Below are 115,343 nucleotides of genomic sequence, written 5' to 3' on the forward strand. Positions count from 1 at the left end.
ATCTTCTTCAGTGAAAGTGATTTTACTCATTTAAATTCAACCTCTCTTTCTTCTAAATAAAGTATACAAAAAAATACCTATAGAATAAACACCTTTTCTTAGTGTCCATTCTATAGGTACCATTTTATTTTGGGCATACCATATTTATGTAACTAATTTTATTTTTATGAAATGTATGATAGAATCAAAGCAAGCTATCGATTATTGTTTTGCATACCACATGATTAAGGTTTTAAATAAAAAAATTAAAAATTGAGGGATAAAATGAAATATTTATATGAACGAGAATTAGTAAAATATAATTATGGATTGCCAATAAAAATGTATGTATGCAATATCGAGGAAGTATTTTATCATTGGCATAAAGAGATAGAGCTTTTATACATAGTAGACGGAGAACTAGAGGTTGAACTTGAAAATAACAATTATAAGCTAAAAAATGGGGATATAATACTTATTAATAAAAATAAAGTACATAAATTTCTAAAAACAGGCCAAGAGAATCTTGTAATAATATTACAATTTAATATTGATTTATTGAAAGTTTATTATCCTGAAATAGTTAATATGGAATTCTTATGTAATACTAGATTAAATAATGAAGATGAAAAATATAATAAAATAAAAGAGTTTTTAGTTAAAATATTAAAAGTTATAGACAAGAGAGAAGAGGCATTTATTATTGAATTAAATGCTATAGTTAATTCTTTAATGATTCATCTCATAAGAAATTTTGAATACTCTATTATTACTGAGGATAATCAAAGAAAATCTGATGACAATTTAAAAAGGCTAGAGAGAATAATGAAATTTATTGACGATAATTATATGAACAAAATCTCGTTAAAAGAAATTGCCCATCAAGAGTATATAAGCCCATATTATTTTTCTCACTTTTTTAAAGAAAAAATAGGTATGAATTTTCAAAATTATCTAAAATATGTAAGGATTCAAAAATCACATGAAATGCTAATAAATACCGATGAAAAAATTGTAGATATAGCATTGAAAAGCGGATTTAGCAGTTTGCAGACATTTATAACTTCTTTTAAGAATGAATATAATATGACTCCTTCTCAATATAGAAAAGAAAGAAAAAATTTAATATTTAAGTTTAATCAAAAATATAAAATAGCCAACAAAAAACACAAATATAGAGATGAAGATATAAAAAATGTTATAAAATTTATTGAAAATAGTTATTAGATAATTAAGAGCTAAGAGAATAAGATATTTACCTAATTGTTAATAGGTAAATATCTTATTTTTTTGTGCAAAATAATGATATTTATTAAACACAGCAAGATTATATATCTATAATAGCAACAGCTTGGAAGAAAAAATAATCAAAAAATATTAAATTATATGTATGAAGTCTTTTGATATGAAATATAAAAGAATTTATGTAAACAATTAAAAAGAGGTGAGCAAATGGCTTTAATTGGTATTGATATTGGCACAACAGGTTGTAAATGTACAATATTTAACCATGAGGGAATTATTCAGTCTTATGAATATTGGGAATATTCTGACATAAGTCCTGAAGATGGATGGTTTGAATTAAATCCAAATGAGATATGGGATTCTGTTAAGTATGTTATTAAAAATGCTATTAGTAAGTATTCTGGAGAAAAGGTCTTAGGGCTAAGTGTTTCTTCACTTGGAGAAGCAGCGGTTTTAGTAGATAGGTATGGGAAAGTACTTTATAATAGTTTGATTTACACAGATAAGAGAGGAAAAGAGCAGGTAGAAAGATTAGAAGAAAAGTTAGGGAAAGAGAAGATTGTTGAGAAGACAGGATTGAGTCCACATGCTATGTATACCATCAGTAAATTAATGTGGTTTAAAGATAATAAACCAGACATTTACAACAAAACTTGGAAAGCATTGCTGTTTGGAGATTTTATACTTTATAAATTAGGAAATAAAGCTGTAATAGACTATTCTTTAGCTTCTAGAACTATGGCTTTTAATGTAAAAGAACTCAAATGGGACAAAGAAATTCTAAAAGCAGCTGAAATAAAAGAAAATATTTTCGCAGATACTGTTGCTGCAGGAACAATAATTGGTGATATTAATGAGGAAATTGCAGAAGAATTAGGACTTCCAAAAGATCTAAAGCTTGTAAGTGGTGCTCACGATCAAGTATGTGCAACAATAGGGGCTGGAGTGACTAAGGTAGGAACAGCTATGGATGGTATTGGGACTGTAGAGTGCATTACTCCAATTTTCGATAACAATATAGATGTTAATGATATTTCAAAAAATAATTTCCCTTGTGTTCCATTTGTAAATAACAAGTACACAACATACGCTTTTAATTTTACAGGAGGATCACTTTTGAAGTGGTATAGAGATACTTTAGGATATGAGGAAATTATTGAGGGAGAAAAATTAGGAAAAAGCCCTTATGAGATTTTTAATGAAAGAGCAGCTAAGAAACCTACAGATATATTGGTACTACCTCATTTTGCTGGAAGTGGTACACCATATATGAATCCTGACTCAAAGGGAGCTTTTATAGGTCTTGACTTTAATGTGACAAAGGGTCATATATTTAGATCTCTTTTAGAAGGAGTAACTTATGAAATGAAATATAATATTGAGTGCTTGAAAGAAGCAGGTATTGAAATTGAAGAGTTTAGAGCGTGTGGAGGAGGTGCTAGATCAGATTTATGGTTACAAATAAAAGCTGATATTATGAATAAAAAAGTAGTTGCTTTAGATGTTGATGAAGCTGGAACATTAGGAACCATAATATTAGTTGGAGTAGCTTTAGGAATATATACTTCTTTAGAAGAAGCAATTGAAAAATTAGTCAGGGTTAAAAAAGAATTTTACCCTAACGAAGAAAACGTAAGGATATATGAAAAGAATTATTTAAGATATAAGAAGATTTACGAAGCAGTATATAACGTGATGAATTAATTTTTATTAATCATAAATAAAAAAAAGAGGGTGTTTTTATGGCTTTAGTCAATTTAACTGAATTAATGAAGGATTCTGAAAAGAACAATTATGCAATTGGTTCTTACAATGTTATTAATCAAGATATGGTAAGAGGTGTAATCAAAGCAGCAGAAGAAGAAAAATCTCCTGTTATTATGTCGCTGGCAGAAATTCATTGTAGCATGGCACCACTTGAAGTTATTGGACCAGTAATGATTGATGCGGCAAAACAAGCAAATGTACCAGTAGTAGTTCACTTAGATCATGGTGAAGATTTCGAATTATTGGTAAGGGCTATGAAGCTAGGATTTACTTCAATTATGTTTGATGGATCTTCATTGTCTTTTGAAGAAAATATTAGACAAACAGCTGAAATGAAGAAGATATCAAAATCATTAAATGTATCATTAGAAGCAGAGTTGGGACAATTACTAAGACCAGAAGGTGGTGGAGATGAAGAGGAATTAGATGAATCTGAATTGGATGAACGTGATTTCTATACAGACCCATCTCAAGCTAAAGAATTTGTTGAAAAAACAGAACTTGATTTGTTAGCTGTAGCATATGGTACAGCTCATGGAATTTACTTAAAAAAACCAAAATTAGATTTTGAGAGATTAGAGCAAATAAAGAAAATTACAGGTATGCCATTAGTTATGCACGGAGGTTCTGGTTTAAAAAAAGAAGATTATTTAAAATCTATAGATTGTGGAATTAACAAAATTAATTATTACTCAAATATGTCATATAATGTTGCTAATATCATTGGAAGAAAGATGAATGATAATGATAAAAAAGTATATTATCATGATATTTCTCAATGGGCTATAGAAGCTGTAAAAGAGGATGTTGCAAATACTATGAGAATTTTCAGAAGCTCAGGTAGAGCTTAATAATTATTTGGAGGAGGAGAAAATATGAAAAAATCAGTAATAAAATTAGGGTATTGTCCAACAAGAAGAGATGTTTTTAGTGTAAGCGAAGCAATAAAGTATAAAGGTGAAATAAAAAAAGTTATAGAGAACTATGATGTTGATATTATTGATTTAGAAGGAATTAATGAAGAAGGTTTATTGTATGATCAAAAGGATTTGTTTAAAGTAATCGATAGAATGAAGGAAGCAAATGTAGATGCTTTATTCTTCCCGCATTGTAATTTTGGTACAGAAGATTTAGTGGCGGAAGTTGGAAGAGCTTTAAAGGTACCAGTATTAGTGTGGGGTCCAAGAGATGATGCTCCTTTAGAAAATGGATTTAGAACAAGAGATACCCAATGTGGCATGTTTGCCACAGGTAAAGTATTAAGAATGTATAATGTACCTTTTACATTCTTGACTAATACACCTCTTCATAGTGATGATTTCAAAAATGGATTTGAAAAATTCGTAGCTGTAGCTAACACTGTTAAGAAATTCAAGTCAACTAGAATTTTACAAATTTCAACTAGACCAACTGGTTTTAACAGCGTTATGGTTAATGAGAATGAATTGTTAGAAAAATTCGGAATAAAACTTTATCCTGTTGCATTAGAAGAAATCACATCACAAATAGATGGAATTATTGCAGAAAAATCACAAGCTTTTGTAGATGAAGTTAAATTCGTAAAAGAAAACATAAGTAAAAATACTGAAATTAACCAAATAGAAAAAATGATAGGATTAAAAATTGCAATAAAAAGAACAGCAGAAGGATTTAATTGTAATGCAGCTGCTATCCAATGTTGGAATGCACTACAAAATGTATTGGGAATCATGCCATGTTTAGCAAATTCATTACTTGCTGATGAAAGATTCCCTTGTGCATGTGAAACAGACATTCATGGTGCAATTTCTTCTATACTTGCTCAAGCAGCAGCTATGGATGAGAAGGCAGTGTTCTTTGCTGATGTTACTGTCCGTGATTCTCAAAGAGATAATGTTGAATTATTCTGGCATTGTGGGCCATTCCCATATTCTTTAGCAAAAGATAAGAACAAAAGCCAAGCATCAAGTCATTGGATTTTAGCTAGTGGAGCATATGGTACTTGTGAATGGGAAATCCAAGGTGGAGATATCACTATAGTAAGATTTGATGGAGATCATAACAATTATCAATTGCTTATTGGAGAAGGTAAAGGTGTAGAAGGACCATTTACTAGAGGTACTTATGTATGGTTAGAAGTAGGAAACTGGCCAAAATGGGAAAAGAAAATTGTTGAAGGACCATATATACATCACGTAGCAGGTGTTCATGGTAAATACGGTGAAATCCTTAAAGAAGCTTGTAAGTATATTAATGGTTTATCAGCAGATCCAGTAGAACCTTCAGCAGAAGAATTAGATGAGAGATGGTTAGGCAGATAATACTGTAGAAGGAGGTTGTCTAAATGAATTTAAATGAGTTAAAGGAACTAAACCCGCAAATTGAAATAAAAGATGTATCTAGTAATGAATTTAAACAATACGGAAACATAGTATATGGGTATGATTTTTCCTCATATATAGAATATATGATAGAGAATACTATAGTACCAGAGGATGTTATTTATGTTGCATCGGTAGAAGAAATGGAAAAGTTAGAAATGACATCTGTTATTGAAAATGAACTTTTTGGTGAAATGCCAGTACAAATTGGATATTGTAACGGAAATAATCAATTATTAAATGCTGTTGAATATCATAAAGGAAATGAAATAAATATAGCAATTACTGACTCAATATTGCTATTAGGAAAAGTCCAAGATATTGACAATAATGTTTATTCATCTGAAAATATTGAAGCTTTTTATGTGCCAAAAGGAACAGTTTTGGATATTTATGGAACTACTCTTCATTATGCACCAGTAAGTGCATCTGATAAAGGTTTTAAGATGATAGTTATTTTACCAAAAGGAACAAATACAGATTTAGAAAGCGATAATTATAAAGAAATTGGATTATTCGCTAAAAATAAATGGTTATTATGCATAGAAGAATACAGGAAATCAATAGACACTGAAAATTGTGGGAAAGTCATAGGAGATAATATAAAAATTGATCAAAGATTTTCGTAGAAAATCAACCATAACTTGTCACTTACAACTTGTAACTTATCACTAAAATAGAGGGGGAATATCTTTGGCACAATTATTTAATAAAGAAATAAGTAAAGATTATCTAATGAAAAGAGTTGGGGATATATCTCAAATAGCTGGAGCAAAACAGTATGAGTTATCATCAGGAAAAGGAAAAGGTGTATCAGGTATTGATGTGAAAACAGGTACAGGATTTGAATTCACAGTATTACCTGATAGAGGAATGGATATTGCTTGGGCAAGCTATAAAGGAATTCCTATAAGCTTTATTTCAAAGACTGGAATTGTTTCTTCCGCTCATTACAATGAACAGGATTTAGAATTTTTAAGAAGTTTCTATGCAGGGTTATTAACCACTTGTGGATTAACTTATATGGGTGCCCCATGTGAAGACCAAGGTGAACAATTAGGACTTCATGGTAGAATCAGCAATATTCCAGCAGAGGATGTGTCTGTTTACCAAGAGTGGGAGAATGGTGAATTTATTATAAAGATTAGAGGCAAAGTTAGAGAAAGTAGAGTTTTTGGAGAAAATATTACTTTGACAAGAGAAATATCAACAAAATTGGGAGATAACAAAATTATTATAAATGATATAGTTGAAAACTGCGGTTTTAATGAACAACCCTTGATGATGCTTTATCATTGTAATTTTGGATATCCATTTATATCAGAAGATACAAAACTAATTACAAACAATAATTCTATAGTACCAAGAAATGAACATTCTCAAAGAGGATTAGATGAATGTAAGGTATTTGATGAGCCTATTCATAATTATATGGAGGAAGTTTTTTATCATGATATTTTAGCTGATGAGAATGGAGATGCTAAAGCGGTACTATTTAATCCAACTCTAGGTGAAAAAGGATTGGGGGCTTATGTTAAGTATAATAAAGAACATTTACCTAATCTTATAGAATGGAAGCAAATGGGAGAAGGAGACTACGCAGTAGGTTTAGAACCAAGCACATGGTATCCAGATGGAAGAGCTATTGCTAGAGATAAAGGTGAATTATTATTTATAGAACCAGGTGAGAAAAAAGAATTTAAGATTGAAATTGGGATATTAGATAAGGAGTGATTATTAATGGAAAAAGGTAGAGTAGCAATGCTTACAAGTGAGAGAAAATTTGAAATCATGGAGTTTGAATTACCTGAAATTAACGATGATGAAATTTTGATTAAAGTTGAAGGAAGTGGTGTATGTGGTACTGATGCACATGAATTTAAAGGAGATCCATTTGGTATGATACCAGTAGTTTTAGGTCATGAGGGAACTGGGGAAATTGTGAAATTAGGTAAAAATATTAAGAATGACACAGTGGGTAATCCAGTAAAAGTTGGTGATAAGCTTGTAACGTCAACTTTAGTTTGCCGAGAGTGCCCAAGCTGTGTAAATATGCCAGGCAAAAGTAATATGTGTGAAAATGTTGGTGTATACGGGTTGATGTTAGATGATGAAAAACATTTTAATGGATATTTTAGCGATTATCTTTTGATTAGAAAAAATTCTACATTCTTTAATGTTTCTGATATGTATTTGGATTTAAGGCTGCTAATTGAACCATCTGCAGTAGCTATTCATGCAGTAGAGAGAGCGAAAACAACTGGACTTTTAAATTTTGATTCTAAGGTTATTGTACAAGGATGTGGACCTATTGGATTATTAACATTAGCTGTGTTAAGAACAATGGGATTGAATAATATCATTGCTATTGATGGAAATGATTCTAGATTAGAGTTAGCTAAAGAAATGGGAGCAAAGCATATATTTAATTTCACAAAATTTGAATCACTAGAAGATTTAAAAGATGCTATTTTCCAAGTAACTGATGGATTAGGTGCAGAATTTGGTATGCAATGTACAGGAGCTCCTGCTGCTGCTTCGAATTTATGGAAGTTTGTAAGAAGAGGTGGCGGATTATGTGAAGTAGGGTTCTTCGTTAATGGTGGAGATGCAACTTATAATCCTCATTTTGACATTTGTAATAAAGAAATTACTGCTGTTGGATCATGGGTTTATACACCGCAAGAATATCCAATAACATTTAGTTTCTTAAAAAGAGCTCAAGAAATTGGTTTACCAATTGAAAAATTAATCACTCATAGATTTTCTTTAGAAGATATGAATGAAGCATTAGATACAAACTTAAGCATGAAAGGAATTAAAGTAGTTTATATAAACGAAAAATTCTAAGAAAAGTTTTCTAATTGTATAGAAATACCACTACATCTATTAATTTATTTATGTCCATAACTCACAATTACCTGAGATTTGGACATGAATAAATTAAGTTTTCGTATGGTATGTATTTAGATATCTCAGCTTAATATTCGAGTTCTTAGTTTCGCATGGAATGAAAATAACAAATGGGGAGAAAATTATAATGAAAATTATTACAGCATTATCATTTTTATTTTTTACAGGATTAGTTGCTTTAATTTCTTGGTGGAAAACAAGAGGTGACGACTTAGGTAGTCAAGATGGATATTTCTTAGGAGGAAGAAGTCTAACAGGGGTGGTAATAGGTGGTTCGTTGATGTTAACTAATCTTTCGACAGAGCAGTTAATAGGACTAAATGCACAGGGTTATACAGATAATATGTGTGTTATGGCCTGGGAAGTTACGACTGCAATCGTTTTAGTAATCGTTGCGCTTGTGTTTTTACCAAAATATTTAAAAGGTGGATTTACTACGATACCCGACTTTTTAGAGGAACGATTTGATTCTTCTGTAAAAAGAATAGCTACAATAATATTTTTATTAGGATATATTTTAAATCTTCTACCACCAATTCTTTATACAGGTGCTGTGGCTTTAAGTGGGCTGTTTGATGTTCCACAGTTATTTGGTATAAGCTATATGCAAGGAATTTGGTTGATGGTTTGGGCTATTGGTACTGTTGGATCTATATATGCAATTTTTGGTGGATTAAAAGCTGTTGCAGTTTCAGATACAATCAATGGCATAGGACTTTTAATAGGAGGATTAATGGTTCCGTTCTTTGGATTTATGGCATTAGGAGAAGGGAATGTTATGAATGGAATCGGGAAACTTGTGACTGAATACCCAGAAAAATTAAATGCTATTGGGGCGCCTACTGATCCAGTTCCTATTGGAACTGTATTTACAGGGATGTTGGTAATTAATCTATTCTATTGGGGAACAAATCAATCAATTATTCAGAGAGCTTTAGGTGCAAAAAACTTAAAAGAAGGACAAAAGGGAGTATTATTAGCTGGAGTGCTAAAAATAATAGGTCCATTATTCTTAATAGTACCAGGGATTATTGCATTTGCAATGTATGGACCAGGACTTGAAAGTGGAGAGGTAGCTTACCCAGCATTAGTGAAAGATGTACTTCCAAAACCATTATTAGGTTTTTTCGCAGCAGTATTATTTGGAGCGATTTTAAGTTCATTTAACTCAGTTTTAAATAGTGCTGTCACGTTGTTTTCATTAAATATATACAGACCAATATTTAAACCAAAAGCAACAGATCATGAATTGGTTGGTATTGGTAAAAAATTTGGGATTGGATTGGCTATCTTTGCAATGACCTTAGCACCATTTATATATTATGCACCACAAGGATTTTTTCAGTATTTCCAGACAATTAATAGTTTCTATATGGCACCAATGTTTACCATTATGTTCGTTGGATTTTTTACAAAAAAAGTACCACCTTTGGCAGTAAAAGTTGGATTAGCATTTTTCTTTATAGCTTACTCAATATCAACATTCGTATTAAAAGTTGATATGCATTTCTTGTATGTATCGTTTATATTATTTGTTGTAACAACTATAATAATGTTGATAATTGGAAAAATCAAGCCTATGGACAAAGAATATGTACCGATAGAAGCAAAAGTAGTAGAATTAGTACCTTGGAAATATGCAAAAATAGTTGGTTTTTTAGTAATTTTAATAATGTTATCTATGTACATATTATTCTCAAAATGGGGTATAGCAGCATAATGTTTGCTAGTAGATAAAACGTAAATATAGATAATAATAAATTTAATATGAAGATATAAAGTTTATATAAAGATATGAATACAGGGTGTTGATAAATATAATTTAATTAGACTTAAAGAATATGTAAAAGAAATATGGAATGTTTAGGACAAAATTAATGAACGGGGGCAAGGCTTTGATTACTAATGAGATAAGCTAGCTTAATCTAAAACACCAATGATTATGGCTTTAAATGAAAATGATCTTGACTACTTAAGTTTTGAAGAGGCAGCAATGTTGGTGAAGTTTTATATTAATAATTTGCTAAAAAATGTAGCTCTTCATTTCGATGGAGAAGATAAATTTGAGACTGTTATAAAAGCAATTGAGGTTGGTTTTACATAAGTTAAAGAAAGTAATAAAAATTCTTTTGAAGATACTATTGAAAAGACTAAGGAAATTGTGAAAATTGCCCATGAAAATGGGATAGCAGTAGAAGGAACAATAGCTAGAAATCAGTTAACAAACCCTAATGATGCGAAATATTTTGTTGATAAAACAGGGGTAGATTCATTGTTAATAAATATTAGTAAAAAACATAAGGATAATGAGTTTTACCTTGACTTAGTAAGACTTGCTGAAATAGTATATTTAATCAATAATCCTTTAGCTATGGATTGTACTAATTTCTTAACGAGTATGATTAAACGATGTATCCGAATTGGTATTAGCAAGGTTAAAGTATATACAGATTCAATGTGTAAGAGAGCAATTGTTACTACAGAAATTACAAGAAGAACTTTGAAAAATATACAAAATGAAGATGAAGAAATGATAAAAGATAAATCATTAAAATATTTAAATGTGTGCACAGGTTAATGCAATACTTAAAAATTGTATAAAAATAATTATTGTATAGCAATTTTTATAAAGTTGTTATACAATTTTTTTATAGGGAAATTTGTTGGAAAAATTTATATTCATTTATATATGAAGAAAATATTACAATTTATAGTAATTGAATACTATTTATAAGCCGCTGGAGGGGATTATATGAATGTCAAAGATAGAATAAAAGCCTTAAGAGAGCAGATGAAAGAAAAAGGTATAAGTGCATATATTATACCTAGTTTTGATGCACATCAAAGTGAGTATGTTGCAGACCACTGGAAATCTAGAGCATGGATATCTGGATTTACAGGCTCAGCAGGGACAGTTATTGTAACAATGAAAGAGAGTGGACTTTGGACTGATGGTAGATATTTTATTCAAGCAGAACAACAACTTCAAGGGTCTGGAATAAAACTGTTTAAGTTAGATCATTCAAAAGGAACATCATATTTAAAATGGTTAGAAGATTCGCTTTCAGAAGGAAGTTGTGTAGGTTTTGATAGTAAGATATTTCCTCAATCAATAATAAATGATTTGGAAAAGAAATTATGTAAAAAAGAAATTACTTTGAATGGGAAGTATGATTTAATAGATGTTATTTGGAAAGATAGACCTGAGATTCCTAGTACACCAATATTTATTCACAAGACAAAATATGCAGGGAAATCTACTAAGGAGAAGTTAGTTATTGTAAGAGAAGAAATGAAAAAAAGAGGAGCGGATTATTATTTATTAGGTAGTCTTGATGACATTGCTTGGCTTTATAATATTCGAGGAAATGATGTACCTAATAACCCAGTTGTTATCTCTTATGCACTTATATCAAAGAAAAATGCGTGGTTCTATGTTGATAACTCAAAATTAACTAAAGAAGTAATCGAAACTTTAAAAAATAACGGAGTAGAAATCAAAGAATATAACCAAATAGAAGATCAAATAGCTGGATTACATGAAGGAAGTAAAATATTCTTTGATCCAGATAAAACAAATAACTGGTTATATAATGCTATTCCAAAAGGTTGTGGGAAAATTAAAGAGAGCAATATAACAACTGATCTAAAGGCAATTAAAAACGAAAAAGAAATTGAAAATTTCATTAATTGTCAAATAAAAGATGGAGTTGCTATGGTTAAATTCCTATATTGGTTAAAGAAAAATATTGGGATGGAAGATATAACTGAAATTTCAGCTGAAGTTAAGTTAGAAGACTTTAGACGAGAAGCAGAGCATTTTATTGAACCTAGTTTTGATACAATTGCAGGATATAAAGATCATGCTGCTATGATGCATTATAAAGCAACTAAGGAAAGTGATTACATTTTGAAGAAAGAGAAAATGTTTTTAGTAGACTCAGGTGGGCAATATTTAGATGGAACTACTGATATTACTAGAACTTTTGTTTTAGGAGAAATTAGCGAAGAAGAAAAACATGATTTTACTTTAGTATTGAAGGGGAATATTGCTCTTAGTAAAGTTAAGTTTTTATATGGTGCAACAGGTTCAAACTTAGATATAATTGCGAGACAACCTCTGTGGGAGGAGGGAATTGATTATAAATGTGGTACAGGGCATGGAGTAGGATTTTTATTAAATGTTCATGAAGGTCCACAATATTTTAGTAGAAATCCAAGTAATGTAAAGCTGGAAAAGGGTATGTTAATAACTAATGAGCCGGGGATATATAAAGAAGGAAAGCATGGTATTAGAACAGAAAACATATTGTTAGTAGTAGAAGATGAAAAAACAGACTTTGGACAGTTTATGAAGTTTGAGACTATTTCTTATTGCCCAATTGACTTAGACGGAATAAAAGTAAGTATGCTTACTGAAAAGGAAAAGAAATGGCTTAATGATTATCATAAAAAGGTTTATAAAGTATTATCACCATATTTGGGTCAATTAGAGAAAGACTGGTTAAAGAGAGAGACTAGAGATATTTAAAATGCCTATGTTTATAGAAGAGATATTTGAATAAGATTATATATAAGAGTTATTTGATTATGAGGCGAAAATATATGAAAAAAATAAAATTTATTCTTGTAACAGAAGCTTTGATAATGTTTTTATTTTTAGGTTGTATTATATGCGGCTGTGAAAATAAAGAAAAAAGTATCTCTATAAATACAAAAGAAAAGAACGAATCAGATATAGGATTAAAATTAGATGAGTATATGAAAGCATATAATGAAAACTGCAGCTATAAGTATAGTGGTACTATTTTAGTGGCTAAGGGTGATGAAATATTACTAAATAAAGGATATGGAATGGCAAATTACAAAGAAAACGTTCCTAATAATTCTAACAGTGTATTTGCAATAGGTTCTATTACAAAATCATTTACAGCAGTTGGGATTATGCAGCTTCAAGAAAAAGGGCTATTAAATGTGGATGATCCTATTTCAAAATATATAGAGGGTCATAAAAGAGGAGATGACATTACAATTCATCATCTTTTAACTCATACGTCAGGAATAAAAAGAGAGGGAATGTTTTTAGGACGTGAAGAAGTTCCATTAGATAGAAATATAGATTATATAAATAAAAATTCTTTGCTATTTGAGCCAGGAGAAGATTATTCTTACAGTAATGCAGGATATAACATCTTAGCAGCAATAATAGAGAAAGTTTCAGGTAAATCTTATAATGACTATATTAGAGATAATATTTTGATTCCTCTTGAAATGAATACTTCTAGATGTGGAATTGATGATTCATACGTAGATAATCAATCTATTGGATATGAAATATTAACTAATGACCCTAAGATATTATCAATATATAATTTTTCCTGTATTACAGGAGGTGGAAATATATATTCTACAGTAGAAGATTTGTATAAATATGATAGAGCACTATATCCTGAAAAATTATTAAATAAAGAATCTTTAGAAAAAATATTTACACCGCACTGGGGAGATTGTAGTTATGGATACGGATATGGATGGGAAATAACAGAAAGGTTTCGTCATAGGAAAATTAATCATGGAGGATGTATAGGTGGAGGCGGCTATAATTCAATGATTATCAGATATCCTGACGATGATTATGTATTAATATTTTTAACAAACAATTCAGATCATACAGCTCTTTATGCAGTTTTTGATTCTATGGAAGCAATAATTTTTGAAGAAGATTATATTATGCCTGAAAAAATAAAAACTGTAGATGTAAATTCAGAGATATTAAAGGAATATGCTGGTGAGTATGAATTTGGGGAAGGGTTCATTGTTACAGTAACTTTTAATAATGGAAAACTTTATTCAGATGCCGATGATGGAAATATTTATGAGCTTTTTCCAATAACCGAAAAGGATTTTTATTATGAAAACCATGAGTGTACTCGTGATGAATTTATAATGGATAAAAATAATAATGTTGTTGGATTAAAGATTTCCAACAATACGAGAGTTTTTGAAGGGAAAAAGATAAAAGAGTAATACAAAATGAATCTTAAATTATATAAGGAGTAAATTATGGAAAAATATAATGAGATATGGGAAATATATATAGAAAGTTTTCCAGAAAATCAACGTAGAAATTTAGAAAATCAAAAAAAGGTACTTAAAAATCCTTTATATAAATTCGAACAAATATGTTTTGAAGGTAAATTAGTTGGTTTTATAGGAATTTGGGATTTGCCTAATTTTGTTTTTCTTGAGCATTTTGCAGTAAAACGCGAATTTAGAGGACAAGGATATGGGACAAATATACTTAAGAAAATTATTCAAAAGTGTTCAAAAAAAATAATCTTAGAAGTCGAGAAGCCAGATACAATTAAAGCAAAAAAGAGGATTGATTTTTATGAGAAGTTCGGATTTAATCTTAATGAATATGATTATTACCAACCTGCCTATAATGAAAATACTAAACCAGAAGAATTATATATAATGTCATATCCGTCAAAAATCGATAAGGAAGAATTTACGAAAGTTAGAAAAGATTTATATCTTACAGTTTATGGATGTAGCATTTGAATAAATAAAGTAAAAGTGAAATATAGTAGTAGAGTTAACTACTACCATATTTCGCTAGATTCTTCTTCATTATCATCAAGTGGTTTCTCAACAAAATCTTCAATATCAACATCATTACATCCTTCAATGAAATCTTTGATAGCTTCTTGGATAGGTTTCTTAAAAACTTTTTCATTACAATTATCATAGCTTTCATGGGACCCATTCCAATTATTGCAACAGTTTCCTTTGTCACATGGAATTACTTGTCTATATGGAGGTGGTGGAAGTTTAGCATGATAATTTTCTGTTATTGGGTAATCTATATGAGCTAGATCAGCATCATATTGTTTTTCTAATTCATTAACAACAATTTTACCAATTTGACGACCAAGCTTTAAGCCTTCGGTATTATCAATTGGGAAATGAACTCCTGCATATAAACGAGAAACTGCACATTCTTCAGCTAATTCTTTAAGCCTTTCTTTTTCTGATTGGAAGAAATAACTTAAAACTATTTGAGCACAACCGGCTATTGTAGCATGGCCAGATGGATAACTAGGATGGTTAGGTGTAGGTAAATAACTGACCAATTCCTGATCTAGTTGGTTTGGTCGTGCAATGTTCCAGGCGAATTTGAAATGCCATGCTATTACAAAAGCATCATTTAATGCTCCTTGAGTTGCTGCTAAGATACGAGCAGCTTTAGGTGCAGTTATTTTGTATGTGTCAATTAAAATATCAATAATAGGTGTCCATTGTTTTGTTGCTGGGCCTGTTCCCCAGTATTTTGCAATGCGCTTTTGTCTTGGAGTTAAGCACTTAAGTGTTTTTTTCACTTCATTGAGTTGTTTACCTTCGAAGTCAATAGACGAATCTGGTTGGCGTATTTTAAATGCAAGTATATTACCATAATTATCTGTAAAAGCTCCATGCTCATCTTTTTTTAAAAAATAGGTAGGCCATGAGCTAGCTTTAGGATCTTCAGCTGGTGGAACTCTATTTTCATTTGTATAAGAAAGCTGATACCAATAGCGAGGTACATTAATATTTTTAAATTTACAATTATTCATATACATTCCTTCTAAAATTATTTTATACTTATAAATATGCTATTCTTACATTTTAAGTTCAGTTACAATTATTTGTAATATTTAGGTCAATTTCATATAAAAGATATGTTATAATAAAAAATTGATGTTATGTTTTCGGATTTTAACAAAGTTTACATAAGATAAAATTTTTTACAGGAGGATTATTATGAATTATTTTTTTGATGAGTTATGGAATTATGATACTCATGTTAATGATTTCGAATTATTTGGAATTATACATATTTCAATTTTGTTATTTGTAGCAGCAATCATATTATTTATATACTTGAAAAGGGATAAAATAAAAAAATTACCACTAAGATCAATAGAAATAATTTTAGGTCTTATTATGATTACACCTCGAGTATTACTGTATTTTTGGTATGGGACATATGAATCAAGTTTACAAGAAATATTGCCATTGTATTTATGTAGAATTACTATTATGTGCACAGCATTTACACTGTTTACTGGAAAAAACAATGTTAGATTTGTCACATATTTTTGGGGAATGTTTGGATCCATACTAGCATTAATTTTTGTAGATACTAGTGGATATGGTTTTCCACATATTATGTTTATATCATTTTTTGTAGGACATGGGTTATTAGCTATATCTGTTTTTTATATGATTTTTATTAGAGAGTATTTGCCAAGTTATGATGATTTCAAAAAAGCTAAATTATGGACTATAATTTATATTCTTGTAGCATGTGTTGTGAATAGATTAGTAGGTGGTAACTATAATTATTTAGAACGAAATCCATCAGTATTAAACATGCCAGTAGAATTTGTTAATAGTATTTTTTATAAGCTTATGATTTTAGGATCATTTCTCCTAATACAATGCATACTATATTTGCCAGTGCATCTAATAAGAAAGAGAGAGGCTGATTCTGAAAATAATGATATATGTGCGTTATAATTTAGTATGTTATGGGTAAAGTGATTTTTATGCTAAAATATAGTAAAGCAAGAAGGGAGTTGATTTTGTGCAAAGAATTTTTTATGAGAATCCATATGAAAAAGAATTCACCGCTGAAATTATAAATGTAATAGAGAAGAATAATGAGTACCATGTTGAACTGGATAAAACTAATTTTTATCCAGGTAATTCAGATGGACACAATGATACTGGATATATAGATAATACTGAAGTTTTAAAGGTATATGAAAAGGATGATATAATTTATCATGTAGTTAAAACAAAGCCAATTAAAATTCACAGAGTTAAGTGCAGTATAAAATGGGAAAAAAGATATGAGTATATGCAGAAACATCTTGGGTGGCACTTGCTTTCAGCTTCATTGTTAGATTTATTTAATTTAAAAGCAAGTGAGGACCCAGAAAGAAATAAGTATAACTATATGGATATTGATAAAACTGTTGATGAAATACAAATTAGAAAAGCAGAAAAGATGGTAAATGAAATAATTAGTAATAATATTAGTATTGAAGTAACTTATCCTACTAAGAAAGAACTAAAAAAATTATCTTTACAAAGGGTAACTCAAAAGAAAAATAAACAAATTCGAGTAGCTAAAGTAGGTGATATTGCAGCCATTCCAAGTGAAGGGATTTTTCCTAATTCTACAATTGAGATACAGATGTTAAAAGTAACTAGGTGGGAAAAGCAAGGAAAAGGCACTAGAATTCATTTCATTTGCGGTGTTTCAGCAGTTTCCGATTATTTCGTGAAATCTGAAGTAATTGACAAAATCACAACTGCTTTTAAGTGCAATGAAAGTGAAATATTAATGAAAGTAGAATCACTTTCGGATAAAATAAAAAATACTAGTTCTGAAAATGTGTCTTTAAAAGCAAAAGTTGCAGAGTTTGAAATACAAAATATGTTGAACGAGTGTGAAACGGTAAATAATATTAAGATTTTAAGGAACATATATGATAATGAAGATTTAAAATATGTAAGTCTCATAGCTAAGAAACTAGTAGCTTTTCCAAAGGTTATTGTTTTATTTGCTATAAAGTCTAAAGACAGAGCAAATATCCTATTTATGTGTTCAAAGGATGTAAAATTTATAAGCATGAATGATCTTTTAAAGGATGCAATAACCTTAATTGATGGAAAAGGTGGAGGAAGCAATCTTTCTGCACAGGGTGGAGGTAAAAATAATAATAATTTAGATTCAACTTTAGATTATGCTTATAATAAGGTTAAAAGTGCAGGCATGTTGATTTAATCTATCATTTTATCCCATTAGAGTTTTTTCTTATAATAATAAAATTGTTCTTTAGCTTAAATAATTTTTATTTAAGCTAAAGAAAATACTAGAGCATAATGATTAAATGCTATTTTCTACAGATGTTTTACTAAATAATACTTTCAAATCTACTTCAGTTATTATCATTCCAGTTAGAATTAATAAGGCACCCAACATTCCTTTGCTACTTAACAGTTCCCCTAAAACAATGTAACCAAATACTGCAGCAAATACAGGTTCAGCTGTATATATTAATGCTGCATGTGTAGGGCTTGTAAATTTTAGGGCTACACTCTGAACAATAAAAGCTCCAGAAGTACAAACTACACTTAATATTATTATATTAATCCATACACCATTGCTGGTTGGTATTACTGGACTTTCAAATGCTAAAGATGTTATTAAACTTAATACTGCACATACACCTATTTGAACAACGGCAAGTGCAACAGACTCAGATTTTGTAGTATATTTACTCACAAGCAATACATGAATAGCGCATGTTATAGCGCATATAAAAGTAAGTATATCACCATTATTTATTGAAGCTACATTTTTATTTAGAGTTAGCAAACCTAATCCAATAAATGCTATGAAAACACTAAAGATTATTTTTTTGTCAGGAATTTTTTTCATAAGTATTGTTACAAATACAGGAACTAATATTACACTAAAACCTGTTATAAAAGCCGATTTTGAAGCTGTAGTATAATTTAGTCCTAAAGTTTGTAATGCAAAGGTAGCATATAGAGCAACACCTAGAATTATTCCATACTTTAATGTTTTTTTGTCTACATTAATCATTTTTTTAAAGAAAATAATAGATGACAAAATAAATGCTAGAAAAAATCTAATAGTTAAAAAATTAAATGTAGCTAATTCAGATAAAGAGTCTTTTGTTAGTAAGAAAGAAGCTCCCCATCCTATAGTTAATAATATTAATGATATGTCAGCTTTTAGATGTTTTGACATACAAACCCTCCTCGTAAAAGATAAAGATATTAAAATAATAATATGTAAAATTATTTATCTAATATATATATTATCTTATTTATTAACAATATAGTTTTGTAAGATTTCAAATTTTAAGAGGGTTTCGTTTGTGAATTTTACAAAGATATACTTATTAAATTATATATTTTGATTGCTATGCTTAATTCCTCATAAAAATCATTAATATTAGTATTCTTATTAAGAATTTTATGTATTTTATCAATTCTATATCTTATTGTATTGTTATGTTGAAATAAATCTATTGAAGTAGCTTTTATATCGCCTTTATTTTCTATATACTTTATTGCAGTTTTTAGTAGTTGAGTATCATTTTTTTTATCATAAATTAATAAAGGTAATATCATTTCATCATGATATTTTTTTACCCAAATATTATCAATAAGTGGTATCAATATTTTATTAGTTCCAATTTTATTAAAAAATGAAATGTTTTTTTTGTAAGCGAGTGAATGTTTATAGGCATGCAGACTTTCATTGATAGAAAAATTTAAATGGTCTAAATTTTCATATAAGCTACTTACTCCAATAATATATTCTAAAGAATTAAAACCTAAAATTTCTAATATATTTAGGATGATTTTTTCTACTTCTGTATTATTTATATTATCATAGGTAGTAATAATTAAATATCCATCGTTATAAGGAATAATCTTGTCCAATTGACTTAAAGATTTTTGCTTTTCTATGGAGGCATATTTTTCTTCAAAACTTATTTTTTTGTTTTTTCTTTCACAAAATATTACTATGTTTTTTTCACTAAAATTTCTATTTATTTCGTATGCAATTTTTTTTATAATTACATTGTTTAAATTTTTATATAAAATATTATCCACTTTCAATGCTAAAGATTGAATATCATTTTTATCTTCAATAGCATTTGTAACACATGTTATTAGGTCTTCAAAATATATATTTCCAAATATAAATATAGGAAAAGATTTACTATTAGCTAACGCAATGACTTCTTTAGGTAGGTCATGGAAATAGATATTTTTTATTGCAAGGCCACTGGCATTTACTTCAATTAATTTTTCAACATATTCATATAACTTTTCTATTTCATCCTTTATAAGAAGTAATGTACTTATAATAAACTCGCCTTCAGCAAAACTTTTTTCAATCATTTCTATAGTTTCATGATCTAAAATTCCTACATGATTAACTGTATTGTTTAAACCTTTAGTGCCTGATATTAATTTGAAATTCTTAAAAGTTTCCAATTGTAATAATTCATTTATACTTATTGACATTATAAATCCCCCTAGAACTCTATAATATCATAAAATTTTATATAACTATAAATTTTCGAAACTGGGTTTGGGTAAAATAGAATCATGGGAAGGATTGGAAGATTGATTTAAAGATAATAATTAGCATTAAAAATAAAAACTGACTAAGTTAGATATGAGTGTATTGTTTTATTTTTTTTATGTATTCTTTCGTAATATGTAAGAATAAGCTCGTCCAATTCTTGGCTTAATTTAATTACTTCCATATCGTTTAGTTGATAGTTAAGGTTTTCTATTAGGTTATTCAATTTCTTTTTTGTTGTTTCGATATCATTAAACATTACTTTAAAAACACCCTTTTCAATATATTTTTAATAGAAAAACAGGCAATTTATAGAGTTTATAAATTTACCTTAATGTATATATTAATACAACTTTTTACAGTATAACTTAATAAGTATAAAAAAGCAATATATTGAAAACGTAAACACGAAAAATATATAAAATAAATTATCAAAATAGTTTGCCTGCTTGTAAGTTTAAGAAATGCAATAGTGCTTACTTGTTTGCAAAATTGCATCAAAAGGACGTGTTTTTGTAGATTGTTTAACAAAAGGCTTGAATATTTCAAGAGTATAACTTGGTATAAAAATTGCTATATATGGTAACGTATACTTTCTTCTAGATTAAGAGTAATTTAGAAGAATTTATTATTTTAACTATGAATATCATAGAAGTGAGGTTGGTAAAATGATTAAGTACACTGTAAATGGGAGAAGTTTTCAAGCTCCACAAGGTATAACAATAATGGAAGCACTTTTAAGTGAAAATATTGAAATACCTAGACTTTGCTATGATCCAAGACTACATGACCCAAATAGATCTTGCGGTTTATGCATTGTTAAATTAGAGAAAGAAGGCAAGATAGTTCGTTCTTGTGATACACCTTTAAGAGAAGGTATGGTAATAACTACAAACAGCAAAAGACTAAGAGAATATAGAAAAGTTAGAATGGAACAGCTCCTTTCTGATCATAATGCTGATTGTGTAGCTCCGTGTCAAAGTACATGCCCTGCAGGTATTGATATCCAAGGTTATTTAAAACATACAGCGAATGGTAACTTTTCAGCAGCACTAAAATTGATAAAAGAAAATAATCCATTTCCACTAATATGTGGTCGTGTTTGTCCACATCCTTGTGAGGCACAATGTCGTAGAAACTTAGTTGATGATGCTGTGAATATTAATGGAGTTAAAAGATTTGTTGCTGACTATGATCTTTATTCAGAGGAATCATATATACCCAAAGTAGCTGAATCTACTGGTAAAAAGATTGCTATAGTTGGAGGGGGACCGTCAGGTTTATCTGCTGCATATTACTCAGCTATTAAAGGACATGAAGTTACTGTCTTTGAGAAACGAGCTAAAATGGGTGGTATGACGAGATATGGTATTCCAGATTATAGACTTCCACAAGATGTTTTAGATAAAGAGATAGAATTTATAGAAAAATTGGGAGTAACATTATTAAACAATAAAGCACTTGGTATTAATATAAGACTTGAAAACTTGCAAAAAGAATTTGATGCAGTTTATCTGGCAGTTGGTTCTTGGCAAGCATCATCTATGAGAGTAGAAGGAGAGCAACTTCCAGGTGTTTGGAAAGGTATAGAGTACCTTGAGCAAATAGCTAAGGGTAAAAATATTAATTTAGGTGATAATGTTATTGTTGTTGGTGGTGGAAATACTGCAGTAGACTGTGCACGTACTGCACTTAGAAAAGGTGCTGGTAAAGTTTCCATAGTATATAGAAGATCACAAGCAGAAATGCCAGCAGAATCTTACGAGATTGAAGAAGCAATCAAAGAAGGAATCAATATGGTTCTTTTAACTGCACCTGTAGGATTTGAATCAGATGATTGTGGCAAATTAACTGGTATAAAATGTTCTAAAATGGAACTAGGAGAAGCGGATTTATCAGGAAGAAGAAGGGCTGTTTTAGTAGAAGGTAGTGAACATATTATTGAAGCTACTGCAGTAATAGGTGCAATTGGACAGAAAACAGATACAGCTTATCTATGGAATGATTTGCCTCTTAAACTAAACAAATGGGGTGATATAGAAGTTAACGGTAAAACTATGGAAACTTCTGAAGAAAAAATATTTGCTGGAGGAGACTGTGTTACTGGACCAGCCACAGTAGTACAAGCAGTAGCAGCAGGAAAGCAAGCTGCTGAATCTATGGCTCAGTATTTGATTTGTGGTTATGCTCCAGAACAAAAGGAAGATTATTCTTGCAGTAGAGGTACTTTTGAAGATTTACCTAGATATGAATTTGCTAACTTACCTAAATTGGGTAGAGCTAGTAGCGAAGAAATTCCAGTAGATAAAGCAATTTCAGGATTTGATGAAGTAGCATTTAGTATTACAGCTGAAGAAGCAATGGAAGAAGCAAAAAGATGTTTAGAATGTGGATGTAATGAAAGACATGATTGTCAGCTTAGAAAAGAAGCAACTATGCTGGAAGTATCCCATGATAAAGAATATTTAATAGCTAGAAGATACCCTATTACAGAGGATCATCCTTTCATAGTAAGGGATACAAGCAAATGTATTTCATGTGGAAAATGTGTTGCTGCATGTAATGAAATTGAAGGACCAGGAGTATTGGGATTCTATTTAAAACAGGGAAAACTTTGTGTAGGTACAAAAAGCGGGAAACCATTATCAGATACGGCGTGTGTATCTTGTGGTCAATGTGTAGTAGCTTGCCCTTGTGGAGCTTTAGATTATAAAAGAGCAAGTTATAGAGTATTCAAAGAATTAAATAAAAAAGAAAAGAAAACTGTTGCATTTGTTGCTCCAGCAGTTCGTTCATTGATATGTTCTCATTATGGATTAGAGCCAAAAGATGCATCACCATTTATTGCAGGGATGCTTAAAAAGTTAGGTTTTGATAAAGTTTTTGATTTTACTTTTGCAGCAGACCTTACTATAGTAGAGGAAACAACAGAATTCTTAGGAAGATTGCAAGGCGGAGTTCTACCACAATTTACTTCATGCTGTCCTGGATGGGTAAATTTTGTAGAAAAGCGCTATCCAGAATTGATTCCTAATCTGTCAAGTTGTAAATCACCTCAACAAATGATGGGAGCTACTGTTAAAAATCATTTACCTTTATGGCTGAATGATGGAACTACTAAAGAAGATATCTTTGTTGTATCGGTAGTACCATGTATGTCTAAAAAAGGTGAAGCGGCTAGAGAAGAATTTGAAGTGAATGGAATTAAGGATGTTGACGAAGTTCTTACATCTGTAGAACTTATTGAAATGATGGAACAAAATCATTATGACGCTTCTGATGTTGAAAAAATGGATTTTGATAAACCGTACGAACAAGTATCAGGAGCTGGAATTTTATTTGGTGCATCAGGTGGAGTTGCTGAAGCTGCACTAAGAATGGCTGCTTCAAAACTACGCTCAGAAGGTGAAGAAAGTAAGTTAGAATTTAATGAAGTTAGAGGGCTTGAAGGTATCAAAACAGTGTCTGTAGAATTAGATGGAAAAGTATTTAAAGTAGCAGTTGTAAGTGGACTAAAAAATGCAGAACCAATAATAAATAATATTATTAGAGGCGGTAGGTCAGAATATGATTTAATTGAAATAATGGCATGTCCAGGAGGATGTGTTTCAGGAGCAGGTCATCCAGTACCAAAGACTCAAGGAGTTATAGCAGAAAGACAAAATGTATTGGTGGAAATTGATAAGAATAGTAAAGTTAGACGTAGTGAAGAGAATCCTGATATTCTAAGACTTTATGATGATTTCTATGGAGATGCAAACTCAAAGAGAGCACATGAATTACTGCATACACACTATACAAATAGAATGACTGACTTATGTAGTAAAAATATTGATTATGCTGAATCAGTATGGGCTACTAAAACAATAGAAGTATGTGTAGATAAAAACTGCTATGAAAAAGGTTCACATGATTTAATAGAAAAAATAAATGAAAAGATAAAAAAATTAAAACTTGAGAATCACTTTAGAGTGAAACCTGTAATACTTACTGGACATTCTAAAACAGAAGGTATATTTGTATCTGTAGATGGTAAAAAAGTTAACTATAAAGAAATTGAAGATATTGAAAGTTGGCTTTTAAAAGAAAGTTAAAAAAGGGGCTGTTTCGTACAGTCCCTTTATAATTAACAGTAACACTTATCATCTTTACATGGAGAAGTGTAGTTAGCAACAACATAAGCAGTTAAATTAAGTGGATCACATGCATTTGTTTTAGGAAGAATAAATGATACTTTACGTCTTAGTGTACCACAATATTTATCACAGCAAGAACAGCAATCTTTATGAAGTATTGTAGTGAAAGTTTTAAAATCAACTATTTTTCCACAATGATCACACAGCAAAACACTAATAGAAACTTCTTTGTTAAAACAAACATTATTTAAAGTAACTCTTACTTTTAATAATCTGCTTGTACATTTATTCAAGTTAATTGGTCTTGTATTAACAGTTTTACAAAATTCACAAGGACAATAACAAATTTTTTTTGAAGTCATGCAATCTGACCTTTTGTTGTAGTCACAGGAGTTATCACAATCACACTTTTTACCAAAGAAAGAATTATACAAAAAGTTTTCGTTATTAAATTTATCTATCATATGCTCTCTCCTTTTTTATAATATAGGATTTATTATGAAGTTTTATGAAAATACTTCATAAGTACACGATTTTACTTCCATTCGTTTTCAAAATATTCATCTTCACAAATCAGTTTCGAATCAATACAATCTTCATAGTCCATGATATATTTTTTATTAATAGGAGTTACATTATTTTGATTGATATCATATTCGATGTCTAAATCATTAGTTTCATTTATCTCACAGTCAATATCATGAAAATCAATATTATTATCGTATTCAATATCAAAAGATTGATTTGAGTTTGTATCAAGAGAAGCATTAGTATTTTCATATAATTGTGTTTTGTTTTTGATATTAGTTAGTGAATCAGATTGAATAGTGTAATTTTTATCTTTATTAGTACAGTTATTAATGTAGTTAAAACTGTTATTTTTCACAAAGTACAAAATGGTCAGAGTGAACACTTTGTCAAAATGTTTTAGCTACATAAAGAACTTTTAAGTGAATATCTCCATAAATAGCTAGTTTTTTTCTTAGACGTTTCTAAAATATTATTTAAAATACTGATTTATATATAGACAAACTAGCTTAACATCAAATTTATATAAATTTCAAATCAACTAAAGAATGAGATTATATAGATTTAATTTACATAGAATTTATCTCTATATAAGTATTTTATGATTTAATTTATTACTATGTTACATATAGTAGCCATTTATGAATAAAAAATTTAGAAACAGATATAAAAATATTACTAAGTAAAGAAAGATTAATAATTCTAATACATTTCATTGTTAATATAAATATGGTATTATTAAAGTTAGAATAATGGGAAAAATTCTAGAAATGGGGGTACATATGGGGAATATTTATGATTTTACGAAATTAGATATGAGAAGTATAATGTTCATAGGAGTTTTATTATGGCTGATAATTTTATACATACTCTCTAAATCTACAAGAAAAACACATAAACTGTTTATTTTTACAGTTATAATTATTCAGCTTGTATATTTAGTGTGGAGAACTGTCTACACTATACCCGTGAGTTTTGGCATAGTGAGTTTTTTTATCGGTATAATACTTTTATGTACAGAATGGTTAGTTTTTTTTCATGGTTTAATACAAAAGATTCTTTTGTTAAAAAATCACAAATTAGAGAAGAAAGAATTTGTGAATAAGGGAGATTTACCCAAAGTAGATATTATAATAACAACTTTTGACGAGCCTATAAAAATTTTAAAAAGAACTACAGCAGCATGTTTAAATATAAGGTATCCAAAGGAATTGATTAATATTTATTTATGTGACGATGGATTAAGAGAAGAAGTTAAAGAGCTTTCAAATGAATTAGGTGTTTCTTATATAAAAAGATTCAATAATAGAAATGCAAAAGCAGGTAATATTAATAATGCTTTAAATATCATTAAAGGAGATATGGTACTTTTATTAGATGCGGATATGGTTCCTAAAAATACAATTTTAGAAAAAACTATACCATATTTTGATGAAAAAGATGTTGGTTTTATACAAATTCCTAGAGAATTTTATGGGTTGAATCCATTTCAGTATAATTTGGGGTTGAAAAGTAGAACAGAATTTAAACATGATTCATTTGTTGAAGAAAAAGATAATGTTATTTTTTTAAGAAAAGCATTAGTTAGTATAGGTGGAATACCAAAAGGAACAATTGCAGACAATGTTGCAACAGGTATGCTTTTACAAGCAAAAGGATATAAAAGTATTTTTATAGATGAAGTTTTAGCAAAAGGTTTGGCAACGGAGAAATTTAGAGATTTAAAAAAGCAAAAGGATAGGCAATGTAGAGGGAATATTCAAGTATTTAAGAAATGGAATCCATTAACTCTCAAAGGATTATCATTTATACAAAAACTTACATATTTAGAAGCGTTTATCTTTTGGTTTTTTGGGATAAAGAAAATGAATTACATTATTATTCCATTACTCTATATTACTTTGGGAATAGGAGTTTTAGATGCAAGTTTAATTCAACTAATGCAATTTTGGGTGCCTAGTTTTATCGCTTCTTTACTATCTTATAAATTATTGTCTGATAAAAAAAGAACATTAAGATGGGATCACGTTTATCAAGTAGCAATTGCGCCTTATTTATTTATATCTGCATTAAAAGAATTATTATTTAAAAGTAAAACAAAATTTTATGTTATACCTAAAGGTCAAAAAAGTGAAAAAACTGAGTTTTCATGGAAATTAGCGATACCGCATATAATTTTATTAATGATAACTATATGTGGTTGGATTTTAGTTTCATTTAATATATCTCAAAGCAAAGAAAATGGAGTAGGATTACTTTGGGTATTTATAGTATGGTCAATCTATAATAGTATTTCAATTGTGTTAAGCATTTTAGTTTGTTTTGAAAAACCTAGATATAGAAGTATAGAAAGAATAAATACAAATGAGCAAGTTATATTGAAAATTGAAAGAGAAGAAACTCATATTTGTAATATTATCGATATATCTGAAGAAGGTTGCAGATTAATTTGTAGAAAATTTCATAACTACAACAAGTTAAATGACATGGAAGAAGTTGAAATAATGATTGAAAAAATAGGTAGTATCAGAGTAAAGGTTATGTGGATTAAAGATTCAGGAAATAATTTCACATATGGAGTGAAATTTACCAATATAGATGAGAACAAGCTTATAAAGTTATCCGCTTGTTATTAAAATCTATATAAGCAACATTTTAACATTAAGTATTTAAAAAAATGTGTAATTTAAACACCAGTAAAGAAAAAATCTTTTATGGTGTTTTTTATGTATATTTACATAAAGGTAGTAATTTTTCAAATTATTAAAAAGGAGATTATAGTATGAAACTTAAAGAGTTTTTGAAAGATTGGATAATTCCGATTTTGTTTGTAGTGATTGTGGGCCATTTAATTAGGTCATTTGTTTGTTTTACTGTTCAAGTACCAACACCTTCTATGGATCCAACAATTAAACCAGGGGATAGAATATTTGTTACAAAAATTTATAATACTAATAAATTAAAAAGAGGGGATATAATATTTTTTAAATCTGATGAACGTCAAAATGAACTAATTAAAAGATTAATAGGGTTACCAGGTGAAGAGATTCTTATTGACAGATCAGGTACTATTTATGTTAACGGAGAATTATTAAATGAGTCGTATGTAGTTTATCCAGAAATAGTAACTCCTGAAAAGGAAGCTATTAGATTTAAAGTGCCTGAGGGTAATTATTTATTTTTAGGTGATAATAGAGCTAATTCAAGAGATAGCAGGTACTGGGACAACCCATATATTGAGGAAAGTAAATTACTTGGAAAAGCTAGGTTCATTCTTTTTCCATTCAAGAGATTTGGTAAATTTTAGTTGAAAAAAATCAATTTAATATTGAATAACAAATATCTATATAGACATAATAAAATATAGGTAGTTATAGTAATTAAGCTGCCTAAAATATAAATTAACAAAGGAGAGAGAATTATGAAACACAACAAAGATGACAGAAGAGATAATGTGGATAAAATTCAATATAATATTGATAAGACTATACAAAACTATCGTTTGGCTGAAGAAGCAATTGAAACTACAAGTGATGATAAAATGAAAAAAGAATTAGAAGCAAAAAATGATAGAAGAGAAGAAGCGCTTGAAGGTATGAAAAAAGAAATTAGAGATGAAGCAATAGCTAAACAGAATGGATATAAATAAGATGATATAAAATAGCCTTGGCTCAGGTCAACGCTATTTTTTTTGTGTTAAAGAAAATTTATGGTATTATAAATTATAGAAAAGTTTAGAGTATTTTAAAATGGGGTGGAATTTTGTTTAACAAAAGAAGCACAAATTCAATAGAATTTATGGAAGTATTATTAATGTTTATATTTATTATATTGTTAATAGGGAGTTTATTTTTTATTGGTAAAGAATTACAACCAAACACTACTATTTATAAAATATTAATGGGAAGCATTATACTAATTACAACTCTAATTACTTCATTAGTTGTTTTTCAATTTGTGAAAAGAAAATATATAGGGGTTCTCAAGGATGAAATTGAGGAGGAGTTAGGTAAGTATAAAATCAAAATAGAGGATAAGATTTTAACAACGAATAATCGAATATTTGGATTTGAGAAGACTTATTCAAAGCAATTAAAAAAAATCGTGAAAGACTATAATATAAAAGTGAAAGAGATTGAAAACATAAAAAGAGAGTTGAATATAAAATTGGCGGAAACTGATAGAAAAGCAGCTTACTTAGAAATTGAAATTTGTAAAGTAAAGCTTGATAATATTGTTGTTGGAGAAATCAATGATTCAAAAGGAAAAAAAGCCATCTATAACAGGATAATTAAACTAAATGAATTATATCCAGGTTTATGCGATGAAAAGTTTATTACTGGGATATATTCTAAATTATAAGGAAAGGATGGCAAAACATATGAAAATTAATTTGAAGATTTAGCTTTGCATGTATTAAAGAAAGTTTAATTTTTAACTTTTATTTAGCTAAAATAATGGGACAACTCTATGTAGGTGAGTGTGTCATTTCATTTTTGTTTATTTTACATAACTCATTAATGGTAAATGTTATAAAAAAAGTATCATTTATGATATAATGGTTATATTGTTGATTTAATTAACATAATTTGTTAATGATGAAAGTTATCGAGGGCAGGTGAAATAATTGAAACTCAAAAATGTGTCATTATTGATAATGATACTAACCAATGTAATGATTTGTTTTTTATTGGTAATAGCCGTTAGTACAAAAGAAGGAATGGAGAGATTTTTGTTCATAATTTTATTGGTGAGTATGTTTCTTACATCTAGTTTGGTAGGGTATGGGTGTGTAAAAAATAATAAAAGTGATAATGAGTAATTCATAAATAATATGTTTACAGATAATGAAGAATAGTATATGTTTAAATTAAGTTAACTTTATGAATTAGGAACTATTAAAACGATGAAGAAATGGAGAAAGATAATGTTAAAAAATAATTATAATTTTTTATTTGGATGTATAATTATATCCATAGGGATAATTATACATGGATACATAATTAAGCCCAATAATAGCAATTTATTCAATAGTGAAAGTCTAAATAAAAATATAACATTAAATAAAACAGTTTTTGGCTTAACAGATGCTGCTGAATATCTTAACATGGGTGAATCAGATGTAAAGGCAATAATAATTGCAGAATCTTCAAGATTGAATGAAACACATAGTTTTACAGGAGAAATGTTACCTTATTTTCAGGTAGACGAGAAGTACTATTTTTACAAAGAAGGATTAGATGCTTGGTTAGCAGATGTAACAATGGATAAGAGAAAATATAATACAACAAACTTTGAAATGGAACGTTAATAGTTATATTAATTATTTTAATTGGAAACAAGGAGAATGTATATGATTTTAAATAGAAATGATGATTGTTGGTGTGGTAGTGGTTTAAAATATAAGAAGTGCCATTTAGAATTTGATAAAAAATTAAAAAGATTAAAACAAATGGGTTATGAAATTCCAACAATAGAAATGATTAAGAATAATGAAGAAATTGAGGGAATAAGAAAAAGTGCTAAGATAAATAATGGCCTTTTAGATTTAATTAGTGAGAATATAAAAGAGGGCATGAGTACAGATGAAATAAATACATTAGCTCATGAGTACACAGTATCTCATGGGGGAATACCAGCTGATCTCAATTATAATGGTTTTCCAAAGAGTATTTGTACATCAATTAATGATGAGGTATGCCATGGAATACCTAGTAACGATATTATTCTTAAAACAGGAGATATCATAAATGTTGATGCAACCACTAAGTATAACGGATTTTTTTCTGATGCATCAAGAATGTTTGAGATAGGGAAAGTAAATGAAGATGCTAAGAGACTCATAGATATAACAAAAGAATGCTTATATAAGGGAATAGAAGCTATCAAACCGTGGGAGAGTTGTTTAGGCGATGTAGCTGCTGCAATTCAAGAACATGCAGAAAGTAATGGATACTCTGTAGTTAGAGAGTTTGCAGGTCATGGAGTTGGACTGAAGATTCATGAGCTACCCTTTGTGTTCCATTATGGAGAAAGAGGAACAGGAATGGTATTAGTTCCAGGTATGGTATTTACAATTGAACCTATGATAAATGGTGGAAATCACGAAATATTTATAGATGAAGATAATGGATGGACAGCTTTAACGCTAGATGGTTCACTTTCAGCACAGTGGGAACATACAATTCTTGTAACTGAAGATGGTATAGAAATAATATCAAAATAAGAATAATTGTTAAGGGGACATCTTAAAATGAAGTCTTTTAGTATAAACAAAAAATTTGATGAAATTTTACGTCATGAATATATAGATTTAGAAAAGACTCTTTTGAAATTGGAGCTTTTAAAAGAGTATACAAAAAATGAATGCTTAGGATACGAATTATTTAGACAAGCATTATATGCAAATTTAACAGAAGAATATGAGTATGCTATTGAAAAAGCTAAAGAAGCATTGAAAAAGGCTTACACTGAGAATAATGAATATTTAATAGTAAAAATAAATGTATTACTTGGGTTTATATATTGGAATAGAAAGAATTACGAAGCATGCTTTGATTACTATTTGACTGTATTGAAATATGAAAAAGATGCTAGAGTTTTAAATAATATGGGAGTTATCTACCATACTTTTGGGGATATTGATGAAGCTTATAAGTACTATGAAATGGCAAAGAAAGAATTCAATGATCCTTCGAACTTTAGACTAAAAGCAATTATTAGTACCAATCTATCAGAATGTGAATGTGAATTTGGAAACTTCAATAAAGCTGAGAAATTACTAGAAATTGCATTGGATATTAATTTACAATTAGGAAGTAAAGATGGAACTGCATATATATATAATGCATTTGGATTGTTAGAGATGAAAAAGCAAAATTATCAAAGGGCAATCGAATATTTTCAAAAGGGTGAAGATTTCTATAAAAATGAAAAGATTCTTATTTATTATCTAGATTTATTAAGAAATCATGCAAAAGCTCTTTATGAAATAAAAGAGTATGAAGAGACTAAATTAAAGATTAATGAGATTGAAAAGCTAAGAATCACATATAACTTTGGTTGTAGGAATCAAAATGAAGTAGAATTATTAGCAAAAATATATAATATAGAGGGCAAATATAAAGAAGCAAACACATTGTATAGGGAATATATTGAAATAGTTAAAAGAAATAAGCAAAAGAACAATAAGATTAGAGTAAAAAACTTAAGAAATAAAGTTGAATTATTTGAAGTAAAGAAAAAGATAAATACACTTGAAAAAATCTCAAAAACAGATGCTTTGACGGGTATAAAAAACAGACATTCTTTGAAAGATTATCGCAAAACAGTTTTAAGCAATGAGGGAATAAGATTAGAAACTGCAATTGTTATAATTGACGTAGATTATTACAAACAATATAACGATTTTTATGGACATGCTAAAGGAGATGAATGTCTTGTAAAAATAGTTGAGAAATTATCTAACAAACTTAATTCATGCGATAGTGAACTTTTTCGATATGGTGGAGATGAATTCTTGGTTATAATTCCAAATACAAACAAGAACAATGTTCTACAACTTTTAGAAAGTATAAGAAATGATATAGAATTCATGAGGATTGAAAATGTAAATTCAAAAGTTTCGGATTATGTTACATGTAGTTTTGGGGTAACAACTGTAAAAGAAATAAATGAATTGAATTACGAAGAAATATTTGCTTTAGCAGATAAGGCATTATATAACGCTAAGGCAGGAGGAAAAAATAGAATATCTTTTATTTGAAGCCCCTATATTATTTTAAATTATAGAGGGTTTTGCTTTTAGATTCTTAAAGAAGTTAAGAAATTGACACATGGTATTCCTTGTGATATTCTGAAAATATATGTAATTATTATACTATAATAGTAGTATGTTTGAATTTCAATATATTTTTATGAATAGGGGTGGAATAAATGTCATCTATTACCTTGAGGAATATCAAGAAGAATAAAGGGTTCACTCTAATTGAGCTAATCATAGTTATAGCTATATTGGGTATATTAGCTAGTATTGTAATTCCACGTTTTATTGGTATGATAGAGAAATCTAAGATTCAAACGGATAATGCAAATCTAAGAATACTGAACACAGCTACAATTGCTTATGGAGAAACTAAAACAATTACTAATAAAGATATTTTTGACGGTATAATGTTAGATGAAGAGAGAATTCAAGAATTGGTTTCTAAAGGACAATTGAGAGAGGTAATTAAAACTCAAAAGAAAGATACTGAATTTATTTGGGATATTAATAGTCAAAAATGGTTGTATGGTTTAGAAGAATCTATATCAAGTTCAGGACAAAGTTATATTTTAAATAATGCTAACCTTGATAATTTTAGAAAGGTAGGTACATGGTCTAGTAACGATGAGGGGTTTTATTCAAACTATGGACTTTTGTTCATAGATAATCCTAGAAATGAATATACAATTACAACTAAAGCTACTTTAGGCGAGGGTAATAATGGAGGATATGGGATTTTATTTGAGACATCACTTACAGATGATAATAAAGATACTGGATATGCCCTTCAATTTGATAGAGGAATTGGTAGTGGATCAATTATCATAAGACCAAGAATAAATGGAAAAGAAAAAGGGAGTATGTCTGGCTTTATTTTTGATAATAGTAATAGTTTTATTCCAGATAAGAATACTGTTGATGGCAAAGAGTGGTGGTCACAGACACACGATCTTAAAGTTCAAGTAGAAAATGTTTCTGGAGAGACGAATAAAAAACGTTTAAAAGTTTGGATTGGAGATAATCAATTAACCGATAATTTTGAATTTAATAGTGATTTGGAAGCAGAAAATAATTTTACTGGTTTTAGATCATGGCATATAGGAACAACTTATCATGAAATAAATATTAACTAGAACAATATTATTTAAAATGGGTTGTCTTTTAATTTATTAAGAGGCAACCCTTTTTGAGGAAACTATAAATTACACATAGTAATGGTTATTATTATTTATAGTTTTTTGGAGAAATACCTGTATATTTTGTAAATACACTGGTGAAATATGCAGGGTCTTTAATACCTACTAATGCACCTACTTCTGATACTAAATAGTTTTCATTCTTCAAGAGTTCTTTTGCTTTTTCAATTCGATATTTATTTAATACGGTAATAATAGAATCTCCTACTTGCTGCTTATATAAGCGGCTTAAGTAGCTACTATTAACGTGAAGATATCCTGCAATATCATCTAGTTTGATAGGTGAGTTGTAGTGTTCTTTAATATATGAATTAACTTTATGAACCAGGTAATTATAGTTTGAAGATGGAATATTCAATTTTACTATATCATCGTAAAATTGGATAAGCAGGGAATACAATTGGTTCAGTGATTTACAAACCAATATCCTTTCATTTATATTTTTTTCAATAGAATCTATACTATCTATATTAATATCTTTCTCCGAAATAGATCTACAGCAACGAGATATAGTTATGAGTACCTTAGTTTTTATTTGATTAAAGTCAGCTATTGAATGCTGATAATTCTTTAAAGTTTCACCTAGGTAGGACAGATAAGATGCTCTATCCTTGGAATAGATGTATTCTGTAAATTTACTTGCGGTTTTTAATGAATCTGGTAAAGAACTAGCAGATATTACATTAGGGTGAGATTCATAAATAGATACACTATTTTCATTTAATATATTGTTCAATGCATGAGAAGCTTCTTTATAGGAAGTTTTTAATTTGTTTTTATCAGTATGCTTGCTACTTATTCCAATGTTAACTTTAAAAGGTGTAAAGTTACTAATAGTAGATAACATCTGGTTACAGGTCTCAATCAATAGTTGTGAATTTTTACCGGTATTATCTTTAGGAAATCCAATAATGCAGAGAAGATAATTGGAATCTAGCCACACTGATACATTATTAAATTCTTGGAAGGATAAGTTGTAAAATTGCTTGATAGAGTTTTGGATTTTTTGAACTTCTTCAGGTTTTTGAAAACAACCAATTTCTGTTAATACAATATAGTAGTTATCATAATCTGTACCAAACATTTCCCAAAGTTGCTTATTTTGAATATAATTATTAGAGGGATCCAATAGAATATTTTTGATTAAAATGGGTTTTAATTTCTCCATATCTTGTGTTTCGTGTAGATTATTATTTGAAGTTTGATATTCATATATAATTTTTCTGGCTTTTTCTACAGCATCAGGCAATTCTTTGACAAACTGGGACTTAACTATATAGTCTATTACATTGTATTTAATTGCTTCTTGTGCGTAAGTAAAATCAGAAAAAGCAGAGAGAATAATTATTTGAGTATGAGGATAGTTATTATATATATTTTCACATAGTTCAAGACCGGACATAATAGGCATACGGATATCTGTTATTATTAAATCAACCTTGTTGTTTTTTAGAACTTCCAGAGCATCTAATCCGTTAGAACATTCTCCAATAATTGAACAATCTAATTTTCCCCAGTTGATTAGAGAGAGGATTCCTTGTCTTAAAATTATTTCATCTTCAACTATTAATACATTTATCATTTTATTTACTCTCCTTTTCGTGATTTGGAATTTCGGATTTTCTTGGAAACCTTATATACGCTTTTGTTCCTTTGTCTATAACACTGTCGTAGGTAATACCGTAACTCTCGCCAAAGAGAAGTTTAATACGTTTATTTGTATTATTTATCCCAATATTATGTCCTTTTTTAGAAGAAGAGTGAGTAGAATTGAAATTATCTTCTATTATAAATCCTTTTCCATTATCAGTTATTGTGAATAAAATATCGTTTCTATCATATGTAGCATTAATTGTAACTATACCATTTTCAATATTATCTTCTAAACCGTGGACTACGGCATTTTCAACAATGGGTTCTACACTTAATCTAGGTATATACAATTCATTTATATCTTCAGAATCTATCTGTATAGTGTATATTAGTTTATCTTGAAAACGAATATGTTGCAAATAGAGATACATTCTTATATACTCTAATTCATCTTTCACTTTGATGAAACTCGCGGCATTATTATATAAGCTTGCACTTAAGAGACCGTTTAAGGCGCTCACCATTTCATATAGTTCAGTCTGGTTATTTAATAATGCTTTTGTGCTGATTGTAGTTAAAGTATTGACTAAAAAATGTGGATTCATTTGTGATTGTAAAAGTTGGATTTCTGTGTCTTTCAGTAAAAGTTCACTTTTGTATACTTTTTCAATTAAAGTCTTTAACTCTGTGGTCATATTGTTGAAGGTACTACTTATATTGTTCAGTTCTTTATCTTTATATATTGGCATTTTGTAATCATAATTACGTAGACGAATTTGTTGTAAGTTAACCTCAAGATCTTTAATAAAGCGAGTATATGCGGTAACAACCATAAATGATATAACTAGAAATATCATTAAAAATGTTGCCATAATTGAGAAATATCGCAATATGGATACGAAGGTTTTATTTGTTATGATGCTTCTAGGCAGAGAAACAGTAATTTTGAATTTTGTGTCGGGAATTTCTCGAAAAACAAGAAGTTGAGTACTACCTTCAATAATTGTTTTATATCCATTTTGTATGATTGGAGCAGGGGTTAAGTCTACATTTGCATATTGGCTGTTTGTATTTATATATTCTGAAATAGGGCTAAAATAGATAAAATCTTCTTTATCTGTAATGTGGGCTGTGTAGTTTTCGGGTAATGTGAATAAAGGTTCAGCAAACTTTTTACTGTTGATTGCTATTATTAGTGTTAAATTTTTTGTAAAAGAAGTGTTTCCGATTCTGCGAATTAAAAAAGGGGTTTTATCTTTTGATAATACATAATGAGTTCCAAGAGGAAAATCTTTTGTTTGTTCATAAATGTTTTGTTGTAGTTTAGTAAGTTCATCTTGGCTCACGTGAAGTCTAGAAGTTATTGGAATACATTCATTATTTGCATAGATATATACAGTATCAATGAAACCAGACATCCATGCATCATTGAACATCATTTGAAATCTAATATCTGTTTGCATATTAGATATCAGAGTATAGTAGTTAGGGTTAGAACTATCGAAATCTAATTCACCCTTTGTCCATTTTCGTATATAGTCATTTGATAAAAATGTAAGTGAAGCATTATCCAATGAATGAAAATTAGATTTCATAGTTTTTTGAACATTACTAATTGAAAAATCTAAGTCATGATATGCATTTGTTTTTAAAGTATTGTAATATGTATAGAAAAAAAAGACTCCTGATATACATGATGCAGATATAACTAATATTATAAAGGATAATATAATCTTTCTTCGTATACTAAGATTTTTTTTCATAACTTTCCTCCGTTAGATTTATTAAAATTATATCAAAATATTTTGAATGAGTAAATTTTTTTACAAAAGCAGTAAAAAAAATAAAAGGAAGGTAAAAATATTATAATTTTTTAGTTCAAAATAATAGGTGAAAAGTATTGGGAAAAAGTAAATCAAAATAGCAAAAATTCAGGTCATAATATTACATTAACAAAATCACTAAAATTGATATAATTAATTTATGACAAACGTTTACGTAAACGAAATCAATGATAGAATAATTTAACTAAAGGAGAGAATTTGATGAAAAATAATATCAAAAAATTAGTAGTAGCTATTACTACATTAGTTATGGGGATTTCTTTAGTAGGGTGTGGAAGCAGTAAATCAAATGATAGTGCGGTTGCAGAAAATGATGGAGTAATTACAATCAAATACCCTACATTCAGAGTAGGTGTTCAATTATCAGCACAATCTGAAAATCAGTTAATTGAAGAATTTAATAAGAAATACGAAGGAAAATATAAATTAGAAGTTGAAGAATTACCAAGTGATCAATCTTATATAGATAAAATGAAAGTATTAGCTGCATCAAATGAGTTGCCAGATGTAGTAGAAGGAAAAGATGGTATCATTGAACTTGCTATAAAAAATGGTCAAGCTATTGATTTGACAGATTATGTAAACGCGGATCCGGAATATAAAGAAACAATAGGAAATGGAGCAATCGAAGCTAATACAAGAGATGGAAAATTATATTCTATTTCCAACGCAAAACAATTAATCGGTTACTTTTATAATAAAGAATTATTTAACCAGGTAGGAATAACTCCGGCTAAAACATGGGATGAGTTTATGTCCAATTGTGAAAAATTAAAAGCAGCAGGAATTACACCAATTTCGATGATGACAGGAGAAAACTGCTGGTCTACAAACCTTTTACTTGGAGCAATGATTGGTACAGCTAATGAAGATGGAAATAAATTAATGAAGACTAAATATCCTGAATCCTATGAAACTCCTGAAGTAGTAGAAGCTTTGAATAGAATGAAGACAATTTTAAAAGATTACACAACAAAAGATGCTCTTGGTGCTGGTTATGCAACGGCAGCGAACCATTTCTTACAAGGAAAAACAGCAATGATGCCTAATGGAACATGGATGGCAGTAGACTTTGGGGATACTGAAAAAGCAATAGAGGGAATGGCTGATAATGTTGGTGTTGCAATGTATCCAAATGATGGTCTATTTACACAATATGAAATTGGCTATGTTATATGTGCAAAAGATAAGGCACATCAAGAGGCTGCATTTGAATGGATTAAATTTAAGACAAATAGAGAAGCACAATTATTATATTTTAAGAACACAGGAACACTTCCAACATTTGAAAATCTAGTTGACACCCAAGAATTTCAAGATTACAAGCAGGTAAATCCAGTAGTAGCAGAGTTGGTAGAGCAAGCAAATAATGCAAAATATACATTTAACACAGTTGATAATATAAGTTACTCTAGTGTTATAGGTGAAATGAGTAAGTATTATCCAAGTTTAGCTATGGGTGACGTATCTGCAGAAGATATGGTGAAAGCTATGACAGAAGCGGTAGCAAGAAATAAATAGAAATTATTTTAATCAAGTTAAGGGAGCTGGATTTATCAGCTCCCTTAACCATAGAAAGGAGCACAACTCATGAAAGTTAAAAAGAGATGGATTGCGTTATTTGTCTTGCCATCAATTTGTTTATTTATATTAATATTCGGATTATCTATAGTTGTATTAGTTGGTTCATCATTTACTGACTGGTCCATTGGTTCTAAGATAAATTTTGTCGGTTTTAAAAACTATATTGATTTATTCAAAAATGACTCTGCATTCGTAAGAGCAGTATTTAACACACTTATTTGGGTTATATTACAGTCAACAATTCATGTAGCTATTGGTATTGCTGTTGCACTAATATTAGCTAGAAAAAAATGGTACTGGAAATTTGTCAGAACTGTGTATATGATTCCAAACATTATTTCTGCAGCAGCCCTTGGTATGATGTTCAAAATCTTATTTAATCCTGAATTTGGTGGAGTTAATACGTTAATTCATGCTATGGGTAATGAAAACTTTAATTTAAACTGGTTTATGGATAAGTCCTCGGCATTTTTTACTGTAACAATAACATGGCTTCCATTCGCAGCTACTGTAACAATTTTAGCATTAGCGGAGATTGCAGCCATTGATCAATCCATTTATGAAGCTGCAAAAGTGGATGGTTCAACAGAATTCCAGACTATTCGATTTGTAACACTTCCAATGCTTCGAAACATCATTGGTACTAGTGCTATACTAGCAGCAACTAGTATGTTTCAAAAATTAGATATTTTAATGATGACAACAAAGGGAGGACCATTAAATACTACCCTTAATATGCCAATGTACATATATAATACGGCGTTAACAAATAATGATTTTGCAAGAGCAAACACAGCAGGTGTTTATATGATTCTTATGGGATTAGTTACTGTTTTAGTTCTTAGCAAAATTTTCCGTATAGGTAAAACAGATGTTCAATAGGAGGTGTATAAAATATGAAAAATATAAATAAACTATGGAGTAAAAAAGCACTGAGTTCTACATTAATTGGTATCTTTATTATATTAATTTTAATAATCTCTGTTGGACCATTTTTATGGGTGTTTTCTTCTTCATTTAAAGAAAATATTGATATTGTTTCTGGAACTTTAGGATTTTCCAATGGTTTTAAACTAGAGAACTATAAAAGGGCATTCGAGATTGCACCCCTAGTAAAATTTTATTTTAACAGTATTGTTGTAGCACTTTTAGGTACAGGGCTTAATTTAATTTTAATGGCCATGGCAGCTTATGTAGTAGTACGTTTCCCATTCAAAGGAAGTAATACTATAAAGATGCTATTTACATCAGTATTATTTATACCGGGAGCATCTTTATTATATCCACTATACATGATAGTTAATAAGATTCATCTCTATGATAATATATTTGGATTAGTATTGGTATATGCAGGTCTTGGTATGGCAACTAGCTTTTTTATTATTATGAGTTACTATTTAACAGTGCCAAAAGAATTAGAAGAAGCTGCATACATTGATGGAGCAAGTTTCATTACCACATTCGTAAAAATAATATTACCAATTACAAAACCATGTTTCGCAACTGCAGGTGTATTACAGTTCTTAATGTGTTGGAATGAATTCCAGTTTGCGCTTGTTCTTACAACAGGTAATCAGTCAAGGACATTACCAATAGCCCTTTACTATTTTACAAGTCAATTTGCAAGTGATTATGGTGCAATGTTTGCAGCAACAGTTCTAGTTGCGCTACCAAGTGTTATTTTATATTGTTTATTACAGGAACAAGTGGTATCTGGTCTCGCAAGTGGTTCAGTAAAAGGATAGGTGACATATGAATAATTATTTAATTAGGGAAGAAAAATATGATCAATTGTTGAATAAAGCATATGAAGGAATGCTAGCTCAGGGAAATGGATATCTTTCTGTACGTGCTTCCTTTGAAGAAGGCATTGAAAATGCTCCACAAAATGAAATATATACAAGATCTATGAAAAGTGTAACTACAGAAAAACAGAGGAATACCATTTCTAAATATGGAACATTTGTCCCGACTATAATGGGGCACCATCCTTTGCTTAGAGATGTAATTATCAACTTACCATACTTCATGGATTTTAAAATATATTTAGATGGTAAAAAAATCGATATGATTAATAGTAATATATCTGAATATAATCGTTCTTTAAATATGAGAAATGGGGTATTAAAGAGAAGTTTTGTGATTTCAACAGAAAATGGTGCTATGATACGTATTGATATGGAACGTTTTGCAAGTATGGAAAGTAAGCATTTATTTGTACAGATGATTTCTTATGAGGTATTAGAAGGTAGTGCACTTATGGAAATAGAATCTGGTATAGATACAGATATTACAACAAATGGGTATGAACATTTTAAAGAATATCGTGCATTTGAAGCAACAGAATCTGGAATAAATGCTAAAGTTGTAACCGACTTAGATTTTGAAGTATATATGATTTCAAAAGTTACTTCGAATACAAAGGCAGACTGGGAAATCAAGAAGGAGCATAAAAAAATAGCATATTGTAGTAAAAGAGAAGTTCGAGCAGGAATGGCAGAGTGTTTTACAAAATTATCAGTTGTAACAACAAGTAGAGATTTTTATCAGAATTACGTTGAGCATGGTCAGAATATTTTACAAGAACAATCACATTTTACATACCAAGAGTTATTCTACAAGAATGAACAGAAATGGAAGGAAAAATGGTTGAATTGTGACGTTATCGTAAAAGGAAACGATGAGTTGCAAAAGGGAATTAGATTTTCTATTTATCATCTACTTAGAAGTAATCACGAAGATGACTATCGAGTACAGATTTGTGCGAAGGGATTTGCAGGAGAGGCATACTATGGACGGTATTTTTGGGATAGTGAAATATATTTACTTCCATTTTATATCTATACTAATCCAAAAGCAGCAAAAAATATGCTTTTATACCGCTATTATACATTAGATGGAGCAAGAAAAAATGCGGAACGCTATCATTCTAAAGGAGCAAGATATCCGTGGCAGTCTGGACTTACTGGTGAAGAACAATGTTCTCTTTGGGAATATGCAGATAATGAAGTACATATAACTGCTGATGTAGCATATGCAATTATGCATTATTATAATGCAACTAATGACTATGAATTCATGCGTGATTATGGTGTAGAGATATTACTGGAAACAGCTAGATTTTGGACGTGTAGAGTAGACAAGGATTTGAAAGGTAATTATCATTTATTAAATGTTATGGGACCAGATGAATATTCCCCAATGACAAGAGATAATGCATTCACAAATCGTATGGTTATGTATAATCTTAGTAGTGCAATAGAAATGGGGGCTAAGGTGAAGGAGAAAAGTCCTGAGGAATATGTGAAACTAATGGAGAAAATATCTTTTGAACCAGAAGAATTAGAAGAATTCAAAATAATTGCAGATAATATGACTTTACCATATGATGAAGAACGAGATTTGTATCTACAAAGTGCTGATTTTGAAGATTATGGTGAGATTGATATAAATGGCTTATGGAATGATCGTAATAAAGCATTTGGACATTTCGTAACACAAGAAAAAATATATCGTACGAAATGTATTAAGCAGGCTGATATTATTGCACTTATGACTCTTTTTCCAGAAGAATTCACTAATAAACAGGCAAAGATTGCATATGATTACTATATGCCACTGACAACTCATGATTCTTCTCTATCACCAGCAGGACATTCTTTTATTGCAAATAGAATTGGAAGAGAAGAAGATGTGCACCACTTTATGAAGCAGGCACTAGCTGTAGATTTATCCCTTCTAAAAAAAGGAACAGAAGAGGGAATCCATATTGCTAATTGTGGATGTATCTGGCAGTTGATCATTATGAGTTTTGCAGGAATGGAAAGTGGTAGAACGGCAGATGAATTTAAAATTACTCCAAATATGCCAAAGGACATTGAAGGACTTTCCTTTAAAGTATGGTTTAGAGGAGAACAGAAGATGATTAAAATATCCAATAACGGAAAAAGCATAATAATAGACTAAAAATAATAGAAAACCTTGATAGATACATAAAATATTTAAGTTTAATAAATAGGCTATAGGCAAAGAGACTTTGGCTATAGCCTATTTTTCAAAGAAAATATTCTAGAAAAAGTAGATTTAAAAGAGAAAGTTAATATAAATAAAGAGAATTACAGGAGAGAAATGAAAAGAACGAGTATTCCTAGGCTGGTTCTTAACACAGGAGAAACTTTTTATTCTGCTCAAAAGATAGATCCAAATAGTAGAGTTATTGAAGGAATTCCATTGTCTCCTGGAGTTTATGATGTAAAAGTGAGAATTGTACAAGATCCTCTTAAATCAAATCTTAGAGAAGGCGAAATAATGGTTACAGAAAGTACAAATCCTGGATGGACCCCATTATTTGCTATTGCTAAAGGACTTATAATGGAGTATGGTGGACCTGTTAGTCATGGCGGTATAGTAGCTAGAGAATATAGCATTCCTGCAGTAGTAGGTATAAATTCTGCTCTAGGTATTTTAAAAGATGGACAGAAAGTTAGAATTAACGGTGAAAGTGGAGTTATTGAAATATTAGATTGAAAAACAATTAACATAGTCATTTTAAGTGAATAAAATACTATATAACCAATGTTAACAGGTATTCTATGGGTAAAAAAAAGAATTGTCAAATTCAAAACAAAAATATTGAGCCTTGTAGTGCAGTTTTGGGGAATACAGATCCTTTTATAATAAAAAATTGTTTGATTTATAATAATCAGAATAGATTATACTTGTTTTTAAGAACAACACCAGGAGAAAATTGTAGCAACGATGTATTATTGAATACAAATATTGAGATTTCTGCTTCAAATTTTTTAATAGGATTATACTTGACAAAGATAGAAAAAAAACTTATAAAATATGATAAGAATTTAAAAATTCACTCAGATAGAAATATAAATAATTTTATACACAGAATGATTCAAAGTAATAATAAGATAAAATTTAAGAGTAATACTTTCTTAAATGCTGTAGTTTCAAATGGAAATGCAATCCAGCCATTGATTAATTTTTCAATTCAAATTAGCAACTTAGCCTATGTAGTTGTACTTACTTTGTTTATTGTAGAGAAGAATCCAGCTTTATTTTATGGAAGTAATAATTTTGCTTTTAATAATAGAATAAATAGATTTTTAGCTTCGCAGAATATTTTTATTCAGTTTTAATAGAAGGATCTTTTTTAAAACATTTCTGAGAACTCAAATTAGAGTTCTCAGAAATGTTTTTTAAGTTAATATTAAAAAATTAATCAAATTCTATAATAATATCAATATTATTATAGAAAAAGTTTTTTTTTATTTTAGAAAATAATGCTATAATAAAACAAAAATAACTATGCTTTTAAATAACTATAATTTTATGAATACATATAGAAAGAGGATTTGATTAATGATAAATGAATGGGAAGACTATTATAAAATATTACAGGTTCATTTTATGGCGGAGCCAGAAATTATAAAAAGTGCATATATTAAATTATCAAAAAAATATCACCCAGATGTTAATAAATCTTATGGCGCTCAAAAAGCTATGCAAAAGATTAACGAAGCTTATGAAACCTTAAGCGACCCTAAAACACGAACTCAGTATTTAATTAAATGGATGAGTAAATACAATGCCTTAAATAGCACAAAAAAAAGTTGTAGCCAAATTCACCAACTGGATTTTGCTGCTGAACCTTGTAAAAGAGTATTATTGTCTTACTTAAGTTTTATATCTAAAGGAAATTATGATATGGCTTATGATTTGCTATCAGAAATAGATAAAAAAAGTGTATCTAAAAAAGTTTTTATTAAATGGCAGTCACTTGTAGCTGAAATATATAAATTGAAAAGCTTTGAATGTAGACTTAAGAATATTTTTAAAGATGTAACTATTAACAACAATTCTTTTCAAATTGTTGTTGAACTACAGGCTGAAGTGATCGAAGAAAATCTTATTATGGGTAGGGTTGAAAAAGATTCATTCTCTAAAAGTCTTGTATTTGAAAACAATGAATGGAATATTTTTTTAGGCTATACCAATATAAAATCAATTATACAAAAGTTTAATAAACTGGCAAGTTTGAAAAAAATCAAAGATGATGATAATAAACCATTCAAAATGAAATCCCTCATAGAATGGAATAGTAGATTTCAAAGTAAAAATGAATTTATTAAAATATGTGAAAATGAACAATTAAGGCATAATAGATATGGGAATAAATTTTCTATAGTTCAATGCTGTCTTTCAATAAATCAAAATGAATACAAGATCAAAAGGAATATTATTAATTATACAATAGAAATACTTAGTAATAATACTAGAAACCTAGATGTAATTAGCAAGTGGAAAGAAAATGGAATTTTAATATTACTTCCTGAAACAGATGAAAGTTCTGCATATATAGTAGCTAATAAACTAAAACGTATATTGAAGGAAGAAATTAATGAGTACGATTTTGATTTTTTTGCAATCGAGCAAAAAAGCTTGTCTTTTCAAGAACTAATTAAAAAATTACCTAAATGATAATAAATATTTGAAAAAGGAGAAATATTATGGCAAAAGATAAAGGATTAAGAACCATAGAAGGTGTATATATTCCAACCTTATTAACTGTATTAGGTGTAATCTTATACCTTAGACTTGGGTGGATAGTTGGAAATTCGGGATTGATGGGAGCTTTGGCAATAATAGGAATTGCACATTTGATTACTATTGCCACGACTTTATCTATGTCATCAATGCTTACAAATATTAAAATAGGTGCAGGAGGGGCATATTCGATTATATCTCAATCTTTGGGATTGGAAATGGGTGGAGCTATAGGAATTCCACTATATTTTTCACAAGCTATTTCAGTAGCTTTTTATATTACTGGATTTACTGAATTGTGGGGAACTTTTTTTCCGAATCATTCTACTCTATTAATTGCATTTATCGCATGGATTATTTTGGCAGGATTATCTATGTATAGTACTGAATTTGCTTTTAAAGTGCAATATTTTATATTTGCTATAGTTATAATTTCCTTGATTTCTTTTGTGTTTGGTAATGCTTCAAGTAACTCAAATTTACAATTGGTAGGTTCTTTTGGTGAAGCGAGCTTTTGGCAGACTTTTGCAATATTTTTTCCGGCAGTTACGGGTATACTTACAGGAGCAACTATGTCAGGTGAACTTCAAAATCCACGAAGCAGCATTATTAAAGGTACATTAGGAGCGGTAATAACAGGTCTTTTTATATACATATTGGTTGCCTATTTATTTGTTATAAAAGCGCCAATAAATGCTTTGTTAGATGATAGTATGATAATACTTAATTTGAGTTTTTCAAAAACTGCTGTTGTTGCAGGAATAATGGGAGCAGTGTTATCTTCAGCCTTATCTACACTTGTAAGTGCACCAAGAACATTGTCAGCTATCGCAGAAAATAGAAGCACACCTTTTTATAGTTTTTTTGCTAAAAAAACAAGTAAAGGAGAACCTAAAAATGCAATTGTTTTTTCATCCTTATTATCGTTAGTGGTACTTTTTTTTGGTAATTTAGATGGATTAGCAACTTTACTTACTTTATTTTTTCTAACTACATATGCAATGATTAACCTTGTTGTATTTATAGAAAAAATTCTTGGTATTGTAAGTTTTAGACCAAGTTTCTCAGTATCAATTATAGTTCCTATAATAGGATTTAGTGGTTGTTTATTTAGTATGCTTTTAATAAATAAATTTTTTACTGTAATTACTATTCTGATAATGACAATAATATATTATAATTTAAAAAAGAGGAATATAAGCTCATCTTGGGGAGATGTTAGAGGTGGTATTTTTATGGCATTAGCAGAATGGGCAGCACAAAAATCCATGTCAATGCCATATCATCCAAAGCTTTGGAAGCCATCGTTAATTGCACCAGTAGAGTATCCAGAGGATTTTAAAAGAATTACAGATTTTATTAGAAGTTTAATATATGATTCTGGTAGATTATATTATTTAACAATAAATGAAAACAACGATAATATTAATTCTATTAATTTGAGAAATGAAGTTTTAAAGCCTTTGAGAGAAGAAAAACTTTTTGCTCAAGAAATTGTTATAAATGGAGGAGAATTTCATAAGGAATTACCAATTGTATTACAAAGTTTATCAAGTATATTCTTATCTCCAAATATTATTCTATTTACTTTAAGTTATGATAAAGAAAAACAAAAAAAGCTCGAAGAAATATTTAAAAGTAGAAATTACACAAAAATGGGGTTGATGTGTCTGCATATTGACTCGAAATTTAGCTTTGGACAAAAAAGAAATATAAATTTGTGGCTTAGAGATAAGAGTCCTAATAATAATTTAGCAGTTTTGAGTGCTATACAATTGAGTAAAAATTGGAATTCGAATTTAACATTATGTAGAATTGTTCAGGACCAATCTGAAATTGAGGAAGAACAGGAACATTTAAGTAAATTTATTGAAGATGGAAGACTACCTCTAAATACTAAGGTTATGGTTCTAAAGGGTGAATTTGATGAAGTTATTAAATCAATTCATACTGATTTACATATAATGGGAATGCCTATATATGAAAATCATATTGAAATTGAGAATATGGTTAAAATAACTAATTTAGTATCTGCTAGTGTAGTTTTTGTTAGTGATTCTGGGTTAGAAAATGCTTTAGTTTAAGCTATTCATTGTTATAAAAGCGTGCTCAATTTTGAGCACACTTTTTAAAACAAAAGATTGTTATTTTTTTATACTAAAAAGCATTTTATATGTATCACTTAATGTTTCATGTTGGATTACTGTTGTATCAAACTTAAGTAACTTAAAGGTTGTCTGAACACAAAAACCTATTGTTAAAGCTGATACTATTGTTCCAAGACCAACCATGCCGCCCAGTCTCCAGCCACAAAGTACTGCTAAAAGCTCAATTGATCCACGGCAAATACCGATAGGCAGTCTTGTTTTTCTTGTAAGTGCAATCATCAAACTGTCCCGTGGACCTGCCCCAAAGGCAGATCCGATGTAAAAGTATGAGGCAAAAGCAATTACAAACAATCCTAAATTTAACATTATAATGCCCCAGAAGAAATTGTTGGCCACTGGTAATATATTAAATACCAAAATTAAATCGAGAAATATTCCAATAAGAAACATATTTAAAATTGTACCAAGTCCTAATTTTTCTCCAAGTAATACAGTAATTATTACAATTAGTAAACCTGTTAAAATTGTAGCAGTTCCGATGCTTACTCCTACTGTTTTTGAAAATCCAACATGGAAAACTTCCCATGGTGCGTATCCAATATGTGCATTTAGTATAATGACGATTCCTAATGCATAAAGAAAAAGTCCAAAAATTAAGCGTAGTAGACGGAAATAATACTGTTTTATAATAACCCCCCCCTCATATAATATATAAATAGTAGTTTTTCTGTATATTGTATGACTTAAAAACAAATGATAAGACAAGTGTATGACATACGTTGGTTAAAAGAAAAGCATAAGTAAAATCGGTGTATATACTGTATTTCCCTTTATTATACTCGTATTAATAGTTAAGTCAATAGAATATTGTTTGTCATACATTTTAAAATGCAGGTAAAAATTAATACGGAATATTATACCCACCACAGCTCACATCACCTGTAATGTAGTAATATTATTTAGTATTATTAATACACAAAAAGTAAGTTAGACTGAATTACTTTTTGTAACATTACCATAGTGTGGTTAAAACACAAGAGAGGAGAAAAGTAATGAAGAATTTTATTGAACTGAAAAATGTTAAGAAAACTTATTCTATGGGAGAAATATAGGTAAAAGCAGTAGATGACGTCTCATTTTCAATAGATAAGGGTGAATTTGTTGTGGTTATAGGCGCCAGCGGTGCAGGGAAAACTACAATAATTAATCTTTTTAGAAAGAGTAACATTTATTTGGAAAAGACTAAGTTTTACAAAAAAAGTTACCGCAAGAAATATATTTAGATATAAGCAGAGATTTTTTATGACTATAATAGGAATTGCCACATGCACTGGTTTAATGATAACAGGTTTTGGTATAAAATCAGGAATAGTGGGGGCTACAGATAGTCAATTTACCAATATATATAGATATGATATGAAATCAACATAAACGGTAAAATAATGATAGTTAAAATAGCTGCAATAACAGAGCATTATGTTCAACATTTTATTTATATGAGCTCACAGTATTATAAAAAGAGGACAGGTGATGATATTATATTTTTCTTTAATTGGATACTATTTACATTGTTCAAATTAAATGGTATAATGTTGTCGAAATAGAATCTGATTTTATTTTTTTTGATATGGTTATATTTTTAAAAACATAACGATTTCTAGGAGGGATTCTTTATGAAAAAATATAGAAAAAATATGTGTTATTTTTTTATATTAATGTTGTTAGTTGGTATTAGTGGATGTGGGACAAAGAGTGTGAATAATAAAGTTGAGGACAAGGTAGTTAATATAGACACAAAAGGAGAAGAACCAACTTTATTAGTATATTGTGGTGCAGGCTTAAAAAAACCAATGAATGAAATTGCAAATATTTTCGGAGATACTCATAAAGTCAAAGTAGAGTACATATTAGGAGGTTCAGCTCAACTACTTTCACAAATAGAATTAAGCAAAAAAGGAGATATACTTATTGTGGGCTCTGAGGATTCATATAATGTAGCTATAGATAAAGGTTTAGTTTTGCCAAGCCAATTAGTAGCTTATCATATTCCCATAATTGGTGTTCCAAAAGGCAATCCTGCTAATATTAAAAGCTTAAAAGACATGACAAAACCAGGAATTAAAGTGATTTTAGGTGATGAAAAGGCTAATGCCATTGGTAAGGCAGCGCAAAGAATAATAAAAAAATCTGGACTAGATAGCATAAATGATAATGTTGTAGCAAAAACTGCAACCGTTAATGAATTAGGAGTCCATTTAAAGATGAGTGACGCAGATGTTGCCATTATTACTAAAGACTTAGCAACGCAGATAGAAGAAATTGAAACAATTGAAATACCTAAGGAAGTAAATTCTGTTGAAACTATTCCTATAGGAGCATTAAAGAATTCGAAAAATATAAATTTGGCAAATGAGTTTGTAACTTTTGTATCTTCAGCTGAAGGAAAATTAATATTCGAAAAATATGGATTTCCACCAGTATCAAATTAAAGAAAGCAGCTGATTTTATGAAAAAAAGAAAGATAGAAGTAGTATTCTTTTTCATAATTATAATGTTTTTAACTATTGTAACTTTATTTAGCTTTACTCCTATTGCATTGATTGTTTTAAGAGGATTGAAACACATGAAGACTGCTATACAAAATAAAGAAATCATTATGTCTATAAGCCTAAGCTTTAAAACATCTTTTTTTTCCACATTAATTTGTTGTTTTTTTTCAATACCTACAGCGTATGGGTTATCAAGATACAACTTTCCACTGAAAAGATGTATCTTATTATTAGTCTATTTACCCATGTCATTACCTCACATGGTGTCTGGGATTGCTTTGTTATTATTTTTTTCTAACACTTTGTTTGGTGAACTATTATCCAAATATGGTTTGGATTTCGTTTTTTCAGTTAAAGGAATTGTAATAGCACAAGTTTTTGTTAATATGCCATATATGATAAAAATGTTAAAAAACACTTTTGATGAAATGAATTTCAAAATGGAGTTTATTGCAAGAACACTTGGATGTAATATACTACAATCTTTTTATTATATAACATTGCCTTTATGCAAGAAAGGATTAATATCAACTATTGTGATTATTTGGTCAAGAGGCCTTGGAGAATTTGGTGCAGTACTTATGCTAGCTGGTGCAACGCGTTTTAAAACAGAAACAATGCCAATTGCTATATTTTTAAATATTTCTACAGGAGATTTAGATTTAGCAATTGCAACAGCAACAATTCTAATTATTATATCCATGATACCTTATGTATTGTTTGAAACAGTAGAAAAAAAATTAAAATTTAAATAATGGTTAAACCCAATAATGAGGTTATATAAATGTTAAATATTAATAATTTATATTTACAATTAGGAGAATTTCAATTAAAAAATATTCATCTAGATATTAAGGATGAAGAATATTTTGTATTATTAGGCCCTAGTGGTGCCGGAAAGACTGTTATGCTAGAAATAATAGCGGGATTATATAAAAAAACAAAAGGACAAGTATTATTTAATAGTTCCGATTTATTAAAACTTCCCCCAGAAGAACGGGAAATTGGTTTTGTATATCAACGATATGAATTGTTTCCTCACATGACTGTAAAAGATAATATTATCTTTGGTATGAGAATTAAAAAGATAAATAAAAAAATAATAGAAAGAGAATTAAGTAAACTAGTTCATCTGCTAGGAATAGAGCATCTATTAAAAAGATATCCTGTAAATTTGAGTGGGGGAGAGCAGCAAAGAGTTGCTTTGGCTAGAGCTTTGATTATATCACCTAAAATTCTGCTTTTAGATGAGCCTTTAAGTGCATTAGATCAGTTAAATAAAGAATCGCTAAAAAAAGAATTGAAAAAAATTCATAAAAATTTTAAAACCACAATAATTCATGTTACTCACGATTTAGATGAAGCCTTGTTTTTAGCAGATAAGATAGGAATCATGCTTAATGGTGAATTGCTACAAGTTAAGGAAAAAGATGAATTTCTTGAAAAACCAAAATCTTATTTACTTGATAAATTTGTTATATAAAAGAGGAGAGATATTAATGGAATTTTATTTAGCATTAAAGGATAAATTTTATGATTTAGTTAAAAATAATAATTTAGAAAATGCAACTATTATGATTGAAACAAAATCACTGAAACCTATTGAAGCTATTGGAACTACAGAAAGAACAGATTATCCTATACTAACTGGAAAAGAAGTTCTTATGAATGCTTATTTTGAAGGTTGTGTGGGTCAAGCTTTTACAAATGAACCAAGTAGTTTTAAAGGGACTATTAAGGATGTTATAAATTTAGAACTAAATAACAATAAAAATAGAGCCATATTTATAGCAGTCTTAAATGCTACATTAAAATATTTAGGCTTAATAGAGAAAACAATTCATTGTAAAAATGAGTCTCCAGAAATATGTGCTGAAAAATATGCGATGCATATAAAGGAGGCTTATGGTGATGTGAAAATAGGATTAGTTGGATTTCAACCAGCTATCTTGGATCGTCTAAGAAAAGATTTTGATATAAGGGCATTAGATTTAGATAAAAATAATATTGGAAAAGAAAAGTATAATGTTACTATTGAAGACGGAGAAAAAGATTTTAAGGATGTGTTGGATTGGGCTGATATTATACTAGTTACAGGTAGTACTATTGTAAACGGTACTGTAACAAATTTTATGAATTTAAATAAGGATGTCATATTTTATGGTACTACAATAGCTGGTGTTGCATATTTAGAGAAAATGAATAGATTGTGCTTTTGTGCAGAATAAGGCATGTTCAAATAAGAAGGTGAAAATACTGTAGATAAATTTGTGTTAAAAAATTTATCTACAGTATAAAAAATCAAAAGTATTTTTTATAAATTTTTTCCAGAGTTTTCTGGGCTTCAAACTCAAAATTATTAAATTTCTTCATAAGATCTTTAGCTTCTTTAGTAAGTGTAGAGCCACCACCTGAAACACCGCCAATCTGTTTTTCCAAAACAGTAAACCCAAGAACATCTTCCATCTTAGAAATAAGATTCCATGCCTTACTATAAGACATATTCATAGCTATTGCAGCTTTTCTTAAGGAACCAAGTTCTTCTACTTTCACCAAAAGGGATCTAGGACCTTTTCCAAATATCTTTGATTCATTATCTTTTATCCAAACTTTCCAACCAAGTTCCATTATTCTAAGTCCTTTCTACGCTCTTCTATATTTTAACCATATAATAATTATAGTTTGATTATATAGTAATTACAAATAAAATAATAGGATTACTCGAGGTATATTTGAGAAACTAGTCACGGCTATAACTTAACTCTACCTTGATATTTCAAAGCTTTAATATTTAGTAATCTAAATCTATAATTCTATTTTCAATAATGTTAATGAATTCTGGTTATATCATTCATCTACTGTAATTTTATACACTGCTTACATTTTTCGGATTAGTAAATTTTACGGGTAGAACAAATTTAATGGAAATATAAATAAAAATATAAAAACAATTAATATTTATCGCAAATTATGGTAATATATATATATATTTCAGTTAAATAATAATTTATACAAGTCCCCAAATCATTAGTACACTGACGTTTTCAACATGTATAAATTAAATATCAAGGTGGAAGCACTATAGATAAACTTTACATAAAATTAAGGAGCGTTTTAATTATGGATAACTTATATAATGGATTTTTTCAAAATAATCATTCTATAATGCTTATAATTGGTTCTGACAATGGAAATATAATCGATGCAAACAGGGCTGCTTGTGATTTTTATCAATATAGTTATGAGGATATGTTGCAGCTACAAATTACTGATTTAAATATAATTTCTGAAGATAAAATGGACTATGAAATAAATCGTTCAATAATTAATAATGAAAATCACTTTTTTTACAAACATAAATTAGCAAATGGAGAAATTCGAGATATAGAAGCGCACTGTGGACCAATAACTCAGAATGGTAAAAGAGTACTCTATGCAATTATTAATGATGTAACTGAACGTGTGAGAGCAGAGAAAAAAAATATTAAATACAAAAATAAGCTAGAAAAGGAAATTGAAGATAGAACAAAAAAACTTCAAGAAATTAATGATAAGCTTAATAAAGAGGTTCTAGAGAACAAGAGAAATATGGAAAAGTTGAGAATTAGCGAAGAGCGATTGAAGTTTGCCTTAGATAGTTCTGGTGATGGGGTATGGGATTGGAATCTGGTAACAGATGAAGTTGTATTTTCTAGATTATGTAAGGAAATGCTAGGATATGAGGAAAGTCAGATAAAAAATGAATTAATTGAATGGAAAAAACGTATACATCCAGATGATTTAGAAAGAAACTTGAAAATCCTTAAAGGATATATAAAAGGAAAAATCCCGGAATATAGAGATGAATACAGGGTTAGAACAAAAAATGGTTCTTATAAATGGATTATGGATAGGGCAAAAATAATTTCGTGGACAGATGAAGGGAAGCCACTTAGATTTATAGGAACCCATACTGATATTACGGATAGAAAGTTGATGGAGAGGCAGTTAAAGGATGCAAAAGAAAAGGCAGAAAAGGCTTTTAAAAACAAAAGCGAGTTTATAGCAAATATGTCACATGAACTTAGAACGCCTCTTAATGTTAATTTATCAGCAATTCAACTTTTTCAATACTACTTGGAGAATGATGGGATTTTAAATAAGAAAAAAATTTCAAAGCATTTGAAATCTATGAGGCAAAGTGGTTTGAGATTGTTAAGATTGGTAAATAATTTAATTGATACAACAAAAGTTGATGCTGGTTTTTATGAGCCACATTTTTATAACTATAATATTGTAAACATTATAGAAAGAATTGCTATTTCAGTGGCTGACTATGCTAATTCGAAAGATATTAATCTAATATTTGATACAGATGCTGAAGAGATAATTACTCAATGTGATGTTGATATGATAGAGAGGATTATGTTAAATATAATTTCCAATGCTATAAAACATACTGAAAGAAAGATTACTATAAATATATATAGTGATGAGAAAAATGTGATTATTACTGTAAATGATGATGGTATGGGGTTGAAAGAAGAGCATAAAGATATAATTTTCCAAAGATATAAACAAGTTTCTAATATCTTTGCTCGCGAGAATGAGGGAACTGGATTAGGACTTGCTCTAACAAAATCCCTTGTAGAAATGCATGGAGGCAGTATTAATGTAGAAAGTGAATATGGCAATGGAGCAGAATTTATAATTAAACTTCCTTTGAAATATAATTGTGATGAAAAGGTGATTTTAAATAATGTTAATTCAGATTCATATGATGAAGAGTTTGTAAAAAAAATGTTTGTTGAGTTTTCAGATATCTATAAATAGAAGTATATAAAAATTTTCTGGAAAATATAACTTTTGGCACATGTAAAAAAAGTATATACCTTATATAATTGAATTAGGCATTTATTTACAAGTATGGATTTTCTATTATATAAAGGTTGGTTACATGAGTTTAATAAAGAATAAAAAGTATATGGAGGAAGGAAAATGAGAGGCTATAAAATTTTAATTGCAATTGCATTAGGAGCTGTTTTATTAATACCATCATTTACTGGATGTAATAAAAACGAAAGAGAGATATCTAAAGAAGAAGGTAAAAAAACATCAGATGTATCAACACAAGAAACAAAAGAAGAAGTACCACCAGTAGCAGATAAAGAACCAAAAGTAACATCTCAAAAAGGAGATATTGTAGATTCTGATAAGTTGTATAACAAAGAGGGAAACTACGAAGTACCAATAATAACTGATTGGATTGGAAAGGTATCTTATGTGATGGATGGAACATCAACGATTATATACCATATAACGAAAGATAAAAATGAACTTGAGCTAAACCCTGAATTACTACACATTGATGTGGCAAATAGTGGAGATAGTTTTGATGGGGAAGTGTTTATGGAAATAGACGGTAAATCTTATTATTATATACCTAGATTTGATTTTCCATATTCAGAAGGAAGTGCTGATGCAATTGAATTTTCAGCATTTTATGATGATATTCAAATAGTATTGCAATCTGTTTGGTTAATAGACGAATCAGCTTGGCAAGATGAAATTAAATCAAAAAATATAGGCACAAAACCAAAAGGAACTGTCGTGGATAATACCACCATACTATTTGGTAGTGGAAATTATACTGTCACTGTTCCAAATAATTGGGTTAGAAAAGTTTCATATAAAGTGTCACAAAATACAATAACTTTTTATCATATTACTATAGACCCAGACGAATATGAGATAAGTCCTGAAATAATGAAAATTGATGTTGCAGATGGTATGCTTTCTGATGGTCCAGAAGTGGCCTATTCTAACGGGGATTATACCTACTATTACACACCAAGATTTGACTTTCCATACAAAGAGGGAAGTGATGATGCAAAGGAATTTACTGCACTGACTGATGACTTGGAAAAGGTATTAGAATCTTGTAAGTATAAATAATAAAGTGATTGAGTTAAAAGTAATTAGTTTTGGAATAATTTAGAACTTATTTTGGAATTATTTAACCATAATGTACAATATTTAAGCATAACAGAAGACAAAAGTATTTATAGAATTAGGTTAGATGGATTAAATAGAAGTAAAGTTAATTCGTATGGTGTTGATAATTTCAATGTATCAGAAGAATGGATTTATTATACAACTAATTTTGATGATAATACTTATAGAATTAAAATTGATGGAACTGGTAGAGAAAAGTTAGATTAATACATTGCCCTCCCCTTAATAATAGGTGAGGGCTTTTTGATTTTCAATTAAATGTAGTATACTGTGATATATAGATTAAGTTTACGTATGATTAGTCGTTAGAAAGGATGATGAGTACATGGAAGAAAAAATTTTAATTGTAGATGATGAAAAAAGTATTGCGGATTTAATTGCATATGCTTTTAGAAGAGAAGGGTATAGTGTTGAAACGGCTTATAATGGAGAAGAAGCATTAAGTAAAATAAAAAATTTTAACCCACATATAATGATTATAGATGTAATGATGCCCAAAATGAGTGGATTTGATGTATGCAGGAAATTAGACAACAGAGAAAATTTAGGGATTGTAATGCTTACTGCAAAAAATGATATTGTAGACAAAGTATTAGGTTTAGAATTAGGGGCTGATGATTATATAACAAAGCCATTTGATATAAGAGAAATAATGGCAAGAGTTAAGTCACTACTTAGAAGATTAAGTAAAAATTCTAATGAATCTGAAGGCACAGATATTCAAATAAAAGATTTAAAAGTTATTCTAAAACAAAGAAAAGTCCTTATTAAAGAACAAGCATTGGAATTGACTCCTAAAGAATTTGACTTGTTTGCTCTTTTAGTATCACATCTAGATAGAGTATATACAAGAGAAGAACTTTTAGATTTAATTTGGGAAATGGATTATATTGGGGGAACTAGAACGGTAGACATTCACATTCAGAGACTTAGAAAAAAACTACAAAAACCCTATGAAAATATAATACAGACAGTATATAGAGTAGGATATAAAGCTATAGGAGAAGTTTATGAAGGTTAGTATAAAGATAAAATTCAGTGTATTCTTAGCACTTCTTTTACTTTTGACAGTGAGTATACTCAGCATATTTGTATTGAGAGGAATACGAAACAATCAACAGAAAGATCATGAAATGTATTTAGCACGACAAACTAAAATTGCAAATACATATATTCATCAGATGTATCTCACAGAATCAATAAAAGAAGGAGAGAAATTTTTACAAGAAAGGTCACAAGAAATTGTATCACAATTAACTTCAATAAATGGAATGCATACTGTGATTTATAATATGAATGGGAAAAAAATAGTCGATTCTATGCCGTATAATGCAAGAATAGATGTTGAAGATATACTTTCCTATGCCCTAAAGGATCAAATAGCATATCAAACTGTAGGAAATTATATAGAATACTGTGCACCGCTCCATAATGTGGACCAAATAGGAGTCATTAAATTTTATTATCCCCTTAAAAAAAGTATTGATTTTTATAATAACATAAAATCCCTTTTTATCAGCATAGGTACGGTTGTATTTATATTTACTTTTATTGTCGCATATTTTTATTTTAATACATTTTCAAAAAGTATTTTTAAACTCAAAAATGATACATTAGATATTAAGAGGGGCGTATATAATAATATTATTCCTCTTAGAAGAAATGATGAACTTGGGGAATTGAGTGAAGGAATTTATTATATGAGCAGTCAAATTGAAAAAAACATTAAAGAAATGGAAGAAGAACAACAGAAATTGAACCTGGCAGTACAAAAATTAAAAGCATTAGAAAAGCAACAGAGAACTTTCATTGGGAATATAACTCATGAATTCAAAACACCTCTTACCGTTATAAAAACATATATGGATCTATTAAATATCTATTCAGACGATCCTAAATTGCTACAAGATGCAAAAGTGAACATCGTAAAAGAGACTCAAAGATTGCATGATATGGTGGAGAAGATTTTACACTTATCCTCATTACAAAAATATGAGTTTGAATTTCAATGTGAAAAAATAGATGTGAAAGAGATACTTGAAGAAATTTGTAGCCGAATGAAAGGAAAAGCCCAGAAGTATAATATTAGCTTAACAACAAGCTTGCAATCCGCTTTTATTCTAGGTGATAAAGAAAACTTAATGCATATTTTTATTAATTTAATAGACAATGCCATAAAATATAATACCCTTGGAGGAAAAATATTTATTAATAGCTATACAAAGGATGAAAAAGTATTTATAGAAGTAGCAGATACAGGAATTGGAATTCCAAAAGAAGCAAGGAATAAGATCTTTGAACCTTTTTATACAGTCCAAAAAAATCCTTCGAGAGATCATGGCGGAACAGGATTAGGTCTTCCTCTTGTAAAAGAATTGATAGAAAAACAAAAAGGAACAATTTCATTATTAGATACAGAAGAAAAAGGAACTACATTTTTAATTTCTTTTCCAATGAAAAGTTTACAGTTCGGAAACAAATAGATATACTTTCGAAAAATCAATATTGTATAGTATATTTATAGAAGATAAGGAGGAATTGAAAAATGAAAAAAAGAAATGTAGTAGTAGGTGCTTTAATAGGTAGTGCTGTAGTAGTTAGCACTTTGGTTGCAACTATTAGCCACGCAGAGGTGGATAACAAGGTAACAATAATAAAAAATACACAAGATATTTTAGCAACTCAAGTTGTTGCATCCAAAATAGATACTTATGAAGGTGTAACAGGATATGATTGGTTCGATGAAAATAAAGTAGTAATCACAAAAGAAAACAAAGAATTAGAACCAATAAAAACTGAGATTGGTGATTTTGAAGTGAAAAATCTTTATTTACAAGATTTAAATTCTAAAGAAGAAAGAAGTATTGGGGATCAATCAAAATTCCAAGATGGAGCAATTTTTTCACCTAATAATAAACATATGTTTTATAGAAATCAATACGAAAAGAATAGTATAGGGTATATTGTAAATTTAAAAAATAATATAGAAGTTAAAATTTCAGATAGTTCTATAGATGAGTATGATTTAAGTGAAGCTCAATGGATTAATGATGAAGAATTAATTATGCCTTGTAGCAGTATTAAAGGTTTTGCTATTGTAAATATTAGTGGAACTATAACAAAAATAAAAGATGTAGAAAGTGGAGTAATGGGAAAGGAAGATCCATTAAATGGACTTAGCATCACAAATCCAATGAAAGTTGGAGATAAAATATATTATATAACCATACATCGGGGAGCAGATGATGATGATAAATTAAACGTTTATGACATTAATACAAAAGAAAAGAAAGAATTGATTAAAGATGAGGTTCAAACTATTAGCCTATCTCCTAATAAAGAACAACTTCTAATGCTTACATCAAATCTTGAGAAAGATGTAAATGAATTGGTATTGATAGATTTAGAAGGAACACAAAGAGAAGTATTAGCTGAAGGATATATATATGGTGCAACTTGGTCTCATGATGGAACAAAGGTATCTTATATATCAAATGGAGAAGGGAATGAAGGGGTTAATGTAGTAGATGTAAAAACAAAGAAAAAATCATTGATTTCTGCTGGAGAATATTATATGCCTGTTGCATGGAGTCCATCTGATAAAAAAATAATGCTTCATAGTAAAAAGTCAAAAAATAATGGAAGATTATTTGATGAAATAGATGTTATGAATGTAATTACTTTAAAATAGCCCATAGGATTTAGATAATATGGTTTAATCTAAAAAATATATAGATTTTATAATTTAAAATTCTTCATAATTCCTTGATATTTTATTAGTAATATTATCTCATAAGATAAATACTTACAAAATAGAAATCAAAGGAGTGTGAAATAATGAATAACTTTAAGAAACTTATAATTCCAGGAACAATTGCATTAAGCGTATTGGGAGCATCAACTGCTTTTGCAGCAGGAGCTACATCTACAAATCTATGGAATGACATTAGTAAAGGAGTTACTATGGAACATAGAGGAAGCCTTAAAGGTGGATTTGAAAACAGAGAAGATAGAGAAGCATTAAGAATTGAAAGACAAGAAACAGAAGGAGAAATAATTAAAAAAGCTGAAGAATTAATTCCTGGTGTTGCTGAAAAAATTGAAACCGTTAGAACAGAAATAAATACAGCACATGATGGTATGAAAGAAAAGATTGATGATATTAAAGAAAAAGTAGAAAGTGGAGAAATCACTAGAGAAGAGTTAAGAGAAAAGCTAGGAAATAAAATGGGTAAATTAGGTCATGGATCTAAAGAAGAAAGAGCTGCAAATCCATGGAGTGAGTTAGAATCAGCTATAGAATCAAAAGATAAAGAGGCTACTCAAACAGCAGTTGAGTCGATCTTAGAACATATGAATGAACATTTGACTTCAATTAACGAAAAACTTGATGCTTTATAATAATAAAACAAATAGTAAAACACCTTATTTTCAAATAATAAAAAATTTGAAGTAAGGTGTTTTATTTAATTTAACAATGTTATTATTTTTGAAAATGTACTTCTATAAGAATCAGTAATATAGAAAATTCGAAAAATATTTCAAAAAATCAAAAGATATTTAAAAAATATTGACATTATGATTTAACAATTATATAATTAAATACATAAAATAAATAAGAATCTTATCAAGAGCGGTGGAGGGACTGGCCCTATGAAACCCAGCAACCAGAAGGAAACTTCGAAGGTGCTAAATCCAGCAGGTTATTACCTGACAGATAAGAATAGAAGCTGTAAATATAGCCTTCTTGCATTATCTGCAAGAAGGCTTTTGCTTTTGAATTAAAAAGGGGGACTAAGATGTTAAAAAAATCATGTTTTGAAATAGTAAATGTTGAAGGAGGTTTATATGCATATAAAGGATTTATATTCTAAGAAAAAACCAGTGATATCATTTGAAATATTTCCACCGAAAAGGGAATGTAATGTTGATACAATATATAATACTGTGGAAGAATTTGCAAATTTAAATCCAGATTATATAAGTGTAACCTATGGGGCCGGTGGAGTAGGAAGTGATAAAACAGTAGAAATTGCATCAATGATAAAAAATAAATATAAAATTGAAGCACTTGCTCATTTAACATGTTTTGGATCAAGTAAAGAAAGAATTGCTTTAAAAATAGAAGAATTAAAAACCAATAACATTGAAAATATTCTTGCTATGAGAGGTGATATTCAAGAAGAAATTATTTTGAAAAGTAATACAAAATATAATTATGCGACAGACTTAATTAAAGATATAAGAAAGTTCGGAGGATTTTCTATAGGTGCGGCGGCATATCCAGAAGGACACATAGAATGTGATGATTTGAGAATTAGTTCAATACATCTTAAACAAAAGGTTGATGCAGGCGCTGATTTTTTAATAACTCAATTATTTTTTGATAATGAACTTTTTTATAAGTTTTTAAATTTAAAAGAAAAGCTTTCCGTAAAAGTACCTATTTCTGCAGGTATAATGCCAATACTTAACAAGAAACAGGTGCAAAAAATGATATTTATGTGTGGCGCATCTTTGCCATCAAAGATTATAAAGATTTTGCATAAATATGAGAGTAATCCTGATAGTTTAAGAAGAGCAGGAATAGAATATGCAGCTGAGCAGGTAATAGATCTTATTGCTAATGGAGTAGATGGAGTGCATATATATACGATGAATCAACCGGAAATAGCAAGAGAAATTCTAAAAAACATACAACCTAAAATTAGATAATACAGTGCAGAGAAAATCAGTTACTACAATAATGAGAACAGAAATGAAAGATATAATGCCAGAAAAAGGTGTTTATTATAGAAGGGATGGAAGTAATTGTGGACTTTAAAAAATATTTAAATGAAAATTTTGTTGTTTTTGATGGAGCAATGGGTACTATGCTTCAAAATTCGGGGTTAAAACTAGGTGATATTCCAGAAATATATAATATTACACACCCTAAAATAATTAGGAATATTCATAAAAGATATATAGAAGCAGGGGCAGATGTTGTTACTACTAATACATTTCAAGCTAATGAATTAAAGCTTGGAGAATGTCCATATAGTCTGGAAGAGGTTATAGAATCAGGAGTAAAATTAGCAAAGGAATCTGGAGCAAAATGGGTAGCTTTAGATATAGGACCTCTTGGACAGCTTATGGAACCTATGGGAACTATTAGTTTTGGAAGGGCATATGAAATTTTTAAAAGACAGATAGTGGCTGGAGTTAAGGCAGGGGCTGATATTATCTTAATTGAAACTATTTCTGATCTTTATGAAGCTAAAGCAGCTGTACTTGCAGCTAAGGAAAATAGTTCATTACCTATATTATGTACAATGACTTTTCAAGAAGATGGCAGAACATTTATAGGTAATGATCCCAAAACTGCAATAATTACTCTTCAGGGGCTTGGAATAGATGGATTTGGAATCAATTGTTCTTTAGGTCCTAAAGAAATTATTCCATTAGTAAATGAGATTCTACAATATTCAAAGGTACCAGTAATGATTCAACCTAATGCAGGTCTTCCTCAAATTAAGGATGAGTGTACAATTTATGATATAAGTCCTAGTGAGTTTGCGAATAATATGAAAATTATGGTGGAAAATGGCGTTAGGATACTTGGAGGATGTTGTGGAACAAGTCCAGAATTTATTATGAAGATAAGCAATATTGTTCATGGTGTGAAGATAATTAAAACGCATCCCAAAGGTGTAACTGCAGTAACTTCTGGCAATAAAACTGTAATTTTAGACGGTAAAAAAACTATAATAGGAGAAAGAATAAATCCAACGGGAAAGAAAAAATTGAAGGAAGCACTAAAAAGTAGAAATATGGAATATATACTTAATGAAGCTATAAATCAAACTAATGCAGGAGCTGATATATTAGATATTAATGTAGGACTTCCTGAAATAAATGAAGTTGAAGTTATAAAAAATGTTATATATGAAGTACAGAGTATTATTAATCTTCCGTTGCAAATAGACAGTGCAAGTTCAAGTGCAATTGAAGCTGCTGTTAGAATTTATAATGGTAAGCCTATAATTAATTCAGTAAATGGTAAAGAAGAGGTCATGGATAGTATATTTCCTATTGTAAAAAAATATGGAGCTTCAATTATAGGGTTAACACTTGATAAAAACGGAATTCCGTCTTCAGCTGAAGAAAGGTTTAGGATTGCTGAAAGAATTGTAAAAAGAGCAAAAGAGTTTGGAATACCTAGGGAGGATATTTTAATCGATTGCCTAGTTCTTACTGCATCTGCTCAGCAATGTGAAGTTATAGAGACTTTAAAGGCAATCAAGCTTGTTAAGGAAAAACTAAAAGTTAAAACTGTGCTAGGGATTAGTAATGTATCTTTTGGTTTGCCAGAGAGGGAGTTGCTAAATAGTACATTTCTAGCAGCTGCATTTGGAGCAGGACTAGATGCTCCCATTTTAAATCCTATGTCTAAGGAGATTATGAATACTGTAAATGCTTTTAAAGTTTTATATAATGAAGATAAAGATGCAAAGAGGTTCATTGAAAACTATGGAGATACAAAAGCTAATAGAGAAGAAAAGGTTAAAGTAAATAAAGACCTGAAGGATATAATAATTGAAGGCAGAAAAGAAGAAGCGGCGCTAATTACTAAGGAGCTTTTAAAAGAGAAAAATCCAATGGAAATTATTAACGAGTATTTTGTGCCTGCTCTTGATGTTGTTGGTGAAAAATTCGATAAGGGCAAAATTTTTCTACCGCAACTTCTTAAATCAGCAGAGACAGTTAAAAGTGCTTTTAAAATTATAAAAGAGCTTGAAATTTATAGTAATGATAAGAAAGTTTCCAAGGGTAAAATAATACTTGCCACTGTAAAAGGAGATATACATGATATTGGAAAAAATATTGTAAAGATGATGCTTGAGAACTATGGATTTGACATAATAGATTTAGGAAAGGATGTTCCTATTGAAGAAGTTGTAAGAGTTGCAAAAGAAAAAAATATAAAGCTTGTTGGATTAAGTGCACTTATGACAACCACAGTTAAGAATATGGAGAAAACAATAAGAGCTTTAAGAGATGAGAAGATTAATTGTAAGGTTATGGTTGGAGGAGCTGTTTTGACTAAAGAGTATGCAGAAATGATAGGTGCAGATTATTATGCAAAAGATGCTAGAGAAAGTGTAAAGATTGCAAATATGTTTTTTTAGTATAAAATACAACAAAATAAATTTTAATAGTTAAACTTTTAAGCATACCTGAAATCGTTAATATGATATCAGGTATTTTTTCAGTTTCAGAAACTATGGTTAATGACATGCAAAGAAAATCATATTGAAATAACAACATTATAATTAAGTTACATAAATATTCAAATACATTTATGTTAATACAAGTTAAGTGTTGGAATTTTAGGTAAAATGTAATATAATTTTTAATATGATAATATTTTGTAAAATTTAATTAAATAATGAATTAAAAAACTTAAAAGGAGAAGCATTATGACATGAACATGACGAAGAGTATTTAAAAAAAATTAAGGACAACAAAGGGAGATTTAAGGGGAGGAAGTAAAATGTTTAATTTTTTCAGAAAAAGTATAGCAAGGAAATTGAGTGTTACCATTGCAATCATAGTGTTTATAATATTTTTAGTAACTGGATTTTTAATATACAACAATACAAGAACTAGGTTAGTAGATGATATAAAAGAACTAATATCATTAAAATCTAATATGGTAGTTAAAGATGTTGCTAGTATATTTGAAGAAGTTAAAATCATATCTAATCAAGCAATATCAAATAGTGAAATATCAGGGTACTTAAAAGACGTTCAAAATAGAGAGGATATTAAAACACATCCATCATTTGAATTTGTTGTGAAAACTCTTAGTAACATTAAACAAAAAAATTTAGAGGATTCAGAAGGTACTATATCTGGTGCTTGGATAGCTAACTATGAAGGAAATTTTTTCTTAGGTGCAGAAGGAGATGTATCTGATGAGAAATACGATGTAAAAACAAGACCGTGGTATTCTATAGCAAACGCTGCAGATGGGGTTGCATTTACATCACCTTATGAATATAATGGCAAATTATCTCTTTCAGGGGTACAAGCAGTAAGGGATAATAATAAAGAAGTTGGAATGGTAAGTATTGAAATATCTTTAGACAGCATTCCAGGGCTTATGGAAGAGCATAAAATAGGCAAAAAGGGTAAAAATATTTTAGTATCTTCAGATGGTACATACATATATACAGATGATAAGAAAAAAGTAATAAAAGAAAAGGCAACTGATGATCCAATTTTAAAGGAATATGTAACAGCAGCATTAAATGGAGGAAGTGATGTCAAAAAGGTAAAGTATAATGGAATCAATTATTATTTAGCCTATGAACCAATAGATATTAATGGTTGGGCAATCATATCTTTAATAAATGAAGCTGAGATGATGGCTCCAATAAAGGGTGCAATTTGGGCATTAATTGTTACATTTGTATTGGGATGTATAGCATTGATTACTTTAAGCTATTTTGCAATATCTAAAAATATTAAACCAATTAGAAATTTAGTGGAAGCTTCTAATAAGATTGCAGTTGGAGATATTGATGTAAGTGTCAAGTCCGCGTCTAAAGATGAAATAGGGGTACTCTCTAATGCTTTTGAAAAAATGGTTGTAAATGTTAAACAATATGCATATGCTATTGAAAAAATAGCTGCTGGAGATCTTTCTATAGAAGTAAAACCTAGTTCTCAAAAAGATGTACTTGGGAATAGCATAAAGTCAGTTGTAGAAACATTGAGAAATCTTATTTATGAAACTGAAACACTGACTCATGCTGCTGTTGAAGGAAAATTTGAAATGCGTGGAAATATTAATAAGTTTAATGGTGGATATAAAGAAATTGTTGAGGGCATTAACGGAACTTTAGATACAGTGGTAGAAAAAATTTATTGGTATGAAGGTATTCTTGATTCAATACCTAACCCAATATCAGTAACTGATTTAGACATGAATTGGACATTTATGAATAAAGCATTAATAAAACACCTTGATGTAAATAGAGAAGATGTAATTGGAAAGCATTGTTCTAATTGGAATGCAGATATATGTAATACTGAAAAGTGTTCGATTGCAAGATTAAAAAATAACTTTGATAAAACTAGATTTGATCAAAATGATAATAACTATATTGCAGCTATGTCTTATTTATACAATAAAGCTGGTGATAAAACTGGTCATGTAGAAGTCGTATTAGATATTACTGAAGAACATAGAAAGAAAAATTATCAAAAAACAGAAGTTGAAAGACTTGCACATAATCTTGATTTACTTTCAGAAGGAAATTTAACTCTTAATTTTAATGTTGCAGAGGCAGATAAATATACTGAAGAAGATAGAGAAAATTTTGTAAAGATAAACGATTCTTTCAAAGCAGCTATAGAGAGTATATCTACTAATGTAGGAGAAGTATCTAAAATACTATCAGAAATATCTGATGGAAATTTAGATGTTGAAACTACTGTAGAATATAAAGGAGATTTTACAGAGATAGAAACTTCTTTAAATAATATAATTAACTCTCTAAATGGAATTTTATTAGACATAAATATTGCTGCAGATCAAGTGGCATCTGGATCAAATCAAGTATCTGATTCAAGTATGTCTTTATCACAAGGAGCAACAGAACAAGCAAGTTCCGTTGAACAACTAACAGCTTCCATCGAAGAAATCGCTTCGCAGATAAAACAAAATGCACAAAATGCACAAAATGCTAAAGAAATTACGGAGGAAGCAAAAGTTAATGCTACATTAGGTAACACAGAAATGGAGAAAATGTTACAATCAATGGCTGAAATTAATAAATCTTCAAATAATATTTCTAAGATTATTAAAGTCATAGATGAAATTGCTTTTCAAACAAATATATTAGCTCTTAATGCAGCAGTAGAGGCAGCAAGAGCAGGAGAACATGGGAAGGGATTTGCAGTAGTTGCCGAGGAAGTAAGAAATCTTGCATCACGTTCAGCTAATGCAGCAAAAGAAACGACAGCATTGATTGAAGGTTCTATTAATAAAGTTCAAGAGGGAACTAAAATTGCTTACAATACAGCAGAGGCTCTTAATAAAATAGTTGAAGGAGCTTCAAAAGCTGCTGATTTAGTAGGAAATATTGCAATAGCGTCTAATGAACAAGCTGTTGGAGTAAATCAAATAAATGGTGGTATAAATCAAATAGCAAATGTTGTACAAACTACTTCAGCAACATCAGAAGAAACGGCTTCTGCTAGTGAAGAACTCTCAAGTCAAGCAGAAATGCTGAAAAATCAAGTGGGGAATTTTATATTAAAAGAAAAAAACAAAACAATCATTAACAAGGAAATTGAAAATTCAAATTATTAAAAATTCTAGATAATTAATTTAAATTCATGTAATTTGTAAAGGAAAGCTAAGTTTTACTCTAGAAAATGAATGTTAAAATTATAAGGTTTTTAACATTCATTTTCTTGAAAGTTAATTACACGATTTAGTCTAGCTTGACTTGAAAATTACATATATGATTTACCTGCTAATCTTGTTCCAATAATGACATTCTTTTTAAAATTGCACTTTTATATGCTTCTGCGCTACGGGCTCCAAAGTGTGGCTCACCAACAACTTTACCATTACTATCTACAAAAATTGTAGTGGGGAAAACAGTTGTATTGTCTGTTAATACCTCTTTAAGTACTTTGTCGGGGATGAGTGTTAAGAAATTCGCTCCAGCATCTTTCATTACTTTATTGGCAAACTTAACTGTACTCTTATCTATGGCTTTCTTTTCAGTAGAAGTATCAACACAAATTGAAATGATGTTGCTACCTTCGGGACGTGTATTGTATAGTTTGGCGATATCAGGCATTTCTGCAATGCATGGACTACAGCCAGTATACCAAAGGTTTATCATAGTTATTTTGTAGTCTTTAAAATAGTCTGAGCTGATTTTCTCGCCAGTGATAGCAGTAGTATTAAAACCTGTTAAATTCTTATTAGCATAAAGTGAAATTTGTTCTACGTTTTGTTTTGTTTCTTCCTCTTCAGTTAGTATAATTGGATCACTAGGTCCTCCACTGATTACTAAAAATGCAAATCCTATAAGTATGATTATAAAAACAACACCTAATCCTTTTAAAAGACCTGAAATAACTTTTTTCATATTATCGCCTCTTTCTTTACTTTTTTACACTTATATATTTCTATTTTAATTTTACTACTATCAAAAAAACTAACCATAGATGTTTCTTACATTACTCTTACAATTTTGCAAGATAAATTGTTAAAGTATTAAAAGGGCTTAAAATATAAAAACAGCTTATTTTTAAGTAAGCTGCTTTATGATAAGTTGTTTTGTGAGTTGCAATTATAAATATTACCCTTGATTATTAATGTGTGGACTTTGGGTTCCTTCTCTTTTTAAGGAATGTCTTTTCATAGTTCTATTATTATTTTTGCCTTCTTCACTAGCTAAAGAAACTTGATGATTACACTTTTCCATTCTTACTTCCTTTTTATCTATTTGACTATCTTTAGGCATATTATTTCCTCCTCTATATTTTGTGAAATTATCATAAATAATATTGTTATTATTATTCATAGATGTGTAATAAATTATTCTGTTTCTATTGAGAAAACGAGAAGTATGATTTTTTTTAGAGTTCATTCCAATTAGTTTCAATTCTTCATATTATAATTATATAAGTTTTAGGAGGAGTTAATTGTGAAGGTAATCAAAAGAAATGGAAGTATTCAGAATTTTAATAAGAATAAAATCAAGTCAGCCATAAGAGGTGCATCTGATGATTCTAAAGAATGTTTTAATGTGTCAGATATCAAAAATATAACCGTTTGTATTTTGAAAGCTATTGGAGATAAAGAAATAATTAAAAGTTCAGAAATTGGTGAAATTATTGTAAGAGTTCTAAAAGATTTTGGGTTTAAAAAAACAGCTAAATTATTTGAAGAATAGTAAGTAAGGGACTGTCTCAGAATAAAAAACTGAGGTAGTCTCAGTTTTTTTTGTATTATGAACCGTACCCAATTTTCTTCTTATATTGGCTAGGTGACAATCCTGTGATTTTCTTGAAAGCTTTGTAGAAGTTTGAATAGTCCCTAAACCCTACAGTCATAGAAAGTTGGTTAATAGGTATATCTTTTAAAATAAGTTCCTTAGCTTTCATAATTCTCTTATAGGTTAAATATTCTATCAAAGTGAAGCCAGTATTTTCTTTAAAATAGTGACTAAGATAATACTTATTAAGATAGAATTTTTCTTGGAGTAAATCAAGGGTGATTTTAGAGCTAAGATTTTTATTTATATAATTTAGTATATTTGACGTTAATCCATCATCTAGAATAAAATTAGGGCTTATCTCTTGCTCTGAATAGAGTTTATTCAAAACTATAAGTAGTTGGATAATGTATGTTTTTACCAATAGCTGATTTTCAGTAGTGTTAACTTTAGTACATTCTTCAACTTTGGTTAATATATAATCAATTTCTTTTAAAGTTTTATCATTTCCTTTAAGTAAATTATTGTGGCCTAATTTTCTGTTTTCAAAACAGGATAATAAATTATATTTAGTAAAGTCAAAAATACTTAGAATTTCAGGTTTGAAGTGAAGAACTTTTCTTTCATATACAGTATCAGAATTAATAAATAGCCTGTGAAGTTCTTTAGTGTTAATTATTAAAATATCATTTTTTACAAGAGAGTAGCAAGTTCCTTCTATATACGATGTCGCCCCTCCTGAAATTAGGAAATATATTTCATAGCCATCATGTAAATGGGTGGAATATTCAAAAGGAGCTTTATCTATACTATGATGGAACCACAAATTATTATTAATAAGTTGCATTGAAGAATAGTTTATCATGAAATCACCCTCACTTCTTATAGATATAAATAAAATTTATCATGTATATATTATACAGCAATATTTGCAATGTTTTAAACAAATATATCAAAGTTTTTTATGTTACCATTTTTATAAGAGGTGATATTGAAATGAATAAATTTATGAATGAAAATTTCTTGTTGAATAGTAATAAAGCAATTGAATTATTCAAAAAATACGCTGAGGATATGCCGATATTTGATTATCATTGCCACTTAGATCCTAAAGATATATGGGAAGATAAAAAGTTTAGTAATATAACTGAAGCTTGGCTATATGGTGATCATTATAAATGGAGAGCTATGAGAAGCAATGGCATTACGGAGGATTATATAACGGGTAACAGAACTGATTTCGAAAAGTTTGAAGCCTGGGCTAAGACTATGCCATACCTGATAGGAAATCCTTTATATAGTTGGACTCATTTAGAATTACAAAGATATTTCAATATTCAGGATATACTTTGCGAAGAAAATGCTAAGGCTATATGGGAGAAGGCCAATGAGGTTTTAGCAAAAGAAGATTTCAGTGCTAGAGGTATTATCAAAAGATCAAAAGTAATAGGTATTTGCACTACAGATGATCCTACGGATACCCTTGAATATCATGAGAAAATTGCTACCCTTAATGATTTTGAAACAAAAGTTTTACCAACTTTTAGACCGGATAAAGCTTTAGAAATAAATAATCCTATGTTTAAGGATTGGGTATTAAAATTATCTGAGACTTGTGGTAGAGATATAAAGTCTTATGATGAATTACTTCATGAACTAGAAGAGAGAGCTAAATATTTTCATGAAAGAGGATGTAGACTATCAGATCACTCATTAGGATATGTTTTCCATAAAGAAGGAACCTTAAGTGAAATTAAGGAAATATTTAGTAAAGCTTTAAACAATGAATATATTGATGTATTAGAAGAAGAAAAATATAAGACTTATACAATGAATGAACTTGGAAAAATCTATTCAAAATTAGGATGGACGATGCAACTACATTTAGGAGCTATGAGAAATAACAATACTAAAATGTTTAATGCTTTAGGTGGAGATGCTGGTTTTGACTCTAATAATGATTATGCTATTGCAGAAAATTTATCTAAGCTACTTAATTCATTAGATGTATGCAATTGTCTTCCAAAAACTATATTATATGCATTAAATCCTAAAGACAATTATGTTTTGGGTACAATGGCAGGTAATTTCCAAGGCGATGGAATTCCTGGCAAAATTCAATTTGGAACTGCATGGTGGTTTAATGATAATAAAGATGGTATGGAAAGTCAAATGAAGTCCCTTGCAAATGTTGGGGTTTTAGGAAGATTTTTAGGTATGCTAACGGATTCAAGAAGCTTTCTTTCTTATACAAGACATGAGTATTTCAGAAGAATTTTATGTAATATGATTGGGGAATGGGTAGAGAATGGAGAATTCCCTGACGATAACCCTACATTAGAAAGAATAATAAAAGGTATTTGCTTCAATAATGCAAAAGAATACTTTGGCGTAGAACTTTAATAAAAAATAGATTGGTAAGGAGATGATAAAAATGAAAATGACTTGGCGATGGTATGGGGAAGGAAATGATGATATAACCCTAGATCATATAAGACAGATACCAGGCGTTATGGGAGCAGTATGGTCTCTTCATGACAAGGTTGCCGGTGAAGAATGGGAAATGGAAAGAATCCAGGAGGTAGCAGATCAGTTAGCGGCAAAGGGTCTTAGTCCTGCAGTTGTAGAAAGTGTAAATGTTCACGATGACATAAAGATGGGATTACCTTCAAGAGATAAATATATTGATATATATATAGATACAATAAGAAAGCTAGCTAAAGTAGGAGTTAAAGTAATATGTTATAACTTTATGCCTGTATTCGATTGGACTAGAACTGACCTTTATAAAGAAACAGAAGATGGTTCTAATGCTCTTTTCTATGAAAAGAATTTAGTCGAAGGAGTTTCTCCACAGTCTGTTGTAGATAGGATATTAGAAGGGGCTGGAGACAAGACAATGCCTGGGTGGGAACCAGAAAGACTTGCCCATCTTGAAAAATTATTTGAGGATTACAGTGGTATAACTGAAGACATACTTTTGGAGAATTTAAAGTATTTCCTTGAGAGAATTATACCAGTATGCGCGGAAGAGGATGTTAAAATGGCAATACACCCGGATGATCCACCATGGCCTATTTTTGGACTTCCAAGAATTATAAGAAGTAGAGACCATATTAAAAAGTTCTTAGACCTTGTGGATAGCCCGTATAATGGACTTACTTTATGTACTGGTTCTCTTGGTCCTAATCAGGATAATGACATACCAGCAATAATAAGAGAATTCGGAGATAGAATTCATTTTGCACATATTAGAAATGTTAAAGTTTTTGAAAATGGAGACTTTATAGAAACTTCCCATAGAGCTTGTGATGGAAGTGTGGATATAGTGGAAGTTGTTAAAGCTTATCATGAAATAGGATTTGAAGGATATGCTAGACCTGATCATGGAAGACATCTATGGGGAGAAGAAAAGGAGTGTAGACCAGGATATGGTCTATATGACAGAGCCTTAGGAGTAATGTATCTTCTAGGAATATGGGATACTCTTGAAAAGGAGAAAAACAAATAATGAGACTAAACTTAAACGAACTAAAAAATACTGGAGTATGGGAAAAAGCTAATATAGCTCTTCCAAAGTTTGATTATGAAAAAGTAAAAGCGAGTACTGAAGAAAATCCTACTTGGGTTCACTTTGGAGCTGGAAATATATTTAGAGGTTTTGTAGCAAAGGCACATCAAAATCTTCTTGATAAAGGCATGGCAGATACAGGTATAATAGCTGTTGAAACCTTTGACTATGAAGTTATTGAAAAGGTATATGAACCTTGTGATAATTTAGCATTAGTTGTTCTTATGAATAGTGATGGTAGCTTTGATAAGACTGTTGTTGCAAGTATAGTAGAAGGTATAACTACTAAAATAGACAATGGAGACTATGAAAGCCTTGTAAAAGCTTTTGAAAATCCAAGTTTACAAATGGCTAGTTTTACAATTACTGAAAAGGGTTATGCCCTTAAGGATTTCTCAGGGGAGTTTTTATCATTTGTAAAAGCTGATCTTGAAAATGGTCCTAGTAAACCTACTCATGCTATGAGTGTTGTTACTGCTCTTGTATATAAGAGATATCTTAAAGGTGCATATCCAATGGCTCTTGTAAGTATGGATAACTGTTCTCACAATGGTGATAAGGTTAAAGAAGCAGTTATTACTATTGCTAAGGAATGGCAAAAAAGAGGTTTTGTAGAAGAGGGGTTCGTTGATTATATCACTGACGAGAAAAATATAACATTCCCACTATCTATGATAGATAAAATAACTCCAAGACCTGCAGATGCGGTAAAGGAAGTTTTAGAAAATGATGGTGTTGAGGATATTGATGTAGTGATAACTTCTAAAAACACTTATATGGCTCCTTTTGTAAATGCAGAAGTATGTGAGTATTTAGTAATAGAAGATAAATTTCCAAATGGTAGACCTACACTCGAAGAGTCTGGAATTTTATTTACAGATAGAGAAACGGTTAATAATGTTGAAACTATGAAGGTAACAACTTGTCTAAATCCCCTTCATACTGCTTTAGCAGTAACTGGTTGTCTATTAGGACATAAACTAATAGCTGATGAGATGAAGGATGATACTCTTAAAAAACTAGTAGAGAAGATAGGATATGACGAAGGATTACCAGTGGTAATAGACCCTAAGATTTTAAGTCCTAAGAAGTTTATAGACGAGGTTGTAAATGAGAGATTTGCTAATCCTTATATACCAGATACACCTCAGAGAATAGCTACAGATACTTCTCAAAAGGTAGGAATAAGATTTGGGCAAACAATAAAATCTTATATTAAGGATAATAGTCTTAACCCTGCTAGTCTTGTGGGTATTCCACTTGCAATAGCTAGTTGGTGTAGATATTTGATGGGAATAAATGATGATGGTAAGGAAATAACTTTAAGTCCTGATCCTATGCTAGATACCCTTAAAGAAACAATGGATAAAATAAATATGGGGGATACTACTGTAGACCTTAATGATATTCTATCTAATGAAGAAATTTTTGGTATCAATCTGTATGAGATAGGTTTAGGTGATAAGATTGAAAACATATTTGTTAAGATGATAAAAGCACCAGGTGCTGTTAGAGCTACTATTGAAGAGTATCTTGTATAAACTTAAATAGATATTATAAAAACAGTAAGGACGAAACTTAAATATGTTTCGTTCTTACTGTTTTTGCTTTAATAAGTCATTGTTTAAAAGATTTCAATATCTGGTAAGGGCCTACTATATTTCAGTAGGGCTTAAAGTTTGTACTTTCTTTGTAATACTTTCCTCGTAATTATCTTCTTCGATTTTTGTACTCAATTTTTTTATTGCTCTATTTAATAAAATATAGGTTATTAGAAAAGAAATGAAATCTGCTATAGGTCCTACTATCCAAACCCCTGTCAAACCCCAGAATTGTGGGACTATTAATATAAGAGGGATTAATAAAATCACCTGTCTCAATAATGATAATAGCATAGATATTTTTGCTTTTCCTATAGCCTGAAAATAATTTGAACCAACAATTTGATATCCTATTATTGGTAACATAATCAAATATATTCTTAATCCAGTAGAACCAATTGAAATTAACTCACTACTTTCACTATTAAACAATTTTATAATATTTTCAGGAAACAACTCTATGATAATTAAAGCAACTGATGAAATTATCACTGCACTTAAAATGGCAAGATTTAAAGTTTGTTTAACTCTTATATAACTTTTAGCTCCATAATTATAACCTATTATTGGTTGTGATGCTTGATTTATTGCAATAATTGACATGATAATCAACGTAGCTACACTAGTCATTATGCCCATGGCACTAACGGCCATATCCCCTCCGTAATTAATCAATTGTTTGTTAAATAGAACATTTACAACGGAGCCTGCTACCTGCATCGCAAATGGAGCCATACCGATAGCTATTATCTCTTTTATGATTCTTAAGTCCAATTTCATATTTTGAAATTTCAATTTCAATACGCTTCTACTTGATAAGAAATGCATTATTACCCAAATTGAGTTAATAGTCATAGCAATTACTGTAGCTAGAGCGGCGCCTTTTGTTCCCATGTTTAAACCTAATACAAATATAGCATCCAAAATAATATTTGAAATGGCTCCAATTAACATAGTGACCATTGCAATAACGGCATCTCCTGAAGATCTTATGCAGTTATTCATCCCAAAACCTATATTTTGCATAACTGTTCCAAATAAAATAATAGAAAGATACTGCTGTGCATAGGCTATAGTATTCTCACTTGAACCAAAAGACATGAGCATGGGTGTTTTAATAATAAATGCTATAAGACTAATAAATATAGAAGCAATAATCAATAATATAAATGTATTTCCAAGAACTTTCTCTGCCTTTTCCTTATTTTCTTTACCTAGATTAATGGAAATTAAAACTCCGCCACCCATACCAAATAGCATACCAAATCCTGATGTAATTATCATTATCGGAAAAGCTACACTGAGTGCTGCAAGAGCATAGGGTCCAACAGCATTTCCTATAAAAATTCTATCAACTATATTGTACAAAGCATTAACTAAAACTCCAACAATTGCTGGAACGAAATATTTTAATAATAATTTTGGTATTTTTTCATTTTTCAACTCATAAATATTTTTCATAAATATCCCCTTTAGACTATTAGTTTAAATTCTACGTATAATTTTATATTTGGTTACTCATTATCTTTATGAAATACGCGAATCATTTATTTAGATAGCTAAATAAATAAAGATAAAAAAATTCCCTAGTAGGAAATTCTTTAATCTAAAGTAACGTTTTTATTAGCTATTTTTAATAACCTTAAAAATTCATTGGCCTCTGTATCATCTAATCCTTTTATAAGCGTGCTCTCTAACGATTTTATTATTTCACAAGATTTTTGTTCAAGACTTATTCCTTTTTCAGTTAAGAATATTAACTTAGCTCTTGCATCGGATGAATCATATTTTCTAATAACCATATCTTTTTTTTCTAATATATCAATTAGCTTTGTTAATGAAGAAGGTTTTATATTCATACTATTTGAAATTTCTTTTTGAGTAATCCCATCTTTATTCCATAAGCATTTTAAAACTTTCCACTGAGAAGATGTGAGTTCCCATGAATTTAATTCTTCATCGTGTAATAATCTTAAATTATGTGCTATTCTAAAAATATAATACCCTGGCAGTTCAGTTGTATTTAATTTCATTTAATCACCTAAAATAAATATTCTAATTAAAATTAAATATTTAGATATCTAAATATTTTTGAACTATAATAATAGTATACTACTTAAATCTAAAAATCAAGTTTATTTAAAAATTATCTTCTAAGTAAATGTTGAATTCACAGTAGAATCTCTATAAGTTACAAATCTGTCTGCCTTATTTTTTTAATATATTGAGAAGGGGTTATTGATGTGATTTTCTTAAAAACTCTACTAAAATAATTCAGATTACTGAATCCAATCATTAACGCAATTTCAGTAAGAGAGATATTACCTCTTTCTAGATATAATTTTGCTTCGTCTACTCTTTTTTGATTAATATAATCTATTACAGTCAGATTTGTGTCCTTTTTAAATTGCCGTGAAAGATGGGAGGGATTCACATGTATCTCCTCAGCTATACTTTTAAGGCTCAAGTTGGTTTGGATATTAAGATTTATATAATCCACAGCCTTTTTAACAATAGAACTGTAATTACTTGTAGAAAACATTCTCACAACATCACAATATTCATTTATCATTATAGTTTGCAATTTTTTTAAATAAGGTAGATTTGGAGCCCTTTCAATCATAATTGCAAATTTTTCTGATATGTTATGAAGATAAATTGGATGAACACCACCTCTTTCAGCTGCAACTCTAAATAATGAGTTTGATGTTAATGATAAATTTTTTAGAGATCTAATAGGACTTTCAGGGATTCTATCATTAAAATTAAAAAAAGTATTAGTTTCTTTAAGAATACGATTTACTTCATCGTTATCTCCTTTTGAAATAGCGTTCATCAGATTTTTTTCATATTTATATCTATACTCTATAATATTTTTACTTTCAGCTATAGTAGTCTTTATTTCCTCCTTATTAATTATTGGATTAATTATATCAGAGGTTATTAGTTCAGAATCAATATGGGAATGCCCGCAGAGATTAACTAACAAATCACCAATATCATTAGAATCATTACCACTTATAACGGGTAATGATTGATAAAATTCTTGGAGCTGTTTTCGCTCGCTAATTGGTAGTTTATTATTAGATATAATATCAGTGATAAAATCTCTAGATGGTATAACCGAAATAAAGGGCCCAATTAAAATAAAACCGTGAAAGGATCTATTTTCCCAGATGCCAGAAGCAATATATTCAAGGCGATAGGAATTTATATAGTAATAGTAGCTAGTAATTGTATTATTTCTTAGGATATCATTAATATTTTGATAATCATTCTCCAAATTCTGTAGTACTGCTGGAAGATTATGATTAACCAACTGTAAAATTGGATTTCCATCCTTATCAATTAACCTAACATCCATTTTAGTAACAGCACTTAATGTATTACATGTTTTAAGCAAATCATTAAAATTAAATTTCATTTTTTCTATCATAATATCACCTTCTTATACTATCATTACCATTATAATAACAAGTAATCGTTTTATATGCAATATATGTACTAAACTCAATCAAAATTGTATGAGCATTAATACAAAATAAATAATATACTTAACTTAGTTGATTATATGACTTAAATAATAAATAAACATATAAATAAGCCTAAACTTTTAAAACTAGGTAAAACGCGGAGGGAAAAGTAATGAGAAAAATTATTAATATTAATAGTACATGGAAATTCATAAAACAAGATGAAGCTAACGCAATGGAAAAAGTATTTAACGATTCAAGTTGGGAGGAGGTTAATGTACCTCACACTTGGAATGCTATTGACGGAGCGAATGGATTTGACTTTTATAAAGGTGCTTGTTGGTATAGAAAAGAGTTTGTAATAGAAACTACAGCACAAGGAAATAAAGTATTTATTGAGTTCAATGGATCTAACAGTATTACTGATGTATATGTAAATGGCCAATATATGGGACAACATAAAGGTGGATATTCTACATTTAGATTTGATATAAGTGATGTTATTGAATTTGGAGCTAAGAATATACTGGCAGTAAAGGTAGACAATACAGTTGTTGACGATGTATATCCTCAAATGGCAGATTTCACATTTTACGGAGGAATCTATCGTGATGTAAATATTGTTATTGCTAATAATGTTCACTTTGATTTAATGGATTATGGTTCAAAAGGTATCTATATAGTTCAAGAAGATGTGAGGGAAGAGAAAGCTGCATTATCAATTAAATCAAAGTTAGTTAATGATAATGAAGAAGATAAGAAAGTAAGACTTTGGGCAGATATTTTAGATGCAGAAGGTAATAATGTAGCTTATGCAGCAAAAGAAGAGGTGATAGCTGCAGGAGAAACTAAAGAAGTAGAGATGCCAGTTGTTATAGAAAACCCAACATTGTGGAATGGTAGAAAAAATCCTTACATGTATGAAGCAAAAGTGTCTATGGTGAGTTTTAACGATACTGTGGATGAGCTATCAATTCCTTTCGGTGTAAGATATTTTGAAGTTGATGCTGATAAAGGATTCTTCTTAAATGGCGAGCATCTTCCGTTAAATGGTGTTTCAAGACATCAAGATAGAAAAGATATGGGTTGGGCAATTATGGAAAAAGAACAAGAAGAAGATATAGAAATAATTAAAGAGGTAGGGGCAACTTCTATTAGATTAGCTCACTATCAACATAACCAATATTTCTATGATTTATGTGATAAAGAAGGTATGGTTCTATGGGCTGAAATACCATTTATATCTGTTATGTCAAAAACAGAATTAGAAGGTATTAATGCTAAACAACAAATGACTGAGTTAATCAGACAAAACTATAACCATCCATCAATTATGTTTTGGGGTATTCAAAATGAAATACAAATTAGTGGAGAAAGACCAGAACTTAGAAAACTTGTTAAAGAATTAAATGAGTTAACTAAAAAAGAAGACCCTACTAGATTATCTACTATGGCAAATGTTATGTTCGTGCCAGATGAAGATGAATATAATTATATGACAGACATCGTTGGATATAATAAATATTATGGTTGGTATAATGGTAAAGCTGAAGATTTTGCAGGATGGCTTGATGGATTCCATAAGACTAATCCTAATGTAAAATTAGGTATATCTGAATACGGTGCAGAAGGTATCTTACAATATCATAGTAATGATCCAAAAGTAAAAGATTATACAGAAGAATATCATGCTTTATATCATGAAACAGTGTGGAAGATCTTTAAGGAACGCCCTTACCTTTGGTCAACATATGTTTGGAACATGTTTGATTTCGGTGCAAATATCAGAGATGAAGGTGGCGTTAAAGGAAGAAATAATAAAGGATTGGTTACTTACGATAGAAAAATTAAAAAAGACGCTTTTTATATGTATAAAGCACATTGGGCAGATGAAAAGTTTGTGCATATTACAAGCAAGCGTTTTGTAGATAGAGCAGATGATGAAATAAAGGTTAAAGTATATACTAACTGTTCTGAATTAACACTTTACGTAAACGGAACTGAGATGGCTACAAAAGCAGGCGATGATAGAATCATTATTTTTGAAAAGGTTGCTTTAAAAGATGGAATTAATGAGATTAAAGTAATTGCTAACCAAGATGGTAATAACTTTATAGATGTAGCTAGATTTAATAAAGTAGCTGAGCCAAATGAAAGCTATAAAGCTCCTGAAGAAGAAGGGGGTGTAGTATCTAACTGGTTTGAGATGCCAGACTTAGATAATGTTGAAGTTGAAGAACTTGAAATTACAGATGATGTATATTCAACACGTTGTACCTTTGGAGAACTTTATGAAAAAGAAGAAGTTAAAGCAGTGCTTAAAAAGTATCTGGGAGACTTTGATGAGCATCCTATGTTTGGAATGGCACAAGCATTTGTAGTTGATAACATGGCTGAATTGGCACCAGAACAATTTAGTGAAAAAATGTTATATACTCTAAATAAAGAATTAACTAAAATTAAAAAATCATAATAACCAAAAAGGAAGCTGTTGATAGAACAGCTTCCATTTTATTGTGTTGGAATTAGTAATTATTACTTAAAGATTCTACATACCTTCCTGGTGTTACATTTTCATATTTCTTAAATACTCTTATAAATGTCATAGTATTTAAATAACCTAAAGTACTTGCGATTTCATTAACTTTATGGTTATTTTTAAGGAGTTTTTTTGCGTCCATAATTCGATAAGAATGTATATATTTTAGAATAGTATTGCCAGTATCTTTTTTGAATATATTACTGATTTGTGAAGAGGACATATCAAAATGTTCTGCTATTTTGTTTACACATAAGTCATGCTTCATATAATTTTTATGTATATAATTTAAAATTTCATTTGTTATTTCTTTGTGATTATTTTTCTTCTTTTCGTAAGCTGCTTGTAGCACATCTAGAATTTGTATATAACAGTCTTTTATTTCTTCAAGTTCAGGTTTTGGTGATAGATTTGAGAATTTATCTTCTAATATATTAAGATTTTTAGTGCAAGGATTAGTTTGGTAAACTATAGCATCATAAAGCATAAAACTAACCACAGTTATTTCATTTTCAATTTTAAATGGTACATCTATTGATAGAGTTAGAATATCAAAGGTAGATAGCAATATAGATTTTGCTAAAGTGTAATTTTTATTATTTAGTGCGTTTTTGAATTTATTACATTCTACTAATAATCTACGACATTGCCCCTTTTTTTCATTTTCTATAGATAATTCTTCAAAAGGTATAACTTTATTCTTTCCTAAAACTGTTATATACTTTGAAGCTATTTCTGCTTCTGAATATCCTTTGCAGAGATTATTAATATCATTTATAGCAGTACTTAATGTAATAGTAACTTTCAGCTTCATCCTATGATGAAAAAAGTATATAGCTTTATCTAAAATTTTATTGATATGCAGCTTTTCAATATTTACATCATAGCTATCGAAATTAATGATAGATACAATATTATTTTTGTAAGTGGTTAGATGCACATCATAGGTATTGCCAAACATTTCATTGATAACATTCTCTATAACTAGCTTTTGTAAATCTTTTTCGGTAATTTTTTCTGATTCATTAATATGAAATATTGCAATTTGGTAATATGGTTTGTCTAAATTGATATTAAACTTATTTTTTAGTGTCATCAAAGATTGATTAAATTCATTATTTTCTATAAGATTTGAAAGTAAAAAGTTTTTATAGGATGCAAATTCTTTTTTTGAGTAATCATTATCTTTATCTATTGTGGCTAAAAGCTTTTTTAAAGATCCTAAATTCTTTCTTGAATATAGATAAGATAAATAAATGCTTATTATCAGAGAAGATAGTAATGCTGATATAGAAAGAACTTTTATGTAGTTAGTAGTTAAGTGAATGTCTTTATACTTTTTTATAAGTAAGTATGTATTATTATTAGTCGTAATATTAGTAAGACAATATTTAGTTTCATCAACTTCTTCAGTAATAATAGCCTCTTTATAATATGGTTTAGATAGTGAGTCAAAAATGTGATTGTAACTAGAGTTACTTGTATAAAGTAAATTTCCAAGTCCATCAATAACTATAAATGCCCCATCTTTGCTAGCATTAAATCCATCTACAATATTATTATCATATAAAGTTATAGAAGTTTTTAATTCTCCAATAAACTTACTATTCTCTTCGTAACGGAATACGTTTACGATTTTCATACAGAATAATCCTAATATAAAAGCACATACAAAAGATATTAATAAATAAGATAGAAACCATTTGATCAAATTATTATTTTTTATTTTATCAAATAACATGAATATCACTCCTAAAAAATTATAATATTACTTCTTTGTAGTAAGATATATTTCTTTGAAATAATAACAGATTATCATAGCAACATAATAAGTATATACATTATTATTAAATATTGCTCTTATTATTTTGACTTAATTAGCACAATTGTTGCTATTTTGAAAAATATATAATTTTGGTATTAATTTCCTATAAATGCTTTAAAAACTTTGGTATATGAAAAAATGTATATAAAAAAAATGGTATATTAAGATTCTTATATTTTGGGCATTAGATTGAAATAACTAACATAGATGAAATTCAAGGTAAAGAATAGTATATTTACCGTCTAAGTGGCCAGAAGGTAAAATCAAATTGAGAAGGAGGTGAAGCAATTCTATGTTACGGACAGGTGTTATTGGCTGCGGTGTAATTTCTTTAGTTCATATTCCTATTATTATAAACAATAAAAATACTAAGTTAGTATGCGTTAGTGATATTGATACTAATAAACTTAAAGAACTTGAAGAGAAGCATCAGTGTAAAGGATACCAAGATTATAAAACAATGATAGATGAAGAAAATCTTGATGTTGTACACATATGTACTCCTCATTATCTGCATAAGGAAATGATTATATATGCATTAGAAAAAGGTGTCAATGTATTATGTGAAAAACCCGTTGTTATGAATATGAAAGAAGCATCTCAGGTAGAAAAAGTGTTGGAAAAGAGTAGCACAAAGTTAGGTGTTGTTCTTCAAAATAGATTAAACCCTACATCTATTATTCTGAAAAAATATGTTGATGAAAAGACATTAGGTGAAGTAAAAGGTATCAGAGCATTTGTGAATTGGTATAGACCTGCTGGTTATTATACGGAAAGTGATTGGAGAGGTAAGTACGCAACGGAAGGTGGAGGTGTTTTAATAAACCAAGCCATACACACATTAGACTTAATGCAGTGGCTTGGAGGAGAAATAGAGTGGGTTGAAGGTTCCCATAATACAAGATTATTAAGAGACTATATAGAAGTTGAAGATACAGCAGAGGCAATTTTAAAGTATAGTAACGGAGCAATAGGTTTATTCTATGCTACTAACTGCTATGTTGATAATAGACCGGTTGAAATAGAAGTATTATTTGAAGAAGGGGCCCTTCGGCTTATAAATAATGCTTTGTATTTACAAAAGGAGAAGTCTTTTGAATTGCTTGCTAAAGAACAAGTTACAAAGAGTGTTAAAAATTATTTTGGTATAAGCCATGGAAAGTTAATCCAAAACTTTTATAATGCTGTTTTGAATGATACAGATAATTATGTTTCTTTTAATGAAGGTATAAAAGTGTTAAAGCTTATCGAAGAAATAAGAGTAGAGGAAGGTTAAAATATATGCAAAATATTTCAATATCAGGTTTTTCAGATGAAATTTCTGATAGCTTCGAGGAACAATTAAAAGTAGTTAAAGAATTGGGAATGAAATACATTTCAATTAGAGGATTGAATGGGAAGAACATTGCAGATTATACAATGGAAGAAGTTACTGATTATATAAAACCAAAATTAGATGAATACGGAATAAAAGTTTCTTCAATAGGTTCTCCTATAGGAAAAGTATTTATTGATGATGAAGAAGGATATAAAAAACAGTTAAATCAATTAGAAAATATAGTCCGATTTTGTAATGTATTAGATTGTAAATATATCAGAATGTTTAGTTTCTATATGCCAAAAGAACAAGCTGTTGATTTTTATAAAGATGAAGTGGTTGAAAAAATAAGTAATTTTGCAAAGATTGCTGAAAAACACAATGTTATCTTACTGCATGAAAACGAAAAAGATATTTTTGGAGATACTGATAAACACTGTAAAACAATTTTAGATGAAGTAAATTCTCCATACTTCAAGGCAATCTTCGATTTTGCTAATTTTGTACAAGTTCATGTGGATACAGTAGAAGCATATAAACTTCTTAAAGATCACATTGTATATATTCATATAAAAGATGCCGAAAAAGGTGAAAATCAAAATGTACCATGTGGAACTGGTGATGGTAATATTGAGGTGGTTTTAAATGATATCTTTAAAAATGGATATGAAGGATTTTTAACATTAGAACCACATCTAGCAGTATTTGAATCTTTAAAAGATTTAGAGCTTGAAGATGTAAACGAAATTATCAAAGTTGATAGAGGTCTTACTGGTAAAGAAGCATATGAATTACAGTATAATTCACTGTTATCAGTATTAAAAAATATAAAGAAAGTAAGTTAAAAGTAACAAAAATGAATGGAGGACTAAAGAATGAGTGTAAGAATTGGGATTATTGGTATAGGACAACAAGGCTCTATGTATGCAAGTGTTATGAAAAATGGAAAATTCATGGGAATGGATGTTGGGAAAGTAAAAGGCGCTGAACTAACAGGTATATGTGATATCAGAGAAGAGAGAAGAGAGTGGGCTAAAGAAAACTTAGGTGAAGATATAAAAATTTATGAAGATTACATAGAGATGTTAGACAGTGGAGAAATAGATGTGGTAATGGTTGTAGTACCTCATTATTTACATCCAGAAATGGCTATTGAAGCCATGAATAGAGATATTCACGTAATTGTTGATAAACCAGCAGGTGTATATACGAAACAAGTAAAAGAAATGAATGAAGTAGCAGCATCAAAACCTAATGTAAAATTCGGTATGATGTTTAACCAAAGAATGAATCCATTATATCAAAAATTAAAAGAAATCATGGATAGTGGTGTAATAGGTGAACTTAGAAGAACAAACTGGATGATTACTACATGGTGGCGTCCACAAGCTTATTATGATATGAGTAGTTGGAGAGCAACATGGGAAGGTGAAGGCGGCGGTGTCCTAATTAATCAAGCACCTCATCAAATTGACTTATGGCAATGGTTATGTGGTATGCCTAAAAAAGTGAATGCTAAAATTAGCTATGGTTCACATCGTGATATTGTTGTAGATGATGATGTAACAGCTGTTGTAGAATATGAAAATGGAGCGACAGGTGTATTTATTACATGTACACATGACATTATGGGAACAGATAGATTTGAAATCTTTGGTGATAAAGGTAAAGTTATTGTTGAAAATAGCAAAAAAATCATCTTAAAAACATTAAAAGAATCTGAAAATAAATTAAATGAAAAACTTACATTTGAAGATGTTAAAGCTATATTTACAGGTCAAGGATTAAAAGATGTTATGGAAGAAGAAGTGATTGAAGTTGAATCTGCATGGGGAAGACAACACGCAGAGGTAATAGAAGCATTTGTAGCATCCATTGAAAATGGAACACCATTAGCAGCTAATGGTGAAGAAGGTATAAACGCATTAACAATTACGAATGCAATGCACTTATCAAGCTGGTTAGGTAAAGAAGTTGAATTGCCACTTGATGAAGACTTATTCTTTGAAGAATTACAAAAAAGAATTGATGAAGAGAGAAGAGAAAAAGAAGAAACAATCACTTCATAAAAATTAGTAAATTAATAAAAATAGGGAGGAATCAAATAATGAGCAAGCCACAAGTAGCAGTAATAATGATGATGTTAAAAGAAAAAATTAAAGAAGACGGGATCTACAATACTTTAAAAAAATTAAAAGATATGGGGTATAATGCTGTAGAAATATCTCAAGTAGAAATGTCTGAAGAGAACATCACAGAAATGAAAAGAGCTATCGATGAATTAGGTATGGATATTTGTGCTTTAAGTGCAGTTACTGAAAATTTTATGCCTCAAATAAAATTTGATACGCTTAAAGATGATTTCGATAAAATTGTTGAGGATGCAAAAACATTGGATTGTAAATACTTGAGGATAGGTATGCTTCCAGTTCATTATATGGGCAAAGAAGAAAAATATATTGAATTTGCTAAGGAATTGAATGAATATGGTAAAAGATTAAACGAACATGGTATGAAATTATTTTATCATAACCACCATTTTGAATTTGAAAGAGTAGGTGGTAAATTGGCAATGGATATTTTGGTAGAGAATAGTGATCCAGAATATGTTGGTTTTGAATTGGATGTACATTGGTTACAAGCAGGGGGACAAAATCCAATTGATTGGATCAGAAAATTAAAAGGGAGAGTTGAACTTGTACATTTAAAAGACTATAGAATTGTTACTCCTGAAAAATTAACTGGCTATGAAGATTTATTTAAAATGGTTCAATTTGCTGAAATAGGAGAAGGTTCTCTTGATTTTGAAGGAATAATTAAAGCTTGTGAAGAGTCAGATGTAAAATTTATGCCAATTGAGCAGGATATGACATATGGTAGAGATGTTTTTGAATCACTACAAATTAGTATGGATAATCTTAAGAAAATGGGATATAGTGAATTATTTTAAATTGCAATGGACTTAGTGCAGGCCTAATGCCTGCACCTGGTTTTAGAGATATGGTAACTATTTTGTAGATAATATTAAACTTTTAGGTTGAATGGAAACGTTAACAGTTGAAATTTCTAAGACTTAAAGTCTTGAAATATAAAAAATTAATTAAAGGGGGAAAAATTATGATTAACAAAGAAAAAAATGGTGTACAAGCAAATCAAGAAACAAATTATAATAGTGCCAAAACATGGCAGATAGGATTTTTTGCTTTAAATAACACTGCAACTAATATTGCCATGTTTTGTATGTTTTATTATGCGTTCTTTACTCAAAACATTCTTGGTCTTGGAGCAGCGCTTATAGGTACGATAGCAATGAGTATGCGTATGTTTGATGCAGTAACGGATCCATTAATAGGATTTATTATAGATAGAACAAATGGGAAGTTTGGAAAATTCAGACCTTTTATGTTAGTAGGTAATGTAATATTATTTATAACTGTACTTTTAATATTTAGAACTCCAGCTCATTGGGCAACAAATCAAAAATATATGTTCACAACTGTAATGTATGCTATATATATTATAGGATATACACTACAATGTACGGTAACAAAGGGTGCACAAGCTGCTTTAACAAATAATCCAAAACAACGTCCTATGTTTACAATGTTTGATGCTATTTATAATACTATTTTATTCAGTGGAGGTACATTTTTAGTAACAACTGTCATGGCACCTAAATATCCTAAAAATATGATTGATCCTTTACTTTGGAAGCATGTTTCATTACTTTTCATGATATTATCAGCTATTTTTACTATTTTAGCAATAACAGGAATATGGGAAAAAGATAGAACAGAATTCTTTGGACTAGGTGAAAATGCAGTACAAGTTAAGTTTAGGGATTATGCGGATATTCTTAAAAATAATAGACCTATACAAATGCTTGTTGTTGCTGCTTCAACGGATAAACTTGCAAGCACGGCTATAAGAGGTGCACAGTTATACTTCTTCTCTAATATTTTATTAAATACGGCATTACAGGGAAAATTTTCTCTCACAAGCGTTATTCCAGTTATGCTTATAACAATAATCGGTGTAAACTTTTCAAGAAAAGCAGGGATAAAAAAAGCTTTTGTAGGAGCAACTTGGGGAAGCATGTTAATGTTAATTTTAACTCTTGTTGTAACACCAATGCTTACTAAGTCTAGTACAGGTATTATAATACTTCTATGCTTAATGGCAGTACAAGCAGGTGTAATGGGTATATCAACTAATATTGTTATACCTATGATAGCAGACTGTGCTGATTATGAAACATCTAGAAGTGGAAGATTTATACCTGGAATGATGGGAACACTATTTTCTTTTGTTGATAAGATGATTTCATCTTTATCCACATTTATACTTGGAATGGTTATTGCGTGGGCAGGTTATGGAAATAGTGTAATCCAACCAAATACTGCAGTTAATTCAAAGTTCTATATTGGTATACTTTTCTGTATTTTTGGTCTTCCAATACTAGGACATTTAGCTTCACTTATAGCAATGAAATTCTACTATCTTGATGCTCCTATGATGGAAAAAGTAAAGAAAACAATTAATAATAAAAAGGCAGCAGGAGCTATTGTAGAAACAGCAGCTACTGATGCTTAAGATTTATAAATATTAAAGAAATACAAAGAAGCTGACTCATTATGAGGCAGCTTTCTTATTTAGTAGTTATTTTCATTATATATTCCGAAGGAGTTAGAGAAGTTACTTTTTTAAAAACCCTACAAAAATAATTATGGTTATTGAAACCTACTAAAATTGCTATGTCTGTTATTAAATTATTGCCTTGTCCAATCAAAAATTTTGCTTCATCTATCCTTCTTTCGTTAATGAACTCTGTTATGGTCATATTAGTTTCTTTTTTAAATTTTTTAGAAAGGTGAGATGGATTAACGTGAATATTTTCAGCTACAGACTTTAAACAAATGGGATTACTAAAATAAAAATTTATATTGTTAATAGCTTTTTGAACAAGAGGACTATAGCCCTTTGACGATAATGTTTTTACTGCATCACAATACTCAGTGACCATAGTTAATTGAAGATTATGCAATTCAGAGAGGTTTGTAGTCTTTTCTATTTGAATAGCAAACTTATCTGAAATACTATGAATATAAACAGGATGAAGCCCTCCTCGTTCTGCTGCTATTCTAAACGTACTATTAGAAGTATAAGCTAGATTTTTGAAAGCTCTTAATGGATTATTAGGGACTCTATATGTTCCATTAAATTCATATCTACCCCAAATTTTAATTGCATCTTCCGTTGAACCTTTTTCAATAGCATGTAGGAGTTCTTTTTCTATCTTGTATCTCATTTCTATAATATTATCTGAATCTTTCTCCTCCTTTAAATTTCTTTGTATATTTATGTTAGTTCTAATATCATCTGAAAAAATTGCTTGTCCATCAATGAATTTGTTTGCGCATAGATTTATAATCAAATTTCCAATATTCTTATAATCATCAGGATCAATATTAGTTAAACTTTTTAAGAATTCTTGCAATTTTAATCGAATGTGTATTGGTAATTGATTTTTATGAATGATATTGTTTATAAATTTATCGTTAGGAATTGTAGAAAGAAAAGGACCAACGATAATTGCTCCTTTATATATGCTATCATGCCAAATACCAACAGAGATATAGCTTAGGTGAAATGTATTTGTATAATAGTAAAAATACTTAGGTGACTTATCGCTTAAATGCTCATGTATAGATAAGTAATGCTGAATCTTTGAATGCTCCAATATTATTGGGAATTTGGTGTTGATTAATTGTAGTTTTGGCTCTTGGGTTTCATCAATAAATTCAACATCTAAGTCTGTTATTTTTTGTATAAGCCAACAGATTTTAGAAATATCTTCCATGTCTATATTGCTTTTTTCTATCAAAATTTTCAACACCTCTTTTCAGCTTACAATATTATAATAACAAAAAAAAATGAATAAAACAATAATTGTATACATTAAACTGAAATAATGAAAGAACAATTCGATACAAAATGATAAGATGCTATCATAAAGAGTTGAGTTAACACAAAACAATTGATTTTATGTAAACGGATATTGATTATATTTAATCTATAACTAAAAGACAACGATATAATAACAGAAAATTTTGAATAAAACAATAATTGTATACATTAAACCAAAATATTGAAAGAAGAATTCGGTTAAAAGTGATAACCTATTATCATAAAGAGTTAAGTCAACACAAAGCAATTAATTTTATGTAAACGGTTATGCTTTCTATCCTTTATTTATATAATAATTAATTATGTTTATAACTTGTCTACTTCTTGAAATAGTAAATAGAGGGCGGAAATGGTAACTTGGAAAAAACATAAAGGGAGGGTAGATGTAATTCTAAATTTATAAGTGCACATGGTATTATACTTTAAATTTAATATTTTAGGAGGAATAATCATGAGTAACAAACAAAGAAAGAGTGTTCAAGAAAAACGAGAAAATAATTACAATAGTGCAAAAACATGGCAGGTGGGATTTTTTGCTCTAAATAATGCTGCAACTAATTTTGCCTTTTTTATGATGCTGTATTACGCGTTCTACAGTCAAAACATTCTCGGTCTTGGAGCAGCAATTGTAGGTACAATTGCAATGGCTATGCGTTTATTTGATGCAGTAACAGATCCATTAATAGGATTTTTTATGGATAAAACAGATGGGAAGTTTGGAAAGTTTAGACCTTTTATGTTAGTAGGTAATATAATAATAGTTACAACCGTACTTGCAATATTTAGAACTCCAGATCATTGGGCAATGAATCAAAAATATTTGTTTACATCTGTAATGTATGGATTATTTATTCTAGGCTATACACTACAATGTACAGTAACAAAAGGTGCGCAGGCAGCTTTGACAAATGATCCTAAACAACGTCCTTTGTTTACAATGTTTGATGCTGTTTATACTGCTATTGTATATAGTGGCGGTACGTATTTTTTAGCAACTGTTATGGCACCTAAATATCCCCAAAATATGATTGATCCTTTACTTTGGAAAAATGCTTCATTACTTTTCATGTCAGCATCGTTTATATGTACTGTTTTAGCAATAATAGGTTTATGGGAAAAAGATAGAACAGAATTCTTTGGACTAGGTGAAAATGCGGTAAAAGTTAAGTTTAAGGACTATGTGGATATTATAAAGAATAATAGACCTATAAAATTGCTTGTTGTTGCTGCGTCAACGGATAAACTTGCAAGTACAGCTATAAGAGGTGCACAGATATATTTCTTCTCTAATATTTTATTAAATACTGCTTTACAGGGAAAATATTCACTTGGATGTATTATACCAGTTATTTTCATAACAATTGTTGGTGTAAACTATTCAAGAAAAACAGGAATAAAAAAGGCTTTTGTAGGAGCAAGTTGGATAAGTTTGATAATGTTAATTGCAATTGTTGCTTTGGTACCAATACTTTCTAAAACTTCTACAGGTACTATAATACTTCTAGTCATATGGGCAGTACAATACGGTATAATGAATTTATCTACTGGTATTGTTATACCTATGATAGCAGACTGTGCTGATTATGAAACTTATAGAAGTGGAAGATTTATACCTGGAATGATGGGAACATTATTTTCTTTCGTTGATAAGATGATCTCATCTTTAGCTACATTTATAATTGGAATGGTTATTGCATGGGCAGGTTATGGAAATAGTGTAATCCAACCAAATACTGCAGTTAGTTCAAAGTTCTATATTGGTATATTATTCTGTGTTTTTGGTCTTCCAATACTAGGACATTTAGCTTCAATTATAGCAATGAAATTCTATTCTCTTGATGGTCCTATGATGGAAAAAGTTAATAAGGGAATTGCAGATAAGAAGGCATCAAGCGTTATTAAAGAAGCAGCAGCTGCTGAGGCTTAAGATTTATAAATTTTAATGTAATTATAAAGGGCTGTCTAAGGCAGCCCTTTATAGTTATTCAAATTATAAGATTAATTTATGATAATACGATTATATGTTTAAACAATATCAAAATCATTTAGTAGTTTGAACTAAGTGATTCACTTTTATTATATATTCTGTAGGGTTTAGAGAAAATACTTTCTTAAAAACCTTACAAGAAATAGTTATGGTCATATTAGTTTCTTTCTTGAATTTATTGGAAATAAGTGAAGGTTTAATGTGAATAGTTTTAGCTACAGACTTCAAATAAATGGGATAATATAGTGATGTTATGTGAAGGATGAGAAACAAAATGAATAAGGTGGCATATATGCCTCCTTATTTACTTTGATAATATGATTAAAAGAAGGAGTGTCTATGATGAATTTATATGATTCAATGTTATATCCGCGAGAAACATCACAAAGATATGTTGTTGATTTAAGTGGATATTGGAAGTTTAAGATTGATACAGATCATAATGGAAGACAAAAAGGTTGGACAAATGGGTTGGTAGATTCAGTATTAATGGCTGTACCATCTAGTTTTAATGATATTTTTACTGAAAAGAAAATTAGAAATCATGCAGGTGATGTTTGGTATGAAAGAACATTTTTTATACCAAAAGAATTGGAAAATAAGAACTTAGAAATTCGTTTTGGAAGTGCTACACATAAAGCAGAAGTATGGGTTAATGGTGAAGAAATGGGGACACATAAAGGTGGTTTTATGCCCTTTGCTGTAAAGCTTAATGATGTAGTTAAGTATGGAGAAGAAAATACTTTAGTGGTAGCAGTTAACAATCTTTTAGATTTTACTACTTTGCCACTAGGAAGAACTAGCACTTTAGCTGATGGTAGAAAAGTTGTATTACCTCACTTTGATTTTTTTAACTATGCTGGGTTGCATAGAGCAGTTAAGTTAGTTGTAACACCAAAGGAAAGAATTGAAGATATTACTGTAGTTACAGATATTAATGGTAAAGAGGGAATTATTAAGTATGATGTTAAAACATCAGGGGATAATGAAGTTAACATTGAAGTGTATGATGAAGATAAAAAGTTAGTAGCAGAAGCTGAAGGTAATAATGGTGAAATAACTATTAATGATGCAAAATTGTGGCAACCAGGTAATGCATACCTTTATAATTTTCGAGCTAAAATTGTGAAGGGTGAAAAAGTGGTTGATGAATATTATATTGAAGTTGGTATTCGTACAGTTAAAGTAAAAGGTAATCGTTTCTTAATTAATGGCGATCCATTTTACTTTAAGGGATTTGGTAAACATGAAGATTCCGAATACCATGGTCGTGGTTTTGATCCAGTAGTTGCTTTGCGTGACTTTGAATTGTTAGATTGGATAAATGCAAATAGTGTAAGAACATCTCATTATCCATACGCGGAAGAATTTTATCAATTAGCTGATAGGAAAGGTATTGTTGTTGTTGATGAAGTTGCTGCTGTAGGATTCCAAGCTGTAGTTAAAGTTGAACATAAACCTGTATTTTCGGAAGAAATAGTTCAAACTGAAACACTTCAGTACCATAAATTAGAAGTTGAAAGACTGATAAAGCGTGATAAAAACCATCCTTGTGTTGTAATGTGGTGCTTGACTAATGAACCGGACAGTAAAGACTCAGCATGTGAGAAATATTTTGAAGAAGTATATTCTCATGCAAGAGCTTTAGATGTTCAGAATAGACCATTAACATATACACACTATATGGAAATTAAATTTGAAGAATGCAAATTACATCAATATGTAGATGTAATTGGATTAAACAGATATTGGGGGTGGTATGTTAAACCTGGTGAAGAATTTGTTGATGCTATGGAGATTTTTAAAAAAGATTTAGATGAATTTTCAACACCTGGTAAACCAATTATCTTCTTTGAGTATGGTGCAGATACAATGAGCGGTATTCATAAATTGCCTAGTGTAACGTTCTCTGAAGAATATCAAATTAATTTTTTAGAAGCATATCATAAAATGTTTGATTCATACGAAAATGTAATAGGGGAGCATGTTTGGAATTTTGCGGATTTCCAAACTACAGAAGGACCTATGAGGGTTGACGGAAATAAAAAAGGTGTATTTACACGAACTAGACAACCTAAAAGCGCAGCTTTTAATTTGAAAAAAAGATGGGGTAAAATAGACAATAATCATAAAGCCTAAATCTTTTTTACAATTATACATTTAGCAGAAGGAGAAATTATTATGGGGAATAGTAAACAAAAAAGTGTAGAAAACTTTTTAATTATTATGGCTATTGTTGGAGGGTTTCGAGTTGTATTTAATAAATTGAGTATAAATAATGGTTTTGGTGCATATGCAATCGTAGCTACACAGTTTTTGATTGGTGGACTTATTCTATCGATATATTTACGAGATAAAATATTCTCTATAAATAAAAAATATTTTATATTAGCCATTTTTGCAAGTATCATTTTTTTCTTATCATTTTACTTAGGTACTTTAGGGCTTGTATACACAACTCCAAGCAAAAACGCATTTCTATATCAAACATCTATTGTGTTTGTGCCATTCTTATACTATTTTGTGTACAAACAAAAAATAGATAAACATACCATAATTGGTGTTGTTATTGCTATGTGTGGTTTGGTATTTTTAACTTTGGAGAATGGGTTTGGTAATATAAATATCGGTGATATATTAACTATATTAGCTGCAGTGATGGTTGCTTTACATATGACTTTTTCATCTTTTGCTATGAAGAAGAATGAGTGCAATCCGGTTGTTTTTACAACTATTCAAATGTTTATTTCAGGAATTTTGGCTTTAGTGCTTGCTTTTATGAATGATGATTTTTCAAGTGGTATAAGTTTAACAATTTGTTGGCCACTATTATTAGGTGGTATACTTATTGGTTTTACTTTTTATGTAACCAGTTTAGGATTCAAATATTCAACACCCACTAAAATGAGCCTAATAAATTCTTTGAATCCTGTTTCAAGCACCATTGCTGCAATTCTATGTTTAAATGAAGTAATTACCTATAGATTATTTGTTGGTGGAGGATTAATAATGGCTGCACTACTTGTAATTCAATTAAAGCCTAATTTATCTAAATATATTAATCGTGTGAGAACAGAAGTCTAAATAATAGAAGACTACTGTAAAAAACAATAATTGTACACATAAAGTCCAAATAATGAAAGCTTCATTACACACTAAGTGATAAACTAAAAAGTAATTAACATAGATGATTGCAGTATTGCAATGAGCTACAACCAATATTCGAAGGAGGACAAACTATGAAAGATACTATAGCAGAATATAGAAAAAGCAAAGGGTTTTTAGTGTGCGTTGACTCTGATGGTTGTGCCATGGACACCATGGAAGTAAAACACAGAAAATGCTTTGCACCGAAAGCAATAGAACTATGGGAATTACAAGATGTGGAAAAGAAATTTCTTGAAACTTGGAATAAGGTTAATTTGTATTCAAAAACAAGAGGAATTAACCGTTTTAAAGGTCTTGTAAAAACTTTTGAACTTTTAGCAGCTAATGGAATTGATATGCCTGACTTTTCATCGATTCTTGAATGGAATGAGACTTCACCGGAACTGTCAAATCCTGCACTGAAAAAAGCAATTGAAAAAACAGGAGATGAGCAATTAGTTAAGACATTGGCATGGAGTAAAGCTGTTAATAAGGCTATTACAGAATTACCTAAGGATGACAAACCTTTTTCCAATGTAAAAGAAGGATTAGCAGCCATAAGTTCTGTTGCAGATATTGCCATTGTTTCTTCTGCCAATGGAAGTGCTGTAAATGACGAATGGACAAGACATGAGCTTGCGCCTTATGTGCAAGTGATGCTTGGACAAGAAGCGGGTAGCAAGGCAGCTTGTATAAGTGATTTAAAAGAGTATGGTTATTCAGATGATAAAATATTAATGGTGGGAGATGCACCTGGTGATTTAAAAGCGGCAGTAACCAATGGTGCTTTATATTATCCTATACTTGTTGGTAAAGAAGATTTTTCATGGACTCGGTTAGCTTCTGAAGCATTACCCAAATTTATTGATGGGAGCTACAGAGGAGAATATCAAGAAAAAATAATAGACGAATTCAATTCAACATTAAAATAAACTAAACTTATTAGGAGGTAAAAACATGGTAAATTTAAAAGCAAAACCTTTTTACTTGAATGACGAAGATATCGCATGGGTGGAAAGTATCATCTCAGGAATGTCAATAGAAGAAAAAATAGGTCAATTATTTGTTAACTTATTTATGGACTTTGATAATGAAAAAGCTAAAGAATTAATAGATAAATACCACGTTGGTGGGGCAAGATACCACGGTGGTGACTCTGAGCAAGTATATGAATTGCTATCAGAACTACAAAGATTAAGTAAAGTACCTATGTTGATAGCAGCAAATTGCGATGCTGGTGGTGACGGTGCAACGAAAGATGGTACATATATCGCATCAGCTGCACAGGTTGAAGCTACAGGTAGCGAAGAAGTAGCTTATAATGTAGGATATGTAAGTGGTCGTGAGGCTACTGCATTGGGAGTAAACTGGAACTTCGATCCATGTTCAGATATTTTATTCAACTGGAGAAATACAATTGTTAATACTAGAGCATATGGAACAACACCAGAACCAGTTATTAAATATACAAGTGCTTATATCAAAGGTTTAAGACAAAGTAATATTGCATCTTGTATCAAACATTTCCCTGGTGATGGCACTGAAGAACGTGACCAACATTTAGTTTTAGGTGTAAATGAATTTAGTTGTGAAGAGTGGGATGAAAGCTTTGGCAAAGTGTATAAACATGCAATTGATGAAGGTGTTATGTCTATTATGGCTGGACACATTGCATTACCAGAGTACCAAAAAAAATTAGTACCAGAAATGGAAGACAAAGATATTTTGCCTGCAACATTAGCACCAGAATTAATAACAGGATTATTACGTGAACAATTAGGTTTTAATGGTTTAGTTATTACAGATGCTTCTCATATGATAGGTATGGCAGCTGCTATGAAACGTAGGGATTATGTACCTGCTGCAATAGCTGCTGGTTGTGACATGTTCTTATTCTTCAACGATATAGAAGAAGATTTTAACTTCATGTTAGATGGATATAAAAATGGTGTAATTACAGAAGAGCGTTTACAGGATGCTTTAAGAAGAATTTTAGGGTTAAAAGCTTCATTAAAACTTCATATTAAACAAAAAGAAGGCACATTAATACCAGATAAAGAAGGCCTCAAAGCTATTGGTTGTGAAGAACATTTAGCTATGGCTGAAGAAGCTGCTGATAAAGGTATTACACTTGTTAAAAATACTCTAAATCAGTTACCAATCAAACCAAGTACTCATAAGAGAATAAAGCTTCATACCTTATTTGGTGAAATTGGTGGTATTACACATGGATCAAATGACGCTGAGAAAATAATTATTGAAGAACTTGAAAGAGTAGGCTTTGAAGTTACTTTAAACGATGGTACAGGAAGACTAAAAGGTAAAACTGCTGAATACTCTGAAAATTGGGATGCAGCACTAGTTTTTGCTGATATAGTAGGATATGCAGCTGAAAATAATTACCGTATTAGATGGAAATGTCCAATGTCTACTGATATTCCATGGTATGTACACGAGTTACCTACTGTATTTGTATCATTAAACTTTACTACTCATTTAACAGATGTGCCTATGGTAAAAACATATATTAATGCTTATAAAGATACAAGAACAGTTATTAGACAAACAATCCAAAAAATAATGGGCGAATCAGAATTTAAAGGTTCATACAACGAAAATGTATGGTGTAATAAATGGGAAACAAGAAGATAATTAACTTATAAAAAGTGTTAAATGTAAAATGATAAAATTAATAGTCACGGAGTTAAATCTAGAATAACACTTCTAATCTAATTTTAATCTTTGGTTAAACTTTTTTTAATGATTACGTTCTATAGTATAAGTATAAAGTAACTTATCAAATAGGAGGTAATAAAATGTCAATAAATATTGAACAAATTGATTTAATAAGAAAGAGAGCAAATGTTAGTTATGAGGAGGCAAAAGAAGCATTAGAAAAGAATGATGATAACTTAGTTGAAGCACTTGTTTATTTAGAACAGAAAAATAAAACAAAGAGTTTTAAAAATTCATCAGGTTTTATAGGAAAATTAAAAACTTTGTTTAATAAGAGCATGGAATACAAGTTCTTAGTCTATAAAAAAAGTGAAGTAGCTGTGAAACTTCCATTATTGGTGTTTATTTTACTGTTAGTTTTTGCATGTCCATTTACAATTATTGCACTTTTACTTTCATTGATTTCAGGATGGAAGCTTAAGTTTATGAAAAAAGAAACTGAAATTAAATTAGATGGAGTAGTTGAAAAAATAAATAATTCATTTGATTCAATTTCTGAGAATAAAAGTGAATGTGAATAATTTTTTTAGAAAATGTATTTATTAAAGAAATATAATTAAGGCCTAAAAGTAATTAATAAACTTTTAGGCCTTAATTATATTTTCTAAGTATTTATGATTGGAAAGGTGAGCCTATACTTCTTGTTCAAGGTTGCATGAATCATGAACCATCTGAAAAAGATTTAGAGTTTTTATCTGATGAAATAATGAAAGACCATACTAATCTCGATTGGAGAGATTTATTACCATATATCAATATTCCTACTATGGTTTTAGTTGCTAGAAAAAGCAATGTGTTTCCTTGGCAAGGAAGTGCCTATGTAGCTGAAAAAATACCAAATAGTAGAGTAGAATTTTTTGAAGACTGTGGACATATGCTTTTCTGGGAAAATCCTGAAAAATTTAATTCACTAATAAAAAGTTTTTGTGATAAATAGAAAAAACTAAATATTAATTTATAATAGCTGTTATTAGATTTGGATAGCAGTTTTTTTGTTGTGGTATAATAAATAAAAGTATGTTTTAAATTATGAGGTGGTGATATTATGGCTGAATTAAAGACAAAAAAGAATGATAAAAATTCAATGGAATTTTTGTTATCAGTAGAACACAAAACGAGAAGAGAAGACGCGTTAGTATTACTTGACATAATGAAAGAAATAACTAAGGAAGAGCCTGTTATGTGGGGAAGTAGCATTGTTGGATTTGGAACAATGGAGTATGAAAATACTACGGGTATTAATGAATGGATGATGATTGGATTTTCTCCAAGAAAGCAAAATCTAGCTTTATACATTATGAATGGTTTCAAAAAGTACGATGATTTATTATCAAAACTGGGAAAACATAAAATAGGTAAATCTTGTTTATATATTAATAAACTTGATGATATTGATTTGGAAGTTTTAAAAGAAATTATAAAAGATTCTATTGAACATATAAAAAGCAAGAAACCAATTGAGTATTAAAATAGTTATAGTTAGCTATAAAAGAGGTTACCGTAGTATTTACTATGATAACCTTTTTGGTTAAATGTACTAATTTATAAAAACTTTTCAAATCATTTCACATTCAGAAACATCAAAATATATAGCAGTACAATCATCATGTAATTTTAGTCTTTTACGACTTCTCATAGCTTTATCATTTTTCTCCAATGAACGTAGCTCTTCTAATAAATTTTTGACACCTCGAGTTTTACATTCTATAAATAATTCAGACAATCGATAGTTATTATACAATTGTGCATAACCATCAGACATAAGCAATACTTCATCTATGTCTTTTAACTTAAATTCTTTGTAAATACCTTTTTTTATAGATTCCTTTTCATGTTCAAGTATATAGTAACCATCTTTAGTATTCATTTTCATTCTATTATTTCTCAACAACTTCAACTCGTTTTTAGTAAAACCTTTAAAAACCAATTCTTTTTCTCTATTAGGGTTATTTAACATTAAACTTATTACTTCCTTATCTAAACATTTGATTTTACCATCACTCAGGTGCTTAATGTCTCCTGATTTTGTTTTGAGATTAATCTCAACATCGCCTAATACAAAACATTCTAATGTTTCTTTATTAATCCTGGCAATTGAAATGCCTGCTGAAGCTCTGTCTAGTTTTGATAAGCTTTCAATATCTACAAATTTGGAATAGTCTTCATTTAATTTAATTACTCCTGTTTCTAATATATCAATGATGGTTCTATCAAGCTGTTCAATAGTTTCATTTAAGTATTTATTCCACCAGTTAACCATCCATACAACATCATTGCCCTCATCGGTATAGTTATTTTTATTTAAAGAAGAGGCACCGTCAATGACCCAAAATGAATGTTTAGTGATTCCGTAGCCATCTTCATTATTTTCTTTAAATGTATTGGTTATATGATCTATTTTCATTTCTATACTCCTTTTTCATTTTTTATAGAAACTCCCTTAATTAAAATCATTCCTACAAAGGTTAATAGGACAATTAATGAGCCATAAGCCATTGCCAAGCCTATTTCATATTCAAAAATACCGTTAACCATAGCAATTGAGATAGGTTTATTTGATGCTGTGTATAAATAAACCGATATGGAATACTCGCCAAGGCTTCTAACAAAGACTAATAAAAGACCTGCAATAATACCTGGAGCTATAATTGGTAGAATTATTCTTCGAAATGTTTGTAACCAATTTGCTCCTAGGCACCTTGAAGCTTCTATATAAGTATCATTTAAATTTTGAAGAGAAAGTGTTGTTGACCTTACCATCAATGGTAGCAAGCTAACAAAATAAGCAATAGGAAGTAATATATATAAACCAACTAAAACTTTGTTAAAAGTGAAAATAGAAGGTTTATTAAAAGCATTTATACTATTAATAGCAATAGCACTTGCTGGCATAGCCCAAGGTAACATGACTAAAAACTCTATCAGAAATTTGATTTTTCTATTTGTCTTTACAATGATGTAGGATGCAGGCAGTGCAACCACAACACAAAATAATGATGTAAGAGCAGACATATTGATACTGTTTATAAAAGGAGCGAATGCTCTTGTTTTTGTAAATATTTTTAAATAATTATCAAAAGAAAATTCTCTAGGATAAATATCAATCATCCATGTTCCAGGTTTTACAAAGGAAAGGATGATAATTGTAACTACAGGTAAAATAATAATTGCTACTAATAGCAAAGAGAGTATAATCAAGAGCCACTTAAAAATATTATTCTCTATTTTAATGGGTTTTATTGTAATCCCCTTTACAGAAGAAACGAACTTATTCTTATTTTCATATAGTCTAACTATGGTTAAATACACCATAGATATTATTATCAATAAAACAACTTCTGCAGCTGCTATGGACATATAATTATTTGCTTTTGACAATAAAATCTGAGTTGTCATTACTTTAAAACTGCCGCCAATAATGCTTGGTGCAGAAAAAGAACCAATACCTGTCATAAAGGTAATAATGCTAGAGCCTATAAGAGCTGGTTTGATAAAGGGCAGTATTACACTCCAAAAAATTTTTAGTTTTGATGCTCCTAGACTTCGTCCTGCTTCTATCACTGATTGATCTATATGTTTAATTCCTACTGATACATTCATATAAAAATACACATATTGTGTGTAAGCATGAATAAATAATATACCCTTTAATCCTTGAAGATGGTAAAGGGGATTTTTTAACTGAAAAACAGATTCCAGAGTCTTAGTAACCAAACCACTTTCTCCATAAAGTTGAACAAAGGCAAATACAATTATTAATCCAGGTAATGCTAAAGGAAGTAACAGAAGTTTGTCTATAAGCTTTTTAAAAGGCAATTTAAAAAAGTTCACAAAAAAAGCTAAAGATGTACCAATTATGCCACAGACAATCACTGTTAAGATACCTAAGATAATGGTGTTTTTTAAAGCTGTTAAACTAGTATCAGTTGTGAGAATTTCTATGTATTTAGATAGGGTAATGCCATCTTCATTAGTGATACTTATCCAAAATGTTTTTAGAGCAGGATACAGTATAAAGCCAACTAAAATCCATAGTAATAGTGCAATCATTATCCACGATAAACTTTTTGTTTTTTTTACAGTTATTTCTTTAATCAATATAAATTCACCTACTTTACTCCTTTAGTCGCTGAATTCTGTTTGTATCTATACTTAAATAAACTTTTTCACCAACTTCAAATTCTATACTTTTATCTAAACTATTTAGAGTAACCACTTTAATTAAAAGATTATTAACAATAACACTGTATTCTAGTAAAGCTCCACTTGTTTTGATAGTTTTGACAACGCCAAAGCATTCATTAGCATCTTGATTTGAGGCTTTACTTATTTTAATATCCTGAGGTCGAACAGAAATGTAGGGTTCATTATTTTTATTTGAAATATCAAAAGGAAAGCTTTTAGCTTCAAATAAATTTGTATCTCCTACAAATGTGGCTACAAAGGTATTTACAGGTTTTAAATAAATTTCATTTGGTGTGCCTACTTGTATGCAGTTGCCTTTATTGAAAACAGCTATTCTATCAGATAAAGTTAGCGCTTCTACCTGATCATGTGTTACAAAAATAGTTGTTACACCCAGTTTATGCTGAATTTCTTTTAGTTCTAAACGCATTTTATCTTTAAGTTTTGCGTCAAGATTTGATAAAGGTTCATCTAGTAGTAAGACTTTTGGTTCTACAACAAGAGCCCTTGCTAAGGCAACCCGTTGTTGCTCACCACCTGACAGTTCAGAAACCTTTCTGCTCTCATAACCGTCTAGGTTAACTAGAGATAAATATTGGTTTACTTTCTCATTAATTTTTCTTTTTTTTAGTTTTTTTATTTTCAAACCATATGCTACATTATCATAAACAGTCATATGAGGAAATAGTGCATAGTTCTGAAATACCATTCCGATGCCTCTTTTTTCAATGGATTCCCTAGTAATCTCTTTTTCTCCTAAAAAAATATTACCCTTTTCAGGAGAAATAAATCCTGCGATTAATCGCAATAATGTTGTTTTGCCACATCCTGAAGGTCCTAACAAAGTGAAAAATTCTCCTTCTTTTATAGATAAATTAATATTTCTACAAACAGACTGCCCATCAAATGATTTTTCTATATCTTTAACGACTACTAAATCCATGTTTACCTCCATGTATATGAAAAGGAGAAGTAAACTTTTCAGCTACTTCTCATACTTTATTTTTATTTTGGATCCTTTGCTGTATCTTTGATTTCTGAATCCCATTTTTGCATCCATTCAGATTGTTTTTTAGATAAGTTAGCCCAGTCTACATCCATTATTTTAAATTTAATGTCCCCCATCCATTCTGGAGATATTTTAATTGCTTCTGGATGTGTAGGCATACGATTAAATTCATTAGCAAACATTCCTTGGATTTTAACTCCTCCAGCAAAATCGATAAATGCTTTTGCTGCGTTAGGATGTTTTGCATTTTTAATAAGTGCTATACCATCTGTAATAACTGGTGAACCACTCTCTGCATCAATAACTTCAAGAGGTAAATTGTTTTTTGTTTTATTATCAATAATAGAATTTAATGTAGCAAAACTGATACCAGCTTCTTTTCTTCCAAGTGATTGAAACATTAATGAACCACTGCTAAAATAGTTTTTAGTATTAGCGTCCATTCCTTTCATGAATTCCCAGCCATCTTCTAATTTATTAGCTTTTTCATATTGTTGTAATAGACTTGAAAAAGTAGCTCTTGCAGAAGATGATAAGGCATTTCGGAATACTAATTGATCTTTGTATTGTTCATTTGTAAGATTAGCCCAATCTTTAGGAGCGTTTTCTGGTTTTATTACGTCACTATTGTAAAACATCATTACCGGTGTTTGAATTGTACCAAACCAAAAATTTTCTGAATCCTTAAATAATGGATCAATATCACTACCCCAAGATGGTTCATATTGGTCAAATAAATCTTCTTCTTTTAATTCCATAAAAATTGAAGAAGCACCACCAAACATAATATCAGATTGAGGATTTTCTTTTTCAGCACGAACTCTATCTGCTAATTCACCCTTCAAATTAATAAATTCAACGTTCACACCAGTTTCTTTTTCAAATTCTGTTGCTACTAGTTCTAACATAGCTTCTCCGTGAGTTGAATAAATAACAACCTTGTCTTCTAATTCATTGTTAACTTCTTTTTTTTCTTTTGTATCAGCATCTGCATTAGTTTGTACATTTTTATTTGAACAAGCTACAAAAGATAATGTCATTATAACTACAAGTAAAGCGCTAAATATTTTTTTTGATTTCATTGTGATTCCTCCTAGGTTTAACTTGGTCTCTAAATAACAGACCAATGTTAACATATATAACCAGTTATTTCTACAAGTATAGAAAATATTAATAACAATATATTTTCTATAAGTTTTTTCTATATGTTGGTGAAGTGAGGGAATAGCTGGATAATATATATTCATAGGAAACATTTGTAATAATTAGGGAAATATTTCGGAAGAGATTAGTTAAATACAATATATTGGGAGATTAATAAGAATTATTATGTATAGTAATTCTGAAAACTCAATTTTGAGTTTTCAGAAATTGGAGTCTTTTAAAATAGAAGAGTGCATATAAAATTTCTAATTATGTAATACATCAACAGTTACTTTATTTATTGATTTTTGCTTTCTTTTTTAATTTTAAAGAGATTTGAGCTTTAACAGCGTTTAAAATCATTTCGGAAGTTTCGTTGTCAATATCTTTTATATCTTTAATAATTCCTTCATCTATTAAATCATTTAGAAATTCATCTATCATTTTTGTTTTCTCATTATCAGAAGTTTTATTTGTTCTACCATTTAAATAATCTAATGACACATTGAAATAGTCTGCAATTTTAGTAACAACTTTATTAGATCCCTTACGTTGACCTAGTTCTATCATTCTTATTGTAGAATCAGAAACACCTAATTTTTTAGCAAGCTGGTTTTGTGTAAGACCGCTACTTTGCCTAAGTTCTTTTAAAATATCGCCTTTCATTATTAAACCTCCTTTTATATACAGATAAATTTAGGTCGTAGTATAGCATTATATAAAATATCATAGCACAATGCGTGCGTGATTCAAGGGAACGTACGTGCTTTCAAAAGGTAGTAGAAGTATAAAACATAAATATTAAGAGAAATAGAGAAGGATTGTCTACAGCACTTAAAGTGCTATGAAATGAAAAATAATAGCAGAATACAAAGGTTTAACATAAGCACAAAACGTGCTACAATTTTGTTGATGAAAAGTTAAATAAATGTGATTGTATAAAATTTTAAGTATTTTTATTTTATCACAATCATATTCTAGCACATATGATAAAGAGTTAACAATGGGGATATAGGAGTTTAATTAATATTAGTTTAAATTTTTAGGAAGGGGTATGAGAAAAATGATTTTAGATCTAATCATTGATTGGAAAAAAAATAAAAAGCATAGAGCAATAGAAAAGTATGGACTTAAGCATGCTAAAGTTAAAAAGCTTTCGCAACAGCTTAATCATTACATTTTAGAAAAAGAAAAAATACTAAATAAAAAAAATATATAAATTTATTGAATGAGGTGGAATTAATGAACATGTATAAAAAAGTAGAAGCGGTATTATATAACTATAATGAAACAAAAGCTGAAATCAAAAACTTGGATTTAGAAATTGAAAGCTTGGAAAATGGATATAAAGGAATTGTTGCTATGACCTATGAAGAAAAATCGACACCAACAAACAAATTCAACTCATCTGTTGAAAATGAAGTTGTTAACAAAGATGAACAATTGATTAAGTTAAGAAATATTAAAAGATTTAAAGAAATTCAAATAGAGAAGATAGATAATGCACTAAATATATTAGACGAAAGAGATTATGAAATTATTAAATTAAGATATATTAGTGGTAAAAAATATAGTTGGTTTCAAATAGCTGAAATGCTGAGGCTGTCTGATGCAACTTGTAGATTAAGAAGAGGGGCAATTATTAAGCGATTATCTAACGTAATTTTCACGTAATTATGTATAGAAACTTATCAAGACAGGGTGTTATCATTATATCATAAGAAATAGGAGTTAAGGACATTCATCATTTGGTGAGTGTCCTTTCTATTTCAAATTATTTCTCATTGACTATTGTTATGGGTAAGGAAAGAGAGGAGATACAGTATGAATAAAAAAGATTTGTGAGTGCTTAAAAGAGAAGTGCTAAAAATTTTTAAATTTAGAAAATAGTATTTTGGAGGTTGGTAATAATGGAAAATAAATCAAATGTTATTTCAGGTAAATACTCAAAAGATCAGATTCTTAAGAGTTCTCAGTTCACTAATACTGAAAAGTGTTTATTATCTGTAATTTTAGAGGATAAAAAGTATACCATAGATGAGGCAAAAACTATGGTGGAAAATGAAAAGAAGAGGGGTGTTAAGTAATGGCTGGAGGAACATGGGTTACAGAAAACAAGGTTAGACCAGGCGTATATATCAATTTTAAGTCCGAAGGAGATTCAAAAAAAGAAGTAAGCAATAGAGGAGTAGTAACTATGCCCTTGGTATTAAGCTGGGGTGCAAAAAAGCAGGTGATTGAGATTGATCATAATACTGACTTTTTAGAAGTGCTAGGTTATGAATTACTAGATAATGAATTGTTATTAATAAAAGAAGCTTTAAAAGAAGCTTCAAAAATATTAGCTTACAGAGTTAATGGTGGTACAAAAGCAACTAAAACATCTGGAAATATCACAGTAACTGCAAAGTACGAGGGTGTTAGAGGGAATGATATTATAATAGTTATTGAAGATGATATTGATGTGCAAGATGCTTTTGTTGTATCAACTTATTTAGCAGGAAAAAAAGTTTATGAGCAAACAGGAACCACTATAGAGAGCCTAAAGAGTAATCCTTATATAGAATATTCAGGTACAGGAACTTTAGTTGCTAATGCGGGCATTATTTTAGAAAGTGGAGCGGATGGAGTTACTGTTAGTGGGGATTATACAGATTATCTAACTTCAATAGAAGTGTTTAACTGGAATACAATGGCTTTACCTGTTGAAGACAGTACAATAAAAGGAGCTACTGTTGCTTTTATAAAAAGGCTTAGAGAAGAACAAGGTAAAAAAGTACAAGCTGTACTAGCAGATTATTCAATTGCTGACACTGAGGGGATTATCAGTGTAAAAAATGGAGTTAAATTAGCTGATGATACAAAAGTAAACAATGTAAAAGCTACTGCATGGGTTGCAGGAGCAACAGCAGGAGCATATGTGAATGAATCAAATACTTACCATAATTATGAAGAAGCTTTGGATGTAGATATAAGATATACAAGCTCTCAAATTGTTGAAGCTTTAAACAAGGGAGAATGGGTATTTGTAGAAAATAGAGGCAAGATATTGGTTGAGCAAGATATAAATACTTTTGTTAGTTTTACGGAAGATAAAGGAAGGGAATTTAGAAAAAATCGAGTAATCCGTACTTTAGATGCTATTAGTAATGATATTCATAGATTATTCAGCGACTATTATATTGGTAAAATCGATAATACTGCTGACGGAAGAAATTTATTTAAAGCTGAAATTATCAAATATTTTGAAGAGTTACAGGGAATCAATGCTATTCATAATTTTGATTCAGCTACTGATGTATCTGTCTTAGAAGGTAATGAAATAGATGTTATTACAGTTGATGTTAAGGTTCAGCCGGTAGATTGTATGGAAAAACTATACATGTCCGTTACATTAAATTAGGGGGTGCTTTATAAATGGGATTTTTAAGATCAAATGACACAATAAGCGGTGGAGAAGCTAGAGCTTACGCAACTATTGGCGATACAGTAGAAGAAATGTTTTATGCTAAAAATATTGAGGCAACTGCAGAGAAAAATAAAGCTGAAATCAAAACTTTAGGAAAAAGAGGTACGCAGCACAAAGCTGCTGGTTGGAGTGGTTCTGGTAGTATGACAATATACTATGTAACATCAGTTTTTAGAAAAATGATGTTGGATTATATCAAAAATGGAAAAGATATTTATTTTGATATTCAAGTAATTAATGAAGATCCAACTTCTTCTACTGGAAAACAAACAACAGTTTTAAAGAATGTTAATTTAGATAGTGTTATAATGGCAAAATTTGATGTTGATTCAGATGCACTAGATGAAGAAATTAGCTTCACTTTTGACGATGTAGATATTTTAAATGAATTTAATAAACCTGTATTAGGTTAGGGGGAGATAATATGAGTAATTTTCAAGCTTTTATGGCTCAAAATGCAGAAACAGTAGATAACATCAAAAGAGTTATTTCTAATAGATTTAAAGAGAATGGAAAGCCGGTTCCTTTTGAACTTAGAGCAATTACAAATGAGGAAGATTCTGAATTAAGAAAATCATGCCAGAAAAGAGTAAAGGTAAAAAAAGGACAAACTACTTTGGAAATAGATCAAGATAAATATTTAGGCAAGTTAGTGGCTGCATGTGTAGTATATCCAGATTTGAAAAATGTTGAATTGCAAAAATCCTATGGTATTTTAGGAGATGATTCTTTAATAAAGAAAATGCTAACTCCAGGAGAATTCACAGACTTATTAGTAGCAGTGCAAGAAATCAATGGTTACGATAAGGATATGAACGACTTGGTAGAAGAAGCAAAAAACTAATTAGTGAAGGGGATGGTGAAGCAAATTATGCTCACTATGCCCTTCACAAGTTTAATATGAGACCTCGAGAAATTGAGGCAATGGATAGATATGAAAAAGCTTTTTTATTTGCAAGTATTGATATAAATATTGCAAATGAAAAGAAAGCTCAAGCGAAGGCAAAACGCAGAAGGAGGTGATGAAATTGGCTACTTTAGGAATGAGTATTGATATGAATAGTTCCTTTAGTTTTTTAAGTAGAAGTTTAAATGAATCTACTGAGGAATTAAGTAAAAGTTTAGATAAGAGAATTAATTCTTTAAGCAGAAGTTTGAACGAATCTTATGCATCATTAGATACAAGTTTAAGTATAAAGATAGATCAAACTGAAGATAAATCAGTTGGGAAAGTAGAAAAAATTAAAAATAAATTTCAAAGTTTAGCTGGGATTACAAATACTATAGCTAGTAATATAGATAAGGTAGGACAAGCCTCTGACCATTATATGGCTATTCAATCAAGGATAGAAGCGATAAATGATGGACAGCAGACTGTAAATGAACTTAATGATAAGATATTTGCATCAGCAGGGAGGACACGTACTTCTTACGAAGATATGGTTGGTATTGTTGACAATCTTGGTACAAAAGCAAGTGGAGCATTCAGTTCCAATGATGAGATGTTGGGGTTTTCAGAACTTATGGTAAAATCAATGAAAATTGCAGGTGCTCCGCAGAAGACTCAAAAAGATGTAATGAATAAATTAACAGGTGCTATGGAGAAGGGAAAACTTCAAGGGGATGCATTCAATTCTATACTTCAAAATACTCCAATGTTGGCACAGGCTATGGCAGATAAGTTAGGTGTAAGTTTAAAAACATTAAAAGACATGGGTTCCCAAGGAAAAATTTCATCTGGTGTTCTTAAATCTGCATTATTCAGTTCAGCGGATGATATTAATAGTAAATTTGCCGATGTACCTATTACCTATGGTGAGATAATAACTAGAATAAAGGATATGATTAATAAATCATTAGCACCAGCATTTCAAAAGTTTAGTGATTTGTTAAATTCTGATGGTGCAAGACTTTTTATTAGTAATATAGGCAATTGTATAGCTTTGATAGTAGGGTTAGGTAGTACTCTTATGAATGTTGTGATAGGTATTGCTTCACTATTTTTGGATAATTGGTCAATTATAGCACCAATTATTTGGGGGATAATCGCTGCACTTATTGTTTATAATTACACCATATTAACTTCGTTGTTTTCAACTATTATGGATATTGCAGCAAAGATTGCACATAAGGTTGCATCGTGTGCTGAAACAGTAGCTATATTTGCATTGATTGCAGCACAAGATGGGTTAAATGCTGCTTTTGCTGCTTGTCCAATAACTTGGATTATAATGGGAGTAATTATGTTAATAGCAGTATTTTATGGAGTAATCGCAGCTATTAATCAGTTTACAGGTCAGAGTTTATCTGCAACAGGAATAATAGTGGGTGCTTTTATGGTTGCACTAGCTTTTATTGGAAATTTATTTATCGGAGCTTATAATTTGATAATTGATGTGGTTTGCATTATTTGGAATATTATTGCAGCATTTGTTGAATTTTTTGCTAATGTCTTCAATGATCCTATTGGCTCAATCATAAGATTATTTGCTAATATGGGGGATGCAATTTTAGGAATTATAGAAGCAATTGCATCTGGAATTGATACATTATTTGGTACGAATTTTGCAGAAGGAGTTTCAGGTTGGAGAGATGACCTTAAAGGTATGACTGATAAGCTAGTTGAGAAACAGGAAATTGAGATTGAGAGGCTAGATCCTAATGAGGAGCATATAGATAGATTAGAATATGAAAAGGCTTTTGATTACGGTAACGATATTGGAAAAGGCATTGATAATGCAGTAGGTGGTATTTTTAATAAGGATATATTTGAGAAAGATAATCCAATAGATAAATTTGATCAAGGTGGTTTTGACAAAGATAATATGAATATTAACTCAGTAAATCAGGTTAATAATGTGGGATCCGTAGATGACACTGTTGATGTATCTAGTGAAGATCTAAAGGTGATGAGAGAACTTGCAGAAATAAAAGCTGTTGAAAATTTTGTTACTCTAACACCAAGTGTACAGGTGCAAACAGGAGATATTAAAAATGATATTGATGTAAACAAAGTTGTTAAGAAAATTGGAGATTTATTAAAAGATGATATTGCAACTAGTACAAAGGAGGTGTATGCTCTTGGCTAAAATATCTTTGAAGCAAGATAATGAAGAATTAGATCTTCCTGTTTTACCAGAAGAAATTGAGATAGCGGAGAAATCAAACAATTCAAGTCAAACACTTCAAAACCTTGGGGAAGTAACTCTTATAAATGGCACTAAACTTGCCACCTTAAAACTTAGTGGATTATTCCCCAAACAAACTGATCCTTATGTTTCAAGTAATTCCTTAAAAAAACCTAATGAGTATATTGCTATGTTGAAGAAATGGAGAGATAGTAAAAAGCCATTAACCATAGCAATATCCGAAACAGCCTTTCCCATTGAATGGAAATGTACTATTGAAAGTTTAGTATACAAAGAGAAAGCTGGTGAAGTTGGGGATATATACTATTCAATAGATTTAAAAGAATACAGATACTTTAATGTTAAAAAAGCAGAAATAATTGGAGAGGATAAATCCAAAGTAGTAGTTGAAAACACTAGAGTATCAGAAAAAGAAACACCTGAAACCTATAAAATAAAGAAAGGAGATACACTTTATGCTATAGCAAAAAAATTCTATGGAAATGGTAACAAGTGGAGAGAGTTATACCAAAAAAATAAATCTATTATTAAAAATCCTAATTTAATATATCCAGGCCAGGTGATTAATCTATGATGAGGTTACTGATTGATGATAAAGAAGGGAATATACATGCGTTACCCCATGGGAAGATTCAATTAAAACATTCTATAGAAGGCAAAGTTGGTAGCATGGAATTTCAGTATTTTTCACAAAATGAATATAAGATTGAAAATGGACAAGTAGTTAGATTAGAAATGGATGAAGAGGTTATTTTTTATGGATATGTTTTCAAAGTTACCAAAGATAAAATAACTTGTTATGATCAATTAAGATATCTTAAATATAAAGATTCAAAATACTTTGATAATAAGAAAGCCAGTGAAATTCTATCTATCATTGCAAATGAGAATAATATAAAAACTGGAACAATAGAAGACACCAAATATGTAATACCAAAGCAAATTAGTGATGAAAAGGAATGGCTTGATATGATAGTAGAAGCACTACAAGCTACTTTATTAGATTCTGGGAGATTGTATTTTCTTCAAGACAGAGCAGGTAGCTTAGAACTTTTAGATATCGAAAACACTAAGCTAGGTATTATTATTGATGGTGAGAGCACGTTAAGTGATTATACTTTTACAAAGGATATAGATACTGATACCTTTAACCTTGTAAAATTAGTTAGACAAAATGAAGATATCGAAAAGAGAAAAGAATTTATATATCAAGACAGCAATAATATAGGTAAGTGGGGAAAACTACAGTACCATGAGATAGTTGATGAAAAACTTAATGATGCACAAATCCATAAAAAGGGTGAAAATTTACTGGAACTTAAGAACAGAGAAAAGATGTCTTTTAGTTTGAAAAATGTAATAGGCGATATTAGATGTAGAGCTGGATATAGTGTATTTATATCTATACCTGAAGAAGGGATTAATGGATGGTATCTTATAAAATCTGACACTCATAGAATTTTGGATAATGAATATTTAATGGATTTAGAGTTGGTGATATATTAATGTATAATGAAATAAGAAAAATTGTAAAAGATGGTTTAGAAGGGATTAATGCTCGTATATTGTTTGGAACAGTATCTAGTGTTGATCCTTTTAAGGTTTTAGTGGAGAAACGACTTGAGCTTCCTGGGAAAGTTTTAATATTTCCAGAACATCTTCAGGAAGTTAAATTAGTTACAAAAGATTTAGAAGAGTATATTTTAAGGGAAAAACTGTGCTTGAATGATAGATTAATACTTATCAATTTAGGACAGCAATATTTAATTTTTGATAAAGTAGGTGATTTTGATGCCACAATTTCTATTACCCCAAAGTAATCTAGATTCCATTAAGGTATCACTTAATAGTTATCCAAGCAAAACTTGGAGAATCTATGACGGTAGAATAGTTGGATATACTGATGGTAAAGAAGCTATAAAGCAATCCATTCAGGCTATGCTAAATACTACTAGATATGATTATCTTATATATTCTTGGAATTATGGTCATGAATTAACTGGACTTGTTGGAATGGATAAAGCTTATATCGAAGTTCTAGCCCCTAGATTAATCAAAGAATGTTTGACTCAAGATGATAGAATTTCGGATACTATTAATTTTATATTTTCTAATAGGGGAGAAGGGTTGCTTATAGAGTTTCAGGTAATTACAACAGAAGGTATCATAAAAAGTGAGGTGAATTTATGACTTATGAAGAAATACTTAAACGAATGTTAGAAAGAGTTCCCGATAATATTGATAAAAGAGAGGGTTCCATAATTTATAATGCATTGGCTCCTGCAGCTTTTGAGTTAGCCCAAATGTATTTTTCAATAGAGTCTTCGCTTAGTTTAGTTTTTGCTCATACCAGCAATGGTGAATATCTAGACAAAAGATGCGCTGAGATGGGTGTTTATAGAAAAAAAGAAACTAAAGCAGCAAGAAAAGGTGAATTTAATACAAATATCCCTATAGGTACTAGATTTGGTATAGATGAGTTGACTTATAAAGTGGTTGAATGCATTGAAGAAAATAGTTATAAGATGGAGTGTGAAAAAGCTGGAGAGGTTGGCAATACTCAATTTGGCACTCTTTTGCCTATTGATTATGTTAAGGATCTTACAACTGCAAAATTAACAGATATATTAATACCAGGGGAAGATACAGAAACTGATGAGGAGCTGTTAATGCGATTTACTACTAGAGTTCAAAAATCATCAACTAGTGGAAATATATATCATTACTTAGAATGGGCAAATGAAGTTGATGGTGTAGGAGGGGCTAGAATTCTTCCACTTTGGAATGGGAATAATACCTTGAAAATTCTTGTGGCTGGGGGCGATATGCAACCCGCTTCAAGTGAATTAATATCTTCTGTACAAGAATATCTAGATCCAAACTCTGAAGGGTTAGGTAAGGGTAAGGCTCCAATAGGAGCCTTTTGTACTGTACAAGCACCTGAAAGTATTACAATAGATATCTCTGCTGATATATCAGGAGTATCATCGGATAATGTAACAGCTACATTTACAAAGAAACTAAAAGAATACTTTCAGGATTTAATAGTAAAAGATTGGCAAATGAAAGATAGTTATGTTGTTAGCTATGCCAAAATTGGAGCCATATTATTAGAAGCTATAGATGAAGCTGGTGGTATAGATTATTCCAACATTACTGTGAATAGCTATACCTCAAATATTCAAATGACTGAAAATATTCCTGTAGTTGGGAGGGTTACATTAAATGAAGTTACTTGATTACCTTCCTGAATATCTAAAAGACATAAAAGAATTTAAAGAAATAATGAATAGTGAAAAAGAAGAGATTCATGAGCTAAAGGATCTAATTCAGGATAAGTTGAATCAAAAGTTTGTTGATACAGCTACATGGGGACTAGAATTTTGGGAAAAAGAATTAGGGTTACAAATTAACCCTAGTTTACCCTATCAAGAGCGTAGAGCAAGAATAAAAGGAAGATTAAGAGGGGTAGGTAAATGTGATTCAGATTTAATAAAAGAGGTTGTTGATTCATGGACAAATGGAAATGTTGATGTATCTTTTGAAGATTGTATAAAAATTAAATTTAACAGCATATATGGAGTACCTTCAAATATGCAAGATTTGCAAAATGCTATTAGAGACATTAAACCTGTTCATTTGAAAGTGGAATATGACTACAAATATCTTTTAATTAAAGATATACACAATGCAATAACCATTAATGAATTACAAAACACACAATTAAATAAATTTGCAGGAGGTGAAGTAAATGCCTAGTAATACTGAGAACTTAAACTTGTACAAGATAGATCCCAGTACAGATGGCAATAGCACATTTAATATAGAAACTATATTAAATGATAACTGGGATAAAATAGACAATAAATTTAAAGAAGTTGAAGAAAATATCCCAAGCAACATAACAACAACTACTATATTAGAAGGTTCTTATGATTTGAAGAGCACAGCATCCAATATAAATTTTATAACAGGAGATATAATAGCATTTAATTCTGATATTGATAGCTTGATAGTTACTAAAAATACTGTTGTGCTAAAAGAGGGCAGAGATTATAGCATTAATTCTAATAATCAAAGCATAGATGCTATTGGAGAGCCTTGGGTTGGTACAGTAGAAGAACCTGTTTGTTTTGATTTTAGAGTTTTAAGGAATCAAATTAATAATCTAGTTTTTAATGATGGTCAATCAATACAAAATGGAACTGTAACAAAACAAAAATTAAGTACAGATGTTCAAACAATATTAGAAAGTGTTGTTGATAAATCAGATAAGATTTACGTAGATAACAAAATAGGTGATTTAAGTCAAATTGAAGAGGATGATTTGGTAGCTGCTATTGAAAAGGATAGGTCGCAATTGAATGATATTGTGAATGTAAGTTTTTTGGAACCTGAAAGTTATAATAATAATACATTATGGTTACAAGATATTGGTGAGACAGATTTTAATGTTGGTGGTGGGATAGATATTGCTAATGCTCAAACCAGTACTCAACCACCAACAAATGATGATGTTTACTGGTTTGAACTAATATAAAATAATGGGAGATGACTAATATGGCAGATGTAAATATTCAAATTAAACAAAAAAATGGTGAAGTATGGGATAATTTATATCCAAAAACTAAAGCAATGCAAGTAGTGACTAATAGCGGTGATACAGTTGAGCAACATACAGGAGATACAACTGTACACATTACTAGTTCAGAACGTTCCAATTGGAATGCTAAAGCAACTACACAATATGTTGTAGATAAAATTACAGAGTTAGTGAATTCGAGTCCATCCACACTTGATACTTTAAATGAATTGGCTCAAGCTCTAGGAAATGACCCTAATTTTGCAACAACTATTACTAATGCTTTAGGTAATAAATTTGACAAGACAAATGTAGATGCAAGTACA

Annotated in this window: 102 protein-coding genes, 2 pseudogenes and 1 riboswitch (1 of these 105 running past the window's edge); of the genes and pseudogenes, 81 read left to right on the forward strand and 23 right to left on the reverse strand. The window is 29.6% G+C overall.

The annotated features are described in order from the left end of the window. Positions 1–264 precede the first annotated feature (264 nt). The 12 genes and pseudogenes from ACQ3F0_RS19485 (at position 265) to ACQ3F0_RS19540 (ending at position 14,828) form a co-directional block, all read left to right on the forward strand. On the forward strand, positions 265–1,206 hold the full coding sequence (locus ACQ3F0_RS19485; protein WP_428867315.1) for an AraC family transcriptional regulator: 942 nt from the start codon (positions 265–267) through the stop codon (positions 1,204–1,206). A 225-nt stretch (positions 1,207–1,431) separates the two neighbouring features. After that, positions 1,432–2,928 carry an FGGY family carbohydrate kinase gene (locus tag ACQ3F0_RS19490; protein WP_428867317.1) on the forward strand — a complete coding sequence of 499 codons (1,497 nt, stop codon included), beginning with the start codon at positions 1,432–1,434 and terminating at the stop codon, positions 2,926–2,928. Positions 2,929–2,966: 38 nt separating this feature from the next. Beyond that, positions 2,967–3,842, forward strand: a complete 876-nt coding sequence (locus tag ACQ3F0_RS19495; protein WP_428867319.1) for a class II fructose-bisphosphate aldolase — start codon at positions 2,967–2,969, stop codon at positions 3,840–3,842. A gap of 24 nt (positions 3,843–3,866) precedes the next feature. Further along, positions 3,867–5,291, forward strand: a complete 1,425-nt coding sequence (locus tag ACQ3F0_RS19500) for an L-fucose/L-arabinose isomerase family protein (protein ID WP_428867321.1) — start codon at positions 3,867–3,869, stop codon at positions 5,289–5,291. 23 nt (positions 5,292–5,314) lie between these two features. After that, on the forward strand, positions 5,315–5,980 hold the full coding sequence (locus ACQ3F0_RS19505; protein ID WP_428867323.1) for a DUF4867 family protein: 666 nt from the start codon (positions 5,315–5,317) through the stop codon (positions 5,978–5,980). A 64-nt stretch (positions 5,981–6,044) separates the two neighbouring features. Next, positions 6,045–7,085, forward strand: a complete 1,041-nt coding sequence (locus ACQ3F0_RS19510; RefSeq protein ID WP_428867325.1) for an aldose 1-epimerase family protein — start codon at positions 6,045–6,047, stop codon at positions 7,083–7,085. A 6-nt stretch (positions 7,086–7,091) separates the two neighbouring features. Beyond that, a complete protein-coding gene (locus ACQ3F0_RS19515) occupies positions 7,092–8,201 on the forward strand; it encodes a zinc-dependent alcohol dehydrogenase (RefSeq protein WP_428867326.1) in 1,110 nt (369 codons plus the stop codon). Between the two features lie 190 nt (positions 8,202–8,391). Further along, positions 8,392–9,984 (forward strand): solute:sodium symporter family transporter, encoded by a 1,593-nt coding sequence (locus tag ACQ3F0_RS19520; RefSeq protein WP_428867328.1) that lies wholly within the window; start codon positions 8,392–8,394, stop codon positions 9,982–9,984. Between the two features lie 414 nt (positions 9,985–10,398). Beyond that, a pseudogene (locus ACQ3F0_RS19525) lies at positions 10,399–10,842 on the forward strand (class II fructose-bisphosphate aldolase); the annotation flags it as partial. 174 nt (positions 10,843–11,016) lie between these two features. Beyond that, positions 11,017–12,795 (forward strand): aminopeptidase P family protein, encoded by a 1,779-nt coding sequence (locus ACQ3F0_RS19530; protein WP_428867329.1) that lies wholly within the window; start codon positions 11,017–11,019, stop codon positions 12,793–12,795. A gap of 74 nt (positions 12,796–12,869) precedes the next feature. Further along, entirely contained in the window at positions 12,870–14,291 is a 1,422-nt protein-coding gene (locus ACQ3F0_RS19535; RefSeq protein ID WP_428867330.1) for a serine hydrolase, read from the forward strand. Between the two features lie 36 nt (positions 14,292–14,327). Continuing rightward, positions 14,328–14,828, forward strand: a complete 501-nt coding sequence (locus tag ACQ3F0_RS19540) for a GNAT family N-acetyltransferase (RefSeq protein ID WP_428867332.1) — start codon at positions 14,328–14,330, stop codon at positions 14,826–14,828. Between the two features lie 41 nt (positions 14,829–14,869). Here ACQ3F0_RS19540 and ACQ3F0_RS19545 read toward each other — a convergent pair whose 3' ends face one another. Further along, the gene (locus ACQ3F0_RS19545) at positions 14,870–15,880 is read right to left on the reverse strand and encodes a vanadium-dependent haloperoxidase (RefSeq protein WP_428867334.1); all 1,011 of its coding nucleotides are present in this window, start codon (positions 15,878–15,880) and stop codon (positions 14,870–14,872) included. A gap of 187 nt (positions 15,881–16,067) precedes the next feature. Between ACQ3F0_RS19545 and ACQ3F0_RS19550 the strand changes: the two genes are divergently transcribed. Together ACQ3F0_RS19550 and ACQ3F0_RS19555 are read left to right on the forward strand one after the other, a co-directional pair. After that, positions 16,068–16,826 carry a TMEM164-related integral membrane acyltransferase gene (locus ACQ3F0_RS19550; RefSeq protein WP_428867335.1) on the forward strand — a complete coding sequence of 253 codons (759 nt, stop codon included), beginning with the start codon at positions 16,068–16,070 and terminating at the stop codon, positions 16,824–16,826. Between the two features lie 67 nt (positions 16,827–16,893). Next, on the forward strand, positions 16,894–18,102 hold the full coding sequence (locus ACQ3F0_RS19555; protein ID WP_428867337.1) for an alanyl-tRNA editing protein: 1,209 nt from the start codon (positions 16,894–16,896) through the stop codon (positions 18,100–18,102). 102 nt (positions 18,103–18,204) lie between these two features. Here the strand turns inward: ACQ3F0_RS19555 and ACQ3F0_RS19560 are convergent, their stop codons facing one another. The 3 genes from ACQ3F0_RS19560 to ACQ3F0_RS19570 form a co-directional block, all read right to left on the reverse strand. After that, positions 18,205–19,095 carry a DMT family transporter gene (locus ACQ3F0_RS19560; protein ID WP_428867339.1) on the reverse strand — a complete coding sequence of 297 codons (891 nt, stop codon included), beginning with the start codon at positions 19,093–19,095 and terminating at the stop codon, positions 18,205–18,207. A 137-nt stretch (positions 19,096–19,232) separates the two neighbouring features. Beyond that, the gene (locus tag ACQ3F0_RS19565) at positions 19,233–20,387 is read right to left on the reverse strand and encodes a PucR family transcriptional regulator (RefSeq protein ID WP_428867341.1); all 1,155 of its coding nucleotides are present in this window, start codon (positions 20,385–20,387) and stop codon (positions 19,233–19,235) included. A 143-nt stretch (positions 20,388–20,530) separates the two neighbouring features. Next, the gene (locus ACQ3F0_RS19570) at positions 20,531–20,707 is read right to left on the reverse strand and encodes a Spo0E family sporulation regulatory protein-aspartic acid phosphatase (RefSeq protein WP_428867343.1); all 177 of its coding nucleotides are present in this window, start codon (positions 20,705–20,707) and stop codon (positions 20,531–20,533) included. Between the two features lie 409 nt (positions 20,708–21,116). Between ACQ3F0_RS19570 and ACQ3F0_RS19575 the strand changes: the two genes are divergently transcribed. Further along, entirely contained in the window at positions 21,117–24,542 is a 3,426-nt protein-coding gene (locus ACQ3F0_RS19575) for an NAD(P)-binding protein (RefSeq protein WP_428867345.1), read from the forward strand. Between the two features lie 32 nt (positions 24,543–24,574). Here the strand turns inward: ACQ3F0_RS19575 and ACQ3F0_RS19580 are convergent, their stop codons facing one another. Further along, positions 24,575–25,048: a hypothetical protein gene (locus ACQ3F0_RS19580; RefSeq protein WP_428867347.1), complete on the reverse strand. Its 474-nt coding sequence runs from the start codon at positions 25,046–25,048 to the stop codon at positions 24,575–24,577. A 71-nt stretch (positions 25,049–25,119) separates the two neighbouring features. Continuing rightward, positions 25,120–25,470, reverse strand: a complete 351-nt coding sequence (locus ACQ3F0_RS19585; RefSeq protein WP_428867349.1) for a hypothetical protein — start codon at positions 25,468–25,470, stop codon at positions 25,120–25,122. A 424-nt stretch (positions 25,471–25,894) separates the two neighbouring features. Here ACQ3F0_RS19585 and ACQ3F0_RS19590 point away from each other — a divergent pair, with 424 nt between their 5' ends. From ACQ3F0_RS19590 to ACQ3F0_RS19630, 9 genes are all read left to right on the forward strand, one after another. Continuing rightward, positions 25,895–27,748 (forward strand): glycosyltransferase, encoded by a 1,854-nt coding sequence (locus ACQ3F0_RS19590; RefSeq protein WP_428867350.1) that lies wholly within the window; start codon positions 25,895–25,897, stop codon positions 27,746–27,748. Between the two features lie 146 nt (positions 27,749–27,894). Continuing rightward, on the forward strand, positions 27,895–28,419 hold the full coding sequence (gene lepB / locus ACQ3F0_RS19595) for a signal peptidase I (RefSeq protein ID WP_428867352.1): 525 nt from the start codon (positions 27,895–27,897) through the stop codon (positions 28,417–28,419). A 114-nt stretch (positions 28,420–28,533) separates the two neighbouring features. Further along, on the forward strand, positions 28,534–28,761 hold the full coding sequence (tlp, locus tag ACQ3F0_RS19600) for a small acid-soluble spore protein Tlp (protein WP_428867354.1): 228 nt from the start codon (positions 28,534–28,536) through the stop codon (positions 28,759–28,761). Positions 28,762–28,874: 113 nt separating this feature from the next. Next, positions 28,875–29,474, forward strand: coding sequence for a hypothetical protein (locus ACQ3F0_RS19605; RefSeq protein ID WP_428867356.1), 600 nt, complete (start codon positions 28,875–28,877; stop codon positions 29,472–29,474). 265 nt (positions 29,475–29,739) lie between these two features. Continuing rightward, positions 29,740–29,934 (forward strand): hypothetical protein, encoded by a 195-nt coding sequence (locus ACQ3F0_RS19610; protein ID WP_428867358.1) that lies wholly within the window; start codon positions 29,740–29,742, stop codon positions 29,932–29,934. Between the two features lie 105 nt (positions 29,935–30,039). Then, positions 30,040–30,423, forward strand: coding sequence for a hypothetical protein (locus tag ACQ3F0_RS19615; RefSeq protein WP_428867359.1), 384 nt, complete (start codon positions 30,040–30,042; stop codon positions 30,421–30,423). 42 nt (positions 30,424–30,465) lie between these two features. After that, positions 30,466–31,338: a methionyl aminopeptidase gene (locus ACQ3F0_RS19620; RefSeq protein ID WP_428867361.1), complete on the forward strand. Its 873-nt coding sequence runs from the start codon at positions 30,466–30,468 to the stop codon at positions 31,336–31,338. Positions 31,339–31,365: 27 nt separating this feature from the next. Beyond that, entirely contained in the window at positions 31,366–32,877 is a 1,512-nt protein-coding gene (locus tag ACQ3F0_RS19625) for a tetratricopeptide repeat-containing diguanylate cyclase (RefSeq protein ID WP_428867362.1), read from the forward strand. Positions 32,878–33,047: 170 nt separating this feature from the next. Then, on the forward strand, positions 33,048–34,010 hold the full coding sequence (locus tag ACQ3F0_RS19630) for a type II secretion system protein (RefSeq protein WP_428867364.1): 963 nt from the start codon (positions 33,048–33,050) through the stop codon (positions 34,008–34,010). Positions 34,011–34,101: 91 nt separating this feature from the next. Here the strand turns inward: ACQ3F0_RS19630 and ACQ3F0_RS19635 are convergent, their stop codons facing one another. Together ACQ3F0_RS19635 and ACQ3F0_RS19640 are read right to left on the reverse strand one after the other, a co-directional pair. Next, a complete protein-coding gene (locus ACQ3F0_RS19635) occupies positions 34,102–35,655 on the reverse strand; it encodes a response regulator (protein WP_428867365.1) in 1,554 nt (517 codons plus the stop codon). Position 35,656: 1 nt separating this feature from the next. Continuing rightward, on the reverse strand, positions 35,657–37,429 hold the full coding sequence (locus tag ACQ3F0_RS19640; protein WP_428867367.1) for a sensor histidine kinase: 1,773 nt from the start codon (positions 37,427–37,429) through the stop codon (positions 35,657–35,659). A gap of 282 nt (positions 37,430–37,711) precedes the next feature. Here ACQ3F0_RS19640 and ACQ3F0_RS19645 point away from each other — a divergent pair, with 282 nt between their 5' ends. The 8 genes from ACQ3F0_RS19645 (at position 37,712) to ACQ3F0_RS19680 (ending at position 47,739) form a co-directional block, all read left to right on the forward strand. Then, positions 37,712–39,031: an ABC transporter substrate-binding protein gene (locus ACQ3F0_RS19645; RefSeq protein WP_428867368.1), complete on the forward strand. Its 1,320-nt coding sequence runs from the start codon at positions 37,712–37,714 to the stop codon at positions 39,029–39,031. 69 nt (positions 39,032–39,100) lie between these two features. Beyond that, complete coding sequence (locus tag ACQ3F0_RS19650; RefSeq protein ID WP_428867370.1) at positions 39,101–39,976, forward strand: carbohydrate ABC transporter permease; 876 nt, start codon at positions 39,101–39,103, stop codon at positions 39,974–39,976. Between the two features lie 14 nt (positions 39,977–39,990). Further along, positions 39,991–40,839 carry a carbohydrate ABC transporter permease gene (locus ACQ3F0_RS19655; RefSeq protein ID WP_428867371.1) on the forward strand — a complete coding sequence of 283 codons (849 nt, stop codon included), beginning with the start codon at positions 39,991–39,993 and terminating at the stop codon, positions 40,837–40,839. 7 nt (positions 40,840–40,846) lie between these two features. Continuing rightward, the gene (locus tag ACQ3F0_RS19660) at positions 40,847–43,060 is read left to right on the forward strand and encodes a glycoside hydrolase family 65 protein (protein ID WP_428867373.1); all 2,214 of its coding nucleotides are present in this window, start codon (positions 40,847–40,849) and stop codon (positions 43,058–43,060) included. A gap of 162 nt (positions 43,061–43,222) precedes the next feature. Further along, on the forward strand, positions 43,223–43,621 hold the full coding sequence (locus ACQ3F0_RS19665; protein WP_428867375.1) for a PEP-utilizing enzyme: 399 nt from the start codon (positions 43,223–43,225) through the stop codon (positions 43,619–43,621). 65 nt (positions 43,622–43,686) lie between these two features. Beyond that, positions 43,687–44,247, forward strand: coding sequence for a hypothetical protein (locus ACQ3F0_RS19670; RefSeq protein ID WP_428867376.1), 561 nt, complete (start codon positions 43,687–43,689; stop codon positions 44,245–44,247). A 223-nt stretch (positions 44,248–44,470) separates the two neighbouring features. After that, the gene (locus tag ACQ3F0_RS19675) at positions 44,471–45,589 is read left to right on the forward strand and encodes a J domain-containing protein (RefSeq protein WP_428867377.1); all 1,119 of its coding nucleotides are present in this window, start codon (positions 44,471–44,473) and stop codon (positions 45,587–45,589) included. Between the two features lie 29 nt (positions 45,590–45,618). After that, positions 45,619–47,739 carry an amino acid permease gene (locus tag ACQ3F0_RS19680; protein WP_428867379.1) on the forward strand — a complete coding sequence of 707 codons (2,121 nt, stop codon included), beginning with the start codon at positions 45,619–45,621 and terminating at the stop codon, positions 47,737–47,739. Between the two features lie 60 nt (positions 47,740–47,799). Here the strand turns inward: ACQ3F0_RS19680 and ACQ3F0_RS19685 are convergent, their stop codons facing one another. Next, complete coding sequence (locus tag ACQ3F0_RS19685; RefSeq protein ID WP_428867380.1) at positions 47,800–48,528, reverse strand: YczE/YyaS/YitT family protein; 729 nt, start codon at positions 48,526–48,528, stop codon at positions 47,800–47,802. 287 nt (positions 48,529–48,815) lie between these two features. On the opposite strand from ACQ3F0_RS19685, the pseudogene ACQ3F0_RS19690 reads away from it, so the two are divergent. The 6 genes and pseudogenes from ACQ3F0_RS19690 to ACQ3F0_RS19715 form a co-directional block, all read left to right on the forward strand. Further along, positions 48,816–48,974 (forward strand): annotated as a pseudogene (locus ACQ3F0_RS19690) (ATP-binding cassette domain-containing protein); the annotation flags it as partial. Positions 48,975–49,065: 91 nt separating this feature from the next. Then, positions 49,066–49,194: a hypothetical protein gene (locus ACQ3F0_RS19695; RefSeq protein WP_428867382.1), complete on the forward strand. Its 129-nt coding sequence runs from the start codon at positions 49,066–49,068 to the stop codon at positions 49,192–49,194. A gap of 242 nt (positions 49,195–49,436) precedes the next feature. Beyond that, on the forward strand, positions 49,437–50,252 hold the full coding sequence (modA, locus tag ACQ3F0_RS19700; protein ID WP_428867384.1) for a molybdate ABC transporter substrate-binding protein: 816 nt from the start codon (positions 49,437–49,439) through the stop codon (positions 50,250–50,252). Positions 50,253–50,269: 17 nt separating this feature from the next. After that, positions 50,270–51,067 carry an ABC transporter permease gene (locus tag ACQ3F0_RS19705; RefSeq protein WP_428867386.1) on the forward strand — a complete coding sequence of 266 codons (798 nt, stop codon included), beginning with the start codon at positions 50,270–50,272 and terminating at the stop codon, positions 51,065–51,067. Between the two features lie 29 nt (positions 51,068–51,096). Beyond that, on the forward strand, positions 51,097–51,795 hold the full coding sequence (locus ACQ3F0_RS19710) for an ATP-binding cassette domain-containing protein (RefSeq protein ID WP_428867388.1): 699 nt from the start codon (positions 51,097–51,099) through the stop codon (positions 51,793–51,795). Positions 51,796–51,811: 16 nt separating this feature from the next. Next, on the forward strand, positions 51,812–52,540 hold the full coding sequence (locus ACQ3F0_RS19715) for a Rossmann-like domain-containing protein (protein WP_428867389.1): 729 nt from the start codon (positions 51,812–51,814) through the stop codon (positions 52,538–52,540). A 73-nt stretch (positions 52,541–52,613) separates the two neighbouring features. On the opposite strand, the gene ACQ3F0_RS19720 is transcribed toward ACQ3F0_RS19715, so the two are convergent. Beyond that, entirely contained in the window at positions 52,614–52,940 is a 327-nt protein-coding gene (locus ACQ3F0_RS19720; protein ID WP_428867390.1) for a winged helix-turn-helix domain-containing protein, read from the reverse strand. A 492-nt stretch (positions 52,941–53,432) separates the two neighbouring features. Here ACQ3F0_RS19720 and ACQ3F0_RS19725 point away from each other — a divergent pair, with 492 nt between their 5' ends. The 10 genes from ACQ3F0_RS19725 to ACQ3F0_RS19770 all read left to right on the forward strand — a co-directional run bounded on the left by ACQ3F0_RS19725 (position 53,433) and on the right by ACQ3F0_RS19770 (position 67,671). Continuing rightward, positions 53,433–55,124: a sensor histidine kinase gene (locus ACQ3F0_RS19725; RefSeq protein ID WP_428867392.1), complete on the forward strand. Its 1,692-nt coding sequence runs from the start codon at positions 53,433–53,435 to the stop codon at positions 55,122–55,124. Between the two features lie 165 nt (positions 55,125–55,289). Next, on the forward strand, positions 55,290–56,246 hold the full coding sequence (locus tag ACQ3F0_RS19730) for a hypothetical protein (protein WP_428867394.1): 957 nt from the start codon (positions 55,290–55,292) through the stop codon (positions 56,244–56,246). A gap of 51 nt (positions 56,247–56,297) precedes the next feature. After that, complete coding sequence (locus ACQ3F0_RS19735) at positions 56,298–56,513, forward strand: DUF5050 domain-containing protein (RefSeq protein WP_428867396.1); 216 nt, start codon at positions 56,298–56,300, stop codon at positions 56,511–56,513. Between the two features lie 118 nt (positions 56,514–56,631). After that, positions 56,632–57,327 carry a response regulator transcription factor gene (locus ACQ3F0_RS19740; RefSeq protein WP_428867398.1) on the forward strand — a complete coding sequence of 232 codons (696 nt, stop codon included), beginning with the start codon at positions 56,632–56,634 and terminating at the stop codon, positions 57,325–57,327. Continuing rightward, positions 57,317–58,789, forward strand: coding sequence for a sensor histidine kinase (locus ACQ3F0_RS19745; protein WP_428867400.1), 1,473 nt, complete (start codon positions 57,317–57,319; stop codon positions 58,787–58,789). The genes ACQ3F0_RS19740 and ACQ3F0_RS19745 overlap by 11 nt, the downstream gene beginning before the upstream one ends. A gap of 62 nt (positions 58,790–58,851) precedes the next feature. Next, complete coding sequence (locus tag ACQ3F0_RS19750; RefSeq protein WP_428867402.1) at positions 58,852–59,997, forward strand: TolB family protein; 1,146 nt, start codon at positions 58,852–58,854, stop codon at positions 59,995–59,997. Positions 59,998–60,143: 146 nt separating this feature from the next. Beyond that, positions 60,144–60,707, forward strand: a complete 564-nt coding sequence (locus ACQ3F0_RS19755) for a hypothetical protein (RefSeq protein WP_428867404.1) — start codon at positions 60,144–60,146, stop codon at positions 60,705–60,707. Between the two features lie 220 nt (positions 60,708–60,927). Next, positions 60,928–61,030: riboswitch (SAM riboswitch) on the forward strand. A 124-nt stretch (positions 61,031–61,154) separates the two neighbouring features. Continuing rightward, positions 61,155–62,021, forward strand: coding sequence for a methylenetetrahydrofolate reductase [NAD(P)H] (gene metF / locus ACQ3F0_RS19760; RefSeq protein ID WP_428867405.1), 867 nt, complete (start codon positions 61,155–61,157; stop codon positions 62,019–62,021). A gap of 98 nt (positions 62,022–62,119) precedes the next feature. After that, positions 62,120–64,477, forward strand: coding sequence for a homocysteine S-methyltransferase family protein (locus tag ACQ3F0_RS19765; RefSeq protein ID WP_428867406.1), 2,358 nt, complete (start codon positions 62,120–62,122; stop codon positions 64,475–64,477). A 365-nt stretch (positions 64,478–64,842) separates the two neighbouring features. Continuing rightward, entirely contained in the window at positions 64,843–67,671 is a 2,829-nt protein-coding gene (locus ACQ3F0_RS19770; RefSeq protein WP_428867408.1) for a methyl-accepting chemotaxis protein, read from the forward strand. A gap of 166 nt (positions 67,672–67,837) precedes the next feature. On the opposite strand, the gene ACQ3F0_RS19775 is transcribed toward ACQ3F0_RS19770, so the two are convergent. Next, positions 67,838–68,464, reverse strand: coding sequence for a TlpA family protein disulfide reductase (locus ACQ3F0_RS19775; protein WP_428867410.1), 627 nt, complete (start codon positions 68,462–68,464; stop codon positions 67,838–67,840). A 213-nt stretch (positions 68,465–68,677) separates the two neighbouring features. Next, positions 68,678–68,842, reverse strand: coding sequence for a hypothetical protein (locus tag ACQ3F0_RS19780; protein WP_428867412.1), 165 nt, complete (start codon positions 68,840–68,842; stop codon positions 68,678–68,680). 183 nt (positions 68,843–69,025) lie between these two features. Between ACQ3F0_RS19780 and ACQ3F0_RS19785 the strand changes: the two genes are divergently transcribed. After that, the gene (locus tag ACQ3F0_RS19785; RefSeq protein WP_428867413.1) at positions 69,026–69,274 is read left to right on the forward strand and encodes an ATP cone domain-containing protein; all 249 of its coding nucleotides are present in this window, start codon (positions 69,026–69,028) and stop codon (positions 69,272–69,274) included. Between the two features lie 55 nt (positions 69,275–69,329). Here the strand turns inward: ACQ3F0_RS19785 and ACQ3F0_RS19790 are convergent, their stop codons facing one another. After that, a complete protein-coding gene (locus ACQ3F0_RS19790) occupies positions 69,330–70,181 on the reverse strand; it encodes an AraC family transcriptional regulator (RefSeq protein ID WP_428867414.1) in 852 nt (283 codons plus the stop codon). A gap of 131 nt (positions 70,182–70,312) precedes the next feature. Between ACQ3F0_RS19790 and uxaC the strand changes: the two genes are divergently transcribed. The 3 genes from uxaC to ACQ3F0_RS19805 are packed head-to-tail and all read left to right on the forward strand — an operon-like array spanning position 70,313 to position 74,428. Further along, a complete protein-coding gene (uxaC, locus tag ACQ3F0_RS19795) occupies positions 70,313–71,719 on the forward strand; it encodes a glucuronate isomerase (RefSeq protein WP_428867416.1) in 1,407 nt (468 codons plus the stop codon). Between the two features lie 31 nt (positions 71,720–71,750). Then, a complete protein-coding gene (uxuA, locus tag ACQ3F0_RS19800) occupies positions 71,751–72,827 on the forward strand; it encodes a mannonate dehydratase (protein WP_428867418.1) in 1,077 nt (358 codons plus the stop codon). After that, positions 72,827–74,428 (forward strand): mannitol dehydrogenase family protein, encoded by a 1,602-nt coding sequence (locus tag ACQ3F0_RS19805; protein ID WP_428867419.1) that lies wholly within the window; start codon positions 72,827–72,829, stop codon positions 74,426–74,428. The genes uxuA and ACQ3F0_RS19805 overlap by 1 nt, the downstream gene beginning before the upstream one ends. A gap of 114 nt (positions 74,429–74,542) precedes the next feature. Here the strand turns inward: ACQ3F0_RS19805 and ACQ3F0_RS19810 are convergent, their stop codons facing one another. The 3 genes from ACQ3F0_RS19810 to ACQ3F0_RS19820 form a co-directional block, all read right to left on the reverse strand. Next, positions 74,543–75,949 (reverse strand): MATE family efflux transporter, encoded by a 1,407-nt coding sequence (locus ACQ3F0_RS19810; RefSeq protein WP_428867421.1) that lies wholly within the window; start codon positions 75,947–75,949, stop codon positions 74,543–74,545. Positions 75,950–76,089: 140 nt separating this feature from the next. Beyond that, the gene (locus ACQ3F0_RS19815) at positions 76,090–76,521 is read right to left on the reverse strand and encodes a MarR family winged helix-turn-helix transcriptional regulator (protein WP_428867423.1); all 432 of its coding nucleotides are present in this window, start codon (positions 76,519–76,521) and stop codon (positions 76,090–76,092) included. A 158-nt stretch (positions 76,522–76,679) separates the two neighbouring features. Further along, entirely contained in the window at positions 76,680–77,924 is a 1,245-nt protein-coding gene (locus ACQ3F0_RS19820; RefSeq protein ID WP_428867424.1) for an AraC family transcriptional regulator, read from the reverse strand. Between the two features lie 209 nt (positions 77,925–78,133). Here ACQ3F0_RS19820 and ACQ3F0_RS19825 point away from each other — a divergent pair, with 209 nt between their 5' ends. Continuing rightward, on the forward strand, positions 78,134–80,434 hold the full coding sequence (locus ACQ3F0_RS19825) for a glycoside hydrolase family 2 protein (protein ID WP_428867425.1): 2,301 nt from the start codon (positions 78,134–78,136) through the stop codon (positions 80,432–80,434). Between the two features lie 52 nt (positions 80,435–80,486). Here ACQ3F0_RS19825 and ACQ3F0_RS19830 read toward each other — a convergent pair whose 3' ends face one another. Continuing rightward, positions 80,487–82,241: a helix-turn-helix transcriptional regulator gene (locus tag ACQ3F0_RS19830; protein ID WP_428867426.1), complete on the reverse strand. Its 1,755-nt coding sequence runs from the start codon at positions 82,239–82,241 to the stop codon at positions 80,487–80,489. Positions 82,242–82,617: 376 nt separating this feature from the next. On the opposite strand from ACQ3F0_RS19830, the gene ACQ3F0_RS19835 reads away from it, so the two are divergent. The 5 genes from ACQ3F0_RS19835 (at position 82,618) to ACQ3F0_RS19855 (ending at position 88,236) form a co-directional block, all read left to right on the forward strand. Continuing rightward, positions 82,618–83,601, forward strand: a complete 984-nt coding sequence (locus tag ACQ3F0_RS19835) for a Gfo/Idh/MocA family protein (RefSeq protein ID WP_428867428.1) — start codon at positions 82,618–82,620, stop codon at positions 83,599–83,601. A 5-nt stretch (positions 83,602–83,606) separates the two neighbouring features. Then, on the forward strand, positions 83,607–84,488 hold the full coding sequence (locus tag ACQ3F0_RS19840) for a sugar phosphate isomerase/epimerase family protein (RefSeq protein ID WP_428867430.1): 882 nt from the start codon (positions 83,607–83,609) through the stop codon (positions 84,486–84,488). 30 nt (positions 84,489–84,518) lie between these two features. Next, positions 84,519–85,712 (forward strand): Gfo/Idh/MocA family protein, encoded by a 1,194-nt coding sequence (locus tag ACQ3F0_RS19845; protein WP_428867431.1) that lies wholly within the window; start codon positions 84,519–84,521, stop codon positions 85,710–85,712. A gap of 38 nt (positions 85,713–85,750) precedes the next feature. Continuing rightward, complete coding sequence (locus ACQ3F0_RS19850; RefSeq protein ID WP_428867432.1) at positions 85,751–86,593, forward strand: sugar phosphate isomerase/epimerase family protein; 843 nt, start codon at positions 85,751–85,753, stop codon at positions 86,591–86,593. Positions 86,594–86,760: 167 nt separating this feature from the next. After that, complete coding sequence (locus ACQ3F0_RS19855; protein ID WP_428867433.1) at positions 86,761–88,236, forward strand: MFS transporter; 1,476 nt, start codon at positions 86,761–86,763, stop codon at positions 88,234–88,236. Positions 88,237–88,291: 55 nt separating this feature from the next. Here ACQ3F0_RS19855 and ACQ3F0_RS19860 read toward each other — a convergent pair whose 3' ends face one another. Next, positions 88,292–89,527: an AraC family transcriptional regulator gene (locus tag ACQ3F0_RS19860; protein ID WP_428867434.1), complete on the reverse strand. Its 1,236-nt coding sequence runs from the start codon at positions 89,525–89,527 to the stop codon at positions 88,292–88,294. 534 nt (positions 89,528–90,061) lie between these two features. Here ACQ3F0_RS19860 and ACQ3F0_RS19865 point away from each other — a divergent pair. From ACQ3F0_RS19865 to ACQ3F0_RS19900, 8 genes are all read left to right on the forward strand, one after another. Further along, positions 90,062–91,537 carry an MFS transporter gene (locus tag ACQ3F0_RS19865; RefSeq protein ID WP_428867436.1) on the forward strand — a complete coding sequence of 492 codons (1,476 nt, stop codon included), beginning with the start codon at positions 90,062–90,064 and terminating at the stop codon, positions 91,535–91,537. A gap of 402 nt (positions 91,538–91,939) precedes the next feature. Further along, positions 91,940–93,736: a beta-glucuronidase gene (uidA, locus tag ACQ3F0_RS19870; protein WP_428867438.1), complete on the forward strand. Its 1,797-nt coding sequence runs from the start codon at positions 91,940–91,942 to the stop codon at positions 93,734–93,736. Positions 93,737–93,778: 42 nt separating this feature from the next. Next, positions 93,779–94,681 carry a DMT family transporter gene (locus ACQ3F0_RS19875; RefSeq protein ID WP_428867439.1) on the forward strand — a complete coding sequence of 301 codons (903 nt, stop codon included), beginning with the start codon at positions 93,779–93,781 and terminating at the stop codon, positions 94,679–94,681. 155 nt (positions 94,682–94,836) lie between these two features. Then, complete coding sequence (locus ACQ3F0_RS19880; protein ID WP_428867441.1) at positions 94,837–95,676, forward strand: HAD family hydrolase; 840 nt, start codon at positions 94,837–94,839, stop codon at positions 95,674–95,676. 25 nt (positions 95,677–95,701) lie between these two features. Further along, entirely contained in the window at positions 95,702–97,396 is a 1,695-nt protein-coding gene (locus tag ACQ3F0_RS19885) for a glycoside hydrolase family 3 protein (RefSeq protein WP_428867442.1), read from the forward strand. 164 nt (positions 97,397–97,560) lie between these two features. Continuing rightward, positions 97,561–98,001 (forward strand): DUF4342 domain-containing protein, encoded by a 441-nt coding sequence (locus tag ACQ3F0_RS19890; RefSeq protein WP_428867444.1) that lies wholly within the window; start codon positions 97,561–97,563, stop codon positions 97,999–98,001. 134 nt (positions 98,002–98,135) lie between these two features. After that, positions 98,136–98,417 carry an alpha/beta fold hydrolase gene (locus ACQ3F0_RS19895; RefSeq protein ID WP_428867446.1) on the forward strand — a complete coding sequence of 94 codons (282 nt, stop codon included), beginning with the start codon at positions 98,136–98,138 and terminating at the stop codon, positions 98,415–98,417. 108 nt (positions 98,418–98,525) lie between these two features. Beyond that, the gene (locus tag ACQ3F0_RS19900) at positions 98,526–98,948 is read left to right on the forward strand and encodes a DUF1801 domain-containing protein (protein WP_428867448.1); all 423 of its coding nucleotides are present in this window, start codon (positions 98,526–98,528) and stop codon (positions 98,946–98,948) included. A gap of 87 nt (positions 98,949–99,035) precedes the next feature. On the opposite strand, the gene ACQ3F0_RS19905 is transcribed toward ACQ3F0_RS19900, so the two are convergent. The 5 genes from ACQ3F0_RS19905 to ACQ3F0_RS19925 all read right to left on the reverse strand — a co-directional run bounded on the left by ACQ3F0_RS19905 (position 99,036) and on the right by ACQ3F0_RS19925 (position 104,483). Continuing rightward, positions 99,036–99,884, reverse strand: coding sequence for a protein phosphatase 2C domain-containing protein (locus ACQ3F0_RS19905; protein WP_428867450.1), 849 nt, complete (start codon positions 99,882–99,884; stop codon positions 99,036–99,038). A gap of 2 nt (positions 99,885–99,886) precedes the next feature. After that, on the reverse strand, positions 99,887–101,578 hold the full coding sequence (locus ACQ3F0_RS19910) for an ABC transporter permease (RefSeq protein ID WP_428867452.1): 1,692 nt from the start codon (positions 101,576–101,578) through the stop codon (positions 99,887–99,889). Positions 101,579–101,594: 16 nt separating this feature from the next. Next, positions 101,595–102,608 (reverse strand): ABC transporter ATP-binding protein, encoded by a 1,014-nt coding sequence (locus ACQ3F0_RS19915; RefSeq protein WP_428867453.1) that lies wholly within the window; start codon positions 102,606–102,608, stop codon positions 101,595–101,597. Positions 102,609–102,670: 62 nt separating this feature from the next. Further along, a complete protein-coding gene (locus ACQ3F0_RS19920) occupies positions 102,671–103,756 on the reverse strand; it encodes an extracellular solute-binding protein (protein ID WP_428867454.1) in 1,086 nt (361 codons plus the stop codon). A gap of 355 nt (positions 103,757–104,111) precedes the next feature. Next, the gene (locus ACQ3F0_RS19925) at positions 104,112–104,483 is read right to left on the reverse strand and encodes a helix-turn-helix domain-containing protein (RefSeq protein WP_428867455.1); all 372 of its coding nucleotides are present in this window, start codon (positions 104,481–104,483) and stop codon (positions 104,112–104,114) included. Between the two features lie 397 nt (positions 104,484–104,880). Here ACQ3F0_RS19925 and ACQ3F0_RS19930 point away from each other — a divergent pair, with 397 nt between their 5' ends. The 15 genes from ACQ3F0_RS19930 to ACQ3F0_RS20000 form a co-directional block, all read left to right on the forward strand. Further along, complete coding sequence (locus tag ACQ3F0_RS19930) at positions 104,881–105,036, forward strand: Spo0E family sporulation regulatory protein-aspartic acid phosphatase (protein WP_428867456.1); 156 nt, start codon at positions 104,881–104,883, stop codon at positions 105,034–105,036. A gap of 23 nt (positions 105,037–105,059) precedes the next feature. After that, positions 105,060–105,491, forward strand: coding sequence for a DUF722 domain-containing protein (locus ACQ3F0_RS19935; protein WP_428867458.1), 432 nt, complete (start codon positions 105,060–105,062; stop codon positions 105,489–105,491). 236 nt (positions 105,492–105,727) lie between these two features. Then, entirely contained in the window at positions 105,728–105,904 is a 177-nt protein-coding gene (locus ACQ3F0_RS19940) for a hypothetical protein (protein WP_428867460.1), read from the forward strand. Next, positions 105,904–107,220 carry a phage tail sheath family protein gene (locus ACQ3F0_RS19945; RefSeq protein WP_428867462.1) on the forward strand — a complete coding sequence of 439 codons (1,317 nt, stop codon included), beginning with the start codon at positions 105,904–105,906 and terminating at the stop codon, positions 107,218–107,220. The genes ACQ3F0_RS19940 and ACQ3F0_RS19945 overlap by 1 nt, the downstream gene beginning before the upstream one ends. A 14-nt stretch (positions 107,221–107,234) precedes the next feature. Further along, positions 107,235–107,699, forward strand: coding sequence for a phage tail tube protein (locus tag ACQ3F0_RS19950; RefSeq protein WP_428867463.1), 465 nt, complete (start codon positions 107,235–107,237; stop codon positions 107,697–107,699). 11 nt (positions 107,700–107,710) lie between these two features. Next, the gene (locus ACQ3F0_RS19955; protein WP_428867464.1) at positions 107,711–108,130 is read left to right on the forward strand and encodes a phage tail assembly chaperone; all 420 of its coding nucleotides are present in this window, start codon (positions 107,711–107,713) and stop codon (positions 108,128–108,130) included. 184 nt (positions 108,131–108,314) lie between these two features. Then, positions 108,315–110,375, forward strand: a complete 2,061-nt coding sequence (locus ACQ3F0_RS19960; RefSeq protein WP_428867466.1) for a tape measure protein — start codon at positions 108,315–108,317, stop codon at positions 110,373–110,375. Beyond that, entirely contained in the window at positions 110,368–111,009 is a 642-nt protein-coding gene (locus tag ACQ3F0_RS19965) for a LysM peptidoglycan-binding domain-containing protein (protein ID WP_428867468.1), read from the forward strand. Before ACQ3F0_RS19960 ends, ACQ3F0_RS19965 begins: the two co-directional genes overlap by 8 nt. Next, positions 111,006–111,941, forward strand: a complete 936-nt coding sequence (locus ACQ3F0_RS19970; protein WP_428867469.1) for an XkdQ/YqbQ family protein — start codon at positions 111,006–111,008, stop codon at positions 111,939–111,941. Before ACQ3F0_RS19965 ends, ACQ3F0_RS19970 begins: the two co-directional genes overlap by 4 nt. Continuing rightward, positions 111,941–112,255, forward strand: a complete 315-nt coding sequence (locus tag ACQ3F0_RS19975; RefSeq protein ID WP_428867470.1) for a DUF2577 family protein — start codon at positions 111,941–111,943, stop codon at positions 112,253–112,255. Before ACQ3F0_RS19970 ends, ACQ3F0_RS19975 begins: the two co-directional genes overlap by 1 nt. Then, a complete protein-coding gene (locus ACQ3F0_RS19980) occupies positions 112,227–112,625 on the forward strand; it encodes a DUF2634 domain-containing protein (RefSeq protein ID WP_428867472.1) in 399 nt (132 codons plus the stop codon). The genes ACQ3F0_RS19975 and ACQ3F0_RS19980 overlap by 29 nt, the downstream gene beginning before the upstream one ends. Further along, a complete protein-coding gene (locus tag ACQ3F0_RS19985; RefSeq protein WP_428867473.1) occupies positions 112,622–113,674 on the forward strand; it encodes a baseplate J/gp47 family protein in 1,053 nt (350 codons plus the stop codon). Before ACQ3F0_RS19980 ends, ACQ3F0_RS19985 begins: the two co-directional genes overlap by 4 nt. After that, a complete protein-coding gene (locus ACQ3F0_RS19990) occupies positions 113,661–114,194 on the forward strand; it encodes a putative phage tail protein (RefSeq protein WP_428867475.1) in 534 nt (177 codons plus the stop codon). Before ACQ3F0_RS19985 ends, ACQ3F0_RS19990 begins: the two co-directional genes overlap by 14 nt. Continuing rightward, entirely contained in the window at positions 114,187–114,975 is a 789-nt protein-coding gene (locus ACQ3F0_RS19995; protein ID WP_428867476.1) for a hypothetical protein, read from the forward strand. Before ACQ3F0_RS19990 ends, ACQ3F0_RS19995 begins: the two co-directional genes overlap by 8 nt. Positions 114,976–114,986: 11 nt before the next feature. Further along, a protein-coding gene (locus tag ACQ3F0_RS20000) for a hypothetical protein (RefSeq protein ID WP_428867478.1) crosses the window boundary here: on the forward strand, positions 114,987–115,343 show its 5' portion. 231 nt of this gene lie beyond the right edge of the window; the window shows 357 of its 588 coding nt (coding positions 1–357); its start codon is at positions 114,987–114,989; its stop codon lies beyond the right edge, outside the window.

Source organism: Clostridium sediminicola, from assembly GCF_050402865.1.
Classification (GTDB): Bacteria; Bacillota; Clostridia; order Clostridiales; family Clostridiaceae; genus Clostridium_AF; species Clostridium_AF sediminicola.

What these genes read in the sequence shown, in the direction of transcription:
- ACQ3F0_RS19485 (WP_428867315.1), top strand. Translation starts at nt 265, where the DNA reads ATGAAATATTTATATGAACGAGAATTAGTAAAATATAATTATGGATTG.
- ACQ3F0_RS19490 (WP_428867317.1), top strand. Translation starts at nt 1,432, where the DNA reads ATGGCTTTAATTGGTATTGATATTGGCACAACAGGTTGTAAATGTACA.
- ACQ3F0_RS19495 (WP_428867319.1), top strand. Translation starts at nt 2,967, where the DNA reads ATGGCTTTAGTCAATTTAACTGAATTAATGAAGGATTCTGAAAAGAAC.
- ACQ3F0_RS19500 (WP_428867321.1), top strand. Translation starts at nt 3,867, where the DNA reads ATGAAAAAATCAGTAATAAAATTAGGGTATTGTCCAACAAGAAGAGAT.
- ACQ3F0_RS19505 (WP_428867323.1), top strand. Translation starts at nt 5,315, where the DNA reads ATGAATTTAAATGAGTTAAAGGAACTAAACCCGCAAATTGAAATAAAA.
- ACQ3F0_RS19515 (WP_428867326.1), top strand. Translation starts at nt 7,092, where the DNA reads ATGGAAAAAGGTAGAGTAGCAATGCTTACAAGTGAGAGAAAATTTGAA.
- ACQ3F0_RS19520 (WP_428867328.1), top strand. Translation starts at nt 8,392, where the DNA reads ATGAAAATTATTACAGCATTATCATTTTTATTTTTTACAGGATTAGTT.
- ACQ3F0_RS19530 (WP_428867329.1), top strand. Translation starts at nt 11,017, where the DNA reads ATGAATGTCAAAGATAGAATAAAAGCCTTAAGAGAGCAGATGAAAGAA.
- ACQ3F0_RS19535 (WP_428867330.1), top strand. Translation starts at nt 12,870, where the DNA reads ATGAAAAAAATAAAATTTATTCTTGTAACAGAAGCTTTGATAATGTTT.
- ACQ3F0_RS19540 (WP_428867332.1), top strand. Translation starts at nt 14,328, where the DNA reads ATGGAAAAATATAATGAGATATGGGAAATATATATAGAAAGTTTTCCA.
- ACQ3F0_RS19545 (WP_428867334.1), bottom strand. Translation starts at nt 15,880, where the DNA reads ATGAATAATTGTAAATTTAAAAATATTAATGTACCTCGCTATTGGTAT.
- ACQ3F0_RS19550 (WP_428867335.1), top strand. Translation starts at nt 16,068, where the DNA reads ATGAATTATTTTTTTGATGAGTTATGGAATTATGATACTCATGTTAAT.
- ACQ3F0_RS19560 (WP_428867339.1), bottom strand. Translation starts at nt 19,095, where the DNA reads ATGTCAAAACATCTAAAAGCTGACATATCATTAATATTATTAACTATA.
- ACQ3F0_RS19565 (WP_428867341.1), bottom strand. Translation starts at nt 20,387, where the DNA reads ATGTCAATAAGTATAAATGAATTATTACAATTGGAAACTTTTAAGAAT.
- ACQ3F0_RS19570 (WP_428867343.1), bottom strand. Translation starts at nt 20,707, where the DNA reads ATGTTTAATGATATCGAAACAACAAAAAAGAAATTGAATAACCTAATA.
- ACQ3F0_RS19575 (WP_428867345.1), top strand. Translation starts at nt 21,117, where the DNA reads ATGATTAAGTACACTGTAAATGGGAGAAGTTTTCAAGCTCCACAAGGT.
- ACQ3F0_RS19580 (WP_428867347.1), bottom strand. Translation starts at nt 25,048, where the DNA reads ATGATAGATAAATTTAATAACGAAAACTTTTTGTATAATTCTTTCTTT.
- ACQ3F0_RS19590 (WP_428867350.1), top strand. Translation starts at nt 25,895, where the DNA reads ATGGGGAATATTTATGATTTTACGAAATTAGATATGAGAAGTATAATG.
- lepB (WP_428867352.1), top strand. Translation starts at nt 27,895, where the DNA reads ATGAAACTTAAAGAGTTTTTGAAAGATTGGATAATTCCGATTTTGTTT.
- tlp (WP_428867354.1), top strand. Translation starts at nt 28,534, where the DNA reads ATGAAACACAACAAAGATGACAGAAGAGATAATGTGGATAAAATTCAA.
- ACQ3F0_RS19615 (WP_428867359.1), top strand. Translation starts at nt 30,040, where the DNA reads ATGTTAAAAAATAATTATAATTTTTTATTTGGATGTATAATTATATCC.
- ACQ3F0_RS19620 (WP_428867361.1), top strand. Translation starts at nt 30,466, where the DNA reads ATGATTTTAAATAGAAATGATGATTGTTGGTGTGGTAGTGGTTTAAAA.
- ACQ3F0_RS19625 (WP_428867362.1), top strand. Translation starts at nt 31,366, where the DNA reads ATGAAGTCTTTTAGTATAAACAAAAAATTTGATGAAATTTTACGTCAT.
- ACQ3F0_RS19630 (WP_428867364.1), top strand. Translation starts at nt 33,048, where the DNA reads ATGTCATCTATTACCTTGAGGAATATCAAGAAGAATAAAGGGTTCACT.
- ACQ3F0_RS19635 (WP_428867365.1), bottom strand. Translation starts at nt 35,655, where the DNA reads ATGATAAATGTATTAATAGTTGAAGATGAAATAATTTTAAGACAAGGA.
- ACQ3F0_RS19640 (WP_428867367.1), bottom strand. Translation starts at nt 37,429, where the DNA reads ATGAAAAAAAATCTTAGTATACGAAGAAAGATTATATTATCCTTTATA.
- ACQ3F0_RS19645 (WP_428867368.1), top strand. Translation starts at nt 37,712, where the DNA reads ATGAAAAATAATATCAAAAAATTAGTAGTAGCTATTACTACATTAGTT.
- ACQ3F0_RS19650 (WP_428867370.1), top strand. Translation starts at nt 39,101, where the DNA reads ATGAAAGTTAAAAAGAGATGGATTGCGTTATTTGTCTTGCCATCAATT.
- ACQ3F0_RS19655 (WP_428867371.1), top strand. Translation starts at nt 39,991, where the DNA reads ATGAAAAATATAAATAAACTATGGAGTAAAAAAGCACTGAGTTCTACA.
- ACQ3F0_RS19660 (WP_428867373.1), top strand. Translation starts at nt 40,847, where the DNA reads ATGAATAATTATTTAATTAGGGAAGAAAAATATGATCAATTGTTGAAT.
- ACQ3F0_RS19665 (WP_428867375.1), top strand. Translation starts at nt 43,223, where the DNA reads ATGAAAAGAACGAGTATTCCTAGGCTGGTTCTTAACACAGGAGAAACT.
- ACQ3F0_RS19670 (WP_428867376.1), top strand. Translation starts at nt 43,687, where the DNA reads ATGGGTAAAAAAAAGAATTGTCAAATTCAAAACAAAAATATTGAGCCT.
- ACQ3F0_RS19675 (WP_428867377.1), top strand. Translation starts at nt 44,471, where the DNA reads ATGATAAATGAATGGGAAGACTATTATAAAATATTACAGGTTCATTTT.
- ACQ3F0_RS19680 (WP_428867379.1), top strand. Translation starts at nt 45,619, where the DNA reads ATGGCAAAAGATAAAGGATTAAGAACCATAGAAGGTGTATATATTCCA.
- ACQ3F0_RS19695 (WP_428867382.1), top strand. Translation starts at nt 49,066, where the DNA reads ATGACTATAATAGGAATTGCCACATGCACTGGTTTAATGATAACAGGT.
- modA (WP_428867384.1), top strand. Translation starts at nt 49,437, where the DNA reads ATGAAAAAATATAGAAAAAATATGTGTTATTTTTTTATATTAATGTTG.
- ACQ3F0_RS19705 (WP_428867386.1), top strand. Translation starts at nt 50,270, where the DNA reads ATGAAAAAAAGAAAGATAGAAGTAGTATTCTTTTTCATAATTATAATG.
- ACQ3F0_RS19710 (WP_428867388.1), top strand. Translation starts at nt 51,097, where the DNA reads ATGTTAAATATTAATAATTTATATTTACAATTAGGAGAATTTCAATTA.
- ACQ3F0_RS19715 (WP_428867389.1), top strand. Translation starts at nt 51,812, where the DNA reads ATGGAATTTTATTTAGCATTAAAGGATAAATTTTATGATTTAGTTAAA.
- ACQ3F0_RS19720 (WP_428867390.1), bottom strand. Translation starts at nt 52,940, where the DNA reads ATGGAACTTGGTTGGAAAGTTTGGATAAAAGATAATGAATCAAAGATA.
- ACQ3F0_RS19725 (WP_428867392.1), top strand. Translation starts at nt 53,433, where the DNA reads ATGGATAACTTATATAATGGATTTTTTCAAAATAATCATTCTATAATG.
- ACQ3F0_RS19730 (WP_428867394.1), top strand. Translation starts at nt 55,290, where the DNA reads ATGAGAGGCTATAAAATTTTAATTGCAATTGCATTAGGAGCTGTTTTA.
- ACQ3F0_RS19740 (WP_428867398.1), top strand. Translation starts at nt 56,632, where the DNA reads ATGGAAGAAAAAATTTTAATTGTAGATGATGAAAAAAGTATTGCGGAT.
- ACQ3F0_RS19745 (WP_428867400.1), top strand. Translation starts at nt 57,317, where the DNA reads ATGAAGGTTAGTATAAAGATAAAATTCAGTGTATTCTTAGCACTTCTT.
- ACQ3F0_RS19750 (WP_428867402.1), top strand. Translation starts at nt 58,852, where the DNA reads ATGAAAAAAAGAAATGTAGTAGTAGGTGCTTTAATAGGTAGTGCTGTA.
- ACQ3F0_RS19755 (WP_428867404.1), top strand. Translation starts at nt 60,144, where the DNA reads ATGAATAACTTTAAGAAACTTATAATTCCAGGAACAATTGCATTAAGC.
- metF (WP_428867405.1), top strand. Translation starts at nt 61,155, where the DNA reads ATGCATATAAAGGATTTATATTCTAAGAAAAAACCAGTGATATCATTT.
- ACQ3F0_RS19770 (WP_428867408.1), top strand. Translation starts at nt 64,843, where the DNA reads ATGTTTAATTTTTTCAGAAAAAGTATAGCAAGGAAATTGAGTGTTACC.
- ACQ3F0_RS19775 (WP_428867410.1), bottom strand. Translation starts at nt 68,464, where the DNA reads ATGAAAAAAGTTATTTCAGGTCTTTTAAAAGGATTAGGTGTTGTTTTT.
- ACQ3F0_RS19780 (WP_428867412.1), bottom strand. Translation starts at nt 68,842, where the DNA reads ATGCCTAAAGATAGTCAAATAGATAAAAAGGAAGTAAGAATGGAAAAG.
- ACQ3F0_RS19790 (WP_428867414.1), bottom strand. Translation starts at nt 70,181, where the DNA reads ATGATAAACTATTCTTCAATGCAACTTATTAATAATAATTTGTGGTTC.
- uxaC (WP_428867416.1), top strand. Translation starts at nt 70,313, where the DNA reads ATGAATAAATTTATGAATGAAAATTTCTTGTTGAATAGTAATAAAGCA.
- uxuA (WP_428867418.1), top strand. Translation starts at nt 71,751, where the DNA reads ATGAAAATGACTTGGCGATGGTATGGGGAAGGAAATGATGATATAACC.
- ACQ3F0_RS19805 (WP_428867419.1), top strand. Translation starts at nt 72,827, where the DNA reads ATGAGACTAAACTTAAACGAACTAAAAAATACTGGAGTATGGGAAAAA.
- ACQ3F0_RS19810 (WP_428867421.1), bottom strand. Translation starts at nt 75,949, where the DNA reads ATGAAAAATATTTATGAGTTGAAAAATGAAAAAATACCAAAATTATTA.
- ACQ3F0_RS19815 (WP_428867423.1), bottom strand. Translation starts at nt 76,521, where the DNA reads ATGAAATTAAATACAACTGAACTGCCAGGGTATTATATTTTTAGAATA.
- ACQ3F0_RS19820 (WP_428867424.1), bottom strand. Translation starts at nt 77,924, where the DNA reads ATGATAGAAAAAATGAAATTTAATTTTAATGATTTGCTTAAAACATGT.
- ACQ3F0_RS19825 (WP_428867425.1), top strand. Translation starts at nt 78,134, where the DNA reads ATGAGAAAAATTATTAATATTAATAGTACATGGAAATTCATAAAACAA.
- ACQ3F0_RS19830 (WP_428867426.1), bottom strand. Translation starts at nt 82,241, where the DNA reads ATGTTATTTGATAAAATAAAAAATAATAATTTGATCAAATGGTTTCTA.
- ACQ3F0_RS19835 (WP_428867428.1), top strand. Translation starts at nt 82,618, where the DNA reads ATGTTACGGACAGGTGTTATTGGCTGCGGTGTAATTTCTTTAGTTCAT.
- ACQ3F0_RS19840 (WP_428867430.1), top strand. Translation starts at nt 83,607, where the DNA reads ATGCAAAATATTTCAATATCAGGTTTTTCAGATGAAATTTCTGATAGC.
- ACQ3F0_RS19845 (WP_428867431.1), top strand. Translation starts at nt 84,519, where the DNA reads ATGAGTGTAAGAATTGGGATTATTGGTATAGGACAACAAGGCTCTATG.
- ACQ3F0_RS19850 (WP_428867432.1), top strand. Translation starts at nt 85,751, where the DNA reads ATGAGCAAGCCACAAGTAGCAGTAATAATGATGATGTTAAAAGAAAAA.
- ACQ3F0_RS19855 (WP_428867433.1), top strand. Translation starts at nt 86,761, where the DNA reads ATGATTAACAAAGAAAAAAATGGTGTACAAGCAAATCAAGAAACAAAT.
- ACQ3F0_RS19865 (WP_428867436.1), top strand. Translation starts at nt 90,062, where the DNA reads ATGAGTAACAAACAAAGAAAGAGTGTTCAAGAAAAACGAGAAAATAAT.
- uidA (WP_428867438.1), top strand. Translation starts at nt 91,940, where the DNA reads ATGAATTTATATGATTCAATGTTATATCCGCGAGAAACATCACAAAGA.
- ACQ3F0_RS19875 (WP_428867439.1), top strand. Translation starts at nt 93,779, where the DNA reads ATGGGGAATAGTAAACAAAAAAGTGTAGAAAACTTTTTAATTATTATG.
- ACQ3F0_RS19880 (WP_428867441.1), top strand. Translation starts at nt 94,837, where the DNA reads ATGAAAGATACTATAGCAGAATATAGAAAAAGCAAAGGGTTTTTAGTG.
- ACQ3F0_RS19885 (WP_428867442.1), top strand. Translation starts at nt 95,702, where the DNA reads ATGGTAAATTTAAAAGCAAAACCTTTTTACTTGAATGACGAAGATATC.
- ACQ3F0_RS19890 (WP_428867444.1), top strand. Translation starts at nt 97,561, where the DNA reads ATGTCAATAAATATTGAACAAATTGATTTAATAAGAAAGAGAGCAAAT.
- ACQ3F0_RS19895 (WP_428867446.1), top strand. Translation starts at nt 98,136, where the DNA reads ATGAATCATGAACCATCTGAAAAAGATTTAGAGTTTTTATCTGATGAA.
- ACQ3F0_RS19900 (WP_428867448.1), top strand. Translation starts at nt 98,526, where the DNA reads ATGGCTGAATTAAAGACAAAAAAGAATGATAAAAATTCAATGGAATTT.
- ACQ3F0_RS19905 (WP_428867450.1), bottom strand. Translation starts at nt 99,884, where the DNA reads ATGAAAATAGATCATATAACCAATACATTTAAAGAAAATAATGAAGAT.
- ACQ3F0_RS19915 (WP_428867453.1), bottom strand. Translation starts at nt 102,608, where the DNA reads ATGGATTTAGTAGTCGTTAAAGATATAGAAAAATCATTTGATGGGCAG.
- ACQ3F0_RS19920 (WP_428867454.1), bottom strand. Translation starts at nt 103,756, where the DNA reads ATGAAATCAAAAAAAATATTTAGCGCTTTACTTGTAGTTATAATGACA.
- ACQ3F0_RS19925 (WP_428867455.1), bottom strand. Translation starts at nt 104,483, where the DNA reads ATGAAAGGCGATATTTTAAAAGAACTTAGGCAAAGTAGCGGTCTTACA.
- ACQ3F0_RS19930 (WP_428867456.1), top strand. Translation starts at nt 104,881, where the DNA reads ATGATTTTAGATCTAATCATTGATTGGAAAAAAAATAAAAAGCATAGA.
- ACQ3F0_RS19935 (WP_428867458.1), top strand. Translation starts at nt 105,060, where the DNA reads ATGAACATGTATAAAAAAGTAGAAGCGGTATTATATAACTATAATGAA.
- ACQ3F0_RS19940 (WP_428867460.1), top strand. Translation starts at nt 105,728, where the DNA reads ATGGAAAATAAATCAAATGTTATTTCAGGTAAATACTCAAAAGATCAG.
- ACQ3F0_RS19945 (WP_428867462.1), top strand. Translation starts at nt 105,904, where the DNA reads ATGGCTGGAGGAACATGGGTTACAGAAAACAAGGTTAGACCAGGCGTA.
- ACQ3F0_RS19950 (WP_428867463.1), top strand. Translation starts at nt 107,235, where the DNA reads ATGGGATTTTTAAGATCAAATGACACAATAAGCGGTGGAGAAGCTAGA.
- ACQ3F0_RS19955 (WP_428867464.1), top strand. Translation starts at nt 107,711, where the DNA reads ATGAGTAATTTTCAAGCTTTTATGGCTCAAAATGCAGAAACAGTAGAT.
- ACQ3F0_RS19970 (WP_428867469.1), top strand. Translation starts at nt 111,006, where the DNA reads ATGATGAGGTTACTGATTGATGATAAAGAAGGGAATATACATGCGTTA.
- ACQ3F0_RS19975 (WP_428867470.1), top strand. Translation starts at nt 111,941, where the DNA reads ATGTATAATGAAATAAGAAAAATTGTAAAAGATGGTTTAGAAGGGATT.
- ACQ3F0_RS19980 (WP_428867472.1), top strand. Translation starts at nt 112,227, where the DNA reads ATGCCACAATTTCTATTACCCCAAAGTAATCTAGATTCCATTAAGGTA.
- ACQ3F0_RS19985 (WP_428867473.1), top strand. Translation starts at nt 112,622, where the DNA reads ATGACTTATGAAGAAATACTTAAACGAATGTTAGAAAGAGTTCCCGAT.
- ACQ3F0_RS19990 (WP_428867475.1), top strand. Translation starts at nt 113,661, where the DNA reads ATGAAGTTACTTGATTACCTTCCTGAATATCTAAAAGACATAAAAGAA.
- ACQ3F0_RS19995 (WP_428867476.1), top strand. Translation starts at nt 114,187, where the DNA reads ATGCCTAGTAATACTGAGAACTTAAACTTGTACAAGATAGATCCCAGT.